108 protein-coding genes, 1 tRNA gene and 1 pseudogene (1 of these 110 cut by a window edge) are annotated in these 113,149 nt (G+C 69.4%); 63 read left to right on the forward strand and 47 right to left on the reverse strand.

Translation table 11 applies throughout. The features are described 5' to 3' along the window. Positions 1-66: 66 nt before the first annotated feature. Positions 67-1,005, reverse strand: coding sequence for a hypothetical protein (locus ABD882_RS12105; RefSeq protein ID WP_345187268.1), 939 nt, complete (start codon positions 1,003-1,005; stop codon positions 67-69). A gap of 3 nt (positions 1,006-1,008) precedes the next feature. Here ABD882_RS12105 and ABD882_RS12110 point away from each other — a divergent pair, with 3 nt between their 5' ends. From ABD882_RS12110 to ABD882_RS12220, 23 genes are all read left to right on the forward strand, one after another. Further along, positions 1,009-1,572 carry a hypothetical protein gene (locus tag ABD882_RS12110; protein WP_345187270.1) on the forward strand — a complete coding sequence of 188 codons (564 nt, stop codon included), beginning with the start codon at positions 1,009-1,011 and terminating at the stop codon, positions 1,570-1,572. Then, entirely contained in the window at positions 1,569-2,600 is a 1,032-nt protein-coding gene (locus ABD882_RS12115; RefSeq protein WP_345187271.1) for an HAD-IIA family hydrolase, read from the forward strand. The genes ABD882_RS12110 and ABD882_RS12115 overlap by 4 nt, the downstream gene beginning before the upstream one ends. A gap of 45 nt (positions 2,601-2,645) precedes the next feature. After that, positions 2,646-2,825, forward strand: coding sequence for a hypothetical protein (locus ABD882_RS12120; protein WP_345187272.1), 180 nt, complete (start codon positions 2,646-2,648; stop codon positions 2,823-2,825). Next, positions 2,822-3,637 (forward strand): TlyA family RNA methyltransferase, encoded by an 816-nt coding sequence (locus ABD882_RS12125; protein ID WP_345187274.1) that lies wholly within the window; start codon positions 2,822-2,824, stop codon positions 3,635-3,637. The genes ABD882_RS12120 and ABD882_RS12125 overlap by 4 nt, the downstream gene beginning before the upstream one ends. Next, positions 3,634-4,554, forward strand: coding sequence for an NAD kinase (locus ABD882_RS12130; protein WP_345187275.1), 921 nt, complete (start codon positions 3,634-3,636; stop codon positions 4,552-4,554). Before ABD882_RS12125 ends, ABD882_RS12130 begins: the two co-directional genes overlap by 4 nt. Continuing rightward, entirely contained in the window at positions 4,551-6,239 is a 1,689-nt protein-coding gene (recN, locus tag ABD882_RS12135; protein WP_345187461.1) for a DNA repair protein RecN, read from the forward strand. The genes ABD882_RS12130 and recN overlap by 4 nt, the downstream gene beginning before the upstream one ends. 9 nt (positions 6,240-6,248) lie before the next feature. Further along, positions 6,249-7,937: a CTP synthase gene (gene pyrG / locus ABD882_RS12140; protein ID WP_345187463.1), complete on the forward strand. Its 1,689-nt coding sequence runs from the start codon at positions 6,249-6,251 to the stop codon at positions 7,935-7,937. Between the two features lie 6 nt (positions 7,938-7,943). Further along, positions 7,944-8,510, forward strand: a complete 567-nt coding sequence (locus tag ABD882_RS12145) for an NUDIX domain-containing protein (protein ID WP_345187277.1) — start codon at positions 7,944-7,946, stop codon at positions 8,508-8,510. A 1-nt stretch (position 8,511) separates the two neighbouring features. Then, entirely contained in the window at positions 8,512-9,414 is a 903-nt protein-coding gene (gene xerD / locus ABD882_RS12150) for a site-specific tyrosine recombinase XerD (protein WP_345187465.1), read from the forward strand. A gap of 88 nt (positions 9,415-9,502) precedes the next feature. Further along, the gene (locus ABD882_RS12155) at positions 9,503-11,050 is read left to right on the forward strand and encodes an amino acid permease (protein ID WP_345187279.1); all 1,548 of its coding nucleotides are present in this window, start codon (positions 9,503-9,505) and stop codon (positions 11,048-11,050) included. Positions 11,051-11,057: 7 nt separating this feature from the next. Beyond that, positions 11,058-11,780 (forward strand): FadR/GntR family transcriptional regulator, encoded by a 723-nt coding sequence (locus ABD882_RS12160; RefSeq protein WP_345187281.1) that lies wholly within the window; start codon positions 11,058-11,060, stop codon positions 11,778-11,780. Further along, positions 11,777-13,168 (forward strand): glutamine synthetase family protein, encoded by a 1,392-nt coding sequence (locus ABD882_RS12165; protein ID WP_345187282.1) that lies wholly within the window; start codon positions 11,777-11,779, stop codon positions 13,166-13,168. Before ABD882_RS12160 ends, ABD882_RS12165 begins: the two co-directional genes overlap by 4 nt. Positions 13,169-13,170: 2 nt before the next feature. Further along, complete coding sequence (locus ABD882_RS12170) at positions 13,171-14,574, forward strand: aldehyde dehydrogenase family protein (protein WP_345187284.1); 1,404 nt, start codon at positions 13,171-13,173, stop codon at positions 14,572-14,574. Positions 14,575-14,606: 32 nt separating this feature from the next. Then, complete coding sequence (locus tag ABD882_RS12175; protein ID WP_345187285.1) at positions 14,607-15,386, forward strand: 3-oxoacyl-ACP reductase; 780 nt, start codon at positions 14,607-14,609, stop codon at positions 15,384-15,386. Next, the gene (locus tag ABD882_RS12180) at positions 15,379-16,107 is read left to right on the forward strand and encodes a gamma-glutamyl-gamma-aminobutyrate hydrolase family protein (RefSeq protein ID WP_345187287.1); all 729 of its coding nucleotides are present in this window, start codon (positions 15,379-15,381) and stop codon (positions 16,105-16,107) included. Before ABD882_RS12175 ends, ABD882_RS12180 begins: the two co-directional genes overlap by 8 nt. A gap of 30 nt (positions 16,108-16,137) precedes the next feature. Next, positions 16,138-17,004 (forward strand): ParA family protein, encoded by an 867-nt coding sequence (locus ABD882_RS12185; protein ID WP_425563367.1) that lies wholly within the window; start codon positions 16,138-16,140, stop codon positions 17,002-17,004. Next, positions 16,988-17,791 (forward strand): segregation and condensation protein A, encoded by an 804-nt coding sequence (locus tag ABD882_RS12190; RefSeq protein WP_345187291.1) that lies wholly within the window; start codon positions 16,988-16,990, stop codon positions 17,789-17,791. Before ABD882_RS12185 ends, ABD882_RS12190 begins: the two co-directional genes overlap by 17 nt. Next, on the forward strand, positions 17,781-18,365 hold the full coding sequence (gene scpB, locus ABD882_RS12195) for an SMC-Scp complex subunit ScpB (RefSeq protein ID WP_345187293.1): 585 nt from the start codon (positions 17,781-17,783) through the stop codon (positions 18,363-18,365). Before ABD882_RS12190 ends, scpB begins: the two co-directional genes overlap by 11 nt. Beyond that, the gene (locus ABD882_RS12200; RefSeq protein WP_425563364.1) at positions 18,362-19,114 is read left to right on the forward strand and encodes a pseudouridine synthase; all 753 of its coding nucleotides are present in this window, start codon (positions 18,362-18,364) and stop codon (positions 19,112-19,114) included. The genes scpB and ABD882_RS12200 overlap by 4 nt, the downstream gene beginning before the upstream one ends. Next, positions 19,111-20,208 (forward strand): prephenate dehydrogenase, encoded by a 1,098-nt coding sequence (locus ABD882_RS12205; RefSeq protein ID WP_345187294.1) that lies wholly within the window; start codon positions 19,111-19,113, stop codon positions 20,206-20,208. Before ABD882_RS12200 ends, ABD882_RS12205 begins: the two co-directional genes overlap by 4 nt. Continuing rightward, the gene (gene cmk, locus ABD882_RS12210) at positions 20,201-20,896 is read left to right on the forward strand and encodes a (d)CMP kinase (RefSeq protein ID WP_345187296.1); all 696 of its coding nucleotides are present in this window, start codon (positions 20,201-20,203) and stop codon (positions 20,894-20,896) included. The genes ABD882_RS12205 and cmk overlap by 8 nt, the downstream gene beginning before the upstream one ends. After that, a complete protein-coding gene (gene der / locus ABD882_RS12215; protein ID WP_345187298.1) occupies positions 20,889-22,409 on the forward strand; it encodes a ribosome biogenesis GTPase Der in 1,521 nt (506 codons plus the stop codon). Before cmk ends, der begins: the two co-directional genes overlap by 8 nt. Next, complete coding sequence (locus tag ABD882_RS12220; RefSeq protein ID WP_345187299.1) at positions 22,390-23,343, forward strand: NUDIX domain-containing protein; 954 nt, start codon at positions 22,390-22,392, stop codon at positions 23,341-23,343. Before der ends, ABD882_RS12220 begins: the two co-directional genes overlap by 20 nt. 11 nt (positions 23,344-23,354) lie before the next feature. On the opposite strand, the gene ABD882_RS12225 is transcribed toward ABD882_RS12220, so the two are convergent. The 4 genes from ABD882_RS12225 to ABD882_RS12240 are packed head-to-tail and all read right to left on the reverse strand — an operon-like array spanning position 23,355 to position 26,568. Beyond that, positions 23,355-24,821 carry an HNH endonuclease signature motif containing protein gene (locus ABD882_RS12225; protein ID WP_345187301.1) on the reverse strand — a complete coding sequence of 489 codons (1,467 nt, stop codon included), beginning with the start codon at positions 24,819-24,821 and terminating at the stop codon, positions 23,355-23,357. A 54-nt stretch (positions 24,822-24,875) separates the two neighbouring features. Beyond that, entirely contained in the window at positions 24,876-25,259 is a 384-nt protein-coding gene (locus ABD882_RS12230; RefSeq protein WP_345187303.1) for an RNA-binding S4 domain-containing protein, read from the reverse strand. Further along, a complete protein-coding gene (locus ABD882_RS12235; RefSeq protein WP_345187305.1) occupies positions 25,256-25,927 on the reverse strand; it encodes a lysoplasmalogenase family protein in 672 nt (223 codons plus the stop codon). Before ABD882_RS12235 ends, ABD882_RS12230 begins: the two co-directional genes overlap by 4 nt. A 56-nt stretch (positions 25,928-25,983) precedes the next feature. After that, positions 25,984-26,568 carry a GNAT family N-acetyltransferase gene (locus ABD882_RS12240; RefSeq protein WP_345187307.1) on the reverse strand — a complete coding sequence of 195 codons (585 nt, stop codon included), beginning with the start codon at positions 26,566-26,568 and terminating at the stop codon, positions 25,984-25,986. Positions 26,569-26,687: 119 nt separating this feature from the next. Here ABD882_RS12240 and ABD882_RS12245 point away from each other — a divergent pair. Continuing rightward, positions 26,688-26,761: transfer RNA gene (locus ABD882_RS12245), tRNA-Pro, on the forward strand. A 125-nt stretch (positions 26,762-26,886) separates the two neighbouring features. Here the strand turns inward: ABD882_RS12245 and ABD882_RS12250 are convergent. Together ABD882_RS12250 and ABD882_RS12255 are read right to left on the reverse strand one after the other, a co-directional pair. Beyond that, the gene (locus tag ABD882_RS12250) at positions 26,887-27,804 is read right to left on the reverse strand and encodes a tyrosine-type recombinase/integrase (RefSeq protein WP_345187309.1); all 918 of its coding nucleotides are present in this window, start codon (positions 27,802-27,804) and stop codon (positions 26,887-26,889) included. After that, positions 27,797-27,940: pseudogene (locus ABD882_RS12255) on the reverse strand (helix-turn-helix domain-containing protein); the annotation flags it as partial. The pseudogene ABD882_RS12255 and the gene ABD882_RS12250, both read right to left, overlap by 8 nt. 511 nt (positions 27,941-28,451) lie before the next feature. Here ABD882_RS12255 and ABD882_RS12260 point away from each other — a divergent pair. Then, the gene (locus ABD882_RS12260; protein ID WP_345187310.1) at positions 28,452-30,200 is read left to right on the forward strand and encodes an AAA family ATPase; all 1,749 of its coding nucleotides are present in this window, start codon (positions 28,452-28,454) and stop codon (positions 30,198-30,200) included. 677 nt (positions 30,201-30,877) lie between these two features. Here ABD882_RS12260 and ABD882_RS12265 read toward each other — a convergent pair. Then, positions 30,878-33,172, reverse strand: coding sequence for an nSTAND3 domain-containing NTPase (locus ABD882_RS12265; RefSeq protein ID WP_345187311.1), 2,295 nt, complete (start codon positions 33,170-33,172; stop codon positions 30,878-30,880). Positions 33,173-33,565: 393 nt separating this feature from the next. Here ABD882_RS12265 and ABD882_RS12270 point away from each other — a divergent pair, with 393 nt between their 5' ends. Together ABD882_RS12270 and ABD882_RS12275 are read left to right on the forward strand one after the other, a co-directional pair. Continuing rightward, on the forward strand, positions 33,566-33,706 hold the full coding sequence (locus tag ABD882_RS12270) for a hypothetical protein (protein WP_345187312.1): 141 nt from the start codon (positions 33,566-33,568) through the stop codon (positions 33,704-33,706). 21 nt (positions 33,707-33,727) lie between these two features. Continuing rightward, the gene (locus ABD882_RS12275; protein ID WP_345187314.1) at positions 33,728-34,840 is read left to right on the forward strand and encodes a hypothetical protein; all 1,113 of its coding nucleotides are present in this window, start codon (positions 33,728-33,730) and stop codon (positions 34,838-34,840) included. Positions 34,841-34,865: 25 nt separating this feature from the next. Here the strand turns inward: ABD882_RS12275 and ABD882_RS12280 are convergent, their stop codons facing one another. The 4 genes from ABD882_RS12280 to ABD882_RS12295 form a co-directional block, all read right to left on the reverse strand. Further along, the gene (locus ABD882_RS12280; protein ID WP_345187316.1) at positions 34,866-38,828 is read right to left on the reverse strand and encodes a helix-turn-helix domain-containing protein; all 3,963 of its coding nucleotides are present in this window, start codon (positions 38,826-38,828) and stop codon (positions 34,866-34,868) included. A 166-nt stretch (positions 38,829-38,994) separates the two neighbouring features. Continuing rightward, complete coding sequence (locus ABD882_RS12285) at positions 38,995-40,215, reverse strand: RNA polymerase sigma factor (protein ID WP_345187318.1); 1,221 nt, start codon at positions 40,213-40,215, stop codon at positions 38,995-38,997. Continuing rightward, positions 40,212-40,580: a YciI family protein gene (locus ABD882_RS12290; RefSeq protein ID WP_345187319.1), complete on the reverse strand. Its 369-nt coding sequence runs from the start codon at positions 40,578-40,580 to the stop codon at positions 40,212-40,214. The genes ABD882_RS12285 and ABD882_RS12290 overlap by 4 nt, the downstream gene beginning before the upstream one ends. A gap of 95 nt (positions 40,581-40,675) precedes the next feature. Further along, a complete protein-coding gene (locus ABD882_RS12295) occupies positions 40,676-41,041 on the reverse strand; it encodes a DoxX family protein (RefSeq protein WP_345187321.1) in 366 nt (121 codons plus the stop codon). Between the two features lie 148 nt (positions 41,042-41,189). Between ABD882_RS12295 and ABD882_RS12300 the strand changes: the two genes are divergently transcribed. Next, complete coding sequence (locus ABD882_RS12300; protein ID WP_345187322.1) at positions 41,190-41,621, forward strand: SRPBCC domain-containing protein; 432 nt, start codon at positions 41,190-41,192, stop codon at positions 41,619-41,621. Between the two features lie 15 nt (positions 41,622-41,636). On the opposite strand, the gene ABD882_RS12305 is transcribed toward ABD882_RS12300, so the two are convergent. The 12 genes from ABD882_RS12305 to ABD882_RS12360 form a co-directional block, all read right to left on the reverse strand. After that, positions 41,637-41,984 (reverse strand): hypothetical protein, encoded by a 348-nt coding sequence (locus tag ABD882_RS12305; protein WP_345187324.1) that lies wholly within the window; start codon positions 41,982-41,984, stop codon positions 41,637-41,639. After that, positions 41,981-42,601 (reverse strand): Asp23/Gls24 family envelope stress response protein, encoded by a 621-nt coding sequence (locus ABD882_RS12310; protein WP_345187325.1) that lies wholly within the window; start codon positions 42,599-42,601, stop codon positions 41,981-41,983. The genes ABD882_RS12305 and ABD882_RS12310 overlap by 4 nt, the downstream gene beginning before the upstream one ends. Then, entirely contained in the window at positions 42,598-43,164 is a 567-nt protein-coding gene (locus ABD882_RS12315) for an RNA polymerase sigma factor (protein ID WP_345187327.1), read from the reverse strand. Before ABD882_RS12315 ends, ABD882_RS12310 begins: the two co-directional genes overlap by 4 nt. A gap of 117 nt (positions 43,165-43,281) precedes the next feature. Continuing rightward, positions 43,282-43,548 carry a GlsB/YeaQ/YmgE family stress response membrane protein gene (locus tag ABD882_RS12320; RefSeq protein WP_345187329.1) on the reverse strand — a complete coding sequence of 89 codons (267 nt, stop codon included), beginning with the start codon at positions 43,546-43,548 and terminating at the stop codon, positions 43,282-43,284. A 73-nt stretch (positions 43,549-43,621) separates the two neighbouring features. Continuing rightward, the gene (locus ABD882_RS12325; protein WP_345187331.1) at positions 43,622-43,795 is read right to left on the reverse strand and encodes a CsbD family protein; all 174 of its coding nucleotides are present in this window, start codon (positions 43,793-43,795) and stop codon (positions 43,622-43,624) included. Positions 43,796-43,845: 50 nt separating this feature from the next. Beyond that, positions 43,846-44,463, reverse strand: coding sequence for a hypothetical protein (locus tag ABD882_RS12330; RefSeq protein ID WP_345187333.1), 618 nt, complete (start codon positions 44,461-44,463; stop codon positions 43,846-43,848). Then, on the reverse strand, positions 44,460-45,044 hold the full coding sequence (locus ABD882_RS12335; RefSeq protein ID WP_345187335.1) for a DNA/RNA endonuclease G: 585 nt from the start codon (positions 45,042-45,044) through the stop codon (positions 44,460-44,462). The genes ABD882_RS12330 and ABD882_RS12335 overlap by 4 nt, the downstream gene beginning before the upstream one ends. Further along, a complete protein-coding gene (locus ABD882_RS12340; RefSeq protein WP_345187336.1) occupies positions 45,045-45,428 on the reverse strand; it encodes an NTP pyrophosphohydrolase in 384 nt (127 codons plus the stop codon). Further along, positions 45,425-45,616: a DUF2273 domain-containing protein gene (locus tag ABD882_RS12345; RefSeq protein WP_345187338.1), complete on the reverse strand. Its 192-nt coding sequence runs from the start codon at positions 45,614-45,616 to the stop codon at positions 45,425-45,427. Before ABD882_RS12345 ends, ABD882_RS12340 begins: the two co-directional genes overlap by 4 nt. Beyond that, positions 45,613-46,125, reverse strand: coding sequence for an Asp23/Gls24 family envelope stress response protein (locus tag ABD882_RS12350; protein WP_345187340.1), 513 nt, complete (start codon positions 46,123-46,125; stop codon positions 45,613-45,615). The genes ABD882_RS12345 and ABD882_RS12350 overlap by 4 nt, the downstream gene beginning before the upstream one ends. 169 nt (positions 46,126-46,294) lie before the next feature. Beyond that, positions 46,295-47,149 (reverse strand): alpha/beta hydrolase, encoded by an 855-nt coding sequence (locus ABD882_RS12355; protein WP_345187341.1) that lies wholly within the window; start codon positions 47,147-47,149, stop codon positions 46,295-46,297. 43 nt (positions 47,150-47,192) lie between these two features. Continuing rightward, positions 47,193-47,978, reverse strand: coding sequence for an SDR family NAD(P)-dependent oxidoreductase (locus ABD882_RS12360; RefSeq protein ID WP_345187343.1), 786 nt, complete (start codon positions 47,976-47,978; stop codon positions 47,193-47,195). Positions 47,979-48,148: 170 nt separating this feature from the next. Here ABD882_RS12360 and ABD882_RS12365 point away from each other — a divergent pair, with 170 nt between their 5' ends. The 4 genes from ABD882_RS12365 to ABD882_RS12380 all read left to right on the forward strand — a co-directional run bounded on the left by ABD882_RS12365 (position 48,149) and on the right by ABD882_RS12380 (position 54,432). After that, positions 48,149-49,120 (forward strand): LysR family transcriptional regulator, encoded by a 972-nt coding sequence (locus ABD882_RS12365; protein ID WP_345187345.1) that lies wholly within the window; start codon positions 48,149-48,151, stop codon positions 49,118-49,120. 151 nt (positions 49,121-49,271) lie between these two features. After that, positions 49,272-50,678, forward strand: coding sequence for an MFS transporter (locus ABD882_RS12370; RefSeq protein ID WP_345187346.1), 1,407 nt, complete (start codon positions 49,272-49,274; stop codon positions 50,676-50,678). A 14-nt stretch (positions 50,679-50,692) separates the two neighbouring features. Then, positions 50,693-52,867: a molybdopterin oxidoreductase family protein gene (locus tag ABD882_RS12375; protein ID WP_345187348.1), complete on the forward strand. Its 2,175-nt coding sequence runs from the start codon at positions 50,693-50,695 to the stop codon at positions 52,865-52,867. After that, positions 52,864-54,432, forward strand: coding sequence for an FAD-dependent oxidoreductase (locus ABD882_RS12380; RefSeq protein ID WP_345187350.1), 1,569 nt, complete (start codon positions 52,864-52,866; stop codon positions 54,430-54,432). The genes ABD882_RS12375 and ABD882_RS12380 overlap by 4 nt, the downstream gene beginning before the upstream one ends. A gap of 25 nt (positions 54,433-54,457) precedes the next feature. On the opposite strand, the gene ABD882_RS12385 is transcribed toward ABD882_RS12380, so the two are convergent. From ABD882_RS12385 to nirB, 3 genes are read right to left on the reverse strand one after another with little or no spacing between them, the layout of a single operon-like run. Next, complete coding sequence (locus ABD882_RS12385) at positions 54,458-55,591, reverse strand: uroporphyrinogen-III synthase (RefSeq protein ID WP_345187351.1); 1,134 nt, start codon at positions 55,589-55,591, stop codon at positions 54,458-54,460. Further along, positions 55,588-56,385 carry a uroporphyrinogen-III C-methyltransferase gene (gene cobA, locus ABD882_RS12390; RefSeq protein WP_345187353.1) on the reverse strand — a complete coding sequence of 266 codons (798 nt, stop codon included), beginning with the start codon at positions 56,383-56,385 and terminating at the stop codon, positions 55,588-55,590. The genes ABD882_RS12385 and cobA overlap by 4 nt, the downstream gene beginning before the upstream one ends. After that, positions 56,382-58,964, reverse strand: coding sequence for a nitrite reductase large subunit NirB (gene nirB, locus ABD882_RS12395; RefSeq protein WP_345187355.1), 2,583 nt, complete (start codon positions 58,962-58,964; stop codon positions 56,382-56,384). The genes cobA and nirB overlap by 4 nt, the downstream gene beginning before the upstream one ends. 160 nt (positions 58,965-59,124) lie before the next feature. On the opposite strand from nirB, the gene nirD reads away from it, so the two are divergent. After that, positions 59,125-59,502, forward strand: a complete 378-nt coding sequence (gene nirD / locus ABD882_RS12400; protein ID WP_345187356.1) for a nitrite reductase small subunit NirD — start codon at positions 59,125-59,127, stop codon at positions 59,500-59,502. 10 nt (positions 59,503-59,512) lie between these two features. Here the strand turns inward: nirD and ABD882_RS12405 are convergent, their stop codons facing one another. Further along, a complete protein-coding gene (locus ABD882_RS12405; protein WP_345187357.1) occupies positions 59,513-59,767 on the reverse strand; it encodes a DUF4242 domain-containing protein in 255 nt (84 codons plus the stop codon). 52 nt (positions 59,768-59,819) lie between these two features. Between ABD882_RS12405 and ABD882_RS12410 the strand changes: the two genes are divergently transcribed. Beyond that, entirely contained in the window at positions 59,820-60,026 is a 207-nt protein-coding gene (locus tag ABD882_RS12410; RefSeq protein ID WP_345187359.1) for a hypothetical protein, read from the forward strand. After that, positions 60,008-60,823 (forward strand): AraC family transcriptional regulator, encoded by an 816-nt coding sequence (locus ABD882_RS12415; RefSeq protein WP_345187360.1) that lies wholly within the window; start codon positions 60,008-60,010, stop codon positions 60,821-60,823. Before ABD882_RS12410 ends, ABD882_RS12415 begins: the two co-directional genes overlap by 19 nt. Positions 60,824-60,830: 7 nt before the next feature. Here the strand turns inward: ABD882_RS12415 and ABD882_RS12420 are convergent, their stop codons facing one another. Both ABD882_RS12420 and ABD882_RS12425 read right to left on the reverse strand, forming a co-directional pair. Then, on the reverse strand, positions 60,831-62,111 hold the full coding sequence (locus ABD882_RS12420) for a M23 family metallopeptidase (RefSeq protein WP_345187362.1): 1,281 nt from the start codon (positions 62,109-62,111) through the stop codon (positions 60,831-60,833). A gap of 125 nt (positions 62,112-62,236) precedes the next feature. Next, entirely contained in the window at positions 62,237-63,229 is a 993-nt protein-coding gene (locus ABD882_RS12425) for an alpha/beta fold hydrolase (protein ID WP_345187364.1), read from the reverse strand. Between the two features lie 212 nt (positions 63,230-63,441). Between ABD882_RS12425 and msrB the strand changes: the two genes are divergently transcribed. Continuing rightward, entirely contained in the window at positions 63,442-63,924 is a 483-nt protein-coding gene (gene msrB / locus ABD882_RS12430) for a peptide-methionine (R)-S-oxide reductase MsrB (protein WP_345187366.1), read from the forward strand. Continuing rightward, on the forward strand, positions 63,921-64,478 hold the full coding sequence (msrA, locus tag ABD882_RS12435; protein ID WP_345187367.1) for a peptide-methionine (S)-S-oxide reductase MsrA: 558 nt from the start codon (positions 63,921-63,923) through the stop codon (positions 64,476-64,478). The genes msrB and msrA overlap by 4 nt, the downstream gene beginning before the upstream one ends. A 62-nt stretch (positions 64,479-64,540) precedes the next feature. On the opposite strand, the gene ABD882_RS12440 is transcribed toward msrA, so the two are convergent. From ABD882_RS12440 to ABD882_RS12465, 6 genes are all read right to left on the reverse strand, one after another. Beyond that, entirely contained in the window at positions 64,541-64,888 is a 348-nt protein-coding gene (locus ABD882_RS12440; RefSeq protein WP_345187369.1) for a UBP-type zinc finger domain-containing protein, read from the reverse strand. Between the two features lie 31 nt (positions 64,889-64,919). Then, a complete protein-coding gene (locus ABD882_RS12445) occupies positions 64,920-65,393 on the reverse strand; it encodes a carboxymuconolactone decarboxylase family protein (protein ID WP_345187371.1) in 474 nt (157 codons plus the stop codon). Positions 65,394-65,489: 96 nt separating this feature from the next. After that, positions 65,490-66,797 carry an ABC transporter permease gene (locus tag ABD882_RS12450; protein WP_345187372.1) on the reverse strand — a complete coding sequence of 436 codons (1,308 nt, stop codon included), beginning with the start codon at positions 66,795-66,797 and terminating at the stop codon, positions 65,490-65,492. After that, positions 66,794-67,510: an ABC transporter ATP-binding protein gene (locus ABD882_RS12455; RefSeq protein ID WP_345187373.1), complete on the reverse strand. Its 717-nt coding sequence runs from the start codon at positions 67,508-67,510 to the stop codon at positions 66,794-66,796. The genes ABD882_RS12450 and ABD882_RS12455 overlap by 4 nt, the downstream gene beginning before the upstream one ends. A gap of 125 nt (positions 67,511-67,635) precedes the next feature. Then, positions 67,636-69,051 carry a Re/Si-specific NAD(P)(+) transhydrogenase subunit beta gene (gene pntB / locus ABD882_RS12460; protein ID WP_425563365.1) on the reverse strand — a complete coding sequence of 472 codons (1,416 nt, stop codon included), beginning with the start codon at positions 69,049-69,051 and terminating at the stop codon, positions 67,636-67,638. A 2-nt stretch (positions 69,052-69,053) separates the two neighbouring features. Further along, on the reverse strand, positions 69,054-70,634 hold the full coding sequence (locus ABD882_RS12465; RefSeq protein ID WP_345187375.1) for a Re/Si-specific NAD(P)(+) transhydrogenase subunit alpha: 1,581 nt from the start codon (positions 70,632-70,634) through the stop codon (positions 69,054-69,056). A 359-nt stretch (positions 70,635-70,993) separates the two neighbouring features. Here ABD882_RS12465 and ABD882_RS12470 point away from each other — a divergent pair, with 359 nt between their 5' ends. Both ABD882_RS12470 and ABD882_RS12475 read left to right on the forward strand, forming a co-directional pair. Beyond that, positions 70,994-71,506 carry a flavin reductase family protein gene (locus tag ABD882_RS12470; RefSeq protein ID WP_345187377.1) on the forward strand — a complete coding sequence of 171 codons (513 nt, stop codon included), beginning with the start codon at positions 70,994-70,996 and terminating at the stop codon, positions 71,504-71,506. Between the two features lie 99 nt (positions 71,507-71,605). Continuing rightward, complete coding sequence (locus ABD882_RS12475) at positions 71,606-71,986, forward strand: hypothetical protein (protein WP_345187378.1); 381 nt, start codon at positions 71,606-71,608, stop codon at positions 71,984-71,986. Between the two features lie 12 nt (positions 71,987-71,998). On the opposite strand, the gene ABD882_RS12480 is transcribed toward ABD882_RS12475, so the two are convergent. Genes ABD882_RS12480 through ABD882_RS12490 form a run of 3 tightly spaced genes read right to left on the reverse strand, consistent with a single transcriptional unit; the run spans position 71,999 to position 77,882 of the window. After that, on the reverse strand, positions 71,999-75,511 hold the full coding sequence (locus tag ABD882_RS12480; protein ID WP_345187380.1) for an error-prone DNA polymerase: 3,513 nt from the start codon (positions 75,509-75,511) through the stop codon (positions 71,999-72,001). After that, positions 75,511-77,076, reverse strand: a complete 1,566-nt coding sequence (locus ABD882_RS12485) for a DNA polymerase Y family protein (protein ID WP_345187382.1) — start codon at positions 77,074-77,076, stop codon at positions 75,511-75,513. Before ABD882_RS12485 ends, ABD882_RS12480 begins: the two co-directional genes overlap by 1 nt. After that, positions 77,073-77,882 (reverse strand): hypothetical protein, encoded by an 810-nt coding sequence (locus ABD882_RS12490; protein ID WP_345187384.1) that lies wholly within the window; start codon positions 77,880-77,882, stop codon positions 77,073-77,075. The genes ABD882_RS12485 and ABD882_RS12490 overlap by 4 nt, the downstream gene beginning before the upstream one ends. Before the next feature lie 128 nt (positions 77,883-78,010). On the opposite strand from ABD882_RS12490, the gene ABD882_RS12495 reads away from it, so the two are divergent. The 4 genes from ABD882_RS12495 to ABD882_RS12510 all read left to right on the forward strand — a co-directional run bounded on the left by ABD882_RS12495 (position 78,011) and on the right by ABD882_RS12510 (position 80,221). Then, entirely contained in the window at positions 78,011-78,496 is a 486-nt protein-coding gene (locus ABD882_RS12495) for a prepilin peptidase (protein WP_345187386.1), read from the forward strand. A 43-nt stretch (positions 78,497-78,539) separates the two neighbouring features. Beyond that, positions 78,540-78,752, forward strand: a complete 213-nt coding sequence (locus tag ABD882_RS12500; RefSeq protein WP_345187387.1) for a response regulator — start codon at positions 78,540-78,542, stop codon at positions 78,750-78,752. Then, positions 78,745-79,359, forward strand: a complete 615-nt coding sequence (locus tag ABD882_RS12505) for a CYTH domain-containing protein (RefSeq protein WP_345187389.1) — start codon at positions 78,745-78,747, stop codon at positions 79,357-79,359. Before ABD882_RS12500 ends, ABD882_RS12505 begins: the two co-directional genes overlap by 8 nt. Positions 79,360-79,510: 151 nt before the next feature. After that, entirely contained in the window at positions 79,511-80,221 is a 711-nt protein-coding gene (locus ABD882_RS12510) for a DUF6994 family protein (protein WP_345187392.1), read from the forward strand. A 4-nt stretch (positions 80,222-80,225) separates the two neighbouring features. Here ABD882_RS12510 and ABD882_RS12515 read toward each other — a convergent pair whose 3' ends face one another. The 3 genes from ABD882_RS12515 to lpdA all read right to left on the reverse strand — a co-directional run bounded on the left by ABD882_RS12515 (position 80,226) and on the right by lpdA (position 83,336). Further along, complete coding sequence (locus ABD882_RS12515) at positions 80,226-81,509, reverse strand: HipA domain-containing protein (RefSeq protein WP_345187394.1); 1,284 nt, start codon at positions 81,507-81,509, stop codon at positions 80,226-80,228. Beyond that, on the reverse strand, positions 81,502-81,723 hold the full coding sequence (locus tag ABD882_RS12520; protein WP_345187397.1) for a helix-turn-helix domain-containing protein: 222 nt from the start codon (positions 81,721-81,723) through the stop codon (positions 81,502-81,504). Before ABD882_RS12520 ends, ABD882_RS12515 begins: the two co-directional genes overlap by 8 nt. Before the next feature lie 215 nt (positions 81,724-81,938). After that, the gene (gene lpdA, locus ABD882_RS12525; protein WP_345187399.1) at positions 81,939-83,336 is read right to left on the reverse strand and encodes a dihydrolipoyl dehydrogenase; all 1,398 of its coding nucleotides are present in this window, start codon (positions 83,334-83,336) and stop codon (positions 81,939-81,941) included. Positions 83,337-83,448: 112 nt separating this feature from the next. Between lpdA and ABD882_RS12530 the strand changes: the two genes are divergently transcribed. The 3 genes from ABD882_RS12530 to ABD882_RS12540 all read left to right on the forward strand — a co-directional run bounded on the left by ABD882_RS12530 (position 83,449) and on the right by ABD882_RS12540 (position 85,266). Then, the gene (locus tag ABD882_RS12530) at positions 83,449-83,925 is read left to right on the forward strand and encodes an FHA domain-containing protein (RefSeq protein WP_345187401.1); all 477 of its coding nucleotides are present in this window, start codon (positions 83,449-83,451) and stop codon (positions 83,923-83,925) included. Next, positions 83,925-84,602 (forward strand): transcriptional regulator FtsR, encoded by a 678-nt coding sequence (gene ftsR, locus ABD882_RS12535; protein ID WP_345187403.1) that lies wholly within the window; start codon positions 83,925-83,927, stop codon positions 84,600-84,602. Before ABD882_RS12530 ends, ftsR begins: the two co-directional genes overlap by 1 nt. Positions 84,603-84,720: 118 nt before the next feature. After that, a complete protein-coding gene (locus ABD882_RS12540; RefSeq protein ID WP_345187405.1) occupies positions 84,721-85,266 on the forward strand; it encodes a MerR family transcriptional regulator in 546 nt (181 codons plus the stop codon). Positions 85,267-85,337: 71 nt separating this feature from the next. Here ABD882_RS12540 and ABD882_RS12545 read toward each other — a convergent pair whose 3' ends face one another. Beyond that, complete coding sequence (locus ABD882_RS12545) at positions 85,338-86,147, reverse strand: ParA family protein (RefSeq protein WP_345187469.1); 810 nt, start codon at positions 86,145-86,147, stop codon at positions 85,338-85,340. An 84-nt stretch (positions 86,148-86,231) separates the two neighbouring features. On the opposite strand from ABD882_RS12545, the gene ABD882_RS12550 reads away from it, so the two are divergent. The 3 genes from ABD882_RS12550 to ABD882_RS12560 all read left to right on the forward strand — a co-directional run bounded on the left by ABD882_RS12550 (position 86,232) and on the right by ABD882_RS12560 (position 91,936). Beyond that, positions 86,232-89,639 (forward strand): pyruvate carboxylase, encoded by a 3,408-nt coding sequence (locus tag ABD882_RS12550; protein ID WP_345187407.1) that lies wholly within the window; start codon positions 86,232-86,234, stop codon positions 89,637-89,639. Positions 89,640-89,741: 102 nt separating this feature from the next. Beyond that, positions 89,742-91,445, forward strand: a complete 1,704-nt coding sequence (locus tag ABD882_RS12555; protein WP_345187408.1) for a MinD/ParA family ATP-binding protein — start codon at positions 89,742-89,744, stop codon at positions 91,443-91,445. Further along, the gene (locus ABD882_RS12560; RefSeq protein ID WP_345187410.1) at positions 91,445-91,936 is read left to right on the forward strand and encodes a peptide deformylase; all 492 of its coding nucleotides are present in this window, start codon (positions 91,445-91,447) and stop codon (positions 91,934-91,936) included. The genes ABD882_RS12555 and ABD882_RS12560 overlap by 1 nt, the downstream gene beginning before the upstream one ends. Positions 91,937-92,122: 186 nt before the next feature. On the opposite strand, the gene ABD882_RS12565 is transcribed toward ABD882_RS12560, so the two are convergent. Next, the gene (locus ABD882_RS12565; protein ID WP_345187412.1) at positions 92,123-93,949 is read right to left on the reverse strand and encodes an AMP-dependent synthetase/ligase; all 1,827 of its coding nucleotides are present in this window, start codon (positions 93,947-93,949) and stop codon (positions 92,123-92,125) included. A gap of 171 nt (positions 93,950-94,120) precedes the next feature. Here ABD882_RS12565 and ABD882_RS12570 point away from each other — a divergent pair, with 171 nt between their 5' ends. Then, positions 94,121-94,816: a lysophospholipid acyltransferase family protein gene (locus tag ABD882_RS12570; RefSeq protein ID WP_345187414.1), complete on the forward strand. Its 696-nt coding sequence runs from the start codon at positions 94,121-94,123 to the stop codon at positions 94,814-94,816. A gap of 38 nt (positions 94,817-94,854) precedes the next feature. Beyond that, positions 94,855-96,189, forward strand: coding sequence for a class II 3-deoxy-7-phosphoheptulonate synthase (locus ABD882_RS12575; RefSeq protein WP_345187416.1), 1,335 nt, complete (start codon positions 94,855-94,857; stop codon positions 96,187-96,189). A 170-nt stretch (positions 96,190-96,359) separates the two neighbouring features. Here ABD882_RS12575 and pknB read toward each other — a convergent pair whose 3' ends face one another. Continuing rightward, the gene (gene pknB / locus ABD882_RS12580; protein ID WP_345187417.1) at positions 96,360-98,291 is read right to left on the reverse strand and encodes a Stk1 family PASTA domain-containing Ser/Thr kinase; all 1,932 of its coding nucleotides are present in this window, start codon (positions 98,289-98,291) and stop codon (positions 96,360-96,362) included. Positions 98,292-98,385: 94 nt separating this feature from the next. Beyond that, positions 98,386-99,603, reverse strand: coding sequence for a muramidase family protein (locus tag ABD882_RS12585; RefSeq protein WP_345187419.1), 1,218 nt, complete (start codon positions 99,601-99,603; stop codon positions 98,386-98,388). 179 nt (positions 99,604-99,782) lie between these two features. On the opposite strand from ABD882_RS12585, the gene ABD882_RS12590 reads away from it, so the two are divergent. Continuing rightward, positions 99,783-100,133, forward strand: coding sequence for an Rv2175c family DNA-binding protein (locus ABD882_RS12590; protein ID WP_345187421.1), 351 nt, complete (start codon positions 99,783-99,785; stop codon positions 100,131-100,133). A 9-nt stretch (positions 100,134-100,142) separates the two neighbouring features. Here ABD882_RS12590 and ABD882_RS12595 read toward each other — a convergent pair whose 3' ends face one another. Continuing rightward, a complete protein-coding gene (locus ABD882_RS12595) occupies positions 100,143-101,228 on the reverse strand; it encodes a polyprenyl synthetase family protein (protein WP_345187423.1) in 1,086 nt (361 codons plus the stop codon). A 136-nt stretch (positions 101,229-101,364) separates the two neighbouring features. Here ABD882_RS12595 and ABD882_RS12600 point away from each other — a divergent pair, with 136 nt between their 5' ends. From ABD882_RS12600 to murC, 11 genes are all read left to right on the forward strand, one after another. Continuing rightward, on the forward strand, positions 101,365-101,736 hold the full coding sequence (locus tag ABD882_RS12600; RefSeq protein ID WP_345187425.1) for a DUF3040 domain-containing protein: 372 nt from the start codon (positions 101,365-101,367) through the stop codon (positions 101,734-101,736). 252 nt (positions 101,737-101,988) lie between these two features. Next, a complete protein-coding gene (mraZ, locus tag ABD882_RS12605) occupies positions 101,989-102,420 on the forward strand; it encodes a division/cell wall cluster transcriptional repressor MraZ (RefSeq protein ID WP_345187427.1) in 432 nt (143 codons plus the stop codon). A 100-nt stretch (positions 102,421-102,520) separates the two neighbouring features. Further along, complete coding sequence (rsmH, locus tag ABD882_RS12610; RefSeq protein ID WP_345187429.1) at positions 102,521-103,489, forward strand: 16S rRNA (cytosine(1402)-N(4))-methyltransferase RsmH; 969 nt, start codon at positions 102,521-102,523, stop codon at positions 103,487-103,489. Further along, positions 103,486-104,058 (forward strand): cell division protein FtsL, encoded by a 573-nt coding sequence (gene ftsL / locus ABD882_RS12615; protein WP_345187431.1) that lies wholly within the window; start codon positions 103,486-103,488, stop codon positions 104,056-104,058. Before rsmH ends, ftsL begins: the two co-directional genes overlap by 4 nt. A gap of 56 nt (positions 104,059-104,114) precedes the next feature. Next, the gene (locus ABD882_RS12620; RefSeq protein ID WP_345187433.1) at positions 104,115-105,896 is read left to right on the forward strand and encodes a peptidoglycan D,D-transpeptidase FtsI family protein; all 1,782 of its coding nucleotides are present in this window, start codon (positions 104,115-104,117) and stop codon (positions 105,894-105,896) included. Positions 105,897-105,945: 49 nt separating this feature from the next. Beyond that, positions 105,946-107,373, forward strand: a complete 1,428-nt coding sequence (locus ABD882_RS12625) for a UDP-N-acetylmuramoyl-tripeptide--D-alanyl-D-alanine ligase (protein WP_345187435.1) — start codon at positions 105,946-105,948, stop codon at positions 107,371-107,373. Then, on the forward strand, positions 107,370-108,485 hold the full coding sequence (mraY, locus tag ABD882_RS12630) for a phospho-N-acetylmuramoyl-pentapeptide-transferase (RefSeq protein WP_345187437.1): 1,116 nt from the start codon (positions 107,370-107,372) through the stop codon (positions 108,483-108,485). Before ABD882_RS12625 ends, mraY begins: the two co-directional genes overlap by 4 nt. Continuing rightward, entirely contained in the window at positions 108,482-110,020 is a 1,539-nt protein-coding gene (gene murD, locus ABD882_RS12635; protein WP_345187439.1) for a UDP-N-acetylmuramoyl-L-alanine--D-glutamate ligase, read from the forward strand. The genes mraY and murD overlap by 4 nt, the downstream gene beginning before the upstream one ends. Then, on the forward strand, positions 109,983-111,233 hold the full coding sequence (locus tag ABD882_RS12640) for an FtsW/RodA/SpoVE family cell cycle protein (RefSeq protein WP_345187440.1): 1,251 nt from the start codon (positions 109,983-109,985) through the stop codon (positions 111,231-111,233). Before murD ends, ABD882_RS12640 begins: the two co-directional genes overlap by 38 nt. After that, positions 111,230-112,303: a UDP-N-acetylglucosamine--N-acetylmuramyl-(pentapeptide) pyrophosphoryl-undecaprenol N-acetylglucosamine transferase gene (locus ABD882_RS12645; RefSeq protein ID WP_345187442.1), complete on the forward strand. Its 1,074-nt coding sequence runs from the start codon at positions 111,230-111,232 to the stop codon at positions 112,301-112,303. The genes ABD882_RS12640 and ABD882_RS12645 overlap by 4 nt, the downstream gene beginning before the upstream one ends. Positions 112,304-112,374: 71 nt before the next feature. After that, positions 112,375-113,149, forward strand: partial view of a UDP-N-acetylmuramate--L-alanine ligase gene (murC, locus tag ABD882_RS12650; protein WP_345187444.1) — the 5' portion only. 626 nt of this gene lie beyond the right edge of the window; only the first 775 of its 1,401 coding nucleotides appear in the window; the start codon lies at positions 112,375-112,377; its stop codon lies beyond the right edge, outside the window.

The following is a 113,149-nucleotide window of genomic DNA, read 5'->3' on the forward strand; positions in this document are numbered from 1 at the left end:
GAGAGTAGGACACCGCCGGACTTCTTTTACCAGAAAGGCCACCCAAAGCAGGGTGGCCTTTCTGCGTTAACATGCTTTTGCGGAAGGAGTCATGTCATGGCTGAGGATGAGCAGCGCCCTCGCGAGCGCAAGGACCACGGTTCTCAGGGGCCCCGTCGCTATGTCGACGGCGATCGTGCTTCTCGACCCTTCCGCGGTGATCGACTCGCGTCCGGCGACCGCCCCGCTCGCAGCAGCGACGATCGTCCGCGCCGTGAAGGTGACCGTCCGTACCGGCCGAGCAACAACACGGATCGCCCGAAGCGTGACGGCGATCGTCCGTTCCGGAGCAATAGCGGCACGGACCGCCCGAAGCGTGACGGCGATCGCCCCTACCGGAGCAACGATGACCGTCCGCGCCGTGAAGGCGACCGCCCCTACCGGCCCAGCAACAACACGGACCGCCCGAAGCGTGACGGTGACCGTCCCTACCGGAGCAACGACGATCGTCCGCGCCGTGAAGGTGACCGTCCGTACCGGCCGAGCAACAACACGGATCGCCCGAAGCGTGACGGCGATCGTCCGTTCCGGCCCAGCAACAACACGGACCGGCCCCGCCGTGAAGGCGACCGCCCCTACCGGCCCAGCAACAACACGGACCGTCCGAAGCGTGACGGTGACCGTCCGTACCGGCCCAGCAACAACACAGACCGTCCCCGCCGTGACGGCGACGGTCCCAAGCGTGATGGCGACCGCCCCTACCGGCCCAGCAACAACACAGACCGTCCGCGCCGCGAGGGCGACCGCCCCTACCGCAGCACCGACGACCGGCCGCGCCGGGCGATCCCTGCGGGCGATCGTCCGAGGGACCCGGAGATCCCGGACGAGGTCACGGCCCGCGATCTGCACTCTTCGGCGCGCAATGAGCTGAAGACGCTGAGCAAGGAGAACGCCGAGAACGTCGCCCGCCATCTCGCGATGGCCGCGCAGTTGATCGACGAGGATCCGGCGCTCGCGCATGAGCACGCCATGGCTGCCTCCCGCCGGGCCGGCCGTGTGGCCGTCGTACGGGAGTCGGTCGCCATCACGGCATACGCGATGGGCGACTTCGCTCTGGCACTGCGGGAGCTGCGCACGTATCGGCGCATCTCCGGGCGCGACGACCAGATCGCGCTGATCGTCGACAGCGAGCGCGGCATGGGACGGCCGGACCGCGCGCTCGAGGAGGCGCGTTCTGTGGACCGCGCCGCACTGCCGACGGCCACGCGGGTCGCTCTCGCCATCGCGATGTCGGGCGCCCGGCTGGACCGCGGCGAGATCGAGCTGGCTCTCGGCGAGCTCGAGATCCCCGAGCTCAACCCCGATCTCGCGTACGAGTGGAGCCCCGCTCTGTTCGCCGCGCGGGCTGCCGTCCTGGATGACCTCGGTCGCGCCGAGGAGGCCGCCTTCTGGCAGGAACGCGCCGACGCCGCGGCGGCGGCGCTGGGCCTCGACGAGGATGAGGTCGTCGTCGAGGACCTGTACGAGGATCTGCCCGAGGAGGACGAAAGCGCCCCCGTTGAGGAAGCCCCTGCCGAGGAGCCTTCCGAGTGAGTCTCTTCTCCCGTGATCGGCGCACGCCGCTCACCGATGTCGACGTCGTGCTCGCCGACCTCGACGGCGTCGTCTACGCCGGCGCCGGTGCCATCCCCTACGCCGTCGAGAGCCTGCAGGAGGTCGAGCGGACCCGACGGCTGGGCTACATCACGAACAACGCCGCGCGCACCGACGTCTCGGTGGCGGCGCACCTGTCCCAGCTGGGTCTCACCGTCGCCCCCGACGAGGTGGTGACCAGCCCGCAGGCCGCCATGCGTCTGCTCTCCGGCCTGATCCCGGCCGGATCCACGATTCTCGTCGTCGGCGGGGACGGTCTCGTCGACGAGGTGCAGAAGGCGGGATTCCGCGTCACGCGCAGCGCCGATGACGCGCCGGCCGCCGTGGTGCAGGGCTTCGCCCCCGAGGTCGGCTGGACGGATCTCGCGGAAGCGGCGTTCGCGTTGAAGGTCCCGGAGGAAGAGGGCGGCATCCCCTGGATCGCCACCAACACCGACTGGACCGTTCCGCAGGCGCGCGGTGTCGCGCCGGGCAACGGGACGCTCGTGTCTGCGGTGCACACCGCGATCGGCCGCCTCGCGACGGTCGCGGGCAAGCCGGAGACTCCGATCTTCGAGGAGGCCGTCGCCCGATTCGGCGCCCGCACCCCGCTGTTCATCGGCGACCGGCTCGACACGGACATCCAGGGCGCGTCCCGCGCCGGGATCGATTCGGTGCTCGTGCTGACCGGCATCGACCGGCCGAAGCACGTGCTTGCCGCCCCCGAGGGCTCGCGCCCCACGTTCATCCTCGGCGATCTCCGCGAGCTGCACGAGCCGTATCCGCAGACCCGTATCAAGGGGGACACGGTGACGGTGCGCGGCGCATCGGTCCGCATCGACGGACCCGACATCACCATCCTCAGCGAGGGCGACCGCCCGATCGACCTGGTTCGCGCCGGAGCCGCGGCGATCTGGCGCACCGGGCGGCAGATCTTCGGGTTCCGCGTGCCCGAGCGGCTGTACGCGGATCCGTTCCACCGCCCCTAGGAACGTCGGGGCCGGTTCGAGACGCAGCGGACCTAAGGTGGAGGGATGAGCGACAATTCGGCGGACCCCGCGGACGGCCTGTGGAGTCGGCTGCGCCTCATCGAAGGACAGCCCCTGGACTCCCGTGCGGCGGCGTACTCGAGCCTGCACGACGACCTCGCCCGACGTCTGGAGAGCGCGCCGCGCGACCCGGCGACGCCGCGATCCGGTTCCGACCGCGGATGACGGCCCGTCTCGACGCCGCCCTCGCGGCCCGGGGGCTCGCTCGTTCGCGCACGCACGCATCGACGCTCATCGACGGCGGCCTGGTGAGCGTCAACGGAAAGCCCGTCACGAAGGCCTCGACCAGGATCGACGACGGCGACACGATCGAGGTCGCCGTCTCCGATCACTACGTCAGCCGCGGAGCGCACAAGCTCATCGCCGCGCTCGACGGCTTCGGGATCGATCCGACGGGGCGACTCGCGCTGGACCTGGGCGCATCGACCGGTGGATTCACCCAGGTGCTGCGCGAGCGCGGTGCGCGGCGGGTGCTCGCGGTCGACGTCGGCCACGATCAGCTCGCCCCTGCCGTGCGCGCGGATCCGGGCGTCGTGGTGGTGGAGGGATTCAACGTCCGGCATATGGACCCGGACACGCTCGCCGCGGCCACGGGAGAGTCCGCGCGGCCCGACCTCGTCGTCGGAGATCTCTCGTTCATCTCGCTCACGCTGGTCCTGCCCTCGATCGCCGCGACCGCGGCCGATGACGTCGACGTGGTGCTGCTGGTCAAGCCGCAGTTCGAGGTCGGGCGCACCGCCGTGCGCGGAGGTCTCGTGACGAACCCGACGATCCGCGCCGACGCGGTCGCACGCACGCTCTGGAGCGCCTGGGACCACGGCTTCGGGGTGCGCGGGCTGATCCCGTCGCCGATCCTCGGCACGCACGGCAATGCGGAATACCTGGTGCACCTCCGATCGGGCCGGAGCGCCCGCGGGCAGGGGAGCAATCCGACAGAATGGTTGAGCACGATCGACCAGATGGCAGGAGGACGATGAACGAGCGCAGGATCCTCGTCGTCGCACACGCGGGCCGTGGCGACACCGTGCGTGCCGCGCACCGCGTCGTCGCCGCGCTCCGTGCCGCCGGCGCCACGCCCGTGCTCGCCGCCGAGGATCACGGCGAACTCGCGGCGGCGGATCCGCTCTTCGCCGACGTCGCGCTGCTCGCGCGGGGCGATCAGAGCGGCGTTCCGGTCGAAGACGTCGAGCTCGCGATCGTGCTCGGCGGCGACGGCACGATCCTGCGCGCCGCAGAACTCGTCCGCAACGGCACCGCGCCGATCCTCGGCATCAACATGGGCCACGTCGGCTTCCTCGCCGAGATCGAGCGCGACGACATGGACGCAGCCGTCACACGCATCATCGACCGGGACTATTCGGTCGAGGAGCGCATGGCACTGTCGATCCGGGTCAAGGATCGCGAGGGCCGGGTCGTCTACAGCACGTGGGCGCTGAACGAGGCGACCGTGGAGAAGGCCAGCCGCGAACGCATGATCGAGGTCATCGTCGAGATCGACGGGCGACCGCTCACCAGCTTCGGATGCGACGGCATGGTGGTCTCGACGCCGACCGGCGCGACCGCCTACAACTTCTCGGCCGGCGGTCCGGTGATCTGGCCCGGCGTCGAGGCGATCGCCGTTGTCCCGCTGTCCGCGCATGCGCTGTTCGCGCGGCCGCTGGTCGTGGCGCCCGGCGCGCCCGTCGCCATCGAACTGCTCGAGCGCAACGACGGCGCCGCGATCCTCTGGTGCGACGGCCGGCGCTCGCACGAGCTCCCGCCCGGCGCCCGGGTCGTGGTGCGCCGCTCGTCGCGGCCGGTGCGCCTGGCGCGCCTGCACCCGAGCGTGTTCACCGATCGTCTGGTGCGCAAGTTCCAGTTGCCGGTCTCGGGGTGGCGGGGGTCGGAGTCGTGATCGAGGAGCTGCGCCTGCGCGACCTCGGGGTCATCGCCGAGGCCGTGCTGCCGATCGGTCCGGGATTCACTGCCATCACCGGCGAGACCGGCGCCGGCAAGACCATGGTCGTGACCGGACTCGGGCTGCTGCTCGGCGCCAGGGCCGATTCCGGCGCCGTGCGGGCGGGCGCCGCGCAGGCGTCCGTGGCCGGCGTGTGGATCGTCCCGACTGCGGGATCGGTCGCCGACACCGTGGCCGACGCCGGCGGCGAGCTCGAGCCGTACGACGACGGACGCGGTGAGCTGTACGTCTCGCGCACCCTGACCGCCGAGGGTCGCAGCCGCGCGAGTGTGGGCGGACGCGCGGCCCCCGCCGGCGTGCTCGCCGACCTCGCCGACGATCTGGTGGTCGTGCACGGCCAGTCCGAGCAGCTCCGGCTGCGCTCGGCGGCCGCGCAGCGCGAGGCGCTGGACCGCTTCGGCGGGACATCGATCGTCGAGGCACGCGACGCGTACACCGCGGCGTGGGAGCGCTGGCGGGCGCTGTCCGGCGAACTCGACGAGATCACGGGCAATCAGGATCGCCGCCGCGCCGAGGCGGACGACCTGCGTGCCGCGCTCGTGCTGATCGAGGCGACGGATCCGCAGCCGGGGGAGGACGATGCGCTCGCGGAGCGGGCGGAGCGCCTCGCCAACGCCGAAGAGCTGCGCCAGGCGGCATCGCTCGCGCACGCGGCCTTCTCCGATGAGGACGGCGACACCGACATCTCGGCACTGCTGGCCACCGCGCGCCGAGCGCTCGAGCGAGTGCATGATTCCGAGCTGACGGCGATCGCGGAGAGCATCGCCGATCTCGGCTACCGCGCCGCCGACGTCGCCGGGCAGCTCTCCGGGTATCTCGCCGATCTGGACGAGTCGGGGCCGCACGAGCTCGCGGCGGTCGAGGAGCGCCGGGCCGCGCTCGCCACCCTGGTGCGCGCGCATGGCTCCCTCGACGCCGCGCTGGAGGTGTGGAACACGGGATCCGCGCGGCTGGCCGAACTCGACGACGACACCGACCGGGTCGAGCGCCTGGCGGCCGAGCGCGACGCGGCACGGGGCGACCTGGACGCCGCCGCCCAAACGCTGAGCGCGCTGCGCACCGAGGCGGCAGGCCGATTGGGCGCCGCGGTCACCGAGGAGCTGCACGCCCTCGCCATGCCGGACGCGCGCCTGGTCGTCGCGGTCATCGAGGGGGCCGAGAGCGCGTTCGGCCGTGACGATGTCGCGATCCTGCTCGCCCCGCATCCCGGGGCGGAGCCGCGCGCGGTCGCCAAGGGGGCCTCGGGCGGCGAGCTCTCCCGCGTGATGCTCGCGATCGAGGTCGTCATCGCCGGCACGGATCCTGTCCCCACGTTCGTGTTCGACGAGGTCGACGCCGGCATCGGCGGCGCGGCGGCGATCGAAGTGGGCCGGCGCCTCGCGCGCCTCGCGCTCACCTCGCAGGTGATCGCCGTGACGCACCTCGCGCAGGTGGCCGCGTTCGCCAACAACCACCTCAGCGTCGTGAAGGCGAACGACGGCCGGGTCACGGCGTCCAGCGTCCGGCGTCTGCACGGCACCGACCGCGAAGCCGAGATGGCGCGGCTGCTCTCGGGCCTCACCGACTCGGGCGCCGCCCTCGAGCACGCCAGAGAACTTCTCGCGTTGAGACTGATAGGATAAAAGCCCGTGATGCAGAACTCAGCCGCGCGGACAGACAACGACACCACCAAGCACATCTTCGTGACGGGCGGTGTCGTTTCCTCGTTGGGCAAGGGCCTGACGGCAGCCAGCCTCGGCAATCTGCTCACGGCCCGCGGACTGCGTGTCGTCATGCAGAAACTGGATCCGTACCTGAACGTGGATCCGGGCACGATGAACCCGTTTCAGCACGGCGAGGTGTTCGTCACCGATGACGGCGCGGAGACCGACCTCGACATCGGCCACTACGAGCGGTTCCTCGACATCGAGCTCAGTCAGGCCGCCAACGTGACCACCGGCCAGATCTACTCGCAGGTCATCGCCAAGGAGCGTCGCGGCGAGTACCTCGGCGACACCGTGCAGGTGATCCCGCACATCACGGACGAGATCAAGCGCCGCATGCGGCTGCAGGCCGACGAGACGCCGAAGCCCGACGTCATCATCACCGAGATCGGCGGCACCGTCGGCGACATCGAGTCGCAGCCGTTCATCGAGTCGGCCCGGCAGATCCGTCACGAGCTCGGACGCAAGAACGTGTTCTTCGTGCACGTCTCCCTGGTGCCGTTCATGGGCGCCTCGGGCGAGCAGAAGACCAAGCCGACCCAGCACTCCGTCGCGACGCTGCGCTCGATCGGGATCCAGCCGGACGCCCTCGTGCTGCGCAGCGACCGGCCCGTCACCGAGTCGAACAAGCGCAAGATCGCGCTCATGTGCGACGTCGACGAGGACGCGGTCGTGAACGCCGTCGACGTGCCGAGCATCTACGACATCCCGACCATGCTGCACGACCAGGGCCTGGACGACTACATCGTCGACGCGCTCGGCCTCGCGAAGGCGGCGGAGGTGGACTGGTCGCGCTGGCAGAAGGTGCTGCAGGCCGTGCACAACCCGAAGCACGAGGTCACGATCGGCCTCGTCGGCAAGTACATCGACCTGCCCGACGCGTACCTCTCCGTCACCGAGGCGCTCAAGGCCGGCGGCTTCGCGCACGAGGTCGCCGTGAAGATCCGCTGGATTCCGTCCGACTCGTGCGAGACGCCCGAGGGCGCGGCCAAGGCGCTCGCCGATCTCGACGGCATCTGCGTGCCCGGCGGCTTCGGGATCCGTGGCATCGAGGGCAAGCTGGGCGCGCTGCGCTTCGCCCGCGAGCAGGGGATGCCCACCCTCGGTCTGTGCCTGGGCCTGCAGTGCATGGTGATCGAGTACGCGCGCAACGTCGCCGGGATCGCCGGCGCCTCATCGACCGAGTTCGACCCCGACACCGCCGAGCCGGTCATCGCGACGATGGCGGAGCAGGTCGAGATCCTCGACGGCGGCGACCTGGGCGGCACCATGCGGCTGGGGCTGTACCAGGCGGCGCTCGGCGAAGGATCGCTCGCCGCCGAGCTGTACGGCGCCGCCGAGGCGTCCGAGCGGCACCGGCACCGGTACGAGGTGAACAACGCCTACCGTGGCCGTCTCGCCGACGCCGGACTGGCGTTCTCGGGGCTCAACCCCGAGCTGGACCTCGTCGAGTACGTCGAGCTGCCCCGCGAGGTGCACCCGTTCTACATCGCCACCCAGGCGCACCCCGAGCTGCGCTCGCGTCCGACCGACCCGCACCCGCTGTTCCGCGGGCTGGTCGGCGCGGCGATCGAGCGGCACCGCTCCAGCGAGCTGTTCGACGACGACGAGAACTGAGCCCGGATGGGCGAGCTGCGCGACGAGCCGTTCACGCACGAGGTGCTCTCCAGCGCCGAGGTGTACCGCGGCGCGGTCTGGGGCGTCCGGGAGGACCGCATCCGCTACGGCGACGGCGAGATCGTGCGTCAGTACCTGGATCACACGGGCGCGGTCGCGGTGGTCGCGATCGACGAGCAGGGGCGGGTGCTGCTGATCCAGCAGTACCGGCACCCGGTCCGCGCGCGCGACTGGGAGCTGCCGGCGGGACTGCTCGACGTGGCGGGGGAGGATCCGCTGGACGCAGCACGCCGTGAGCTCGCCGAGGAGGCGGATCTCGTCGCTGCGGCCTGGGAGCCGCTGGTCTCCACGTACACCACGCCGGGCAGCAATTCCGAGCTCATTCACGTGTTCCTGGCGACGCGGCTGAGCGCCACGGCGGAGACGTTCGCGCGGGAGGACGAGGAGGCGGACATCAGCCTCGCCTGGGTGCCGCTCGCCGAGGCCGCGGACGGCGTGCTCGCCGGACACCTGCGCAATGGGATCCTCGCGGTGGGGGTCCTGGCGGCCGAACGGCGCCTGCGCGGGGCGTGACGTGCAGCTCGACCGGGCCCTCGACGCCTATCTCCGGCATGTGACGATCGAGCGCGGTCTGGCCGCGCACACGCTCGCCGCCTACCGTCGCGACCTCGACGGGTATCTGTGCTGGCTGGTCGAGCGCGGGATCGCCGAGACCGGCGAGATCACGGCGGAGGTCGTGGCCGCGTTCGTCGCGGAGCGCGCCTCGGCGGAGCCCGCACCAGCGGCGTCGAGCCTCGCGCGGCTGCAGTCGTCCGTGCGCGGCTGGCATCGGTTCCTCGCGCGTGAGGGGATCGCCGAGGCGGATCCGAGCTCGCGGCTGCGGCCGCCGAAACTGCCGCAGCGACTGCCCAAGGCGCTCACGATCGATCAGGTCGAGCGACTGCTCGCGGCCCCCCCGGCGGAGGATCCGATCGGGATCAGGGACCGCGCCCTGCTCGAGCTGCTGTACGCGACGGGCGCCCGCGTCTCGGAGGCGATCTCGCTCGACGTCGACGACCTCGCGCACGGCGACGTGCTGCGCCTGCGCGGCAAGGGATCCAAGGAGCGCATCGTGCCGATCGGGTCGTACGCGCGCGCCGCGGCCGACGCATACCTCACGCGCGTGCGTCCCGCGCTCGCCGCCCGAGGGCGGGCATCTGCGAAGCTCTTCCTCGGCGCCCGTGGTGCTCCGCTGTCGCGGCAGAGCGCCTGGCTCATCATCCGGGCCGCCGCCGAGGGCGCGCACATCGCGGCGGAGGTGTCGCCGCACACCCTCCGGCACTCCTTCGCCACGCACCTGCTGCAGGGCGGGGCCGATGTGCGCGTCGTGCAGGAGCTGCTCGGTCACGCCTCCGTCGCGACCACGCAGATCTATACGCACGTCTCGGTGGACACGCTCCGCGATGTCTACGTGACCGCGCATCCGCGCGCTCGCTAATGGTTTGAGGTCAGACCATTGACAGATCCCGGGTGGAAACGTCAGAATCGCTGCACACGCTCCCTCCACTGAAAGCAGGCAGCACTTCATGAGCGACACGACAAAGGCGCCGGACTCGCACCCGATCGACGACGACGCCGCGGCCCTGGCCGCACTGGGCTACAAGCAGGAACTGCACAGAGGGATGTCGGGGTTCAGCAACTTCGCCGTCTCCTTCTCCATCATCTCCATCCTCGCCGGCTGCATCACCTCCTACGCCATCGCCCTGAACTCGGGCGGCCCCTCCGCGATCACGATCGGCTGGCCGGTGGTCGGCGTGTTCGTGCTCATGGTCGCCCTCGCGATGGCCGAGGTGTGCTCCAAGTACCCGACCGCCGGCGGCCTGTACTTCTGGGCCGGGCGACTCGCCAAGCGGAACAAGCGCCAGTGGGCGTGGTCCGTGGGCTGGTTCAACTTCCTCGGCGAGGTCGCCGTGACCGCGGCGATCGACTTCGGCGCCGCGACCACCATGATGGCCTTCGCCAACCTCGTGTGGGGCGTAGAGCCGACGAAGGCGAGCACCTTCGGCCTCTTCGTCGTGCTCATCGTCATCCACGGTCTGCTGAACACGTTCGGCGTGAACATCGTGAGCCTGCTCTCGAACGTCTCCGCCTGGTGGCACATCGTCGGCGTGCTCATCATCGTCGGCGCGCTGTGGATCATGCCGACCCAGCATCAGGATGTGGGCTGGACGTTCACGCACTGGTACAACGGCACGGGCTGGTCCTTCGGGCCGTACGTGTTCCTCATGGGCCTGCTCATGGCGCAGTACACGTACACGGGCTATGACGCTTCGGCGCACGTCGCCGAGGAGACCAAGAACGCCTCGATCGCCGCCCCCAAGGGCATCGTCATGAGCGTGGTGATCTCGATCATCGGCGGATGGATCCTGCTGTTCTCGATCACCGCGGCGATCCAGGACGGCAGCGACAAGGGGATCGCCGGTCTGCTCTCGTCCGGCACCGGCCTTCCGCCGGCGCAGATCTTCCTGGATGCGCTGAACAACCCGGTGATGGCGAAGTTCCTGCTGTTCATCGTGTGCGGCGCGCAGTTCTTCTGCGGCATGGCGTCGGTCACGGCGAACTCGCGGATGAGCTACGCGTTCTCCCGCGACAACGCGATTCCGGGCTCGCGGCTGTGGGCCAAGGTCAACGCGCGCACCGGCACGCCGACCAACTCGATCTGGCTGTGCGTGGTGCTCTCGATCATCCTGACCACCCCGGCGCTGTTCAACAACACCGCGTACCTCGCGGTCACCTCGGTGGCGGTCATCGGCCTGTACATCGCCTACGTCACCCCGGTGTTCCTGAGGCGACTCGACAAGGGCTTCGTCGCCGGGCCCTGGCATCTCGGCAAGTGGAGCGCGGTCGTCGGCTGGATCGCGGTGGTGTGGGTGATCTTCATCATCATCCTGTTCGTGCTGCCACCCGTGAACCCGATCACGATCGACACGTTCAACTACGCGCCGATCGCCGTGGCCGTGGTCGCCGTCCTCGCGATCGTGCTGTGGTACGCCTACGGCAAGCGGGACTTCATGGCCTCGACCGCCGAGGCCGAGCACCTCACGATGTCGCCGGACAAGCTGCTCGAGGAGTAGCAGGCGCATGACCGACGCGATGGAGTCCCCTCTGGTGGACGCGGCGCTGCACCCGGTCCGCGGGCACATGGCCTTCGAGTCCTGCGTGGAGCAGCTCGGCTCGGCCATCCAGCTCGGGATCTTCCGGGTGGGCACGAAGCTGCCCGGCGAGCGCGAGCTCGCCGAGAAGCTGAACGTCTCCCGCGCCACCCTCCGGGAAGCCATCAGCGCCCTCCGCACCGCCGGGCTCGTCTCCACGACCCGGGGGCGCGGAGGGGGCACCGTCGTCCGGCCGGCCGTCGAACAGTGGCCGGCCGATCAGACCCCGCCGCGCCGCGCCGAGATCGACGACGTGATCGTGTTCCGCTCAGTCATCGAACCCGGCGCCGCACATCGCGCGGCGCTCACCGATCTCGATGCGGCACAACGGGACCTGCTCACGAGCTGCCTCGTCGATCTCGCCGAGGCGGTGACCCCGGCCGACTACCGGCAGGCGGACGCTCGCCTGCATCTCTCGATCGCGACTGTGTGCGGATCCGACGAACTGGCCCGCGCCTGCAGCACCGTGCAGGTGCGGATCCACCAGCTCCTCGCCGAGATCCCATTCCTGAAGACCAACATCGACCACTCCGAGACCGAGCATCGCGCGATCGTCGCCGCCATCCTGGCCGGCGACGCCGACCGGGCCCGCGACACCATGACCGTGCACTGCGACGCCACCGCCGCACTCCTCAAGGGACTCCTGAAATGACACACAACCCCCTCGAAATCCACGCCCGCAACGACCGCATGCTGACCGTCGAGCAGCTGCGCGACCGGATCCTGGACGGGTCGCTCGACACCGTGATCCTCGCCTTCACAGACATGCAGGGGCGGCTGCAGGGCAAGCTGCTGCACGCGCGGTTCTTCCTCGACTCCGTGCTCGGCCACGGCACCGAGGGCTGCAACTACCTGCTCGCGGTCGACGTCGACATGAACACGGTCGACGGCTACGCACACGCCTCCTGGGCCGACGGCTACGGCGACATGGAGTTCGTGCTCGACCTCGCGACGATCCGGCTCCTGCCGCACCGCCCGGGGACGGCCATGATCCAGTGCGATCTGGCCGGGACCAACGGCGAGCCGGTGCGGGTCTCGCCGCGGGAGATCCTGCGTGCGCAGACGCAGCGGGCCGCCGCGCGGGGGTGGAAGGCCGTGGCGGGCACCGAGCTCGAGTTCGTCGTGTTCAACACCCCTTATGACCAGGCCTGGGACAACGGCTATCGCGACCTGGAGCCGGCCAACCGGTACAACGTCGACTACTCGATCCTCGGATCGACCGTGGTCGAACCGCTGTTGCGCGAGATCCGCAACATCATGTACGGCTCCGGCCTGACCGTGGAGTCGGCCAAGGGCGAGTGCAACTTCGGCCAGCACGAGATCGCGTTCCTGTACGACGAGGTCATCGCCACGGCGGACAACCACTCGTACTACAAGACCGTGTCGAAGGACATCGCCCGCCAGCACGGGCAGTCGATCACGTTCATGGCCAAGCCGAACCAGCGCGAAGGCAACTCCTGCCACGTGCACATGTCGCTGCGCGGACTCGACGACGACGCGCTGGTGTTCTGGGACGCGGAGCGCGGCGCACGGTCCGCCGTGTACGACCACTTCATCGCCGGCGTGCTCGCGACCATGCGCGACTTCACGCTGTTCTACGCGCCCAACATCAACTCGTACAAGCGGTTCGTGAAGGGCTCGTTCGCCCCCACCGCGGTCGCCTGGGGCGTGGACAACCGCACCAGCGCGGTGCGCCTCGTCGGCTCGGGCAAGGGCGCGCGCATGGAGAACCGCCTGCCCGGCGGCGACATGAACCCGTATCTGGGGCTGGCGGCGATGCTCGCCGGCGGACTGTACGGGATCGAGCACGAACTGGAGCTGGAGCCCGAGACGAAGGGCAACGCCTACGAGTCCGGCGCGCCGACGGTGCCGTCCACGATGCACGAGGCGCGCGCGGCGCTCGCGAACTCGGCGATCGCGAACGAGGTGTTCGGCGAGGACGTCGTGCGGCATTACGTGAACTATGCCGATGTCGAGATCGAGGCGTTCGACGCCGCGGTCACCGATTGGGAGCTGCGCCGCGGATTCGAGAGGCTGTGAGCATGAAGATCCCTTCGTCGCACTACGGCGCCGGTGGCGCCTTCACGGTGCTGAACCCCGCCACCGGGCAGCCGGTCGGCGACGTCGGGCTCGCGGATCTCGCCGAGACCGACGCCGCGATCGAGCGTGCGCACCGCGCGTACCCGGCCTGGCGCGCGATCGCCCCGGGTGAGCGCGCGCGGCTGCTGCGGTCGTTCGCGAGCGTCGTGGACGCGCACATCGACGAGCTGGCGGCGCTCGAAGTCGCCAACGCCGGGCATACGATCGGCAACGCCCGCTGGGAGGCGGGTAACGTCCGCGACGTGCTGAACTACTACAGCGCGAGCCCCGAGCGGCACTTCGGCCGGCAGATCCCGGTGCCCGGGGGTATCGACGTCACATTCCACGAGCCGCTCGGAGTGGTCGGGATCATCGTGCCGTGGAACTTCCCCATGCCGATCGCCGGATGGGGTTTCGCGCCGGCGCTCGCCGCGGGGAACACCGTGGTGCTCAAGCCCGCCGAGCTCACGCCGCTCACCGGGATGCGCCTGGGCGAGCTGGCTCTCGAGGCGGGCCTGCCCGAGGGCGTCTTCACCGTGATCACGGGCAAGGGCAGCATCGTCGGCGACCGGTTCGTGACGAACCCGTTCGTGCGCAAGGTGTGCTTCACCGGATCTACCGAGGTGGGCAAAGGGATCATGCGGGGGTGCGCCGACCAGGTCAAGCGCATCACGCTCGAGCTCGGCGGCAAGAACGCCAACATCGTGTTCGACGACGCGGATCTGGAGGCCGCGGCCGCGGCTGCTCCCGGCGGCGGGCTCGACAACGCGGGCCAGGACTGCTGCGCGCGCTCGCGGATCCTCGTGCAGGAGAACGTGTACGAGCGCTTCCTCGACCTGCTGCAGCCCGCGGTCGAGGCGTTCCGGGTGAAGGATCCGTCCGCGGAGGACGCCGAGATGGGGCCGATGGTGTCGGCGAAGCAGCGCGACGCGGTCGCGGCCCACCTCGACGGCGCCGACATCGCCTTCCGCGGTCGGAGCGTGGAGGGCGCGGACGTGGACGGCGGCTTCTGGCTCGCCCCGGCGGTCGTCCTGCCCCGCGACGCATCGGATCCGGTGTGGGCGCAGGAGCTGTTCGGCCCCGTGCTCGCGGTCATGCCGTTCCGGGACGAGGCCGACGCGATCGCGAAGGCCAACGACACCGAGTACGGTCTGTCCGGCTCGATCTTCAGCCGAGACGTGGGCCGGGCTCTGCGCGTCGCCAGGGGCGTCGAGAGCGGGAACCTCTCGATCAATTCGCACTCCTCGGTGCGCTACTGGACCCCGTTCGGCGGGTTCAAGCAGTCCGGACTCGGGCGCGAGCTCGGACCCGACGCGCCGGACTCGTTCTCCGAGGTGAAGAACGTCTTCATCTCGACCACGTACTGATCCCTCCCCACACAGCGAAAGGCACCACAGGCATGGGAAAGCTCGAAGGCAAGGTCGGCGTCATCACCGGCGGCTGCAGCGGCATCGGACTGGCGACGGCGAAGAAGTTCGTCGCCGAGGGCGCGAAGGTCGTCATCGGCGACCTGGACGAGGCGAACGGCCCCGGCATCGCCGAGGAGCTCGGCGGCGTGTTCGTGAAGGTCAACGTCACGGATCAGGCCGAAGTCGAGAACCTGTTCCGGGTCGCGCACGATACCTACGGCCGCATCGACATCGCGTTCAACAACGCCGGCATCTCGCCCGCGTCGGACGACTCGATCCTGAAGACGGGGATCGACGCCTGGAATCTCGTGCAGGACGTGAACCTGACCAGCGTGTACTACTGCTGCAAGGCGGTGCTGCCGTACATGCTCGAGCAGGGCAGCGGGTCGATCATCAACACGGCCTCGTTCGTCGCGATCATGGGCGCGGCGACCTCGCAGATCTCCTACACGGCGTCCAAGGGCGGCGTGCTCGCGATGACCCGGGAGCTCGGCGTGCAGTTCGCGCGCAAGGGCATCCGGGTCAACGCGCTCTGCCCTGGTCCGGTGAACACGCCGCTGCTGCAGGAGCTGTTCGCGAAGGACCCGGAGCGCGCGGCGCGCCGGCTGATCCACGTGCCGATGGGGCGGTTCGCCGAGCCCGAGGAGATCGCCAACGCGGTCGCCTTCCTCGGCAGCGACGAGTCCAGCTTCATCACCGCGATGGACTTCCTCGTCGACGGCGGCCTCTCCAACGCCTACGTGACGCCGCTGGAGTCCGACTTTGAGTGAAAGCCCCGTCATCGGGATCACGACCTACCGCCAGGAGGCCTCGTGGGGTTCCTGGCGGCAGGTCGAGGCCGATCTGCTCCCCAGCGACTACGCGCGCTCGATCGAGCGGGCCGGCGGCATCCCGGTGCTGCTGCCGCCGATCGCCGATCCGGACGCGGCCGCCGCGGTGCTGGCACGCCTGGACGGGGTGCTGGTCGCGGGGGGAGCGGACGTGAACCCGGCCCGGTACGGCCAGGATCCCGATCCGAGTGCGGGTCGCTGGTACGACGACCGCGACGCCTGGGAGCTCGCGCTGCTGGCGGAGGCGGAGCGGATCCGGCTGCCGCTGCTCGGGATCTGCCGCGGCATGCAGCTCATGGCGGTCGCCGCGGGCGGATCGCTCGTGCAGCATCTGCCCGACGTCGTCGGACACGACCGGCACGCGGGCAGTCCGACGTCCTACGGATCCGCCGAGGTACAGGTCGACGGCGAGGGTCGCATCGCGGATCTGGTCGCACCGGCGCTCACGGTGCCCGTGCACCACCACCAGTCCGTCGCCGACCATCCGGGCTATCGTGCGGTCGCGCATGACGCGGACGGCGTGCTGCAGGCCATGGAGCAGGACGGCGACCGATTCGCGGTGGGCGTGCAATGGCATCCCGAGACGGACGACGATCCCGCTCTGTTCGACGGTTTGGTCGCCGCGGCGCGTGAGCACCGGCAGAACCGGGGTCACGGCTAGACTCGAGCGAGCACGACGAAGCATGGAGAACTGGTGGCGAAGCAGACTAAGGATGACACTCCGATCGGACCGACCGGGCGTCCCTACCAGGGCTTTCCCATCCCCGCTGCGCTGAAGTCGCACGGGCCGGCGCGCATCATCGCCCTCTGCAACCAGAAGGGCGGCGTCGGCAAGACCACGACGTCGATCAACCTCGCCGCGGCGTTCGCGGAGTACGGGCGCAAGGTGCTCGCCGTCGACTTCGATCCGCAGGGCGCCCTGTCCGCGGGCCTGGGGATCCCGACGCACGAGATCCCCACGATCTACGACCTGCTGCTGGACACCAAGCGCGATCCGCGCGACGTGATCGTGCACACGCACGTCGAGGGCCTCGACCTGATCCCCGCGAACATCGATCTGTCCGCCGCCGAGGTGCACCTCGTCAACGAGGTCGCTCGTGAGACGATCCTGTCGCGCGTGCTGCGCCAGGTGGCGGGAGAGTACGACGTCATCCTGATCGACTGCCAGCCCTCGCTGGGGCTGCTCACCGTGAACGCGCTCACCGCCGCGCACGGCGTGCTGATCCCGCTGGAGTGCGAGTTCTTCGCGCTGCGTGGCGTCGCCCTGCTCGTCGAGACCATCGACAAGGTGCGCGACCGGCTGAACCCGTCGATCACGCTCGACGGCCTCCTCGCCACGATGTACGATGCCCGCACGCTGCACTCCCGCGAGGTGCTGGAGCGGGTCGTCGAGGCGTTCGGAGACGACGTCCTGGAGACCGTGATCGGGCGCACCGTGAAGTTCCCCGACGCCTCGGTCTCGGGGGTCCCGATCACCGAGTTCGCGCCGGAGCACCCCGCCGCACAGGCGTACCTGCGACTGGCCCGGGAGCTGGTCGCCCGTGGCGCCGTCGCCTGAGTCGTTCCGGGTCTCGCTCAGCAACTTCGACGGACCGTTCGACCTGCTGCTGAACCTCATCTCGAAGCACGAGATGGACATCACCGAGGTCTCGTTGAGCAAGGTGACGGACGAGTTCATCGCCTACCTGCGCGAGCTCGATTCCGCGGGCTCGGGGGCGGATCTGGACGAGACGAGCGAGTTCCTCGTGGTCGCCGCGACGCTGCTGGACATGAAGGTGGCGGGTCTCCTGCCCCAGGGCGAGCTGGTCGACGCCGAGTCGGTCGCCCTTCTGGAGGCCAGGGACCTGCTGTTCGCGCGGCTGCTGCAGTACCGCGCCTTCAAGGAGGTGTCGGCCTGGTTCGCCCGCAGCCTGCAGTACGAGGATCGGCGGCACGCCAGAGCCGTGCGCCTGGACGAGAAGCACCGCGCGCGCACGCCGGAACTGGTCTGGACGCTCAGCGCCGCCGACTTCGGCACGCTCGCGCTCCTGGCGTTCGCGCCGAAGGAGATCCCGACCGTCGGCCTGGACCACCTGCACGCCCCGCTCGTCAGCATCCGCGAGCAGGCCGCGATCCTGGTCACGCTGCTGCGCAGCACCGAGTCGGTCACCTTCCGCGAGGTCATCGCCGGGGCGACGGAGCCGGGGATCGTGGTGGCGCGCTTCCTCTCGGTGCTGGAGCTGTACCGGCACGCGGCGCTCTCCTTCGAACAGCTGGAGCCGCTCGGCGAGCTGACCCTGCGCTGGTCCGCCGAGCACTGGACCGACGAGATGCTGGCGACGTTGGGAGCCGACTATGACCGCTGACACTTCCACGGGCTCGGTGGCCGAGTCTCCGCTGACCGAACGGCTGGAGGCGATCCTGCTCATCATCGAGGAGCCGCACAGCCTGGTCTCCCTGGCCGCCGCGGTCGGGGCGCCCGTGCCCGCCGTGCGGCAGGGCATCGAGGCGCTCGTCGACGAGTACGACGGTCGGGGCAAGGGCCCGCGCCGCGGCTTCGAGCTGCGCGAGGTCGGCGGCGGCTGGCGGCTGTACGTGCGCGAGGACTATGACGATCTCGTCGCGGACTTCGTGGGCGGGCAGGCGCCCTCCCGGCTGTCGCAGGCCGCGCTCGAGACGCTTGCGGTGATCGCGTACAAGCAGCCGGTGACGCGCGGCCAGGTCGCCTCGATCCGTGCGGTGAACGTCGACTCGGTCGTGCGCACGCTGCTGGGTCGGGGGCTCATCACCGAGCTCTTCCAGGACTCGGAGACCGGCGCGATCAACTACGGCACCACCGACGCCCTGCTGCAGAACCTCGGCATCAACTCGCTCGACGAACTGCCGCCGATCTCTCCGCTGCTCGACGACGGTTCCGACGGATTCACGGAAAGGGCATGATGATGGAACTCGCCGAGGGCGTGCGCCTGCAGAAGGTGCTCGCGAACGCCGGGGTCGCCTCGCGCCGCGTGATCGAGCAGTACATCGTGGAGGGCCGGATCCGGGTGAACGGCGCGGTGGTCACCGAGCTCGGCCGCCGGATCGACCCCGAGAAGGATCTCGTCGACGTCGACGGCATCGCCGTACAGCTGGACGTCGGCAAGCGCTATGTGATGCTGAACAAGCCGACCGGCGTGGTCAGCTCGATGAAGGACGAGAGCGGCCGGCCCGATCTGCGCCGGTTCACGGCGGAGTACGAGGAGCGTCTCTACAACGTCGGCCGGCTGGACGCCGAGACCAGCGGGCTGCTCGTCCTCACCAACGACGGCGACCTCGCGCACGTGCTCGCACATCCCTCGTTCGGTGTCACCAAGGTCTACATCGCCAAGGTCGAGGGCTCCGTCACCGCACAGACGATCGCGAAGCTCATCAAGGGCGTCGAGCTCGAGGACGGGCCGATCGCCGCCGACAAGGCACGGCTGCTCGATTCCTCGCGCGGATCCAGCCTGGTCGAGCTGACCCTGCACTCCGGACGCAACCGGATCGTGCGCCGCATGCTCGCGGCGGTCGGCCATCCCGTCACCGAGCTCGTGCGCCGCCAGTTCGGCCCGCTGCACCTGGGAACCCTCCCGGCGGGGAAGACGCGGGAACTGACTAAAATCGAACTCGGCGCACTTCTGACCCTGTCGCGCCATCAGGAGATCGAGTGACCACGAAGACCAGGCTGTCCGGAACCGTCCGGATCGTCGGCGCGGGGCTTCTCGGCGCCAGCATCGGGCACGCCCTGACCGCGAAGGGCGTCGACGTCGCCCTCGCCGACACGTCGCCCGCGCAGCTGCGTCTGGCGATCGACTACGGCGCGGGTCGTGCCGCCCGCGAAGACGATGCGCCCGCGCTGGTGGTCGTCGCCGTGCCGCCGGACGTGACCGCCGATGTGATCGAGGCCGAGCTCGCCCGGTTCCCCGAGGCGGTCGTCACCGATGTCGCCAGCGTCAAGCTGGAGCCGCTGCGCACCCTGCGCGAGCGCGGCGTCGACCTCACCCGCTACATCGGATCCCATCCGCTCGCCGGACGGGAGCGCGGGGGCGCGATCTCCGCGCGCGCCGACATCTTCATCGGCCGGCCCTGGGTCGTCTGCCGCGACGAGGAGACCCGACCCGCCGACCTGGCGCTGGTCGAGGGCCTCGCGCTGGATCTCGAGGCCATGCCGCTCGAGATGACGCCGGAGGAGCACGACCGCGCGGTCGCGCTGACCTCGCACGTGCCGCAGGTCGTGTCGAGCCTGCTCGCCGCCCGCCTGGCCGATGCCGACGACGGATCCCTGCGCCTGGCCGGTCAGGGAGTGCGCGACACGACGCGCATCGCGGCTTCCGCCCCCGAGCTGTGGGTGCAGATCCTCGGTGCCAACTCCGCTCCCGTCGTCGCGGTGCTGGACGCGCTCGCCGGCGATCTCGCCGAAGTCGCCGACGCGCTGCGCGATCCCGAGCGCGCCGGATCCCGCCGTACGGTCGCCGAGACGATCCGGCACGGCAACGAGGGCGTGGAGCGGCTGCCCGGCAAGCACGGCCAGAACCGTCGTTTCGAGTCGTTCGTGGTCATGATCGACGACACCCCGGGCCAGCTCGGACGCCTGTTCGGCGAGCTCGGCGAGCTTGAGGTGAACGTCGAGGACCTGCGTCTGGAGCACTCGCCGGGCGCCCAGTTCGGCCTCGCCGAGATCAGCGTCACCCCGGCCGCCGTCCGCGGCGCCGTGGAGGGACTGGAGGCCAGGGGCTGGCGGATTGCGAGCATGCCCGATGACTGACCCGTTCATCGTCGCGATCGACGGCCCCGCCGGATCCGGCAAGTCCAGCGTCTCCAAGGCGGTGGCGCGACGCCTCGGCTACGGCTTCCTCGACACCGGCGCCGCCTACCGGGCTCTCGCGTGGCACGTGCTCGATCGTGGCGCCGAGACCGCCGATGAGGAGGCGGTGCTCGCCGCCGCCGCAGACTTCCCGTTCGGTCAGGGCCTGGACCCCGACGACCGGCGTGTGCACGTCGGCGACGTCGACGTGACCACGGCGATCCGCGAACCCCGCGTGTCGGGGGCCGTGAGCGGTGTCGCACGGGTGCCCGCCGTGCGCGCGCAGGTGAACGATGCGTTCCGCCGGATCGTGGCCGAAGCCGCGTATCCCGCCGTGGTCGTGGAGGGGCGCGACATCACGACCGTCGTCGCCCCGGACGCGCCGGTGCGGATCCTGCTCACCGCGGCGCCCGAGGTGCGTGCCGCGCGCCGGGCCGCGGAACTCGACGCGGAGGACGCGGGTGCCGTCGCTGCGGCCCTGCACCGCCGCGACGCCACAGACAGCGCGGTGGTGGACTTCCTCACCGCCGCGGAGGGAGTGGAGGTCGTGGATTCGACCGACCTCGACTTCGAAGCGACCATCGATGCCGTGATCACGGTGATCGAGCGACGTGCGCCAGAAGCGCAGCGAGGAGCCGGAAATGGCTGACGAAGAATACGTGGGCGGCGACGACCGTCTCGCCGAGAAGCTGGACGCGATGGACGAGGAACTCGTCGAATCGCGTGCGGCGACCCTGCGCGCAGGGCTCGACGACTACGACCTGGACGACGAGGACGCCGAGCTGCTCGCCGGTCTCGCCGAGGGCGAGGACGGGATCGAGTACCTGCCCGCGCTGCCGGTCATCGCGATCGTGGGCCGTCCGAACGTGGGCAAGTCCGCGCTGGTGAACCGGATCCTGGGCCGCCGTGAGGCGGTCGTGGAGGACACCCCTGGCGTCACCCGCGACCGGGTGACGTACAAGGGCGAGTGGATGGAGCGGCGCTTCTCGCTGGTCGACACCGGCGGCTGGGAGCCCGACGCGAAGGGCATCGACCGCTCGGTCGCCGCTCAGGCCGAGGTCGCCATCGACCTCTGCGACGTGGTGCTGTTCGTCGTCGATGCGAAGGTCGGGGCGACCTCGACCGACGAGCACGTCGTGCGTCTGCTGCGCAAGAGCGGCAAGCCGGTGTTCCTCGTCGCGAACAAGATCGACGACGCGCGCCAGGAGCCCGAAGCCGCTGCGCTGTGGAACCTGGGGCTCGGCGAGCCGTACCCCGTGTCCGCGATCCATGGTCGCGGGGTGGCCGACCTGCTCGACGCGATCATGGAGAAGCTGCCGGACGTGTCGGCGGTCGCGAAGGCCGAGATCGGCGGACCGCGCCGTGTCGCGATCCTGGGCCGGCCGAACGTGGGCAAGTCGTCGCTGCTGAACAAGGCGGCGGGGGAGGAGCGCGTGGTCGTCAACGAGCTCGCCGGCACCACCCGCGACCCTGTGGACGAGGTCGTCGAGCTGGGTGGCAAGCTGTGGCGCCTGGTCGACACGGCCGGCATCCGTCGCCGCGTGCACCTACAGCAGGGGGCCGACTTCTATGCCTCGCTGCGCACGTCCGCAGCGCTGGAGAAGGCCGAAGTGGCCGTCGTCGTGCTCGATGTGAGCCAGTCGATCAGCGTGCAGGACCTCAACATCATCGACATGGTGCTCGAGTCGGGCCGTGCGCTGGTGCTCGCGTTCAACAAGTGGGATCGCCTCTTCGACGACGACATGGAGAACCAGGATCGCCGGCGGTACCTGGAGCGCGAGATCGAGCAGGATCTGGCGCACGTCGCCTGGGCTCCGCGGGTGAACATCTCCGCGAAGACCGGTCGTCACCTGGACAAGCTCGTGCCCGCGCTGGAGAAGGCGCTGCGGAACTGGGATCGCCGTATCCCGACCGGCAAGTTCAACGCGTTCCTCTCCGAGCTCGTCGCCGAGCACCCGCACCCGCTGCGCGGGGGCAAGCAGCCCAGGATCCTGTTCGGCACCCAGGCGGCCACGCGTCCGCCGACGTTCGTGCTGTTCACGACCGGCTTCCTCGACCCCGGCTACCGCCGGTTCATCCAGCGTCGCCTGCGCGAGCTGTACGACTTCGAGGGCACCCCGATCGTGATCAACATGCGGGTGCGTGAGCGCCGCCAGCGCTGATCGCGAGCTCCCGGTGACGAACAGTGGTGATGCCTGGGTGGTGTCGCCGACGGGGGAGCAGTACTGGGGGCGATACGGCGCGGCCGGTCTGCTCGCCTATGACGTGGCGCGTGGCGTGCTGCTGCAGCATCGCGTCGCGTGGAGTCATCACGGCGGCACCTGGGCGCTGCCCGGTGGTGCGCTGCACGAGGGCGAGTCGGCCCGCGAGGGCGCGATCCGCGAGGCGCAGGAGGAAGCAGGAGTCCCGGACGGTTCGGTGCGTGCGCGCTTCGAGAGCGTCCTGGATCTCCGGATCTGGAGTTATACGACCGTCGTCGCCGATGTGGTGGTGCCGTTCGAGCCGGTGATCAGCGATCCGGAGAGCCTGGCGCTGGAGTGGGTGCCCGTGGACGAGGTCGATCGGCGCCCGCTGCACCCGGGGTTCGCCGCAGCCTGGCCGGAACTGCGGGCGCTGCTGGAGGTCAGGCCTGTCGCGGTGGTCGACGCCGCGAATGTCGTCGGATCCGTCCCGGACGGCTGGTGGAAGGATCGCGCAGGCGCGACCGCCCGGTTGCGCGACCGGCTGGACGCCTGGGGTCGTGCCGGTGTCGCCGCTGAGCGTGTCACGTTGGATTCGACGCGGTGGCATCCTCGGGTGCTGCTCGTCGCCGAGGGCGCCGCGCGCGATGTCGCGGACCCCGCGGACAGCGCTGATGTGTCGTGCGCGGTGCAGATCGTGCGGGCGCCGGGTGCGGGCGATGACACCATCGTGAGCGTTGCCCAGGAGCGGCTCTCGCGCGGGGATCGGGTGTTCGTCGTCACCAGCGACCGCGGATTGGCCGAGAGAATCGACGGGCTGCGCGGCGTCGGCACGAGCGGCGAGGACGCGAACGCGAGCGTCGTGGTGCGTCCGGTGCGCTGGCTGCTCGATCAGCTGGATGACGGGCGGCGGTAGGCCGAGCGGGTCTAGACGAACATCACGCGTCGGGGGACGCGGTCGTCGTAGGTGCGGCCGAGCGGGCTGGTCCACCGCACGGTGCCGTCGCGGAGCTGTCGCGCCGTCCAGCGATGGATGTCATCGACATCGGGATGCTTGAGCGTGTGGTGCGCCAGACAGAGATCCGCCAGATTCGTGATCTCGGTCTGCCCGCCCAGGGCGTGGTCGTGGTTGTGATCGATCTGGCACCGGCCGGCGGGCGTGTGGCATCCCGGGAACCGGCATCGCTGATCACGCGCGCGGAGGAAGCGCTTCATGGCTTCGGTCGGGGTGTACCGATCGACCTTCGTGACCATTCCGTCGCCATCGAGGAAGAGCCGGTTCCAGCCGGCCGCACGATGGGCGAGGGCCCGCGCGAGGTCAGGATGCAGCGGGCCGTGACCGTCCAGCTCGGCGAGACGGTCGTCCTCGCCGGCGAGCGTGGTCGCGGCGACAGTGACCTGGATGGTCGCAGTGATGTTGTCAAGGCCGGTGCCGAATGCTTCGGATGGGGACGATGCGAGCAGGAGGTCGATGAACAGGTCGGCTTCGATCTGGCGGCGAGTGCGTCCGTCGGCGGCGACGAGCTCGACCTCGGCGTCCGGTCCGGGCGCATGCGCGGGGTCTTCATCGAGTGCATGCTCGGGGTCGACGACGTACGTGGCACTCCCGGCCAGGACAGTGGCCTCGTAGTCATCGAGCCGCGGATCGGAAGGATCGAGGTCTTCGACGTACGGCCAGTCCTCGGCGTCCGCGAGGCTGGTGGGATCGCTGAACACGATGTCGGTCGACGTGTCCATCCCGGACCGGGCGACGGCGTTGGCCAGGCGGGTGAGCCGATCCTTGATCGCGACGGCGTAGATCTCAGGGACGACAGCGGTGATCAGGGCCATGCCGTCTTCGAGGGCCTTGATCGTGACGCTGCGTTCGGCCGTTGCCCGCGCGTTCCGCTCGCGAAGGGTCTCCTCGGCGAGGACGGCCGCGATCTGGCGGGCATGGTTACGGGACCGGGCGGGTGTCTCCTGCTCGGCGACGACCAGCACGGCGGCTTCGTACACGGCGTACGCCTCTTGCGTGAGGCGGCCGTTGGCGACGGCGTCGCGGATCGGCGCGGCTGCCGCGATCAGTACCCGCACGTGCTGCAGCGTGATCGTGCCGTCACGCAGCGCCGCGCGCAGCAGGGGGAAGAACTCGTCGAGGGCCTCCGCCTCGGCGAAAGCGTTCACGGCGGCGCTGGTCGAGATGTGCCCCGCGGCCGAGTACTCCGCGATCATCGAACGGCGGATCATGTCGCGGCTCTGCGGATCGGCCTTCACATCCGCGCGGAACTGGCCGGCGCGAACGGCCAGAAGATCTGCCGCCTCGCCCTCCAACCGAGCGATCTGCGCGCGCTTCGCCACCCACGCATCCAGCAGCTCACCACGGTCCGTGGTGGTGAGGAGCGGAGATTCTGACATGCCTTCAGTATAGAACAAAACTTCGAAGAATGGAAGGGCTTCTTCTGAGATTCTTCAGTCGTTGTCTCGCCCGCGCAGCCGGTCGATGTCACGGCGTTCGCGCTTGGTCGGACGCCCCGCCCCGCGGTCGCGCAGCCCGGCCGCGGCCACCGGATCCCGCACCGGTGTGCGATCCTCGGCGGCGATTGCGGCCAGGGGCGCTCCGACGCGCTTCACGAGGGTCTGCCGGACGATCAGGATCCGATCGAATCCGCTGACCCGGATCCGCAGTTCGTCCCCGATCTTCACGGTCTGCGCGGCCTTCACCCTGTCGCCGTTGAGGCGTACATGCCCCGCGCGGCATGCGGTGGTCGCGGCCGACCGCGTCTTGAACACGCGCACGGCCCAGAGCCAGCTGTCGATCCGGACCGGGCCGTTCGCCCAGGGCTCGACACTCATGCGGTCACCTCCGTGCGGCGGAGTGCGCGCAGGGCGCCGGCGACGATCAGGCCCTGGCCGATCGTGTACGTGATCATGACGGCGGGGCTCGTCCAGTCGGGCATCGATGCCGGCGTGAAGAGCCGGAAGGCGAGGATCGAGTCGCTCGCCAGGAAGAATGCGCCACCCCACGCGACCATCGGCCGGCAGCGTGCGGAGGTGGCCGCCGTGCCCGCAAGGACGAGGCCGTAGGCGCCGACCGCCACGAGCAGAGATCCGGTGTGCGGACCCAGCACCACCATCATGAGCAGCCACCACAGGACATACGCGACCGTCCACATCGGGAGCCGGCGCACGCGCAGGTGGCGTAGGAACAGCACGATGTAGGCGAGGTGCGCGACGGCGAAGAAGCCGAGCATCAGCGGCAGCTCGGGTGCGAACGGGAAGAACAGCCCCGCCTCGTCGCCGAGCCAGGAGAAGAGCAGCGCCACCAGGAGCAGGATCGCGGCCCCGCGTGGTGCGAGCCGCTTCCATCCGACGATCACGGGCAACGCCAGCAACGGCATCAGAAGCGCCTTGGTGGGGGTGGCGAGGGGGCTGTGCACCGCGAGCGAGGTCACATGGATCACGGCGACGACGATGTACGGCGCGAACGGCCACAGCGCTCGGAGTCGGGTGCGGCTCTGCATCACTCCATCGTAGGATCCGCGTTGCTGTCGCTCTGTCTGCACCGGCATGGCGGCGCTCAGGCGTCGAGGGTCGTGGCGACGAGCGGGCGCCCCGAGCGCAGCTCTCCGACGACGGAGAAGCCCGCGGCGACGAACGTCGAGAGCGCGCCGTGGAACAGCTCGCTCGACGACACGGTGACGGCCGCGGTGTCGACCGGATACCCCTCGACGATCCGGGCGCCCGATGCGCGGGCGTAGTCGACCGCCGCTGCCAGCAGGGCGGCGTTCAACCCCTGGCCGCGATGTTCGCGTCGCACCGAGAAGCAGGTCACCGCCCAGACGCTGCTGTCATCTAGGGGTTCCTGCGTGGCGGCGACGATGGCGCGGGTGTAGGCGAGCCGCGACTGCTCCGGGCGGGGCCCGATCCGGATCCAGCCCGCGGCCTCGCCGTCGACGTACGCGACGATGCCCGGGGGAGGGCCGGTCGTGATCTCGTCGCGCAGGATCCCGGCCCGCTGCTCCTTGTTCGTCGCGTTCCAGTCCTTGTTGCGCAGAACGGGCCAGACGCACTGGCAGGAGGCCCCGTCTCCGCCTCCGGTGAGGGTGCGCTGCACGTCTTCCCACTCGGCGGGCGTCGCTGCCTTCGTCGTGATCGTGGTCATGTTCTGACCCTACGCGGCGCCTCCGACATCCGCGCCGCGCCCGGACCGCGTCGGTTTCGCGGACCGTTCTGGAGTCGGCTACGATAGGGGAGTTGCCCGCGCTCCGGCGTGGTCGTCCACGGGCTGTGGCGCAGCTTGGTAGCGCACTTGACTGGGGGTCAAGGGGTCGCAGGTTCAAATCCTGTCAGCCCGACTGAAGAGAAAATACCCGATCAGAAGGTATTTTCAAGAGGTCGTGAGATCGGCGTTCGTGCCGGTCTTGTACCCTCTGAAACCCTTGACTCGACATGGTCAAGGGGTTCAGGCGTTTCTAGTTGCTCATCGCGGCCCCCGAAGGTGCTCGTTCATCCGTGCTGCGGTGTTCTGCAGCGAGGTGTCATCAGTGTGTAGGTACGCACGCGTCGTCTCGACCGATGCATGCCCGAGGATGTCACTCACAACATGGATGGGAATGCCGGCGTTGGCGAACCAAGTGGCGCCTGCATGTCGGAGGTCGTGACGGCGCAGCCCTGGCAACCCCAGCGATGCAGCCAGCTCGTCCCAGCCGGTTGCGTCGCGCAATGCTGCGGTCGTGATCGCACCACCGCGCGGCCCGCGCAACAGTGGCAGGTTGCGCGACCGTCGCGTTGTGAGCCTGCGCAGCACAGGCTCGAGCGGTTCGATGATCGGCACGCGGCGGGCGCGACGACCTTTCGGGGGTTTGATGCTCAGGCCGCCGGCGCCGGGGAAGCACTGCCGTTCGATCGTAACGACCTTGCTCGTCCAGTCGACGTCGCCGACGAGGAGCCCGCCTACTTCCGAACTGCGTGCGGCCAGAAATGCACTGAGCATGACGTGGTCGCCGTAACTTGGGTGGATCTCGGTGCACGCCTCAGCGATTCGTGCGACATCGCCGGGCACAGGAATTAGCTTCGTGTGCGGAAGCTCCTGGTTCGCGCGGTAGCGCCTGTCGGCGCGGTCACGCATTGAATTTCCGGTGATGAGCTCGTCGCGCACCGCTTCATCGAGCACCCGCGTCAGTGCGGCGATTGTGTTCTTGAGCGTGGCGCGGGAATGGACCGTCTCCCAGCTGTCGATGGCTCGGTCCACGAGCCCGGTTGTGATCTCACGGACGCGGATATGGCCCGGCATCGGCAGGACTCTGAGGTGGAGTCCGGCTCGGTATCCGGATGCAGTCGAAGTCGGGTCGACACCGCGAAGGAACCGGTTGCCGATCGAATGCGCGTAGTCGCTCATACCTCGGCGGCCGATCCGACGCCAATACTCTATCGACCGTCGACCTGCCGATACCCAGTTGCCTCGCGACCTGCCGCTGCGGAACTCCATCCGCGACGAGCCGCCGAATCAACGCCCAGTCCTCCACCGAGATCACCCACCCAATCTGTCTGGGTGGCCTCGTTTTCGCCCGTCGCTATGGCCCCGTTTCAACCGTCGCCGACACACGGATCCGGGAACCGCGGCGGAGGGTACCGAGGTGGAGCGGCGCTCCGTGCGGTGGCAAAGCGGAATGATGAACAGTCATCCGATTGAGGATCTCCCCACATCGCTGCCGAACACAATGCGCTCCGCGAGGACGCGGCAGGCTGAGCCTGTCGCGCGCCTGCTCGGATGCGTGGATGGCCGAGCATCTTCAGGTCAACGGTGGAGCGAATCCAAGATCTCCGCGATCCGTGCATCCTTCTCGGCCGTATTGATCATGCGCGTGAGGTTCGGACGATCAGTGCGTAGCGTACGAGCGGGCTCGACACACCTTTTCCACAACCAAGCCTGCGTAGTGCGAGCCGATATGTTCGGGTCCAGCGCGGCCAGCGGTGTGCGAACTAGAACAGGGGTAGGCGATGAGACTCACATCTGTATCGATCGAGGGGCTCCGATCGGTTCGCTTGCTCGAGCACCTGAGGATCGGATCACCCACAATCCTGTCGGGGCACAACGACGCCGGTAAGAGTGCGATCATCGATGCAATTCTCATGCTTCTGGGCGAGTACAAGCTCAGGATCGACGACATGACTTACGAACGTGTCGAGGGTGACGAACCCAAGCGCGTCGACGAAACCAGTGTGACGGGCGTCTTCGAACTCAACGACAAAGAACAGGGAGAATTCGGCGCAACCTCGCTGGAGTTGAGGCGTCGAAGCATCGGAGGCGACGCACCGGTCCTTCAGTTTCTTGTGGAAGCCCCCACCGACGCCAGGCTGCGAGACTACGCGGACTTGACGATACCGAACTTGAAGGACCGCCTAGACACACTAGAGATACCGCAAGGCGGTCTGCGCGTGAAGGCTGACTTCATTGCCGCTCTCGACGAGGCGGCCGCGGCGGCACCGAAGGAACTGGTGTGGTCAAAGGCCACGAGCGCGATGGAGAAGGCGTTGCCGACCGCAAAGAGGTTCGACGCCGCTGGCCCCTTCGATGCCGAAGACGCGATCAGAGCCACGTTGCAGACGGCTTACCGCGCACATCTCGAAGGTGATGAGCTCAGCGGGTCGGTGAGGGATATCGAGCGAAGCATCGAGGAGAAACTTGTCTTTGACGTCCAGAACATCCGCGACCACATTAAGGACAAGGTCGGAGACGTGGGCGAGATCGACATCCAACCCACAGTCAATCTGAGCAGCGCGAACGGTCTCAAATCCACGTCAATTTTCGTCACGAACTCCGTCGGTGAACCTGTTAATCTCCATCGATCCGGCGCAGGGCGCGCACGGCGCATCACTCTCGCGGTTTGGGAGTACAATTCACTTCTTCTGCGTGAGACCGGCCAAGACATCGTACTTCTCTACGACGAGCCCGACACCCATCTCGATTACGCGCATCAGCGTGAGTTGATGCAGTTGATTCACGAGCAAGCTGGGGAAGACAACATCACCGTCGTCGTTGCGTCCCACTCGATGAATATGATCGACGGTGTCGACATCAGCAACGTCGTCCACATTCGGCATGAAGATCATCGAACCGTCGTTGATCGGCTGTCGGATGACTCCGAGATTGGCTCACACCTCGGCGCGATCGCGGCAAGCGTTGGCCTTCGTAACACAGTTCTACTCCACGAGAGACTCTTCGTTGGCGTCGAAGGCGACTCGGAAGCACGCGCCTTGCCCGTCCTCTTCAAGCTGGCGACTGGGCGACACCTTGAGTCCTGCGGTATCGCCTTATGGCCCTGTCGCAACAATGAGGGCGCACTCCGCTTCGCCGAATTCCTGGTGGGGCATGGCCGTCAGGTGGCGTTCCTGGTCGACGCGGACTCCCGCACTGGAGCAAAGCACATCTTCAATGACGACAGGTTGATCGCATGTGGACTGGACCCGAATACCCATTGTCTTTACGTTGGTGAACCGAACGAAATTGAAGATGTGTTCTCGGATGAGCTGTGGGCAGAGGCGGCGAATCGAAGCTGGCCTCGAGACGGCGACGACCAACCGAGCGCGACATGGTTGCCCGAAGACTTTACTGCGCATCGCGACGGGAAGTTCAGCAAGCTCGTTGAAGAGATGCTCCGTCGCGGCTCCACCTCGGGGCCGAGCGGCAAGCCTGAGATGCTCGCGACTCTAGCTCTAGGCCTTCGAAGCCGAGATCAGGTGCCTGCTATCCTGACCGACCGTTTCGAGAAGCTGATTGAGCGCGCGAAGTAGCCTAGCGACGGCTCTCCATTCGCGCCTTGATCTGATTGTTCGTCGGCTTCGTCCAAAAGTGGCCACCAACAGCGCGGGAGTAGGAGTCTCCGTGCGAACGCTGCTCGATGCCGCACCACCGGCACGAGAACGGTGCCGGAGCTGTCTTGTGTCGAACTACTGCGTGTGTCGCCATCTCGGGCCTCCCATCTGCTATCACTAGGCATTGGATCATCGACCACCGACATTGAGCGTTCGGGAACCTGACCTTGTCGGGCACCTTGGTCACGATCCAGCTTCCCCAACATCATGCTGAGGAGTCGTGGCTCGTCGCCGGTGTTCGATCTCGAACTCTAGCGCGCTGCGCTGACGTCAGCGGCTATGGAAGCCCTCGATGTACTCGACGATCGCGCTGACCAGCTCGAGTGTGCGAACCCAGCGGTGTCAATCGTGAAGCGTCCCGGGTCTGTGGAGGGTCGCGCTACTTGTTCGCGGTCGGTTTGGACATCATGGAACACATTCTCGAACTCGACGTGTGGGCCCCACGTTGACGTGCGGTGATCATTATGTGGCCATAGTCCCGTCCAGGCCTGCCACCTTTCACGTTGTGCCTAGTCGCTGGACGTTCGACTCCCACATCATGCTGCGGCTTCGTGTTGGAACCGGTCGCAGACGGCGACGTGCCGCATCGGAGGGCGTTATGCGTTGAGTTTGCTGAATAGGGCTCGCAGGTCTTCGTCGCTCCCGGCGGAGGACATTGCGGTATCCGTTCGAGGAACATCGATGCGCGTCGACGGCTGTTCCCGAGGCAGCGCATCGATCTTTTCGCGGAGCTCATCTACCCAGAGTGACACCCCATGGCTCTCGGCGATCCCGCAGACTTGGTCCAGCCAGCTCGTCATCACTTCCGGGTCATCCTGTTGAGAGATGTACTCCAACTCGTTTGCTAAGGCCAGACGAAGGGCAGACGACCCGCGTTCTCGATAGACGCCATCACGAAACCAGTCCGGCAGCCTCGAATAGAGTTCTAGGTCATCCGCATTGGTGCAGTTCTCGAATGCGAAGTCGGCAAGATCCATCGCTGCCTCGATTGCCCACATCGGAGAAGATTCCGTGACGAGAGCGAGGCTCAGTCGAAAGATCTCTCCCGATTCGGGCGGGATCGGGGCGGACGGAAGCGCAGACAGCAGCGGTTGGAGTTCCTCATGCAGGCAGCCCTCGGACAGCGGCATGGGCGCGGAGAACTTTACGGACAGATGCGCCAAAGCGGCAAGTGCCTCGCAGCGATCAGCGAGCACGGAAGTCGTGTATACGAACCCGACCGCGGACTGCCTCTTCTTTTGTCCGGCACCCTCCACTCGTGCGATAGCGGCGAAGTTGCGCGACGCAATATCTGCCGTCAGTCGGTCGAGATCATGCGCGCGATCATTGAGGATGGCCTGGATAGCATCGCTGGTTGCGGACTCCTTGACGATCGTGACCCCGGGGACGAGACGCCCCACACGACAGAAATACAGCCACTGCGTGAGCGTTGACACTCGCTCTAGAACGCTCTCGAAGTATGCCGACTCGGCCAGCAGATCAAGGAGAAAGTCGCGACGGCTGGGGTCGTAGAGCCTTGCATCGAGCGCCTCGCCTCGTTCGGGGAGGAGCCTGACCCAGGTGCCTTCCAGGACCCTCAGTGCCGAGATCCAGTCGCGTGGATCTGCAGGGCGAACCGCCTCCCGGAGAACATCAAGCCGCATGGATCCCAAAGGGGAGAGGGCGAGCTGCATGAGAATCATCGTTGAGACGGTCGACAGTTGTCGGAAGCTACCTGCCCAAATGTCATCTGGATGGTCGAGTGCATGGAAGATCGCCTCGTAGAATTCATCAATATTCTGGTGCTTCTGTCGTATCACCACGGATTCGAGAATTCGCGGATTGAATCCAGGGTGATCGATGACAAGGCGATATCGAGCATCGGTCGCGAGATCGGATCTATCCTCCGAAGCCGTGAATCCGAAGTAGAGGTGGTTGAAGAGCATGCGCGCGCGATCGAAGCGATCGATCTCCCCGAGCTCGATCCTCACAGTTTCCCGCGCTTGCACCATCCTTCGGATTCGGTCATCGCCTCCGCTCCTCGCGACGTTGAGGATCTGCTCGCGGCTGGTCAGTACCAGGTAGTGACTGCTTCCAGCGCGGCTGATCTTGTCGATCAGGCTTGCGATCCCCGCCCCTTCGTTCTTCTGAAGCTCTGCCGTGCTGGTCTGCCCGAGGAAGTCGTCATAGAAGAAGACGATTCGCTCAATGGAACGCATATGACGCCACGCTTCGTCGACATCGGAGGCGATGTTGATGACCGTCCAACCCTGATGCCAGAGCGTCAGCAGCAGGATCTCCGCCAGCGTGCTCTTGCCGACGCCGGGCGGACCCGAGATCAACACGACATGCTCTTCCGTGAGCTTTTGAAGCGCTTCATGAAAGCTCGGAGTCCGCACATAGAGCTTGACGCGATCGGTCACGCGCTGCAGAAGCTCTTCGCTTCGCTGCCACTGCGCAGCCGAGACAATCTCATCGAGCGCAACGGCACTCGACAGCCAGAGCTTGAATGAGCGCTCCTCGACGCTCTTGTGGCGCGCGAGCGCGCCGTTGAGCGCCCCTCTATGCCAGATGCCTGACAGCCCAACAGGAAGCGGCCTCAGCGCTTCACGAAGCTCGTCCTCCGCATCAGGCGAAAGGCTGACCGATGTGACGAACAGGTACTCATTCATCGAGGCATGAGAGAGCTTGCGGGCTTCGCGCTGCGCGGAAGCAAGCAATGCGCGTTTTGACGCATCCGGGCGATGCTTGCACTGGGCGACGATCTGCCGCACGTTGTCTCTCAGATCTACGCCGCCGTCCGGACCGACCCCATAGTCGACCAAGTCCACACCCAGCTCTGCATTGAGAAGGTCGCGGGTGAAGGCTTCGAAGTCGATGGGCGACAGGGAACGAAAGTCATAGTCCGGCACACCATTACCGTCCCACACAAGCTGGCGGGTCGGTGTTACATTCCGGGCTCGCGTTGATCTCGTGCCGTCAGTTGTTGGCGACGGTGCTGTTGGCATCGATGTTGCCGCCGCGGACCCGGGGCAGCCTGACATCCCTAACGCCTCCACGATCAGCGAGGTTCAGAGCGTGTGAGCAGCGGTCAAGACCTGGATTCCCGGCGGATTCTCGCGGGACCGCGCCCGCCAATTCGGTCAGATCGTCGACGTCGTGCTGGGCACCTCCGCCCGAATCGGAGTTACAAGAGGTCGGACTTGTATCCGCCGGAGGGGCGACGCAGACCCGTCTCACGACGTTGTCGGGGGACGGGTGGATGCTTGAGCGAGAACCAGTCCACCCCAACGAGACGAGACCCAATGTCCAGCGAAGAGATCGAGCGCAAGTTCGAGGTACCAGTTCCGGCAGGCGCGGGTGGGGCCGAGAAGGAGCGTCTCGTTCAGGGCGCGACCGATCGTGAGGTCGACAAGTTGCTCGACGACCTCGATCCGTGCAAGTAATTCTGCCCTTCTGGCCGGCAGTTGGCTCAATCTGACTACTCGTGGCTGCCTCTCCACCAGCAGCATGTCGCCTACACGCTTGCCCACGCCGATAGCCTCATCGCCCAGGCGGCGGAGGTGCTCTTCGATTACCTCAAGCCCGGACCGCTTGAGCTTGCCAACGTTGCGGATGGTGATCTCGCGCACGTCACCGTGGCCGGCGTCGCGGTGCTTCCTTCTGCAGTGGAGCGGTTTGCCGCAGACGCTCTGACGCAGCTTCGAGCCGCGATCGAGCACACGATCTTCGTCGAGGTCGAGTACCAGCTCGGACGAGGACTCACCGAGGAGGAGGCTCGGCGAATCGAGATGCCGGCCTGTCTGACGGAGGACGATTTCAAGAAGTGGCTGGCGGGTCGTCGTCGTCTCGAACTGGAACCATTGCGTACCGGCTCTGTGCTGGCTGGCAGGATTCGGGATTTGCAGCCGTACCACCGCCGCGACGTCGACCAGCATCCGCTACGCGTTCTCGCTGAACACACCAACCCCACCAAACATCGCACGCCCGCAGTTGCGGCGACGCTGATCGGTGCCGTCATCCCCGACTGGCAGGACCCGACGCTTGTTCTGCCGACCGGCGAAGATCGGCCGCTGGTGGCAGGTGATGTCCTGGCGAGCGGCCCGCGTGATAAGTACGTGCCGCTCTCGATCTGGCCGAAGGTGTCAATCCAGCGACCGCATAGCGGCACCTGGCACGTTCTCATGACGGAGCTCGGGGAGATCGAAGAGTGGGTACGCACCGTCGCGATTCCGCACTTGATTCTCGGACATCGCGACGTCGACGCATTGCCGCCCCAACTCGACACCACCGTCGGGCACGTTGACCTCCCCGCCGCCCTCTTGACCGCCGGTCATGTCCCCGCGGCCACCCGCTCGTCGCAGCACATTCAAGCTGACTTCATACGTGACGAACTTGCCGAGACCCTCGCGATGCACCCCATCAAGTCCGACCCGAAGGTCATCCGAAAGTGGATCGAGACGCTCGACGACGTCGAAGTGCTTGAGCGACATGACCGATTGGCGGAGCCAGCCAGTCGGCGGGAGCTTTCCGGCGTGGATCGAGTCGTGCGGAAGTTGATCGCGGAAGCTTCCCAGTGATCCATCGTGGTTGAGGACGCGAGCCTTATCCGTCGTCGCCCATTCGTTCCGCTTCTGCGTCGTTACGGCGGGCTTCATGCTGATAGCTGTCTGCGATGCCCCGCAGGATGCGAGCCGTGCGTGGCCACCGCGTGGCGATCTTGCTGGCCATCTCTCGGTACTGCTGTTCGAGCACACGTTCTTGATCGCCGCCGTCGAAGACGCCACGCGAAGTCACGCCCCGTTGGTTGGTCTTGCCGATGTGCAAGCCTGTGTCGATCCGAGTATTGCCAACGTTTTCGATGATCTCTCGAACGGCTTCGGCCGGCCAGACCCCGTCTGACCCAGCTGGGCTCGAGGCAAGTACCTGCCCGATCTGCTCGTCGCCGATCGATGTTCGGCCACTATCCGCGAGGGCAAGCCGGGCGGCCCGTACCCATTCTGTGAGGTGGTCGGCGTCGATAGTGCCGTCGTCCGTGAGTCCGGGGAGCGTGTGCCAATGATGGAGCACTGAGAAGGAAAGGTGCGCGAAGGCCTGCTCTTGTGGTGTGGGTGTTCGCTTGGATTCCCCTTCGGCGCGGAAGATGGCGCTCACCATGTTGACGAAGTCAGTGGGATCCTTACTCAGCGCCCGGTAGAGGGCGCCCGAAGGCTCGTGGTCGTGGATAAATTCAAAGAACATGAACTCGTAGCCGGGGAGCTGGTCATCGTCGGGCACGCGGTGTTCCAAGTATTCCAGAAGCTTGCCGACGTAGTAGCCGCTCATCGTGGTGTCCTGCGGAGGCTCTGTTCCTCGACGTAGTGCGTTGAACACCTCCTTGAGGAGGCTGATCTCCGGTTCCTCCTGCTCGTGCAGCATGATGCTTAGAAGTGTCATCGCCTCCCAGGGACGACCATGTTCGACGAGCAGCCGAACGCCCTCCGCCCGATCGTCAGAGACCGCGGAGAAGGGCTGAGCTCGCTTCCAATAGGCCTCGTCAAGTCCTTCACCCAGTGCGGACACCTCCGTCCAGTACTGGCGGGAGAAGGGTACTGCAGCCATGAGAATCTCTTGAGGCTCAGGCTCCTGAAGCGCTGGACCTGCCAAGGCTTGCTTCAGCCACCCCATCCCGCCTTGGTGGATCTTCGAGTTCGCGTAGCTCAACGCTGCCTGACTCAAGTTGGGCTCCGACGAACTCAACCATCCGAGAATCTCTTGATCTGGTGCGTCGGCCGTGCCTGCGAGCAACCGTCCCACGACATGAGGTGTCTTGACGTCGATGGTGAGCGAGCGCAGTGCGTCTGACCCGAGCACAAGCACTTGGTCGAGCGCCTCGCGTTGAAGTCGCGCGAGCTCGACGTCGTAGCCTTCGTCGCCCAGCTTGAGATTGGGTACGTGAGCTCGCCAGTCGAAGAGACTGGAGAACCGTCGCCCGTCCTGGGCGGGCGCGAGGGCGTCAGCAAGTTCGCGGAACGTAACCACGTCCTCAGCAGGCATAGCCCACTCGGCGTCGGAGTACTCCTCGTGCCGATCCGCCTCGCTGCTCAGCGCTTCCCAAACCCCATATATGTCCTCGGCCGACCAGTCTTGAGCGCCGATGACCTCGCGGAGCTTGGCTAGGACTGCGACTCGTTCCTGGGGCGGCAGTTCATCGATCTGCGGAACAAGCTCTTTCCAGCGTGCTGCATCCGTCCCAGCAGCGGCGGTGACAAGAATCGCGAGCTCATGAACGAAATGCCCCCAGTCCGCATAGGTGACCGCTTGCCGGACAGGCGACCAGTCGCGATACGTCGGAGCGTGAGGCGAGAAAGCAACTGCGTGACTCTCAGGCCAGACACCGAGCGTAAGCTTCCACCCGATATCCGGTTCGCGCTGCACGAGGCGCGCGATGACGGCGAGTTTGTCGTCAACGCTCGCCCCGCTCTGCGGCAACCATCCCGCGGCGACGTTCTGCAGGCTCTCGATCGGACGATTGCTCAGCCGACCACCGGGATCCAGTGCGGACAGCCGTCCGAGAAGCGCTGCCGCGCGACCGAAATAGGTCGGCGACCAGCACAGCGTCTCGAGTGACCACAGCAAGTTGGGGTGTGGCGACGACGGTCCGAAAAGACTGTCCGCACCGCTGTCTTGGAACATCGTGCGAAGAATCGGGTCAGTGCGGTCCAAGTCGAGTTCAACCGCATCCTGAAACACCTCCGGGGCGGCCTCCGCCAAGCGGGGTAGGACACCCGCCAGTCGAGCCCAGGTCGTTCCTGTGTCATCCGCGTTCGCGGCTTGAAGCAGATCGTTAACGAGCCGACTCACCCGCCTCTGCATGGCTAGGTCAGCGGGAAGCTCGACGTCGCTCGCGGCGGCGAGCGCCAGTCCGTCCGCCACACCTTTCCTGAGTGTCTCAGAATGGGCGGGGTTGGTGCCTTGGGTGCTCGCGGTCAGACGCGCGACGGCGTCCATACCCTGGTAGGGGTCCGGTGTCAACAGGACATCTGCGACAACCTCGGCCCACCTCGCTAGTTCACCCTCAGTGAGCGTTGGCAGGAGGAGAAGAGCAGCCTCGGCTGGCGAGGTGAGACGCCAGGTGCCGCCCGACCGAACGAACGGTGCATCCGCACGGCCGGCGAGACTTTTCAAAAGACGATCGATATCGTCACGCGATCGTCCGGTCAGCCTTTCGATGACTGCGAGGTCGCCTTCAGCGTTCGTCCAGGAACCAACCAGTACGAGCGGTGCGAGGATAGCGGCTTGATCGGCATTGGTGACCCACTCTGGGGCTCGGAAGCGTGGCTCGCGCGCGATTGAACGAACGAGCGCAGGCACGCTGCGACGCGCGAGGGCTACCATCGCCTCGGCTTTGTTCGAGTCGGGCACGACGGCCTTCAGCGCCTCGCGAGCCGCTGCGCGGTCTACCTTGCGGAGCTCAATCTTCTTGGCGTTTCGAATGATGTCGCCGGGCTCGGCGATCAAGATCACCCGATGTCCGTTGTCAACGGCGGCCGCGAGGTCGGGCGCATCGGAAAACAGGGGGACGAGGATCAGGGGAGACCGCGATTCGGTCAGCCGCTGCCAGGCGGCGCTGTCGGTGACGACGATGGTCCGGTACAGGAGGTCGTTCTGTGCCGCCAAGGCGGTGAAGGTGAAGGCGAGGGCTTCGTCGCGCCACGGCGCTTGAATGGCAACGATCGCGTTGCCGGATCCCGCGGCAGTGAGGGCTGCGCGCAACTCGTCGGCTTCGGCGGTGCGTCCAGCCGCGAAGAAGTCAGCCGGGAGCGCCACCGTCGTGCGACCCTGAAAAGCCTGCCACCACCGTTCGATGGTCTGTGCGTCTCGCGGTCGGTAGCCTAATCGCTCCGAAATCCAACGATGTACGGACGGCGATTCTTGGAGCCAACTCTCCAGAGTGTGCGCATCGATGGCCTTCACGTCAGAGAACTTCTTCTCGGCGGCGCGATCGGAAGCCCACGCGCTACCGCCAGCCCAGTTCCTCGGCGTGGCGAAGACAAAGACTGAACTCGCGTCAGCGGGGAGCGCGAGCACCCGCTTGTCGTAGTCGCTCTGAGCCTTTCCTTTCGGGTTGGCGTCCGTGCCGAACTCGAAGCGCAGCTCGCCGACTGGAAGGTACGCACTACCTGCAGACGTGGCGGTGCCGTCCCAACCAGAGGCAGCCACACCCTCGTGGGCACGGACTTGCAGATTGCTGACCCCGGGAGTCACCGCGAGAAGACGACGCATCAGCTCGGGAAAGGCGGTCTTCGCATCATCGCGGGCAGCCCAGGCGTTCAGTTCGTTGGCGGTGATGAGCCCAGGCCCGTCCGTGCGAAGCGCGGGTGCGACCGACGAAGCGCTTGAGCCACGTTCCTTCTGAAGGCGCAGGACCTCTTCTCGAGCAAAACGATGCTGCGTCGAGCCAGGAACACGAGCTGACACGAGGGTGCCTGCTGTGACCCAGTTCCTGACGGTGTTTTCGTGCACCCCAAGGAGCTTCGCGGTCTCACGAACGTTCAGGAATGGCTTCAGTCCATCTTCACTCTCCATGCCATCAGTATAGCTGATTGTGGACTTTGTGTACCTAGATTGCAGTACCGGGCGGTTGACCCGTGTGTCGGCCACCACTGGGTCTCATCGCCACTTAGGCCCGTGGAAGCGCAAGGCGCACACTCGGCTTGGCGAGGCCGATGGCCGCGCGGCGGTCGCGGATGATTCAGCGGCGGAGCCGCGCGGCTCGCGCGCGCAGATAGTCCCGCTCGGGGATCGAGAGCGTCGCGCGTGCCGCGTCGAGGTATTCAGTGACAGCCTGGTCCTCACGCCCCGCCCGCTCGAGAAGGTGCGCGCGCACCGAGGCGATGCGGCGTCGATCGCCGAGCACACGCGGATCCGTGAGTCCGTCGATCACAGCGAGTCCCGACTCGGGCCCGTGCACCATCGCCTGGGCGACGGCGCGGTTCACGGTCGCGATCGGGTTTCCGGTCTCCCGTTCGAGCAGAAGGTACAGCGCGAGGATCTGCGGCCAGTCGGTCGTCTCGGCGCTCGGTGCGTCATCGTGCAGGGCGGCGATCGCGGCCTGGATCGCGTACGGACCGTGCGTGCCTGCGGCGAGCGCCGCGTCGAGGATGGCGGTGCCCTCGACGATCGCGGCCCGGTCCCAGCGCGTGCGATCCTGCTCGTCCAGCGGGATCAGCTCGCCGTGCGCGCCGGTCCGCGCCGCGCGGCGGGCATCGGTGAGCAGCAGGAGCGCCAGGAGGCCGGCGACCTCGACGTCGTCGGGGCGTTCCGCGTGCAGGATGCGGGCGAGCCGGATCGCCTCGTCGCTGAGCCGGACGTCGTTGACGTCGGCACCCTCGGTGGCCGTATGCCCCTCGGTGAACATCAGGTACAGCACGGCGAGGACCGGATCCAGACGATCGTCGGAATCTGTCGGCTCGGGGAACACGGCTCCGGCGGCGCGGATCCGTGCCTTCGCCCGGCTGATCCGCTGTGCGATGGTCGCCTCGGGGACCAGGTGGGCGCGGGCGATCTGAGCCGTCGACAGCCCTGCGACCGCGCGAAGGGTCAGCGCCACCTGAGCCGGCATGCTCAGCGCGGGATGGCAGCACAGCCGCAGCACCTGCACGCTGTCATCCGTGTGCACGGCGGCCGCGTCCGTGAGCGGCTGCCAGGCGTCGGCATAGGCGCGCTCGCGCTCGCGGCGCTGGTGGTCGCTGCGGATCAGATCGATCATGCGCCGCCGCGCGACGGTCACCAGCCATCCCTTCGCGTCTGCGGGCACACCGTCCGTCGGCCATTGCCGGTGTGCCGCAAGCAGCGCCTCCTGAACCGCGTCCTCGCACAGATCCAGTTGGGCCGCGCCGTAACGGCGCAGCAGCGCGGCAAGGACCTGCGGCGCATTGCCGCGCCACAGGTCCTCGTAACCGCGGTCGGTCACACGTCGGTCCCGGCGGAGAACATGACGGGACGGATCTCCAGGGCGAGCCCGTCGATCTCCGCATCCGGGATCTGCTTCGCGAGTTCGATTGCGCGCTGCTCGGACTCGACGTCCACGAGGTAGTAGCCGCCCATGAACTCCTTGGTCTCGGCGAACGGGCCGTCGATGACCTCGGTGGTCGAACCGGTGCTGCGCACCACCTTCGACTGGCTCGGGTCGCCGAGCGCGAGCGTGCCGAGCATCTCTCCCGAGGCGGTGATCGCATCGATGAAGGACTGGTGCCCGTCGCCGATCGCCTGCATCTGCTCGGCGGTGAGTGCATCCAGCACGTCCTGGCGGACCTGCATGAGAATCATGTACTTCATGGTCGTTCTCCATCTGTTCGTGGCATCGACCGGTTGTCGTGCTCGCCGTGTGGTCGGAGCCGATGGTCAGTTCTCGACATCATTCTGCGCGCCGACTACCCGACAAGTCGCGCAACGGCGACGAATACGGCCAGCGCGAGCAGCGCGACGTTCAGCACGATGTTCTTCCACTCACGGCGGCGGGCGTGCGTGATCACGGCCCCGATCATGAGTAGCGCGAGGCCGATCGCGGCGGCCGGCGCCGCCCACGCGAGCACGGGGACCAGGCCTCCGATGATGAGGCCTGCCACGCCGAGAATCTCGGCGACGCCGATCAGCTTGACGGCGACGGGTGCGAAGTCCTCCGTCCAGCCGAGGCCCCATGCGGCCAGCTGTTCGCTGGTCCGCACGAGTTTGATGGCGCCGGTGAGCACGAAGACCACGGACAGCAGACCGGTCGCGATCCAGACGATGACTCCCACGTCAGCACCTCCGAGTGTGAGCGTACGCTCCGAGAGGCGACGCCGAGCGGCGCCGCGGTCCTCCTGCAGCCGCCCCGGCACTCCCGGTCGGTCGGCCAGAGGGCTAGCCTGAGACCGGATCGGCGACCGGCATCGAAGAGGAGCACGGATGGCTGAGAACCACGTCGCCACGGCGACGATCACGATCGATGCAACACCGGAGCGGGTATGGGCGGTGATCACCGACCCGGAGGCCGCGAAGGAGTTCATGGTCGGCACCACGATGCGCAGCGACTGGCGGGTCGGCAGCCCGATCACGTGGCAGGGCACCTGGCAAGGACGCGACTACGAGGACGAGGGCACCATCCTCGAGGTCGAGCCCGGGCGCCGGCTCGTCTACACGCACTTCAGTCCGCTCACGGGCGATCCGGACGTGCCGGAGAACTACCACACGCTCACGTGGACGATCACGGGAGATCGGCCGGTGGTGCTGGAGCTCAGCCAGGACAACAACAAGACCGCGGAGGGTGCCGCCCACTCGCAGCGGATGTGGGATGGGCTCGTGGTCGCGGTCAAGGGGATCGCTGAACGCGGCGTTTAGCTCCGCACTCCGGGCCTACCCCGGCGTCGCGTCGTCGACATGGACGACCGTGATCCGGATCTGGACGCTTCCGATCCGCCGACCGGCGCAGAGAGCGTCGATCGCGGCGTGCACGCGAGTAGTCGTCGCCACCGCTCCCGCCGAGGACTGCACACCGACTGCGACCTCGACCCGCGCTCCTTCCGGGGTCTGTTCGAGCCGGACGAGCGAGGCGTCAGCGTCTCGGATCCCGAGAAGGCGGGCGCCGGCGTCCACGACCTTGGCGACGGTGGTGCCCGACCGGAAGATTCCCGTCACCCCGGGAATCGCACGCACGGCGGTTTCGATGTCCTCGACCAGCTCCTGGTCGCGCGGGTCGCTCATCGTGGCCTTTCGGTCGGGTCGGGAAGCTGACGGACGTCGTGCACGGTGATGTCGATCCCCGCCACGGTCAGCGTGGTGTGCGCAGCCAGCCGCGCACCGATCTCCCGGCGCAGCCTGTCCACGAGATCCGGAATCGGGTCTCCGTACGGAACACTTACATCGAGCAGGACTCGGACCGCTTCGCCCGGCACGGTGACGTCGCCCTCGAACCGGCAGGTGCCCACGAGCACTCCGGGCACAGCGGTCTCGGAAGCCCGGACCACGCCGCGCACGGCGCCTTCGGTGATCCCCAGATCTGCGTTGGGCGCGGGACTGGTGATCGGGATCCGTCTCCCGGCGCGCGCGTCGAGGGCGATGCCGGACAGGATGCTCTGCACCCAGCTCTCGTCGGGCTCGGGCTCCGACGCGGTGTCGGCCGCGAGCAGCAGAGGGGACAGCGCGCGGAGCCGTTCCAGCGCGTCCAGGGCGATCCGGCTTCCCGGCGACCGGTCGATCGAGGGATCCGCCGGCGCGCGCCCGCTCTCGAGGTAGTCGACGAGCTCCTCGATGGTGTGCCCGTCGAGATCTTCCGGCTCGACGCCGAAACGGCTGCGCCCGGGGGTGTCGTGTTCGTTCATCGCCACTGCTCCATCCGCACGATGATGTCCTTCCGGGCCCGCGCGAGCAGACCCCGGACGGTCGAGGGGGAGAGGTCGAGTTCCTCGGCGATCTCCTCGTAGGCGTATCCGCCGAGCTCGCGCAGCACCCAGCACTCCCGCTGCGCCGCGGGAAGCTGCTGCAGCGCGTCGCTCAGCGCCGCGATGCCGGCCCGCGCTTCCGCCTGGCGCGGTGGTGCGGCACGCTCCGGCGCCGGCAGCTCCACCGCGTCGACGTCTGCGTGAACGCGAAGCGCGCGGATGCGATCGATCGCCTTGCGGCCGGTGATCCGCATCAGCCAGCTCTTCACCTGACCGGGATCGTCCAGCTGGGGGAGCTGTTCCCAGGCCGTGATGAACGCGTCCTGCACGACATCGTCGACCTCGGCGGTGCCGGGGAGGATCCGTCGGGCGTACGCCCGCATCATCGGCGTGTATCTCCGAACCAGAACGGCGAAAGCCGCGGTGTCTCCGTCCGACGCGCGGCCCGCGACGATGCGGTCATCCGCTGCGTCCAGTGGACTGCCATGTCGATCACTGCTCATCCTCTTCGTCCCCCCCACCCGCGCCCCGATGAGGGCGAACGGGCGGTGATGATGCCGCCCGTCGCCCCCATCCTGACCCTGAACCGCTGCGACGCGCAGAGCGTTGTCGCGGTTCCGTCACTTCCTTGAGCGGCGTCCGACGATCAGGCCGTAGATCAGCAGGACCACGATCGATCCTCCGATCGCGAGCAGCCACGTGGAGAGGTTGAAGAACCCCTGCAGGCTGACGTTGAAGATCAGTCCGCCCAGCCAGCCGCCGAGAAAGGCACCCACCACGCCGAGCAGCAGGGTGACGAACCACCCGCCGCCCTGCTTGCCGGGGAGAATGAGCTTCGCGATCGCGCCCGCGATCAGGCCGAGAAGCAGAAAACTGAAAAAGCCCATGAGAGCAGTCCTTCCGTGAACATGTCGAGTCGAGGAACGGGCGGTCGGCGCTCAGGCCGACCGCCCATCTCGGTTACTTCTTGAACGCGTCCTTCACGTTCTCGGCGGCGTCCTTGAGATGCCCCTTCGCCTGATCGGCCTGGCCCTCGGCGACGAGCTTGTCGTTGTCGGTCGCCTTGCCGATGGTCTCCTTGACCTGACCGCCGACCTTGTCGGCGGCGGCCTTGATCTTGTCTCCAGCACTCATCGTGTTGCTTCCCTTCTTCTCGACCGCTCTCGTTGTTCGGGAGCGGTACGTCAATGCACTCGTGACTGATCTGCGGCCAGCCGCGAACGGATCCCTGTGCGGATCGACACGAGCGTCGGCGTCTCCCGGCCCGTGAGCGTCGCGAGGTTGTCGACGAGCGTGGTCACGGTGGCCGCGACATCCGCCGGTGAGGTGTTCTGGCGCGGTGTGACGCTCACCTGCAGCACCTCCGTGCCACGCACCCGCCTGGCACCCACGTGGGCGGAGAGGATCTCCTCCCGTCGCGCCAGCGAGCGGCTGATCGCATCGGATGCGAACGCCTGCCGGATCGTGATCGCACCATGCGGGCCGTCTCCGGGCTCCTCGCGGATCACCGCAGCGGACCGGCCGCCGCCGAGACGGGCGATGACCGTCACCGCGCCCAGCACGATGAGCAGCAGCACCACGAGCACCCCGACGGCGGACCAGCTGAGGGTGGTCGCCACCGAGATCCGGGTCTGCGCGCCGGCGTACGACATTCCGTCCACCGCGCTCGACAGCACGGTCTTCCACGTCCTGGCGGCGGCCGGCCAGCGCACCGCGGCGATCACGGCCGCGCCGGCGAGCAGAAGGACGATCCCGATGAGGAGGAGGACGACGCGATTCACCGCACGGTTCGTGGCGTTCATCGCATCGGCTCCGCATCAGCCGCACGCAGCACCCGTGCCCGCACCCTCAGGCGAGGCCGGGTCTCATAGCGTGCGAGCTCCGCCTCCGCGACAGCCCGCACCCGCTGCCGTTCGAGATCCTGCCCCGGCTCGGGCCGCGCGGTCACGTCCGCGCTCCGGTGGCTGACGCCGACCACGACCGCATCCTTCGCGAGGTCGAGCTCGCGCCGCACCCGCTCGGCGACCGCCGACGCGATCACGCCGTTGTCGACGACCACGGCGTGCGAGGAGACGCCGAGCTGGTGCCGCGGGCGGCGGCCGGGGCTCAGTGCGAGCCAGATGAGAAGAACGCCGAGGATCGCCGTCACCGCTCCGCCCGCGATCACGGCGGCGGCGGGCTGCGTCGACGGCAGCGCGATCAGCCGGCCGAGCGCCGTTCCCGGCGTCAGCAGCAGCGGCCCGGCGCCCACCAGCTGCAGCACGATCTCGACTCCCGCGTACACGGCGGCCGCCGCGGTGAGGACGAGCACGACCACGGCGGCTGCCGTCCGCGGAGAATGCATCTCCCGGCGCAGCACGCGCGTCAGCACGGTGCGTGTCATCTACCTCACCCTCTTTCGTTCGGGGACGACGGCCCCCGCGACGGTGAAAGACACCCGTCGGATCTCCCGCCCGGTCAGCCGCGCGAATTCCGCGGCGAGCGCGGCTTGCAGGTCGCGTGCGCGCACCAGGATCGGCGTCTCGGCGCGGATCGCCTCGGTGTCAGCCAGGTCGGGGATCGGCAGCCGTGCAGTCACCCGCACGGCAAGGTCGCCGCCCCATTCGGCGACCTCCACACTCACCTCGTCCCGAGGAACACCGATCATGCCCGCTGATGCTTCCCGCACGACCGTGTCGACGACCCGCGGGCGCACCCGGACATTGCCGGGCGCCGCGGAAGCGGCCGCGGACGCGCCGGCGAGGGTCTCGACCGCCGCCGCACTCATGCGGACGTGCGCCTGCCCGTGAACGCGCCGACGAGGGCGCGCAGATCCAGCTGCCCTGACGCCATCCGCCCGGCCAACGCCCCGATCGCCATCAGCAGCACGACCAGCACGAACCCCCAGAACCCGAAGATCAGCGCGGCGAACGCCAGCACTGCGCCGACCAGGGCTCCGGTCAGCGTCGCACTCATGAGACGCGGGACTCGGCGTCGTCGTCCCCGTCGTCGCTGGGCAGATGCACGTCGTTCACGTCGACGTTCACTTCGACCACCTGCAGGCCGACCAGCCGGGTGATCGCATCGGTCACCGCGGCGCGGACATTCTCGGCGACCTCACGGATCGGAGCCGGGTAGTCGACGACGATCGTGATGTCGACGGCGGCCTGGGTCTCTCCGACTTCCACCTTCACACCCTGCGTGAGGTCTGTCGCGTTCACCGCATCGCGGATCACGCCCAGTGCGCGGGCGCCGCCTCCGCCCAGAGCGTGCACGCCGGACACCTCGCGGGCAGCGATCCCCGCGACCTTCGCCACGACGCCCTCGGCGATGGTGGTGCGGCCGGCCGAGGAGCCGTCCTCAGGCGCCGGACGCGGTGCCGACGGAGCGCGATCCACTCGTGACGTCGGGGACGGCTTCACGTCGCGGCTCGCGGACATGCCGCCTTCGGCCGGAGCGGTCGTGTTCTTCTCATCGATGGCCATCAGCACTACCTCCACAATCACGCAGCGCGACCACACCGGCCGTGCTGCTCGAGCGAGCGAAGAACGACGCTCTATCTGTGGGACGGTGCCCGACCGCAGAACGTCACAAACTCGTGAATGTCGGTCGTGCGGATGGTCGCATCGCGGGGAATGCCGGGGCCGCGCAGTGTCAGGCGGTGGGCGCGTGCTGCTGCACGAAAGCCAGCGCTTCGTCGGCGACCTCGCGCCACCCGGAGTCGATGGTGAGGGTGTGTCCGCGGTTCGGGATCGTGACGAGCTCGGTGACGCCCGGATTCTTCGCCTGGATCTTGTAGCTGGCGTTCGTGATCGCGGGTGGGACGGTGTGGTCCTTCTCGCCGCCGATGATGAGCAGCGGGCCGCGCGCCGGGTTCTTCGAATCGACCTGGGTCTCGCCGCCGAACGGATTGAAGTTCGCGAACGCGGCCTGGAACAGCGGGACGCCGGCGGCCGGCACGTGCAGGGTGTCGTAGAGCCTTCGCCCCTCATCCTCGTCGAGGTTGTTGGCCCAGCCGTACCGGTACTGCTCCCAGGTCAGCGACACGCCTCGCCCGGCATTCGCGGGGTTCGACAGCACGGGCGCGGCGGACTTCAGAGCCGATGCGGGAAGGGGGAGCACACCCTTGAACGGCGCGTTGTCGATCGAGACGGTCGCGGCGGCGACTCCGGTGCCGGCGATCTTCTGGGCGATGAGCCCGCCGAAGGAGTGGCCGATCACGACGGGCGCCGTGTCGAGGGCGTCGATCGCCTCGAGGTAGTGGTCGGTGACCTGCTGCACCATCTTGCGGGCGAACGCCTCGGGATGCTCGCGCGCCTCCGCGACCGTGTCCGGGTCGTCGGGCCACCCCGGTGCGAGCGCGGCGTACCCGTTGTCCTCGAAGTATTCCCGCCATGGATCCCAGCTGCTGGCGAGCAGCCAGAGGCCGTGCACGAACACGACAGGCCGTCGGCCGGACTCGTTCGCGCGAGTGATCTCGAGCTGTTCCCGCTCGGTGAGAGTTCCCATGTCTGTCTCCGTCTTCACAGGTGTGGCCTTCAGGGTGTGGTCTTCACAGGGTGGTGATGAGGCCGCCGTCGATCGTGACGTCGGCCCCGGTGAGGTTGCTCGCCGCGTCGCTCGCGAGGAAGCAGATCAGTCGCGCCACCTCGTCGGGCCGGGTGAACCGACCGGTCACGGCCCCGCCCGCGGCACCCGCCGCAACGGCTGCCGGATCCGCACCCGTGGCGCGTGCCACCGTCTGGGCGACGCCGCCCTCGCCCAGCCAGAGGTCGGTCGCGACCGGCCCTGGGCTGACCGTGTTGACCCGGATCCCGCGCCCCCCGACCTCCTTGGACAGCGACTTGCTGAGGTTCGCCAGTGCCGCCTTCGCCGCGCTGTAGTCGATCACGAGCGGATCCGGCAGAAAGGCGTTGACCGAGCTCACCGTGACGATCGATCCGCGCCCGGCGTCGAGCATGAACGGCAGCACGGCCCGCAGCATCCGGACCGGCGTGAGCACATTGATCGTGAAGGCGGCCAGCCACTCCTCGTCGGTCACGCTCGCGAAGCCATCGGGTCGCGGGGTGACGCCGCCGACGTTGTTCACCAGGACATCGACGTGCTCGCGGCGACCCGCGGCCGTGACGAGAGCGTCCACGCCCTCCGGGCTGGAGAGATCCGTCGCGACGAACTCGACCGCGCCCGCCTCGACCAGCTCGTCGAGGCCTTCCGAGCTGCGCCGGGCCCCCGCGACCACCTGCGCGCCGTTCGCGACGAGCTCGCGCGTCACGGCGAGACCGATGCCCCGGCTCGCGCCGGTCACGATCGCCACCGCGTTCGACAGACCAAGGTCCATGAGTCCTCCGATCCCACATCGCAAATCGGGCCTGTACCGAGTGAACACCCGATGGGGGAGCGGTGTCCAAGATCCCGGCGCCCGCGATCGATAACCGCATGTGGATCGATCCGGCGGTAGAGGGCTACGGTGAATCATCAGCCGTGTCGCGGCGTCGCATCGGAGTGTGCATGGACCTCGACCTTCGTCTCGTCAGATACTTCGTCGCGGTCGCGGAAGAACTCCACTTCGGGCGCGCGGCTTCCCGCCTCTACATCAGCCAGCCCGCACTGTCGAGCCAGATCCGCAGACTCGAGGAACAGCTCGGCGAGCCGTTGTTCCTGCGCACCAGCCGCAGGGTCGCGCTGACGCCGCGCGGGAGGCGCTTCCTCGACGACGCGAGAACGCTGCTCGCGCTGGCCGACGGGATGCGCCGACCGGATCCCGAGGACACCGTCCGCATCGCGCACGTCTTCGAGCTCGCCACGAGCCGCATGGTGGCCGACGCGTTCGCGGCGACGCATCCGGAGACCCGCCTGCTCGAGCACGCGATGGACAGCGTCACCCAGCTCGAGGCCCTGCTGGCCCATCGGATCGACGTCGCCATGCTCCACCTCACTCCGCGGATGCTGCGCGATCACCCCAACGGGTGGTCGCATCGGCTGCTGCGCCTCGAGCCGTTCGCGCTCATCGGCACTGCGGATGACGAGCCGGCTCGGACGGCGTCGTTCCACGACCGTCCGCTGTACGTCTTCGGGGATCCGCCGGAGTCGGGCGGCTACAACGCGCACGGCGAATTCCTCACTGCGTTCGAACGCGACTTCGGCATCACCATGCGCTGGCTCGGCACGCCCGGTGCGTTCAGTCACTGCCTCGCATACATGCAGCGCGCACGCCCGCCCGCACGCTACTTCGAGTTCCACACCTACGCCAGGCGGTACGCCGCCGCGGGGATGCCGCTGTACCTGCCGCAGGAAGCGCAGCCGTACTATTCGTGGTCGCTCGCATGGCGCGACACCGATGACTCCCGCAGCACCCATCAGCTGATCGAGACCGCGCTCGAGCTCGCCCGGAAGCAGAACTGGCTCCGTATGGAATCGGCATCCGGCGTGCCGGCCTGGGTGCCCGCTGAGGAGCCGGCGTACGCAGAAGCATTCGGGTGACCCCTTGCGCGACTTCTGACTCATTCCGGGTTCGGCTCACACCCGCCGCGCACCCGCGAGAGGTCTTCGACACGAAGGCGTCACGTCGCGCACGAACGACGGAAACACGGACTTCCTAGCGTGGTGGCACACGCATCCCCAGGAGGCCTCGATGACCAGCACCGACACCATCCGCACCGCCCCCGCGATCCAGGATCCCATCGCGGAACGGCCACTCGCGTTCCTGCCCGGCCGCTGGATCGACGGCTGGGATCCCGAGGACACCGCGCAGTGGCAGGCCGGCGGGGCCGCGATCGCCCGGCGCAACCTGCGCTGGTCGATCTTCGCGGAGTTCCTCGGATTCGTGATCTGGCAGCTCTGGTCGGTGGTGGTCGTCGCGCTGCCCGGCGCGGGGTTCCATTTCACCGTGACGCAGACGTTCTGGCTGATCTCGATCCCGAGCCTGGTCGGGGCGACCCTGCGCTTCCCGTACACGTTCATGGTGCCGCGCTTCGGGGGCCGGAACTGGACGATCGTCTCGGCGGCCCTGCTGCTGATCCCCGCGATCGGGCTGGCGCTCTGCGTCGCGGATCCGCGCACCCCGTTCCCCGTGATGCTGGCCGTCGCCGGGCTGGCCGGCCTCGGCGGGGGGAACTTCGCCAGCTCGATGGCCAACATCACGTACTTCTACCCGCAGCGCGAGAAGGGCTGGGCGCTCGGGCTCAACGCCGCCGGCGGCAACCTCGGCGCCGCGGTCGCGCAGTTCGCCGTGCCGATCGTGATCACCCTGGGCGCGGGGGCGACCCTGCAGCTGCCGCTCGCCGGACTGGTCTGGGTCCCGCTGATCCTGATCGCCGCCGTCGGAGCCTGGCGCCGGATGGACAACCTCACCAGCGCCAGGGCGGATCTGCGGGCGTCGCTGGCCGCGCTGCGCGCCCCGGAGCTCTGGCTGATGGCCTTGCTCTACGTCGGAACGTTCGGATCGTTCATCGGGTTCTCCGGCGTCTTCCCGAAGCTCATCGCCGACCAGTTCCCGGCGTTCAGCGCCTTCCCGCTCGGCGGGGCGACCCTGTCGCTCGCGTTCGTGGGAGCGCTCGTCGGCTCGCTCGCGCGACCCTTCGGCGGACGGCTCGCCGACCGGTTCGGGGGGAGCACCATCACGATCGCGGCGTTCGTGGTCATGGCACTGGGCGCGCTGGCCGTGATCCTCACGCTCCCGCTCGGCAGCTTCTGGCTGTTCCTCGGCTTCTTCCTCGTGCTGTTCATCGCCAGCGGCGCGGGTAACGGCGCCACCTACCGGATGATCCCCACCCTGTTCGCGCTGCGCTCGGGCGCGACCGACGGCGTCGCCTCCGCGGGCGACGTCTCGGCGCAGCGCACCGCCGCCGCCGCGCTCGGGATCGTCTCCGGACTCGGCGCCTACGGGGGCTTCGTGATTCCGCAGGTGCTCGGCCTGTCCAAGTCGACGACGGGCGGGTACGCGGCCGGTCTCAGCTGGTTCGTCGGCGCCTACCTCGTCCTGCTCGTGATCACGGTCGCGATCGCGGTGCGCGGGCGGCGTCGCGGCCTGCGGATCTGACGGCGGCGGGCACCATGACCCTCTCGACAGCCCCCGCGGCCCCGCCGGGCCCGGCGGCCTCCGCGCCGACGCACTGCCCGTACTGCGCGCTGCAGTGCGCCATGACCCTCACCTCCACCCCGCACGGCGCGACTCCGGTGACGGTGGCGGGGAGGGCGTTCCCGACGAACCGCGGCGGACTGTGCAAGAAGGGATGGACGTCCGCGGAGCTGCTCGCCGCGCCCGGACGCCTGACGACGCCGCTGGTCCGCGAAGACGGAGAACTTCGTCCCGCGACCTGGGAGGAGGCGCTCGGCCGCATCGTCGTCACGCTCGTCGGCATCCGGCGCGAGGACGGCCCCGACGCGGTCGGCGTGTTCGGCGGCGGCGGCCTGACGAACGAGAAGGCCTACCTGCTCGGCAAGTTCGCCCGCCTCGCCCTCGGCACCTCGCGGATCGACTACAACGGCCGGTTCTGCATGTCCTCGGCCGCGGCCGCGGGCACGCGCGCGTTCGGAGTCGACCGGGGACTGCCGTTCCCGGTGTCGGATCTCGACGACGCGGACACGATCCTGCTCCTGGGCTCGAACGTGGCAGCGACCATGCCGCCGCTGCTGTCGCATCTGGCGGGCGCCCGGGCTGTCGGGGGACTGGTCGTGGTGGATCCGCGGCGCTCGCAGACGGCCGAGCTCACGGCGGACGGCGCCGGACTGCACCTGCAGCCCGCGCCCGGCACCGATCTGGTGCTGCTGCTCGGCCTGACGCACCTCGTGCTCGCGGAGGGCCTGGCCGACCTGCCCTATCTCGAGGCCCGTACGAGCGGCTTCGACGCGGTACGCCGCAGCGTCGCGGCCTGGTGGCCGGAACGGGTCCAGGCGCACACGGGAGTGCCCGTCGCCCTGCTGCGCGAGGTGGCCCGCCGCCTCGCCCGCGGCCGCGGCACCTACATCCTCACCGGACGCGGCGTCGAGCAGCACGTCGACGGCACCGACACGGCCACGGCGGCGATCAACCTCGCCCTCGTCCTCGGTCTGCCCGGACGCCCGAGCTCCGGTTACGGGACCCTGACCGGGCAGGGCAACGGCCAGGGCGGCCGCGAGCACGGCCAGAAATGCGACCAGCTGCCCGGGTACCGCAAGATCGCGGATCCCGCGCATCGGGCCGCCGTCGCCGCGGTCTGGGGCGTCGACCCCAAAATCCTGCCCGGGCCGGGCGTACCCGCCGTCGAGCTGCTCGGGATGATGGGCGCCGCAGGGGGGATCAGGGCCCTCCTGGTGCACGGCGCCAACGTGGTGGTCTCCGGCCCGGACGCCGGCGCGATCCGTGCGGGGCTCGCAGCGCTCGATCTGCTGGTGGTGTGCGACTTCGTGCTGTCCGAGACCGCCGCGCTCGCCGACGTCGTCCTGCCCGTCACCCAGTGGGCGGAGGAGGAGGGCACGATGACCAATCTCGAAGGACGGATCATCCGCCGCCGGCGGGCGATCGATCCGCCGGCGGGCGTGCGCAGCGAACTCGACGTGCTCGCCGATCTCGCCCGGCGGCTGGACGCGCCGTCGACCTGGCCGACGGATCCCGCCGCCGTCTTCGACGAGCTCGCCCGGGCGTCCGCCGGCGGGATCGCGGACTACTCCGGGCTCAGCCACGCGGTCCTGGATGCGCAGGCGGGGGACGGCGTCGCCGCGCACTGGCCGTATCCGGCCGGATCGACGGGGACCCCGCGGCTGTTCGGGGAGCGCTTCGGGCACGACGACGGGCTGGCCCGGCTGGTCGCGGTCGCCGCCCGGACGGCACCGCACGGCATCGACGCGGGGGAACCCTTCGCGCCGCACGCCCCCGGACGCCTGACGCTGACCACCGGGCGCCTGCTGGAGCACTACCAGTCCGGCGCGCAGACCCGCCGCGTGCCCGAGCTGAACGCCGCGCAACCTCGCGCCCGGGCGGAACTGCACCCGGCCACCGCTGCACGTCTCGGGATCGTCGACGGCGACCGGATCCGGATCCGCAGCTCCCGCGGCGCGGTCGAGGTGGATGCCCGGCTCACGGACGGGATCCGCATGGACACGGTCTTCCTGCCGTTCCACTTCGCCGACGAGCAGTGCGCGAACCTGCTCACCGACGCGGCCGTGGATCCGATCTCGGCCATGCCCGAGTTCAAGCGCACCGCGGTCATCGTCACTGCGATCACAGACGGGGCGGAGGTGGCGGCATGAGCAGGCCGATGCGCATCGTGCTGATCGGATACGGACCCGTGGGTGCGCGCTTCGTCGAGGAGGTGCTGCCCGCCGTCGCGGCGGGGAACGCCGAGCTCGTCGTCGTGGGCGCGGAATCCGATGACGCGTACAACCGGGTGCTGCTGGCCGAGTACGCGGTCGGTGCGGCGTCGCGCGAGCGACTGGAGATCGCGGATACCGCGGCGGCCCGCGCGGCCGGCGCCGACATCCGACTCGCCGAGACGGCCGTCGCGATCGACCGGCACCGGCAGCGCGTGCGCACGTCGCGCGGAGCGGCGCTGCCCTACGACCGCCTCGTGCTCGCCACCGGCGCCCGCGCGAACATCCCGACCCTCGACGGCCTGCAGCGCACCCGCCATGAACGCGGCGCCGCGCCCTCCGCCGAGCTCGACCGGGGCGCGCACGCACTTCCCGCGGGCGTCGTCGCGCTCCGCGATCTGACCGACGCGGACGCCGTGGCGCCGGTCGTGGCCGGCGGCGGCAGGATCGTCGTGCTGGGCGCCGGCGTGCTGGGGATGGAGTTCGCGCTGCTCGCGGCCGAGCACGGCGCCGACGTGCTCGTGGCGCATCACGGCGGCACCCCGATGTCGCGCAACCTGGACGAATCCGGCGGTCGTATGCTCACCCGGGCGGCCCGTGCCGTCGGGATCGGGATGGCCGCGCACGCCCGCGCCGAGGGCCTCGACTTCCGCGACACCCTGTCCGGCCCTGTGTTCGACGGGATCGCATGCGCGGACGGCACATATCTCCGCGGTGATCTGCTGGTGCTCTCCTGCGGCGTGACCCCGCGCGTCGAGCTCGCGCTCGCGGCCGGCCTCGCCTGCGCGACGGGGATGCTCGTCGACGAGGAGCTGCGCAGCTGGAGCGACCCGGACGTGTTCGCGATCGGCGACTGCGCCCAGGTCTCCGATCCCGACGCGGCGGAGGGATCCGGCCGGGTGCCGGGGGCGCCCAGCGGGCTGATCGGACCGGGGTGGCGACAGGCCGCGGCCCTCGCCTCCCGGCTGCGGGCCGAAGCAGCGGGCGGCGTCGCGTCGCGCGACGCCGCGGTCGCGCTGCACGAACGTCCGACCGCGGTGATGCTCAAGGCCACCGGGATCGACGTGGTGTCGGGCGGCGAGCACGACGCCGAGCCCTGGGACGCCGAGCGCGAGGTGAGCGTCTGGATCGACGGCGCGCGCGGCGGGTATCTGAAGACCGTGGTCCGCGACGGCGCCCTGACCGGCTTCGTGGCTGTGGGGCTGCCCCGGGCCGGCGCCGAGCTGACGCTGCTGTACGAGCGCGGCGCGGCCCTGCCTGCCGAACCCTCCGCGCTCCTGCGTCTCGACGCCGCGGACGTCGACGCGGCCCCCGATGAGACTCCGCTCGGCCGTGGGGAGACCGTGTGCTGGTGCAACGGCGTCACCGCCGGCGGCATCGCCGACGCGGTTGCGACGGGATGCGACACGGTCGAACTGGTCGGCAGCCGCACACGCGCCGGCACCGGGTGCGGAGGATGCCGGGGCCGGATCGCCGCGCTCCTGGCGGCGGCACCGGTCGTCTGAGGTCTGGTGCCCGGAGGCGACCGGATCAGACGTCGAGCCGGTACCCGCGCTTCACGACGGTCGCGACCAGCCCCGGCATCGCCAGGCTCTGACGCAGCCGGCTGAGCGACACCTCCATGGTGTGGTCGTCCCCGCCGACGACTCCGGAGAGCTCCCGCCGTGACACGACCGCCCCCCGGGCGGCGACGAGCGCCCGGAACAGCGCGAGGGAGCTCGGTGTCAGCCGCACCGGGGCGCCCGCGACGAGGGCCAAGCTGCCGCGCAGTTCGATCTCGCCGTGCCGGGTGCGCACGCGGCGGGTGGACTGCGCCTCCAGATGCTCGCAGACGAGGCGGATGAGCGCCCCCATCCGGAAACGGTCGGGCTGCAGCGGGCGGATCCCCTCACTCAGCAGGGGCGCCGAGGTCACCGGGCCGACGCTCGCCGCGACGACGTCGCCGCGGAACGCCTCCACGACTTCGGTGCGGCATCCGCGGGCGTGGGCCGCGAGCAGGAGCCCGTCGACCGCCGGAGCGCTCGTGAACGTGACGCAGTCGAGCTGGCGTGCGACGACGGCGTCGATCAGGCGCGCGGCGCGCCCGTCCTCGTCCTCGTCGGTCGACCACGAGTACGGCGCCACCGTCAGAACGCGGTCACCGCTCGCGCGCAGCCGGCGCAGCTGCTCCTCGTCGGGCTGGCCGTGCAGCTGCACCGCGACCGTGATCCCGGCCGGGTGCTCGGCGATCACCTTTTCGACGAGCGACGCCGTGGTCTCCTCGTCGCTCATCCCGGCGTCGTCGAGTCCGGCGGCGCGCACGGCGCCCCGCGCCTTGGGCCCGCGCACCAGGATCGTCGCCGCCGCGAGCGTGCGCTGCAGCGCGGCGCCGAGGCCGGCCGCGTCGGCGACCTCGAACCAGCGCCTCATCCCGTAGCTCGTGGTCACGAGCAGCACGTCGGGGGCTGCGGCGATGATGCGCTCGGTGTCGGCGATGACGGGCGCGTCGTCGTCGGCGTGCCGCATGTGCACTGTCGGCGCGTGGATCACGCTCGCCCCGCGCCGCTCGAACGCGTCGATCAGATCCGCCGAGCGGCGGTCGCTGGTCACGCCGATCCGGAAGCCGGAGAGCTGATCCGGGAGGAACGCGACCGCGCGTCCCGCGGCGTCCTGCACGCCCGTCATCCCGCACTCCCGGTGGCGCTCGCGGCGCTCGCCGCGGCCTCGGCGAGGATCGCCGCCGCGTCGTCATCGCCGCCACGGGCGAGCCGGACGACCTCGCCGATCACGACGACCGCCGGCGAGACGACGCCCGCGAGCGCCGCCTGTGCACCGATCCCGGCGAGGTCGGCGAAGGTCGTGCGCTGCCGCGGGGTCCAGCCCTGCTCGACGATCGCGGCCGGCGTCTGCGGATCCATCCCGGCGCCGACGAGCCCGGTCGCGATCGAGGGGAGGTTCAGGATTCCCATCAGGATCACGATCGTGCCGCCGAGGCCGGCGAGATGCGCGAGCTCGGAGGAGGACAGCGGCGCGTGGCCGGAGACGACCGTGAACATCCGCGAGATGCTGCGGTGAGTGACCGGGATCCCGGCGGCGGCGGGCACGGCGATCGCACTGCTCACGCCGGGCACGATCCGCACCGGCACGCCGGCCTGCCGGCACGCCTCTACCTCCTCGCCGCCGCGCCCGAACACGAACGGGTCTCCGCCCTTGAGCCGCACCACCCGGGATCCCGCCAGCGCGTGCGAGACCAGCAGCTGCTCGATCTCGTGCTGCGGGATCGGATGATGCCCCGGGGTCTTGCCCACGTCGATGAGCCGGGCGTTCGGCGCCATCGCAGCGAGCGCCGCCGCCGGTGCGAGGCGATCGAACAGGACGACGTCGGCCGCGGCGAGCGCGCGCACGGCCGCCACCGTGAGCAGGTCCGGGTCACCGGGGCCGCCGCCGACGAGGGTGACGGATCCGGTCCGCGCCGTCATGCGGGCTCCGGCAGGGTGTGCTCCGCGGAGCGCACCGGGATCCGCGCCCCGGCCACGAACACGACGCCGTCCGCGCGCTCCGCGGCGGTCGCCGGGCGGCGCTGGCCGCGCTCCTCGACCCGGGCGATCGTCGGATCCGCCTCGGCGGGCGCGTTGACGAACGAGCGGAACCGGCGCAGCCGCTCGGGATCCCGCAGCGTCGCGGCCCATTCGTCCTCGTACGTGTCGACGTGCCGGGCCATGGCGGCCTCGAGTTCGGCGCCGAGACCGAGGGAGTCCTCGACCACGACCTCGCGGACGTGGTCCACTCCGCCGTCGAGCTCCTCCATCCAGCGTGCGGTGCGCTGGAGCCGGTCGGCGGTGCGGATGTAGTACATCAGGTAGCGATCGATGAACCGCACCAGCGTCTCGTCGTCCAGGTCGGAGGCGAGCAGCTGCGCGTGCGCGGGCTGGAAGCCGCCGTTGCCTCCGACATACAGGTTCCACCCCTTGTCCGTCGCGATCACGCCCACGTCCTTGCCGCGCGCCTCTGCGCATTCCCGGGCGCAGCCGGAGACGCCGAACTTGAACTTGTGCGGCCCGCGCAGCCCGCGGTAGCGCAGCTCCAGCCCGACAGCCATGCCGACCGAGTCCTGCACGCCGTATCGGCACCAGGTGGATCCGACGCAGCTCTTCACGTTGCGCAGCGCCTTGCCGTACGCCTGCCCGGATTCGAAGCCCGCGTCCACCAGCCGGCGCCAGATGTCGGGGAGCTGGTCCAGCCGCGCTCCGAACAGGTCGATGCGCTGGCCGCCGGTGATCTTCGTGTAGAGGTCGAAGTCGGTCGCGACCTGCGCGATGACGGCGAGCTTCTGCGGGGTGATCTCCCCACCGGGGATGCGCGGGACGACGGAGTAGGTGCCGTCCTTCTGCATGTTGGCGAGGGCCCGGTCGTTGGTGTCCTGCAGCGGGCCGAGGCCGCCGTCCAGCGGATACTGGCCGTGCTGGCTGGCCAGGATCGACCCCACGGCGGGCTTGCAGATGTCGCAGCCGCGCCCTCTGCCGAGCAGGCCGATCGTGTCCTCCCAGCTGGTGAGACCGCGTACTCTGACGGACTCGAACAGCTCTTGGCGAGACAGGTCGAAGTGCTCGCAGAGTGCGCGGGAGACGGTGGCGCCGGCGGCGGCGAGTTCGGTCTCGAGCAGCTTCTTCACGAGCGGCACGCACGAACCGCACTGGGTGCCGGCGCGGGTGCAGGTCTTCAGCGCGCCGAGTTCGTGGCAGCCGTCCCGGACGGCTGAGCGCACGGCGCCGGCGGTGACGTTGTTGCACGAGCACACGTACGCGTCGTCGGGCAGGGAGCCGCCACCGGGCGGCTCGGCACCGGCCGCCGACAGATAGGCCGCGGGCTCCGCGTCGAGCACGCGTCCGAGCAGCGGCCGGAGACCGGCGTAGGGCGCGGCATCGCCGACGAACACGCCGCCCAGGAGCGTCTTCGCGTCGTCGCTGACGACCAGCTTCTGGTAGAGGCCCCGGGCGGGGTCGGCGTATACGATCTCGAGCGCGCCGGGCTCGCGCGCGAAGGCGTCGCCGAAGCTCGCGACATCCACGCCCGACAGCTTCAGCTTGGTCGCGTCGTCCACGGTCGTGAAGGTGGCGTCACCGCCCAGCAGTCGGTCGGCGACCGTCTCCGCCATCGCGTTCGCCGGCGCGACCAGGCCGATCGTGCGACCGTCGACCGCCGCGACCTCGCCGATTGCCCAGATGGCGGGATCCGAGGTGCGGCAGGCCTCGTCGATGATCACGCCGCCGCGGTCGGCGGTCTCGATGCCCGCGGCCTTCGCCAGCTCGTCCCTGGCGCGGATCCCGATCGCGAACACGACGATGTCGGCCGGCACGCGACGCCCGTCGGTGCAGAACACGGCGACGGGGAGGCCGTCGTCGGCGCACTCGATCCGCTGCGGTCGCGTGCCCAGGCGCAGGTCGACGCCGCGTGCGGAGATGAGCCGCCCCAGCGCCTGTCCGGCGCCCTCGTCGAGCTGGGCGGACATCAGCCACCCGCCGGAGTGGATGACGACGGCCTCGGCGCCGAGGGCCGCCATCCCGCCCGCCGCCTCCAGGCCGAGCAGGCCGCCGCCGGCGACGGCGACGCGCGGCGCGCGTCCGAGCCGTCGCCTGAGCTCGGCGACCTCGGCGACCAGCGCATCCACGTCGTCGATCGTGCGATAGACCCGCGCGGAGGCCGCGCCGGGGATGTCGGGAACGGGGGCGGAGGATCCGGTCGCGAGGATGAGATCGTCGTAGCCGAGCACCGCGCCCTCCGAGGTGGTGACCGTGCGCATCGAGCGATCGATCGCGGTGACCGCCTCGCCGACCCGCAGCGAGACGGCGGCGTCCTCCCACGGGGACGCGGGCTCGAGGGTGAGGTCGACTGTGCTGTCGGCGAGGCGCTTGCTCAGCTGCACCCGGTCGTAGGGGAGGTACGCCTCCTCCGCCACGACGACGACGGAGCGCCCTGCCATGCCGCGGGACACGAGCGCGTCCACGAGCCGGTGGGCGGCGGGGCCGCCTCCCACGATGAGCGTTCGTCGAGTCGTCATGCGATCTGAGCGTAGGAGTGCGGGATTTCTCGGCGGTTTCGTCGATGTAACCGCCGGTTAACACAGCCGCACACTGCGGCGCATTCCGTGTGAGACGCCTTTCACGTGGCCGTTACATGAGCCGACCATCGCGGAAACACGCGACTCCTAGCCTCGGAGCATGACGATCCTGCAGAGCTCCCCGCGTCCGGTCCTTCCGCGCACCGCCTGGGTGCGCGCCTGTCGTGTCGACGACCTCGAACCGTCCTGGGGCGAGGCGGTGCTGCTGCGCATGCGCCAGATCGCGCTGTTCCTCGTCGGGCCCAAGGAGGTGTACGCGGTGGACCATGCGGATCCTGCCGGCGGTGCCGCAGTGATGGCGCGCGGCATCGTGGGCTCGCGCGGCGACAGGGTCACCCTCGCCGCCCCGCTGCACAAGGAGGTCTACGACCTCGGCACCGGGGAGTGCCTCTCGGATCCGTCTCTGCTGCTGCGCACCTTCCGCACCCGCATCATCGGCGGGTTCATCGAGATCGAGCTGGAGGACGACGCGTTCTGATCGCCGTGGCTCAGCCCCCGGCGACGACCGGGTGGATGTGGTCGGCGACCAGGCCGTGAGCTTCCTGGTGCACTTGCGCCGCGGCTTCCGGGGTCGGCGCGTCGACGAGGCAGAAAACCTTGCCGCCCACCTCATCGACCCAGTAGGCCTTGTACTCGACGCCGTAGCGGTCCTGGATCTTGAGGTCCTCCGCATGCGCACCGGCGACGTCGGCCGCGGTGGTGCCGTCCGGCAGGTGATCGTGGACGTCCATGAAAAGTGGCATGATTTTCTCCCTCGTCGGTCGGTTGCCTGGGAGAATCAGTCTTGTGCCGAGCATGCACGAAGGCCATGATCCGATCCCCGGAGCTGCTGATCCAGGCCCCGGGAACACGCTGCTCGACGCCCTGAGCGGGTTGCGCCTGCAGGGTGCGTTCTTCCTGCAGGGCCGTTACACGGAAGGGTGGGCGTACCGCTCCGTCCCGTCCGCCGACGCGGTCGCGATCCTCGCCCCGGCGCACCGCGCGTGCTGCTGTTCCATGTGATCGCGGCCGGTCGCTGCTGGATCGAGATCGACGGCGATTCCGAGCGTCGATGGGCCGAGGCCGGCGACGTCGTCGTGCTGCCGTACGGCGACGGACATCGGATGGGCGGGACGGACGATGCCGAGCTGGTGGACATGGCGAGCCTCATGCCGCCGCCGCCGTGGGACGAGATGCCGGTCATCGAGTACGGCACGGGCGGAGATCCGACGCAGATCCTGTGCGGCTACCTCGCCAGCAGCGATCAGCTTTTCGACCCGGCCGTGCGCGCCCTGCCACCCGTGTTCGTCTCCCGTCCGACCGGAGCTGCCGCTGCCTGGGTGCGGGCGAGCATCGACTTCGTCCTCGGTCAGTCGACCAAGGTCGACGGGATCCACTATGCGGCCCCGACCCCGATCATCGAGCTGGTCCTGGCCGAGGTGCTCAAGCTCCACCTCGCCAGCGCTCCCGCCGCCGAGGTCGGCTTCGTGCGCGCGCTCCGCGACCCGATCGTCGGACCGGCGATGGCACTCATCCACGCCGATCCGTCGCGCAAGTGGAGCGTCATCGCGTTGGCCTCGGAGCTGCATGTGTCCATCTCCGTGCTGGATGAGCGATTCCGGCGCGAGCTGGGAATGCCGCCGATCCGGTACCTGACCGGATGGCGCATGCACGTGGCGCAGAATCTCCTCGCGGGCACGCAGCTCGCCGTGGCGACGATCGCGCGTCGCGCGGGCTACGAGTCCGAGGAGGCCTTCAGCCGGGCATTCAAACGCGCCTGCGGTGTGGCACCGTCCGTCTGGCGCCGGACGCCGGGATGATCGCCGATCACTTCGCCGGGATCGAGAACACGCTGCCGAACACCGGGATCTCCTTCGTGCGGGTGCCGGGCTTCGGGGGAGCGACGATGTGGGTCTGGTCGGCGGAGAGGGCGCCGATCGACTCGAAGGTGTCGAACACCCAGGGCACGTTGTCCGCCGAGATGAGCGATCCGCGCTGCAGCTGGAAATGCAGGTGCGCCTCGCTCGTGTTGCCGGAGTTGCCGAGCCGGCCGATCTCCTGACCCTTCGTGACGGTGTCGCCGACCTTCACGGTGGCGGACCCCTGCTTCATGTGCGCGTACGTCGCGAACACCCCGCCGCCGAGGTCGAGGACCACCTGGTTGCCGGTCGCGTCTTCGAGGACGCTGAGATCGGGCAGGACCTGCGGAGCGACATCGGGATGGTCCGTATCCGCGCGCACCACCTTTCCGTCCGCCACCGCGAGCAGCGGCTCGTCGAAGGCGAGGTAGCTGGCGTTCTGCGTGGGATCGCCGCGATCCGAGGACATCGTCGCAGGATCGATCCGCATGAAGTCGATCCCGTAGGTCTCGGCTGACACGATGCGTCCGCCGAGGGGGATCACCACGTCGCTGTGCGCATTGAGCCTGGTCGGGTCCAGCCCGTTGTTCGCGAACCAGTTCGTCCCCGACACCGGCGATCCGATCACGAGAGGCGCGTCGGTGCTCGTCGTCAGGGCGCCGCCGATCTGCGCGACCTGGTCGGGGTAGTTCGCGGCGAGCCGCGGCGCGCCCTCCTTCGGCGCCGCGAACGTCGCATGGATGCGGTGGGTGAACGTCTTCGGGACGTCGGCCCTCGCCGGATAGGTGTCGCGGAACACGACGATGGCTGTGCGTCCGGCCGGGATCGTGGCGGTGTTGCGCTCCGCACCGCCGATCAGCATCGTGTTCGACGCGATGCGTGCCTGATCCACGGTCGCGAGCACGGCGCCGCCCTCATCGCCGGCCAGGGTCTCGATCGCCGTGATCGTCGCATCGCGCGGCGCGGAGTTGAGCACACGGAGCTCGTAGGCCACGTAGATCAGCCCGTCCGAGCCCTCCACGGGCACGACCTGGGAGGACAGCGCGTCGATGATGAGGGGCGAGAACTCGAGCGCGGTCTGGTCCTGGTATCCGGGCCGGATCCCCGATCCCGGTGTCGCGGCCGGCGACGCGCTCGTCGACGGGGTGCCTGTCCCTCCCGGGCTCGCGGTGCACGCGCTGAGCGCGAGAAGGCAGACTCCGCCGAGCGCGATGAGCATCGCTGCCCGCGACGCCGTGATCTTTCGCATCCCCATGCGATCCTCGGTTCTTCCGCTCGCCCCAGTCGATGCAGAATCCCGCTCGATGAGCGAAAGTCCCTCGATGAGCGAACGCTAGCAGAGGCGCTCCCGCCGGCGACAGGGGTGCCGACGGATCAGCGCGCCCGCGACAGCACATCGCGGATCGCGGTGATCACGATCGCAGGATTGTCCAGCGGGATGTCGTGCCCGCTGTGCGTCTGCGTGATGTGCACGGCGCCGGGGACGAGGCCTGCCTGGAAGTCCTGCGACGCCTTCTGCGCCCGATCCACCGCAGCCCCGAGGTCGGCGGGGGTGCCCGCCGGAAGCTGGCCCGAGTCGATCATCGATTGCCATTGCGGTGCGACGAGCTGGTCGGCGGAGAGCACGGTCAACGGCATCGCGTGGATCGGTGGTGCGGCGCGCAGCTCGGCGTTCACGGCATCCATGTCCAGCCGCTCGATCGCCGGATAGGCTGCGAGGTCCTCCGCCGGCACCTGCTGCGACACCTGCAGCTGGGCGTACTGCGCGGCCGGCATCGCGGCCGCGAAGGCCTCGGAGAGGGCGTCGACGAGCACCATGCCGACGACCTGCGCGGGGTACGTCGATGCGTACAGCCGGGCGATGCATCCGCCGTAGGAGTGCCCGACGAGAACGTAGGGGCCCGCTACGCCCGCGACCGTGAGGAGCGCATGCAGATCGGCGACCGCGGAGAGTTCGCTGGACGGCTGCGCGATCGGATCCGAGCGGCTGAAGGCGTTTCCCTCGCGCACTGTGCCTGGACGGTCGTAGGCGCACACGCGAGCCGCCCCGCTGACGCCCCGCATCACGGTGATCGGCTTCGTGTCTGTGCGGTTCCAGTAGTCGGTGGCGGCGCGCAGACCGCCGATCAGCACGACCGTGGTGGTGCCGGTTCCGTGGCATTCCAGGTAGATCCGCCGTCCTGCGCCGACATCGAAGAGGCCCGCGACGGCCGCAGTCGCCGTGGCGGTCGCTGTCGCAGGGGCAGTCGGGGCCGGGCGATCCGTCGCAGCGGAGCACCCCGTGAGCAGCAGTGCGAGCACGGCCAGCGCGCCCGTCCCGTGCCGGCGGAGCCGTCCGTGCGAACGCCTCGGCCTGAGGTCGTTCATGTGTGCGTCCCGTCGTCCATCCCCCGTGTGCGGCAGTCTGGCACTCGCTCGCGCGGCTGTCGATGCGGCAACCTCGGTGGGGTGGCGCGGTGACGAAGCCTCAGGCCTCAAAACTCACAGCCCGGCCACAGCTTCGCGGGACCAAAAGCGGGCCCTCGCTCGTTCTTCCTGATGTCGCCGCAGCCAGCGGCGGCGAACAGAGGAGCAGAACGATGAACCCCACCGACTACCGCAAGACCGCCGAGGCGCTGGACGCGCTCACGGCGCACCAGTACCGGGTGACGCAGGAGGGCGGTACCGAGCCCGCGTTCCGCAACGAGTACTGGAACAACCATGACCGCGGCATCTACGTCGACGTGGTGTCGGGTCAGCCGCTGTTCTCGTCGACGGACAAGTTCGACAGCGGCACCGGATGGCCGAGCTTCACCCGGCCGATCGACCCCGACGCCGTCACGACGAACACCGATCGCACGTTCGGCATGGTCCGCACCGAGGCGATCTCGACCGGCGCCGGCAGCCACCTCGGGCACGTCTTCGACGACGGGCCGCGCGAGGCCGGCGGCCTGAGATACTGCATGAACTCGGCCTCGCTGCGCTTCATCCCGGCCGCGGAGCTCGAGGCGCAGGGCTACGGCGCGTACCGTGGTCTGTTCGACACACCCACCCCGCAGAGCACAGAGGAGCACGCATCATGACCAGCGGAACCGCCGACACCGGATCCATCACCCGCGTCCCGGGCGCCGAGACCGCCGTTCTCGCCGGCGGCTGCTTCTGGGGCGTGGAGGACCTCATCCGCCGCCAGCCGGGCGTCCTCGGCACCCGCGTGGGCTACACCGGCGGCAGCAACGACCACGCCACCTACCGGAACCACCCCGGGCACGCCGAGGCGGTGGAGATCGTGTTCGATCCGTCGAAGACGACCTACCGGGACATCCTCGCGTTCTTCTTCCAGATCCACGATCCGTCGACGCTGAACCGTCAGGGCAACGACATCGGCACGAGCTACCGCTCGACGATCTTCCCGTTGAGCCCCGAGCAGGAGCAGGTCGCCCGCGACACCATCGCGGATGTGGACGCCTCTGGTCTCTGGCCGGGCGCCGCCGTGACGACGATCGAGCCGTCCGGGCCGTTCTGGGAGGCCGAGCCCGAGCACCAGGACTACCTGGTGCGCTACCCCGACGGGTACACCTGCCATTTCCCGCGGGCCGGCTGGGTGCTGCCGCGCCGGGACGAGGCCGTCGCGCAGTAACGCATCGGCCGTTGGTGGGCGCCGTCGGACCGGCCGGCCCGGCGGCGTCTGCCCCGAGCGGATCAGCGGTTCTGCAGGATCGTGAGCCAGTCGGCGGGGACCCGTTCCGCCGGCCCCGGTACGGACTGATCCGCGGGGTGGCTGGTCGGCGGGGCGAGTTCGGGGCCGTCGACCTCCTGTCGCGTCTCGTAGTCCCAGAACCAGTCCTCGCCGGGCTCGTAGCTCTGGATGAACCGATGGCCGGTCTCGGCGGCGTGCGCGGTCGCGTGCCGCGCGAGGGAGTCGTCGCAGCATCCGACATGACCGCATTCCACGCACCGGCGCAGGTGGACCCACCAGCCTCCGTCGCGCTCGCACTCCACGCAGCCGGGTCCGGACGGCGGCCGCCTCGTGTCGATTCCCGTGATCATCTGTCGCTCCTTCGTGCGTGGCCCGTCAGGTTCAGCGGACGACGTTCCCGGCCGTGTCCCGTACGCGGACCGGGTGCTCGCTGAGGATCGAGAGCCGGTTGAACATGTTGATGGTCAACGCGACCCATTCCGCGGCGGCGAAGGTCTCGTCGCCGAGCACGCCTCGCGCGGCGGCGAGGTCGCCCTCCGACTCCTCCGTGAGAGGCAGCAGGGTCGCGGCCTCCGCGATCGCCAGCACGGCCTTCTCCCGTTCGCTGTACAGGGTGGATTCGCGCCAGGCGGGCAGCAGGTCGAGCTTCTGCTGTGTGACTCCGGCATCGCGCGTCTCTCGGCAGTGCAGGTCGAGGCAGAACGCGCACGCGTTGAGCTGCGAGGCGCGGACCTTGATGAATTCCGCCTCCACGGTGGTCAGTCCGGCCGCCGCGGCAACGCCGGCCACCGTCTCCGAGTAGGCGGAGGCTGCCTTCCACGCCTCGGGGGACGCCTTGTCCAGATACGGGCGCATGGTTTCCTCTCGGACGTGTTCGATGCTCGACGAGATCACCGTACCGCGAGGGCGGGTGGTTCCCGCGGCCCGGGGGCCTCGTCGCGGCCTCCGCGACTATTCGTAGCGGAGCGACTCGACCGGATCCTGACGGGCGGCCCGGGCCGCCGGGAGCGTTCCGGCGAGGAACGCGATCACCATCACCAGCACGATCACCGAAACGATGGACCCCGCGTCGAAGGCGACGAGCTGCAGCCCGGACAGATCCGACAGCAGGGTGCGGCCGAGGATCCGGCTCACCACGCTGCCGACCAGCATGCCGCCGAGGACGCCGAGCGCGCTGCCGAGGAAGCCGATGAACGTCGCCTCCAGGCTGAACAGCCCGAACACGCGTCCCGAGCTCATGCCCATCGCCTTCATCAGGCCGATCTCGCGCGTGCGCTCCTGCACCGACATGTAGAGCGTGTTGATGATGCCGAAGCTCGCGGCGAGCAGCGCGATGATCGCGAACGCGTTCAGCACCAGCACGATTCCGTCGATCACGGTCTTGAAGGTGCCGAGCTGCTGCTGCACCGTGGTCGAGGTGAAGCCGGCCGTGGTGAGGCGATCCTGCAGTGACTTCACCTGCGCGGGAGAGGAGGCGGCGTCGAACCAGGCGTGCGCCTGCGTGTACCTGTTCTGCTGGCCGGCCTGCACGCCGGTCTGCTGGGCGGTGTAGAGCGCGCTGGTGAGCGCGTCGTTCGGCAGCATGCTCGCCGCGCCGCCGGTCAGGTTGAACGTCGATTCGGACACGCCGGAGACCGTCGCCTGGATCGTGTGCTGCGTGCGGGTCGCGTCCGTCACCGCGAGCGTGACGGTCTTGCCGACCGCGTCCGCGGCGCTCGAGAATCCGAGCGGGGTGACGAAGTCGGTGGGCAGTGCGAGCTGCAGCGCGCTGCTCGCGTCGCTCGGTGCGGCGCCGGCGGCGAGCGTCACGGTCTGACCGGCGACGAGACCGCCCGCGCTGATCGCGTACTTCTTGCCGTCGCCGAACTGCACGTAGTCGACCGAGACCGCGCGGACCGGCTTCACGCTGGTCACACCGCTCACCTTCGCCAGCGCGTCCAGGTCGCTCTGGGTGAGCACGGCCACGGTGCCGATCCCGCCTCTCCCGCCGCCGGACGACGTGGTGTTCGGGTCGTACTCCTTCGGGGCGGTGCTGCCGGGGGCGGTGCCCGTGTCGGCCTTCTTCGTCACGGTCAGCACGTCACTGGCCCCGAACCCGGAGACCGTGTCGTCGATGTACCGATTGATGCCGGTGCCGAGGCCGTTGGTGATGGTCAGCGTGAAGGCGCCGACGAAGATCGCGAGGATCGTGAGCGTCGTGCGCGTCTTCGAGCGGAACGTGCTCGAGACGGCGGCGCCGATGAGGTCGAGCGCCTTCATGCGGCCACCGCCTCGATCAGCCCGTCCTTGATGTGCACGCGGCGGTCGCATTTCGCGGCGAGCTCCTCGTCGTGGGTGACGATCACCAGCGTGATCCCGTGGTCGCGATTCAGCGCGAACAGGATGTCCTCGACGACCCCGCCCGTGGCCGAGTCGAGGTTGCCGGTGGGCTCGTCGGCGAAGATGATCCGCGGATCGTTGACCAGAGCGCGCGCGATGACGGTGCGCTGCTTCTGGCCGCCGGAGAGGTTCACCGCCTTGTTGCGCGCCTTGTCGGCGAGGTCGAGCTGTTCCAGAGCAGCCATGCCGCGGCGCTTGCGTTCGCCCGCGCCGACGCCGGCGATCTTCAGTGGAAGCACCACGTTCTCGAGCACGCTCTGGTTCGGCGTGAGGAAGAACTGCTGGAACACGAACCCGAACGTCTTGTTGCGGATCCGGTTCAGGGCCGATCCCTTCAACGTGGCCGTGTCGGATCCGCTCAGCGCGATGGCCCCGGCGGACGGCTCGTCCAGCAGCGCCATCAGGTGCATCAGCGTGGACTTGCCGGATCCGCTCTTGCCGATGATGGCGATGCTCTCGCCGTCCGCGATGTCCAGGCTGACCCCCTTCAGCGCGTCGAACCGGCCGCTTCCGCGGCCATAGGACTTGTGCACATCACGCACCGAGATCACGGGTGGCGCGGTGGTGGCGATCGAGGGTGCAGGGGTCGTCATTCGGGCTCCCGGAGTCGATGGGCGGATCCGCCGCGTTCAGCATCCTCGATCGTCGGCGCATCCGCATCGTCTCATGGGATGAGATGCGGGTACTCCGAACGCGGTACGCATCCGCCCGGACCTGCTCAGAGCGCGCGCAGGATGTCCTCCACGCGCTGCTTCGCGTCGCCGAACAGCATCTGCGCGTTGTCGCGGAAGAACAGCGGATTCTGCACGCCCGCGTAGCCGGCGGCCATGGACCGCTTGAACACGATCACGTTCTCGGCCTCCCAGACCCGCAGCACCGGCATGCCGGCGATCGGGCTGCCCGGATCCTCCGAGGCCGCGGGGTTGACGGTGTCGTTCGCGCCGATCACCAGCACGACGTCGGTCGCCGCCAGGTCGTCGTTGATCTCGTCCATCTCCTCGACGATGTCGTAGGGGACCTTCGCCTCGGCGAGCAGCACGTTCATGTGCCCGGGCAGGCGTCCGGCGACCGGGTGGATCCCGAACCGCACCCGCACGCCGCGCTCGCGCAGCTTCGCGGTGAGTTCGGCGACGGGGTACTGCGCCTGGGCGACGGCCATGCCGTAGCCCGGGGTGATCACGACGCTGGACGCGTTCAGCAGCAGCGCGGCCGCGGATTCCGGATCCACCTCGTGGATCTCGCCCTCCTCGGCGTCACCGCTCGAACTCGGCGCGGCGATCCCGAACCCGCCGGCGATCACCGACAGGAACGAGCGGTTCATCGCCTTGCACATGATGTACGACAGGTACGCACCGCTGGATCCGACCAGCGCACCGGTCACGATCAGCAGGTCGTTGTTCAGCAGGAAGCCCGCGGCGGCCGCCGCCCAGCCCGAATAGCTGTTCAGCATCGAGATGACGACCGGCATGTCTCCGCCGCCGATCGAGGCGACCAGATGCCAGCCGAGCAGCAGCGCGAGCAGCGTCACCAGGATGAGCAGCCAGAGCACCGGGTTCATCACGTACCAGACCGTCAGCACGACGAACAGGACGAGGGCGCCGAGGTTGAGCACGTTCTTGCCCGGGAGCATGAGCGGCGCGGACTTCATCCGCGCGGACAGCTTCAGGAACGCCACGATCGAGCCTGTGAAGGTCACCGCGCCGATGAACACGCCGATGAACACCTCGGCGTGGTGGATGTCACGCAGCGCGCCCGTGAGTGAGTTCGGCTCGAGCGCGCCGTTCCAGCCGACCAGTACCGCGGCCAGACCGACGAAGCTGTGCAGCAGGGCGATGAGCTCGGGCATCCCGGTCATCGCGACGACGCGGGCGCGCCAGAGCCCGATCGAACCGCCGACGAGTACGGCGACGACGAGCAGGATCGCGCCGATGGTGAGCGACGCGGATCCCCAGGCGTCGACGACGACGGCCCACACGGTCGCCACGAGGGCGATGGTCATGCCCGCGATGCCGTATCCGACACCGGCCTTGGCGCTCTCATGACGGCTCAGCCCCGCGAGGCTCAGGATGAACAGCAGCGCCGCGACGAGGTAGGCGGCTCCGGCGATCGACGCCGGGGTCAGCAGGGTCTGCACGATCAGGCTCCCGTCTTCTGGGTGGAGGCGGAGCCCTGCGATGCCGCGGGGGCTGAGCCCTTCGCGAACATGGCGAGCATGCGGCGGGTGACGGCGAAGCCGCCGAAGATGTTGATGCTCGCGAGCAGCACGGCGATCGCGGCGAGGATCTGCACGACCAGGCTCTGCCCGGTGAGCTGCAGCATGGCGCCGACCACGATGATGCCGGAGATCGCGTTCGTGACGCTCATCAGCGGCGTGTGCAGTGCGTGCGCGACCTTGCCGATGACGTAGAAGCCGACGACGATCGCGAGCATCAGCACCGTGAAGTGCTGCGGCAGCGGCGCGGGCGCGAACGCGTTCACGAGGAACAGCGCCGCGATCCCCAGTGCGACGAGGCCGAGCTTGCCGCGAGCGGAGAGGGCCTTCTTCTCGGGGGCGACGGGTGCGGGAGCCGCCGCCGGCGCAGGCGGGGCGGCGGAGACCTGCACGGCGGGCGGTGGCCACGTCACCGCCCCGTCGCGCGCGACGGTGACGGCGCGCTGCACCACGTCGTCGAAGTCCAGGATCAGCGCCCCGTCCTTCTCGGGGGTGAGCAGCTTCAGCAGGTTCACGATGTTGGTCCCGTACAGCTGGGACGCCTGGGTGGGCAGGCGCGATGCGAGATCCGTGTAGCCCAGGATCGTGACGCCGTTCGGCGTCAGGATCCGCCGGCCGGCGACGGATCCGTCGACGTTGCCGCCCTGGCCGGCGGCCATGTCGACGATGACGCTGCCCGAGCGCATGCTCGCGACGTCGGCGGCCGTGATCAGCTTCGGCGCGGCACGCCCCGGTATCAGTGCGGTGGTGATGATGATGTCGACGTCGGCGGCCTGCTCGGAGTAGAGCTCCGCGGCACGGCGGTCGTAGGCCTCACTCGTGGCCTTCGCGTAGCCGTCGGTGGACTGCTCCACGGCGACCTCGACCTTCAGGTACTCGCCGCCGATGGAGCGGACCTGGTCGGCCACCTCAGGGCGCGGATCCGTGGCGCGCACGATCGCACCCAGGCTCGATGCCGCACCGATCGCCGCGAGCCCGGCGACGCCGGCGCCCGCCACGAGCACCTTCGCCGGCGGGACCTTGCCCGCCGCGGTGACCTGGCCGGTGAAGAACCGGCCGAACTCGTGCGCGGCCTCGACCACCGAGCGGTAGCCGGCGATGTTCGCCATCGAGCTCAGCACGTCCATCGACTGCGCGCGCGAGATCCGCGGCACCGCGTCCATCGCCAGCGCGGTGACCCCGCGGGCGGCGAGCGCGGCCAGCAGCTCGGGCTGGAACGCCGGGGCGAGCAGGCCGATCAGCACGGCGCCGGAGCGCAGGGTCTGCACCTCGGCGTCGGTGGGCGCATTCACCTTCAGCACGACATCGCCCGCGAGCGCCGCGCCGGCATCGACGATCTCGGCCCCGGCCGCGGCGTAGGCGGAGTCGGGGAAGGCGGACGCGGTGCCCGCTCCCGCCTGCACGGCCACCTCATAGCCGAGCCCCACGAGCTGCTTCACCGTCGCGGGGGTGGCCGCGACCCTCGTCTCGGGGGGTTGTTCCATCACTACTGAGATGAGCGTCATCGTCTCTCCTTCTGCGCGCCGTCTTCTGCACGTCTGGGTGGATGCTTCCGCGTGCTCGCGGGGCGGCGGCGTCGAGAACAGGATGCCTCGTGCCGCGGCTCGTGCGAGCGTATCGGAGGGAATCGGCAGGATCGGCCATCCTCCCGTCTGTGTGACCACGAAAGATCTGCAGAGTTTATCGATACGGCAAGGATGCTCCTCCGGCTCGGTCGTGAGGCTCTCGAAGCGTGCGCGCCCCATGCGCGCCCCCCTGCGCGTCCGGCGCGCCCCGATCCGCATCCCGCACCGTCCGAACGGGCATACCGTTGAAGGCGGGCCGGGAGCTCGTACCGGCAGCAGACAACGGAAGAGGGATCAGCATGACCGACACGGGACTGGATCAGGACGTCACCGAGAAGTTCAAGGGGGCGTTCCGGCATCACCCCGCGGGCGTGGCCCTGGTTTCGGCGACGACCGCGGATGGCCCCGTCGGCCTCACGCTCTCCAGCGTCGCGTCGGTGAGCGCGGATCCGGCCGTGCTCGTGTTCTCCGTCACTCGCGCCACCGGCAGCGCCGGCGGGATCCTGTCCGCGCCGAGCATGCTGGTGCACTTCCTCGTGGCCGGTCAGGAGCAGCTCGCCGACGCGTTCGCCCGCACCGGCGAACCGCGCTTCACCCCCGAACAGGGCTGGGAGATCCTGGAGACGGGGGAGCCGTTCCTGCCGTCGGCCCGCGTCGCCGTGCGCGGCACGATCCGGGAGATGCATCGGGTCGGCCCGTCCGCGCTGATCCTGCTCGACGTGCTGGACGTGATCGACGGCACTCCCGGCGCGCCGCTGCTGTACCACGACCGGCACTACGACAGCCTGGTGTCCTCGACCGCCCGGGACTGAACACGGCGCGTATCGAGAGCCTCGGCGACCGCGCCGGCGCAGGTCCTTTGACGGCACAGGTCCTTTGACGGCACAGGTCTTTTGGAGGAAGGTGGAGCCATGTCGGTGACCTTGATGCTCCCGCTCTCCGCGCCGCTCGGCGTGGGACGCATCGTCGCCGTGGACGAGGACTCCCGGACGATGCGGATCCGCGATCTGACCACCGGCGTCGCCTACCGGGTTCCGGGTTCTGTGCTCCCCGAGTTCGGTGCGCTGCCCTGGCGCGGCCGGGTGGAGGCGTGCACGGTGATCGCGACGGAAGAGGGCGTCGTCACGGAACTCGTGCTCGACGCGGTCCCGGTGCCCGGTTCCGCCGCGCCCAGCGGATCCGCGGTCGCACTCGAGGGCGCCTCCCTGGCTGCGGCGGCCGCGAAGGCGCAGGCGGCGGTGTGGGGCGGTACGGATCGGCCGCCGCAGGAGGAGCCCGAGCGCTTCTGGTGACCTGCCGGACGCTCATCGAAAATCTCGCGAGTTGTGCGGGACGCCCACCGAGAGCTGTTCGAAGGCGTCCGCCAGCAGGTTGACGACGCCTTCGGGAGAGCGCTCCAGGATCCCGCGCACGATCAACGCGGGCGACTCTCGGGCGATCCGGCGGTACCGCAGCCACACCCCCTGCGTGCAGATCACGTTCACGAGGCCGTGCTCGTCCTCGAGATTGAGGAAGGTCACCCCGCCCGCCGTGGACGGGCGCTGCCGATGCGTCACCAGCCCCGCCGCCTCGACGCGCCGCCCGCTCTCGTGCGAGCGCAGCGCCGCGGAGGTGAGCACCCCGCGCGCGTCGAGACCTGGGCGGAAATGCGCGACCGGATGGTCGTCGGTGGACACCCCGGTCGCCCAGAGGTCGGCGGAGAGGATCTCGTAACTGGTCTGGTCGCCGAACAGCGGCGGCTGCACGGCGACGACCGTGTCGGGCAGATACCGGGCGCGGTCCTCCGCGGCGGAGCCGGCCAGCCAGATCGCCTCCCGGCGCTGCAGCCCGAACCCGTCGAAGGCTCCCGCCGTGGCGAGGGCCTCCACCTGGGACGCGGTGAGATCGGTGCGTCGCACGAGGTCGTTCAGATCGCGATACAGACCGTGGGCCTCTCGCTCGGCCACGATCCGCTCGGCCGTCTTCTTCCCGATCCCGGTGACGCCGCCGAGCCCCAGGCGCACGGCGTAGCGGCCGTCGCGGCGGTGTGCGGCGGACTCGTCCTCCGCGTCGCGGTCGAAGGGCGCCGGATCCGTGCCGGGAGGGCGCTTCGGGAGCTGCCGGGCGCAGGCGTCCCGGCCGGTGCGGGCGGACGCTCCCGGTTCGATCCCCGCATCCGGATCCACCGGCTCCAGGTTCTCCATCGCCCCGGACAGCCGGATGTCGGGCCGGCGCACCTCGACCCCGTGCCGGCGGGCGTCGCCGGTGAGGGTCGCTGCGGAGTAGAACCCCATCGGCTGGGAGCGCAGCAGGCCCGCGAGGAAGGCCGCGGGATAGTGCAGCTTCAGCCAGGAGCTGGCGTAGACGAGCAGGGCGAAGGACAGCGAGTGCGACTCCGCGAAGCCGAAGTCGGAGAACGCCTGGATCTGCGCGTAGATGCGATCGGCGGCCGCATCCTCGAGGCCGTGCTCGCGCATGCCCTCGTACAGGCTGTCCCGGATGCTGTCGATCCTCTCCAGGCCGCGCTTGGATCCCATCGCTCGGCGCAGCGTGTCGGCCTCGTCCGCGGTGCAGTTGCCGAGCGCGGTGGCCATCTGGATGAGCTGCTCCTGGAACACGGGGATGCCCAGGGTGCGCTGCAGCACGGGCTCCAGCTTCGGGTGCGCGTACGTCACCTTCTCCTGGCCGAGCTTGCGGCGCACGAACGGATGCACCGCCCCGCCCTGGATCGGACCGGGGCGGATCAGGGCGATCTGGATCGCCAGTTCGTAGAATTCCCGCGGCTGCAGACGGGGGAGCAGACCCATCTGCGCGCGGGACTCGACCTGGAACACCCCGATCGTGTCGGCGCGGCAGAGCATGTCGTAGACCGCCGGCTCTTCTTTCGGGAGGGTCTGCAGCGTCCAGTCCTCGCCGGTGGCGTCCCGGACGAGATCGAAGCAGTGCCGCAGGGCCGCGAGCATCCCCAGCCCGAGCAGGTCGAACTTCACCAGCCCCATCCACGCGCTCGCATCCTTGTCCCACTGGATGACCGTGCGATTCTCCATCCGCGCGTGCTCGACCGGCACCACCTCGCCGACCGGACGCCGGGTGAGCACCATGCCTCCGGAGTGGATGCCGAGGTGCCGGGGAGCGCGCAGCAGCTCGTCCGCGTAGGCGACCACCTGCTCCGGGATGTCGTGGTCGGCGACGGGCGACAGATCCAGCCCCCACCGCTCCACCTGGCGCGACCAGGCGTCCTGCTGCCCGGGGGAATGCCCGAGCGCGCGGGCCATGTCGCGCACCGCGTTCTTCGGCCGGTACTGGATCACGTTCGCGACCTGCGCCGCGTTCTCCCGCCCGTACTCCCGGTAGACCCACTGGATGATCTCCTCGCGCCGCCCCGAGTCGAAGTCGACGTCGATGTCGGGCTCCTCGGTGCGGGTCGTGGCGAGGAAGCGCTCGAAGGGCAGGTCGTACAGGATCGGATCCACGGCCGTGATGCCGAGCAGATAGCAGACCGCGCTCGCCGCGGCGGATCCCCGGCCCTGGCACAGGATCCCGCGGCGTCTCGCCTCGGCGACGATGCCGTGCACGATGAGGAAGTAGCCGGGGAAGTCCTTCTCCTCGATCACGTTCAGCTCGCGCTCGATCCGGATCCGGCCCTCGGCGGTGAGCGCCGGATAGGTCGCCGGCACCGCCGCCCAGACCAGCGCCCGCAGATGGCTCATCGGGGTCTCGCCCTCGCCGACCCGCATGGTGGGCAGAGCCGGCTTGGCGCGGCGCAGCGGGAACGCGCAGGCCTCGGCGATCTCCAGGCCGTGCGCGATCGCCCCCGGGTACCGGGCGAATCGGGCGGCCATCTCCGCCCCGCTCCTCAGATGCGCGGAGCCGTGCGCGGGCAGCCAGCCCTCGAGCTCGCGCATGCTCCGGGTGGCGCGCACCGCCGCGATCGCCTCGGCGAGCTCGGCCCGCTCCGGCACCGCGTAGTGCACGTTGTTGGTCGCGACGACGGGCAGGCCGTGGGCGGCGGCGAGCGTGGCGAGGACATCATTGCGCCGGCTGTCCAGCGGGTCGCCGTGGTCGATGAGCTCGACCGCGACCCGCTCGGCGCCGAACAGGTCGACAAGGGTGCGCAGCGCCCGCTCCGCTCCCTTCGGCCCCTCTCGTTCGAGGGCGGAGCGGACGGATCCCTTGCGGCAGCCGGTGAGGATCGTCCAGTGCCCCTCCGCGCGGTTCGCGAGCGACTCGATCTCGTAGAACGGGCGGCCCTTCTCGCCGCCGCGCAGCTGCGCCTCGGTGATGGCGGCGGACAGCCGGTGATAGCCCTCCTGTCCGCGGGCGAGCACGAGCAGATGCTCCCCGAACGGATCCGGGGTGCCGCGGCGTTCCGGAGGCGGGCGGCGGCCGGCGTTCCCGCGCGCATCAGGGCCGGGAAGCGACAGCTCCGCGCCGAACACGGTCTGCAGCGGCGGCGCGGGTTCCACGGCGTCGCCCGCGGCGCTCTCCGCGGCATCGCCCTCGGTGTTCACGAGGGAGTCCGCGGCCTCGGCGAAGCTCGCCGCGCCGTAGAAGCCGTCATGATCCGTGATCGCCAGGGCGGTCAGCCCCAGCCGCTGCGCCTCGGCGATGAGCGCCTCGGGGGAGGACGCGCCGTCGAGGAACGAGTACGAGGAGTGCGCATGCAGCTCGGCGTAGGGGACGGCGTCCTTCGGGCGCTCGATCCGGCCGAGTCGGATCGGCGGGCGCTTGTGCATGCGGGAGGGGGCGTCCACCGCGATCTCCTGATGCAGCGGCTTCTGCCCGCTGAGGGTGCGCTCCAGTGCCGCCCACGACATGTCCGGGTTGTGGAAGCCCATCAGTGATATCTCCCCTCGGCCAGCCAGCGCTCGCCGCCGCCCTCGGCGACGTGCAGCACCAGCCAGGCCCGCTCCTGCACGTCCACGATCTGCAGGCGCGCGCCGCGAAGGGCGCCCGCGGGATCTCCGCGCCGATCGCGCACCGGCCACGGCCCCGCCCAGGAGCGCACGGCACAGGAATCCACGGCCGCGGGATCCGCCGTGAGCACCCCGCGGGCGTCGATCCCGACCGTGCCGCCGTCCGCAGCGGTCACCGCGATCGGCCGGGGCGGCACGAACACCTCGGCCGGCAGCGGATCCGGCAGCTGTCCCGGCCAGGGCTGGTCCGCCGGACGGGACGGCACCACCCGCTCGCCCCAGGGGGTGAACTGCTGCCGATCGGCGATCAGCCGCCCGCCCGCGATGACGCCGGTGAGCACGCCCTCGTGACCGAGCAGGGTCTGCACCCGGGACACCGCGTGGTGCAGCCGTTCGTCGGTGCCGGATCCGAACAGTCCCGGCTGGTGATGCGCGGCGTCGTCGACCGCGATCGGGGCGATCTGCACCCGGGTGATGCCGCGGAACCGGTGCGCCTCGTCCGCGTCCGCGCCGGCCGCGGCGGTCTCAGCGGCCAGCGACTCCAGCTGCCAGCGCACCCGGTCGACGAGGTCGGCGGCCTCGAAGCAGGTCGGATGCAGCCAGGTGCGCGAGGTCACCCCGTCGTCGTCGTCGGTGAGGTCGATCCGCACCTCCGTGCACACGAGCGACGCCTTCCCGAGGGCGAGGATCACGGCGTCCGCGCTCTGCCGGACGGCGAAGGCGATCTGATCGGACTGACCGAGCGGGGACTCGAACTCGATCTCGGCCACCAGCTCCGGATCCGGGGGCCGGGGCACGACCGGGCGGGAGTCCGCGCCCGCGGCCAGGGCGTGCAGGCGTGCGCCGTGCTCGCCGAAGCGATCCCGCAGCCGCTGGGCCCCGAGTGCGGCCAGCTCGCCGAGCGTGCGCACGCCGAGGCGGAGCAGCAGCGCCGTGACCTCCTCATCGCGCAGCGCATGCACGGGCAGCGGGGCGAGGAACGCGGCGGAATCACCGGGATCGACGACGAGGATCGGATCCGCCCCGCGGGCGGCCAGCTCAGCGGTGAACGGCCCGTCCGCGATCCCGATCCGCACCCCGGGGTGCCCCTCCTCGACGAGGCGCGTCTGCAGCGCGCGGGCCGCCTCCGCCTCCCCGCCATGGAAGCGGGCGACACCGCGGGCGCGGAGCAGGGCGAGCCCCGGGCGCAGCAGCTGCGCTCCCGGCGCGTGCGCCTCGATCAGACGCAGCACGGGCAGGAACGCCCGCTCGTCCCTGGCGGGGTCCGCGGGCAGGATCCGCAGGCTCGGCAGCAGCCCCTGCGCCTCTCGACGGCGCTGGCCGATCCGGATGCCGTGGGCGCGGGCCGCGGTGGAGCACACGAGCACCCGGTTCGCGTGCAGGATCGCGGCGGGCTCGTCCGCCTCGGCGCCCAGGGCTGCCCGCAGCGGCCAGTCCGGGAACCACAGCACGATCACCCGGACGGGAGACGGGGCCGCGGCGCTCATCCCGCCACCGCCAGCAGGGTGGGCGTGCCGGCAGAGGGCCGCGGATCATCGTGCGGGAGCGGGAGCGGGAGCGGGAGCGGGAGCGGGAGCGGGACGAGACGGGGCACGGCGGGTGCGACGGCCTCGACCGTGCCGTGCGCACCGGGAAGCCGCACCCGCACGCTCTGCGGCACGGGGGAGCGCCGGGTGCGTGCGGTGACCGTCGCCTCGCACTCCTCCAGCGCACCCCAGCCTGCACCGAGCCCTCGCCACTGCGGATCGTGCACGTCGATGCTGCCCTCGCTCTGCGGCCAGGCGCCGGCGGAGCCCGCGCGCCCCCCGGAGACGACCAGCAGGGTGCAGCCGCGATCGCGCAGGCGGGCGCTCAGCCGGGACACCTCGGCATCCCGGACCGGCGAGGAGGGGCGGATCGCGATGAGCGGGATCACCTCGGAGAGCGCCGAGACGACCGAGAGCCAGCGCGGCCCGGGCTCCGGCACGAGGAGGAGTCGGCTCAGCTCCACGCCGTGCCCGGCGAGCGCCTCGACGCCCAGCGTGGGCATGCCGACGACGGCGCACCACGCGCCGGTGGCCGAGGCGCCGGCGAGCAGCGCGCCGATGAGGCCGGGGGAGGGGGAGAGCGAGTAGGTCGTGCCCACCTGCAGCCCGCCCTCGGGGAGGATCGACTTCAGGGCGGAGGCGACGGGGATCAGCGGCAGATCGCTGCGCCGGCGCTGCATGCGGGTGATCTCCTGGCGCAGGCGCAGCACGTCATCGGCGCGAACGTCGGTGGCGGGGTCCATCATCGAACCGAGTGCCATCCCCATGGATCCATCCTCGAACATATCTACTATTTCTGCAACTGTCAGAAAGACGATAACTCGTACATCCGACACTCGCGGAAGTTGTCCACAGGGTGCGCACGCGTCGGTCGCAGATCTGCGAACCTTCCTGCATGGATCCGTTCGCCGTCGACCTGCACGCGATGCTCGTCGCGCTGACGCATCTCGCCCTGCTCGGGATCGGCGTCTGGCTCATCGTCATCGACATCGGCTCGCACCGGCTCCCCGACCGGATCGTCCTGCCGACGCTGGCGGGCGCCATCGCCCTGGTGCTCGTCGAAGCAGCGGTGACGGGCGACGGCGGCCCGAGCGCGGGGGCGCTGTGGGGGATGCTGCTGCTGGGCGGGTTCTACGCGATCCTGCGGCTGCTCAGCAGGGGCGGCCTGGGCGGCGGCGACGTGAAGCTGGCCGCCGTCATCGGCTTGATCCTGGGCTGGCACGGCGGGCAGGCGCTCATCGTCGGGGCCGCCGCCGCGTTCGTGCTGGGCGCCGTCCACGCCCTGGCGCTGATCGTGCTGCGACGGGCGGACCGTCGCAGCCACATCGCGTTCGGCCCGTGGATGATCCTCGGCGGGGTGCTCGGGATCGCCGCGGCGTGATCGGATCCGCGCCGTCCGCCGGTGCCGGCGCTAGGGTGAGCACATGGCACTCGCACGGCTTCACGGCGGCCCGCTGGACGGGCAGATCATCCCTCTCGGCGCGGCGGACGACAAGCTGATCGTCCCCTACAGCGAGACCCAGGTCGTGTACAACCGGCGCGGGGAGCCCGCGCACACCGGTGCGCACGACGGCCCCACCGAGGTCGACTACTGGTACGACGAGTCCCTCGAGGACATCAATCCCGCGGATGTCTGAACCGTCCCGCACCGTCGAGGTCGAGCGCAAGTACGACGTCGACGGTGACACGCCGTTGCCGGCGTGGGATGCGATCCCCGGTGTCGACGCGGTGACCCAGGGTGAGGCGCGTGCCCTGGACGCCCGGTACTTCGACTCCGCCGCCGGCGACCTTGCCCGCAACGGGGTGGCGCTGCGCCGTCGCACCGGCGGCCCGGACGAGGGCTGGCACGTGAAGGGACCGCGCAACAGGGATGGCCGGCTCGAGCTGGGCTGGCCGCTCGGCGAGGGCGACGAGATGCCGGCGGCGGTCGCCGAGCTGGTCGCGGGATGGACGACGGATCCGATCCTCCCGCTCGCCCGCATCGAGAACGCCCGCACCGCCTATCTGCTCACCGGCCCCGACGGCGTGGTCGCCGAGTTCGTGGACGATCACGTGCGCGGCACGGATCTGCGTCGCGGCGGCCAGCGCGAATGGCGCGAGTGGGAGATGGAACTCGGCCCCGCAGCACCCGCCGACGACGCAGGCCGCGAGGCCTTCTTCGCCGCGGTCGAGCGGGCGGTGCTCGCGGTCGGCGGGCAGGCCTCCCCGTCCGGATCCAAGCTCGCCCGCGCGCTCGGGTTCTGATCCGCCCGCTCTGCGCGATCGCAGTGTGACAGGGCGATCACCGGGGGCAGGGGGCGCGTCCAGGCGCGATCCGTCTCGCGGCGGACCATACGATTGATTGGCTTCTTATCGCGCGAGCCAGGGAAGTCAGGGTGGTCGATACCCTTTCGACATGAAACTCGAGGATGACATGGACGTCACGACCGATTTCCAAGACGATTCCGGACATCGAGACCCTGACTCCTATAGTCCGCTCCTCCAGAGCTATCACCAGCGCTTGTGGAGTAAACGCCTCCCAGGGGGCGCTCTTTTCATGTTGCATCCGGAGCAGATCGGATCCGCTCGAGTCCTTCGTCATGACTCGGAGCTCGGTTCCTTCGTGCTCTCAAGCGATACGCTCGCGAATTCCAATCGAGGCCCGATGCGCGACTATTACGAGGCGATGGGAACGGAGTCGAACGCAGATTGGCATCACAATGGTGGAACCATCGGGGGGAGACTCGTCTTCCCCCGCAATCGGATCGATGGCAGACAGACGCTCAATCAGCGGCGCGGCACGCATGCACGGATTCGCGACAGGTTCGACCTCACGCTCGAGGCGATCCGGAGGCATTATTCTGACGACGAGAGTCCTCTTTCAGAAACCCTGAGCGCATACAAGAGCTTCTTCGCTCTGTTTGAGAACTTCGAAGGATACGTACGTTTCTTCTTGTTGGAGGACCTGATCGACGATGCCGGGAACGTCAGATTTTACATCCCCTTCGACGGCTATGCGAGGTCTCCTCTCCCGTCCTCCCTCGAGCAATATCGAGAGTTCCGCAGGCGACAGCTTGACTTCGTCGCTGCCAGGAACGTACGGATTCTTCACGCAATCGGGCATTGAACCCTTAGTCGGAGCGTGACAGGGCGATCGCCGGGGGCAGGGGGCGAGTCCAGGCGCGATCACCGCGCAGCAGGTTCTCGGCCTGCTCGAGGAGAAATACCGGCAGGGAGGTCGGTGCGCCGTGTCGCTCGCCGAGGCTCTCGACCGCCGTGCGCACGTTCTGCAGAGTCGAGGACACGACGTCCGCCGCTCGGTCCTGCGGGATCCCCCAGGACCGGCCTTCCGCGATGAGGTCTTCGGCGGTGATCGCTCCGGAGTCCTGGTGCCCGTTCACTCGGAGAGCGAGTGGATCCCGTTCCGACGAGAACAGCACCTGCGGCACGATGTCGTACGCCTCGGCGAGCCGGGCTGGTCCGGACGGGCGGAATGTCGCGCCGAGGTCAGGGAGCAGCAGCGAGAAGTTCTTCGCGTGCGCATCGGTGTTCCCCGCGACGATGTTGAGCGCGGCCATCGCGAGCAGCCGATCCCGATCGCTGGTGCGGGCGAAGGCGGATCCGCCGAGGAGCCGCGCGATATCGGCGAGACGGGCTCGGGGATCGACGCTTTCGTATTTCGCGTTGCCGCCCCACGGCAAGCCGAGCGCCTGGGCGGCGTCCTCCTGGTGGATCCGTTCGATTCCGGATGCCGTACGTCGACGGTCGTAGCGTTCGACGACGAGCACCGTCTGCTCGCCGGCGGTCTCGATGCGGGTCTCGTGAGCGGACAGGCCGATCGCAGTGGCCACGTCGTTCAGATACGCCTCCGCACGGATCCTCTCGGCGTGCTCGCGGGGCACGGGCTTGAGCAGGTGGGTCGACGGTGTGCTGCCCCGTCCGATCAGCCATCGGGCGGAGCCCGGATCCCAGGTGAGCGCGATCTTCGGCTGTACTCCGGTCGCCGCCGATCCGCCGCCCCCGACGCTGCTTCCGCGGATGTATCCCGCGGCGCGGGCGAGGATCCGGTCGTACTGCTGCTCCTGGATCACGATCGGCTCGCGGGCCGGCCGTGGTTCCCCGATCGTGACGCTGCCGCCGACGTCGGCGCCCACTTCGGCGAGCAGTCCGTACAGGTCGTTCGAGGCGACCCTCGACTCCCGGGCGAGCCGTTCCAGCCCGATCCCTTCCGGAAGCAGGCCGCCGAAGAAGGGCGACGGATCCATGCCCGCGACGCCGAAAGGGAGCGAGTGCGACAGCACCTTCGCGTTCAGCGGGGCGATCCGATCAGCATTCTCGCGCCACAGCAGTCTCGCGTCGGGCGTCAGCTCGCCGATCTCGACCCCGGAAAGGCGGATGACGAGGGGGTCAGTCATCCGTCACCGTCGCGGTCAGGCGGATGCCGAGGGCGGCAAGCACCGCGAAATAGCGGTCGTTGATCTGCTTGCCCTTGCCGGATTCGAGCTCGGACAGCCAGCGCTGGCTCACATCCAGGCGAGCCGCCAGTTCGCGCTGGGTGATGCCGTGGGAGTCGCGGGTGTACCGGACCAGGCGTCCGAGATCCGCCGGAGAGGCGATGACAGCCTGCACGAGTGCCTCCGATCACGAAAACGTCATCAGGTTCTGATGAATACGATATCGTAATCGTACACTTCTGATGACCAAAACGTAATCCGGTGCAAGAGAGCGGGCACGGTGCCCCCGCTGTCGCCCCCTCACAACGCCGCCGCACCCTCGCAGCCGCGTGCGGCCGAGGGGGCGCGGACGGCTGGAGGGGGCGACGATGAAGAGTGCCGTGGCTCCGATCAGAAGTTGATCATGTGGCCGGCGAGGCCGTGGAAGCCCTCCTGCAGCGCCTCCGACAGCGTCGGGTGCGTGTGCACGTTGCGCGCCAGCTCGAGCGCGGTCAGGTCCCACTTCTGTGCGAGCGTGAGTTCGGGCAGCAGCTCCGACACGTCCGGGCCGATCATGTGCGCGCCGAGGAGCTCGAGGTGCTCGGCGTCGGCGATGAGCTTGACGAAGCCGATCGGCTCGCCGAGGCCGTGCGCCTTGCCGTTGGCCATGAACGGGAACGTCGCGACCTTGATCTCGTGGCCCTCGTCCTTGGCCTGCTGCTCGGTGAGGCCGAACGAGGCGACCTGCGGCTGGCAGAACGTCGCGCGGGGCATCATCCGGTAGTCGCCCAGCGTCTGGGTCTCGGCGCCGCCGATGGTCTCGGCGGCGACGACGCCCTGCGCCTCGGCCACGTGGGCGAGCTGCAGCTTGGCGGTCACGTCGCCGATGGCGTAGATGCCCTCGACGTTGGTGCGCATGTGGTCGTCGATGTCGATGGCGCCGCGCTCGGTGAGCTTCACGCCGGTGTTCTCCAGGCCGTAGCCGGTCACGTTCGGAGCGAAGCCGACCGACATGAGCACCTTGCCGGCCTCGATCGACGACGGCACGCCGTCCTTGCCGGTGTAGGTGACGGTGACGGAGGAGCCGTTGTCGACGACGGATTCGACCTTGGTCGAGGTGAGGATGTCGACGCCGTAGCTCTTGTACTGCTTGGCGATCTCCTTCGACACGTCGGCGTCCTCGTTGGGCAGGGCCCGGTCGAGGAACTCGATGATCGTGACCTTCACGCCGTAGTTCGTCAGCACGTAGCCGAACTCCATGCCGATGGCCCCGGCGCCGACGATGACGATCGACTCGGGCAGCTCGCGGGAGAGGATCTGCTCCTCGAAGGTGACGACGTTGTCGCTGAGCTGCACGCCCGGCAGGAGTCGGACCGTGGATCCGGTCGCGATGATGACGTTGTCGTAGGTGACCTCTTCGGTCGTGCCGTCGGACTTCGCCACCGAGATCGACTTCGGGCCGGTGAAGGTGCCGCGGCCGTCGTACTCCGTGACCTTGTTCTTCTTCATCAGGAAGTGGATGCCCTTGACGCGGCCGTCCGCGACGACGCGCGAGCGATCCCATGCCTTGCCGAAGTCGATCGTGAACTCACCCGAGATGCCGAAGAAGTCGGCCTTGTGGTTCAGGGTGTGCGCGAGCTCCGCGTTCTTCAGGAGCGCCTTGGAGGGGATGCACCCCACATTGAGGCAGATACCGCCCCAGTACTTCTCCTCGATGATGGCGGTGGACAGGCCGAGCTGGGCGCTGCGCACGGCGGCGACGTAACCGCCGGGGCCAGCGCCGAGGATGACGACGTCGTAGTGTGGCATGGCTTCAGCTTATCGTTCGCGGATGACTCGCCGGGCAGGTCGCCGGACCCGCACGCGGCTGTTTCGCACCGCCTGTATCCGATAGTCTGGAACGCCAGAGGAGGGGTGCACTGTGACTGAGAACGACGTTCCCGAAGGCGCCGTCCGCCGTGGCGGCGAGCCCGCCCGTGATACGACGCAGACGTTCGGGCACGACTCCGACCTGTCGTTCGTCCCGTTCGGCGCCGATCTGACCGAGGTGGAGCAGGCGGCGATCGGCGCGCTCCCGTCCGGTTCCGCGCTGCTGCTGGTGCGTTCCGGCGCCCTCGCCGGAACCCGCTATCTGCTCGACACCGCGGTGACCACGGTCGGGCGCCATCCCGAGGCCGACATCTTCTTCGACGACGTGACCGTGTCGCGTCGTCACGCCGAGGTGATCCGCACCGGCGCCGCGTTCGAGATCGTCGACCAGCGCTCGCTGAACGGCACCTATGTGAACGGCGAGCGCGTCGATCGCAGCGAGCTGCGCAACGGCTTCGAGATCAGGGTCGGCAAGTTCCGGCTGAACTTCTTCGCCTCACCTGCGGACCTCGCCCAGGCGAACCTCTGATGGCAGCCGCTGCCGCCGAGCGCTCCGCCCCGTCCGGGTTGCTGAGCATCGGCCAGGTGCTCGCGCGTCTGACGCCGGAGTTCCCGGACGTGCGCGCCTCGAAGCTCCGCTTTCTGGAGGAGAAGGGCATCGTCGCCCCGATGCGCACCGCCAGCGGGTACCGCAAGTTCTCCGGCGCCGATCTGGAACGGATCCGGATCGCGCTGACCCTGCAGCGGGATCAGTACCTGCCGCTCAAGGTCATCCGCGCGCACCTCGCCGCACTGGACGCGTCCGGCGCCGCGCCCGAGCTGCCCGCCTCGATCGTGCCGGGCCCGCGCCGGTACCGCCGCGAAGAGCTTCTCCGCGCCGCGGGCGCGACCCCGGCCCTGCTGGGCGACGCGGTGTCGAGCGGCATGCTGCCCGCGACCGAGGCCTACCCGGAGTCCGCGGTCTCGCTGCTGCGCGCGCTGGTCGCGTTGGACGGGCACGGGATCGGACCGCGGCACCTGCGTCCGCTGCGGCAGAGCGCCGAGCGCGACATCGCCCTGGTGCAGTCCGCGCTGTCGGCTCTGCTGCGCCGCACCGACACGCCGTCGCGGGCGCGTGCCAGCGAGATGGCGCCGGAGTTGGCGTCGCGTCTGGACGAGGTGCGCGCGCTGCTGGTCAAGGACGGCATCGGCCGGCTGCTGTCGTAACGAACTGGTTGCGACACACCCCGGACGCGGGACGGATGTCGTTGTCGTCAGCGCCGTGCGGGCCTACCGTGGAAGCAACGACTTTCACGTTGTGGTTTAAGGATCTGAAGGAGATGGCATGAGCGTCGAGGAACGGGGCGACGGAGCGTCGTTCGGGGACGATCTCCTCTTCACCGATGGTCTTCCCGCGATGGATGACGAGGTCGGCTACCGCGGTGCGATCGCCGCGCGCGCCGCCGGGATCACCTACCGCCAGCTGGACTACTGGGCGCGGACGGAACTGGTCGTCCCGACCGTCCGCGGCGCCCGCGGATCCGGCTCGCAGCGCCTCTACGGCTTCCGCGACATCCTCGTGCTCAAGCTCGTCAAGGAGCTGCTGAACACGGGCATCTCGCTGCAGCAGATCCGCACCGCCGTCGACCAGCTCCGCGCCGCGGGCATCCGCGACCTTGCCGGCACCACGCTGATGAGCGACGGCGCCTCGGTCTATCTGTGCACCTCGAACGACGAGGTGATCGACCTGCTCAGCCGCGGGCAGGGCGTCTTCGGCATCGCCGTCGGCAAGGTGTTCCACGAGGTCGAGGCCACACTCGTCGAGTTCGACGCGCTCACGCCTGAGCCGATGGACGATCTCGCGGCACGCCGCTCCCGTCGCACCGCCTGACGCGCGGGCTCAGACGAGAAGAGCCGGTCCCCCTCGGGGGACCGGCTCGTCGTCTCAGCAGCGCGTGCCGCTCAGGCGCGCGTGTCGTCGGCCAGGGCGATGCGCCCGGTGCGGATGACGCGGTCGAGCAGGGTGTCGAAGTCGGCGGCGAGCTCCTGCGCGGAGTCGCCGGGCCAGATGTGCAGCGGCTTCGCGGCGCCCTGCGCCTGCTGCAGCGAGGTGCGCTCGGGCAGCTGCGGGCTCAGCACGAGCGGGCCGAACATGTCGCGCAGCTCCTTGATGCGGAACTGGTGCTCGATCGACTGCGGGCGCACCCGGTTCACGACGATGCCGAGCGGCTGCAGGCGGGGGGAGAGGCCGCGGCGGATCTCCTCGATCGCGCGCAGGGCGCGGTCCGCCGCCGCGACGGAGAACAGGCCCGGCTCTGTGACGACCATGACACGGTCACTCGCCGCCCACGCCGTGCGGGTGAGGGCGTTCAGCGAGGGGGCGCAGTCGATCAGGACGAGGTCGTAGTCGGCCTCGACGGCGGCGAGCGCCTCCTCGAGCTTCCACACGTCGCGGACGCTCGGGTGCGGGCCGTCGAAGTTGATCGCCGACGGGCTGCCGATGAGCACGTCGATGGTCCCGGGGTGCACCTTCGCCCAGCCCGAGGACGTGATCGCCTGACGGACCACCTTCTCCTTCGGATTGGCGAGGACATCGGCCACATTGAGACGGCCGGCGACCTGGATGTCCATCCCGGTCGAGACATCGGACTGCGGGTCGAGGTCGACCACGAGGGTCCGGACGCCGCGGGCGAACGCCGCCGAGGCGAGGCCGAGGGTCACGGTGGTCTTGCCGACACCGCCCTTGAGGGAACTGACGCTGAGTACGTGCACGAACACCACGTTACCGTCCTCTAGGCTGAGGAAACACTCAGCCCCCCGATGCGCGTAGCAGCGCACCCAGCGTTCGAGGTGCCCATGTTCCAGAAGATCCTTGTGGCCAATCGCGGAGAGATCGCGATCCGGGCCTTCCGTGCGGCGTTCGAGGTGGGGGCGCGCACCGTCGCGGTCTTCCCCTGGGAGGATCGCGGATCCCTGCACCGTCTCAAGGCGGATGAGGCGTATGAGATCGGCGAGCGCGGCCATCCGGTCCGCGCCTACCTGAGCGTGGACGAGATCATCCGCGTCGCGCAGCAGAGCGGCGCCGACGCGATCTACCCCGGCTACGGCTTCCTCTCCGAGAACCCCGAACTGGCCGAGAAGGCGGCGCAGGCCGGGATCGCCTTCATCGGCCCGCCCGCGGCCGTGCTCGAGATGGCGGGCAACAAGGTCGAGGCCAAGCGCCACGCGATCGAGGCCGGCGTCCCGGTGCTGCGCTCCACGGAGGAGTCCGACGACGTGGACGCGCTGGTCGCGCAGGCCGACGAGATCGGGTTCCCGCTGTTCGCGAAGGCGGTCGCCGGCGGAGGCGGCCGTGGCATGCGCCGGGTGGAGACGAAGGCCGAACTCGCCCCGGCGCTGGCCGAGGCCATGCGGGAGGCCGCGAGCGCGTTCGGCGACCCGCGGATGTTCCTGGAACAGGCGGTGCTGCGGCCGCGTCACATCGAGGTGCAGATCGTCGCGGACGCCGCGGGGGAGACCGTGCACCTCTTCGAGCGGGACTGCTCGGTGCAGCGCCGCCACCAGAAGGTGGTCGAGATCGCTCCCGCGCCGAACCTGGACGACGGGATCCGCCGCGCGCTGCACGGCTACGCGGTCGCGTTCGCCCGCTCGATCGGCTACCAGAATGCCGGCACGGTCGAGTTCCTGCTGGAGACGGCGGGCCCCCGCACCGGCGAGGTCGTGTTCATCGAGATGAACCCGCGGATCCAGGTGGAGCACACGGTCACCGAGGAGATCACCGACGTCGATCTCGTGCAGACGCAGATCCGGATCGCCGCGGGCGAGACGCTGGGCGAGCTGGGACTGCTGCAGGAGGACATCCACCAGCGCGGCGCCGCGCTGCAATGCCGGATCACCACGGAGGATCCGACCCAGGGGTTCCGCCCCGACACCGGCAAGATCACGACCTACCGCTCACCGGGCGGCGCCGGCATCCGCCTGGACGGCGGCACGGTGCATCAGGGTGCGCAGATCAGCCCGCACTTCGACTCGATGCTGTCCAAGCTCACCTGCCGCGGGCGGGACTTCGCCGCGGCGGTCTCCCGGGCCCGCCGGGCACTGGCCGAGTTCCGGATCCGCGGCGTCTCGACGAACATCCCGTTCCTGCAGGCGCTGCTGGAGGATCCGTCGTTCCTGGCCGGCGACATCAGCACCTCGTTCATCGACGAGCGTCCCGAGCTGCTCGTGGGGCGGGTTTCGAAGGACCGCGGCTCGAAGGTCCTGAACTGGCTCGTCGACGTCACCGTGAACAAGCCGAACGGCACGAGGGTGGGGCACGTCGAGCCGCGCACCAAGCTGCCCGTGATCGATCTCGACGCCGCTCCCGCGCCGGGATCGCGGCAGCGGCTTCTCGAGCTGGGACCTGCGGGCTTCGCCGCCGAGCTGCGCGCGCAGACCCGGCTCGCCGTCACCGACACCACCTTCCGCGACGCGCATCAGTCGCTGCTCGCGACGCGGGTGCGCACCCGCGATCTCGTCGCGGCCGCCCCCTACCTCGCGCGGCTCACCCCGGAGCTGCTGAGCGTGGAGGCTTGGGGCGGGGCGACCTACGACGTCGCCCTGCGGTTCCTCGGCGAGGACCCGTGGCAGCGATTGGACAAGCTGCGCGAGGCGCTGCCGAACGTGGCGATCCAGATGCTGTTGCGCGGGCGCAACACGGTCGGCTACACGCCGTACCCGACGGCCGTGACCGAGGCGTTCGTGCAGGAGGCCGCGACGAGCGGCGTCGACATCTTCCGCATCTTCGACGCCCTCAACGACGTGTCCCAGATGCGCCCCGCGATCGACGCCGTGCGCGCCACCGGGATCGCGATCGCCGAGGTCGCGCTGTGCTACACGGGCGACCTGCTGGATCCCGCCGAGAACCTGTACACGCTGGACTACTACCTGCGTCTCGCGGAGCAGATCGTCGCCTCCGGCGCGCACGTCCTCGCGATCAAGGACATGGCCGGCCTGCTCCGCCCGGCCGCCGCCGCCCGCCTCGTGTCGGCCCTGCGCGAGCGTTTCGACCTGCCGGTGCATCTGCACACCCATGACACGCCGGGCGGCCAGCTCGCGACCCTGCTCGCGGCCAGCGCTGCCGGCGTGGACGCGGTCGACGCCGCCTCCGCTCCGCTGTCCGGGACGACGAGCCAGCCCTCCCTCTCGTCGCTCGTGGCCGCGCTCGCGCACACTGAGCGCGACACCGGGCTGTCGCTGGCCGCCGTCTCCGACCTCGAGCCGTACTGGGAGGCCGTGCGCAACGTGTACGCGCCGTTCGAGTCCGGCCTTCCCGGACCCACCGGGCGCGTCTACCATCACGAGATCCCGGGCGGGCAGCTGTCGAACCTCCGCCAGCAGGCCAAGGCACTGGGACTGGCCGAGGACTTCGAGCTCATCGAGGACATGTACGCGGCCGCGGACCGGATCCTGGGCCGGGTGCCGAAGGTCACGCCCTCGTCGAAGGTGGTCGGCGACCTCGCTCTGCACCTCGCCGCGGTGCGCGCGGACCCGGCCGACTTCGAGGCGAACCCGGAGAAGTACGACATCCCGGACTCGGTGATCGGCTTCATGGCCGGCGAGCTCGGCGATCTGCCCGGCGGGTGGCCCGAGCCGTTCCGTTCCAAGGTGCTCGCAGGCCGCACCGTGCGGGTCGGGGTGACCGACATCTCCGCTGAGGACGAGCAGGCCCTCGGCGCCGACAGCAACACCCGTCGCGCGACCCTGAACCGACTGCTGTTCCCGGCGCCGACCCGCGAGTTCCTCGCCGTGCGCGAGCAGTACGGCGACCTGTCGGTGCTGGACACCGCCGACTACCTGTACGGCCTCGCGCCGGGGCAGGAGCATCTCATCGAGATCGATCGCGGCGTGCAGCTGTACGTGGGGCTGGAGTCGATCGGCGAGGCGGATGAGAAGGGGATCCGCTCGGTGATGACGACCCTGAACGGCCAGCTCCGCCCCGTTGCCGTCCGCGACCGCTCGGTCGTGGTGGACGCGCACGAGGTCGAGAAGGCCGACACGTCCAAGCCCGGCCAGGTCGCCGCCCCGTTCTCGGGCGTGGTCACCCTGAAGAGCGAGGTGGGCGACTCCGTGCGAGCCGGTGAGCCGGTCGCCTCGATCGAGGCGATGAAAATGGAGGCGGCCATCACCGCTCCCGTGGACGGCGTCATCGAGCGTCTGGCGATCGGATCCCCGCAGCAGGTCGACGCCGGGGATCTCCTCGTCGTGATCCGTCCTTCCCGCTGACCGGGGCTTCGGCGCTCGGCACGATCCGGACATCGCCTCTGGCGTGCATTAGCCTTGTGCGGGCGACGCGCTCGAGGGGAGGGCGTCCCGGGGAGACACAACATGACCACAGAACGCAGGAATCCGCCACCCGAGGACGCCGACGACAGTCTCGGCGTCCTTGACAGCGCCGTCGACATCGGCACGGCAGGCATCGGCCTGCTCGGCGACGCGACCGCCCAGGTTCCGGTGACGCTGCCGGGCGTCGAGGACGACGATCTCGTGGATGACGACGTCGTCGACGGCGAGGCGTATGGCGACCGCGTGCTCGACGCGGATCCGGCGGCTTTCGTCCGCGAGGACGACGGCATCGGACGGATCCACCAGGGTTTCGACGTCTCGGACATCGTGATCGAGATCCCGGCCGGTTCCGCGACGGACGTGGTCGTGGCAGAGCTCGTGGACGATGGTGCGGATGCCGAGCACGCCGATGAGGCGACCGAGGCTCACGCAACGGACACGACACCCCCGTCCGAGCGCGAGCCGGACGTCGCGCGTGCGACGGAGCAGGTCGTCGAGCACCGCGAGGCGGCCGGCCTGGAAACGGGCCTGGCCGAGGTCGACGACGTCGAGGCGTCCGAGTCCGTCGAACCCACCCCCGGACCCGTGCAGGCGGAGCTCGCGCACGAAGAGCCCTCGCCCGTGGAGCCCGCGCACGCGGAGCACGACGGAGTCGGCGCGCCGGACGAGATCGCCCCGATGCCGGTGCTCGCCGTGCACACCTCCGTTCCTGCCGCCGAGGAGGAGATCGTGACCCCTGAATCCGCTCACGTCCCGGAGTCCGAGCTCGTCTCGCGTCGCCTGGACCAGTTCGCCGATCGCGAGCGGGAGAGCGCGGATCTGCTCACCGCCGACCGGCTGCTCGATCCGAGCCAGCTGCACAGGCCCGAGCCGGAGGGGCTCTGGAGCCACCTGGTGTACGCGGTGTCCGGGCGTCGGATCAACCTCGGCGACGGCAGGCGCGCCAAGGAGCGCAAGGCACTGAGTGCGCGCATCGCGGCTCCGCTGCCCGGCACGGCGCGGTTCGTGCCGGTGCTCAGCCGCAAGGGCGGCGTCGGCAAGACCACGGTGACGGCGCTGCTCGGCATGGCGCTGGCCGATGCGCGAGAGGACCGGGTCATCGCCGTCGATGCGAACCCCGACCGCGGGACCCTGGCCGATCGCATCGCGCGGACCAACAGCAAGACCGTGCGCGACCTCGTCCGCATCCACGATCAGGTCACCGGGTATCACGACATCTCCGCCGTGGTGTCGCGCGACGGCACCCGGCTCGACGTGCTCGCCTCCGACGCCGACCCCCGCGTCTCCGAGGCGTTCAGCGACATCGACTACGAGCAGGTGGCCTCGGTCGCGGCGCACTACTACTCGCTCGTGCTCACCGACACGGGCACCGGGATCGTGCACTCCGTGATGGGGGCGACGCTGGAACACGCGGACACGATCGTGATCGTCGCCGGGCTCAGCGTGGATGAGGCGCGTCTCGCCTCCGAGACGCTCACCTGGCTGGAGACGAACGGCTACGCGGACAAGGTGCGCGCAGCGGTCGTGGTGCTCAACCAGTCGACCCCGGGAACGCCCATGGTGCGCCTGGACGAACTGGAGGCGCATTTCCGGACCAGGGTCGCGCACGTGCTGCGGATCCCGTACGACTCGCAGATCGCCGCGGGCAGCGCCATCACCTACTCCGCACTGCAGCCGGAGACCCGGCGTGCCGCGCGCGAGCTGGCCGCCGTCGTGGTCGAGGGCCTCCGGGCGCAGGCAGCCTGATGACGGTCAGAGAGATCCGCCTCTTCGGCGACCCGGTGCTGCGCACGGTGTGCGCCGAGATCGGGACGATCGACGACGGCGTCCGCGCGCTCATCGCCGACCTCGTCGACAGCGTCGAGCTGCCGGGCCGGGCAGGAGTGGCCGCGCCCCAGATCGGCGTCGCGCTGCGGGCGTTCAGCTACAACATCGACGGTGACATCGGCTACGTCATCAACCCGGTGCTGACCGAGGTGCGCGGCGAAGCGGTGCCGACCGGCGAGGGCTGCCTGTCGGTGCCGGGGCTGTGGCACGACGCCCTGCGGCACCCGTGGGCCCGCGTGGAGGGCATCGACCTCGACGGTGAGCCGGTCATCCTGGAGGGGGAGGGGCTGCTGGCCCAGGCCCTGCAGCACGAGACCGACCACCTGGACGGCAAGGTCTACCTCTCCCGGCTGGATCCGGAGACCCGCAAGAGAGCGATGCGCGAGGTGCGCGAGAGCTCCTGGTTCTGAGGGGCTGATCGGATCGCGGCGGCTCCGGGGCCGTGATCTGGCCCGCTCCGGGGTCGTGATCTCGTCCGCGCGGTCCCGAGCGGGACTCCGTCGCAAGCTCCGGAGTCCCGCTCCCGCCAGACCCGGTGCCTGCGCGGACGAGATCACGCCCCCTGCGCTCCCTCTTCGGGGTCGTCGAGCGTGCGGTCAGCCCAGGGGGACGGTGGTGGTCGCCGTGGTCTGGTTGTAGAGCTCGGCGATCTGCGGGGCGAAGTCGCTCAGGATCACGTTGCGCTTGATCGACAGCTTCGGGGTGAGGTGTCCGCTGGCCTCGGTCCACTCGGTCGGCAGGATCGTGAACTTGCGGATCGACTCCGCCCGCGACACGCGCGTGTTCGCCGTGTCGATGGCGCGCTGCACCTCGGCCCGCACCGCGTCGTTGGTCGCGGCGTCCGCGAGCGTCATGTCAGAGGGGAGACCATTGTTCGACAGCCAGGAGGGCAGCATCTCGGGGTCGAGCGTGACCAGGGCCGAGATGAACGGCTTCGCGTCTCCCACCACGACGACCTGACTCACGATCGGGTTCGCGCGGATCGGATCCTCGAGGGCGGCGGGGGAGACGTTCTTGCCGCCCGCGGTGACGATGATCTCCTTCTTGCGCCCGGTGATCGTGAGGAAGCCCTCGTCGTCGAACGAGCCCAGGTCGCCGGTGCGGAACCAGTCGCCGTCGAAGGCGGCGGCGGTCGCCTCGGGGTTGTTCCAGTACTCCTTGAAGACGTTGACGCCGCGCACCTCGATCTCGCCGTCGTCGCCGAGACGCAGGCCGACACCGGGAAGGGCGGGGCCGACCGTGCCGATCTTCGCCTTGTCGGCGAGGTTGACGGTCGCGGGGGCCGTGGTCTCGGTGAGGCCGTAGCCCTCCAGGATCACCACGCCGAGGCTGTGGAAGAAGTGCCCCAGGCGGGCGCCGAGCGGCGCGGATCCGGAGATCGCGTACTGCACGTTGCCGCCCATCGCGGCGCGGAGCTTCGCGTACACGAGCTTGTCGAACAGTGCGAATTTCACGCGCATCCCGAACGGGATCTTCGCGCCCTCCTCGCGCAGCCGCGAGTGCTCGATCGCGGTCGCCGCAGCGGCCCGGAAGATCTTGCCCTTCCCGCCCGCCTCGGCCTTCTGCTCGGCCGAGTTGTAGACCTTCTCGAACACGCGCGGGACCGCGAGCAGGAAGGTCGGCTTGAAGGATCCGAGCGCCGGCAGCAGCTGCCGGGTGTCCGGCTGGTGGCCGGTGCGCACGCCGGCGTGGATGTCGAGGATCGAGATGAACCGGGCGAACACGTGCGCGGTGGTGATGAACAGCACCGTCGACGCGCCCTGGATGGACACGACGTCGTCGAGCGACTTCGCGGCGTTGCGGCACAGCTCCACGAAGTTGCTGTGTGTGAGCACGCAGCCCTTGGGGCGCCCGGTGGATCCGGACGTGTAGATCAGGGTGGCGATGTCGGCGGCGTTCGCGATGGTGCGGCGGCGTTCGATCTCCTCATCCGGCACGTCGACGCCCTGCGCGGTGAGCTGCGCGATCGCATCCAGGTGCATCTGCCACACCGTGCGGACGAGCGGAAGGTCGCTGCGCACCTCGTCGAAACGCGCGAAGTGGTCGGGGTTCTCGACCATCAGCGAGATCGCACCGGAGTCCTCGAGGATCCACTGGATCTGCGACGGCGAGCTGGTCTCGTAGATCGGGACCATGACCGCGCCGGCGTAGAACAGCGCGAAGTCGACGAGCGTCCACTCATAGGTGGTGCGCGCGAGGAAGCCGACCTTCTCGCCCGGCTGGATCCCTGCGGCGACGAAGCCCTTGGCCAGGGCGATGACCGACGTGCGGAAGTCGGCGGCGGTGATGTCGCGCCAGCCGGCGCCGTCGGGCACCGAGAACAGCGCGAGGCTCGGGGTCTTCTGCACGCGCTGCTCGAGGAGGTCGGTGATGTTGTCCTGGGGGGCGGCGGGGACGATCGCGGGAACTTCGAACTGGATCACGGCAACTCCTTCGGTACCGAAACGGGTACATGCTTGTCTGGAGTCTATGCCATGCGGCGCCTGGGGAGGAGGCCGCGCGCGTGACATTCAGTCGCACCGTTCTTGAAACTGCGTCGCATCGCAGGCGTCGTGCCCTCGTGCCCGGTGACAGGGCGGGATAGACTGCGGGCGATGATCTACTGGTTCATGAAGAACATTGCGATCGGGCCGCTGGTGAAGGCGATCTTCCGACCGTGGATCGTGGGGCGCTCGCACGTCCCGACCTCGGGCGCGGCCATCATGGCGAGCAACCACCTGTCCTTCTCCGACTCGATCTTCCTGCCGCTCATGCTGGACCGGAAGATGTCCTTCCTCGCGAAGAGCGACTACTTCACGGGGCGCGGCCTCAAGGGCTGGGCCACCAGGATGTTCATGAAGGGCACCGGGCAGCTGCCCATCGACCGCTCGGGGGGCAAGGCCTCCGAGGCCTCGCTCAACACCGGCCTCCGCGTCCTCGGCCGCGGCGACCTGCTCGGGATCTATCCAGAGGGCACGCGCAGCCCCGACGGCAAGCTGTACCGCGGCCGCACCGGCATCGCACGGATGGCACTCGAGGCGAAGGTGCCGGTGGTCCCCGTCGTCATGGTCGACACCGACGTCGCGATGCCGACCGGGCAGCGGATCCCGAAGATCATGCGTGTCGGCATCGTGATCGGGGAGCCGCTGGACTTCTCCCGCTACGCCGGGATGGAGAACGACCGCTACATCCTGCGCTCCGTGACGGACGAGATCATGGTGGCCTTGCAGCGGCTGGGGGAGCAGACCTACGAGGACGTCTACGCGTCCACTGTCAAGGAGCGTCTGGCCGCTGTCACACAGGCCCGCTGAGGCGATCCGGGTGCTCGCGCGCGCCCTAGGATAGGGGGATGCCCCAGCCTCTGGACCTCGACTCGTGGCGCACTCTTCCCATCAAGCAGCAGCCGCAATGGCCTGACGCCGAGCGCGTCGCGGAGGTCTCCGCGCAGATCTCCGTGCTGCCGCCGCTGGTGTTCGCCGGCGAGGTGGACAACCTCCGCGATCGCCTCGCACGCGCGGCCTCGGGGCGCGCGTTCCTGCTGCAGGGCGGCGACTGCGCCGAGACGTTCGCCGGCGCCACCGCCGACCAGATCCGCAACCGCATCAAGACGGTCCTGCAGATGGCCGTCGTGCTCACCTACGGCGCCTCGATGCCCGTGGTCAAGATGGGGCGCATGGCGGGCCAGTTCGCCAAGCCGCGCTCGAGCGACACCGAGACCCGCGGCGACGTCACCCTGCCCGCGTACCGCGGCGACATCGTCAACGGCTACGACTTCACCGAGGGATCGCGCGTCGCGAACCCCGGCCGGCTGCTGCAGGGCTACAACACCGCGGCATCGACGCTGAACCTGATCCGCGCGTTCACCCAGGGCGGGTTCGCGGACCTCCGCGAGGTGCATTCGTGGAACAAGGGCTTCGCGCAGAACCCGGCGAACCAGCGCTACGAGCGGATGGCCGCCGAGATCGACCGCGCCATCAAGTTCATGGAGGCCGCGGGCGCCGACTTCGACGAGCTCAAGCGCGTCGAGTTCTTCACCGGCCACGAGGGCCTGCTGATGGACTTCGAGCGCCCGATGACCCGCATCGACTCGCGCACGCTGACGCCGTACAACACCTCGGCGCACTTCCTCTGGATCGGCGAGCGCACCCGCGAACTGGACGGCGCGCACGTCGACTACTTCTCGAAGATCCGCAACCCCATCGGCGTGAAGCTCGGCCCCACGACCTCGCCGGAGACCGCGCTCGCGCTGATCGACAAACTCGACCCCGAGCGCGAGCCGGGACGTCTCACCTTCATCACGCGCATGGGGGCGGGCAAGATCCGCGATGCCCTGCCGCCGCTGCTGCAGGCCGTGAAGGATTCCGGCGCGCAGCCGCTGTGGGTGACCGACCCGATGCACGGCAACGGCATCACGACGCCGACCGGTTACAAGACCCGTCGCTTCGACGACGTGGTCGACGAGGTGCGCGGCTTCTTCGAGGCGCACCGTGCCGTGGGGACCTTCCCCGGCGGGATCCACGTGGAGCTCACCGGCGACGACGTCACGGAGTGCCTGGGCGGATCCGAGCACATCGACGAGGCCGCGCTCGCGACCCGCTACGAGTCGCTCTGCGACCCGCGCCTGAACCACATGCAGTCGCTCGAGCTGGCCTTCCTCGTCGCCGAGGAGCTCGAGAAGCGCTGACGCCTCGGGACTGACCGCGCGGGGACCCGCTCCGCGACCGTGAGGTCGAGCGCGCGGTCCCCCGCAGGCGCTCCCTCGCAAGCTCGGGAGCGCCTGCTCCCGCCAATCCCGATGCCTGCCGCTCGACCTCACGGTCGCTGCGCTCCGGATGTTCCTCTGGGGGCGTCGACTTAGAACGAGCCTGTGATCGTAATCGTCACGGTCGCGTTTTTGGGCGCTTTGTCGGATGGATCTTGCGAGCTCACCTTTGTGACGCCATCTACGACTGCATCCCACAATGGGCTATAGCTGACCTTGAATCCTGCGTCGCTGAGCGTAGCTTTTGCCTTGTCTCGAGTCATACCGACGACGTTCGGGACGTCGAACAGCTGCGGGCCCTTCGACACGTCGAGCGTGATCGTGTCGCCGGGGCGCCAGTTGCCGCCGCCGTCGCGGTCGGCGTAGCCCAGCACGCGGTCCTTCGGCACGGTGTCGCTGTACTCGGAGTTCACATCGGGATTGACCTTCAGGCCCACGCCGACGAGCCGGTTCGTGGCGTCGCCGACGGTCATCCCCGACACGTCCGGCACGGAGCCCAGGGAGACGAGGAGCCGGATCGCGTCGCCCTGGTGGGCGCTGCAGCCCTCGCCGCACTCGACCGTGGCACCGCCGCGCGGAGTCACCTCGGCGTTGATCACGATCCCGTTGTCGGCACGGGAGAACAGCATGACCGTGTCCTGCAGCTGGAGATGCAGCGGTTTCAAGGCCTGCTTGGCCTGATCCTGCGTCAGCTCGTTCAGCTTCGGGATGGCGACCACGGCCGGGCCGGTCGAGATCACGACCGTGACCTTCGCGTTCTTGTCCACGCGCGTTCCCGCACCCGGGGTGCTGCGGATCGCGAGCCCGGTCTTCACGTCGAGCGAGTTCTCCTGCGCCTGGACCGGCTTCATGCCGTCCTTGACGAGCTGAGCTGAGGCGACCTCCCAGGTCTTGCCCGCGACATCAGGGACCGACAGCTGGGATCCGGGTCCGGATCCGAACCACCAGCCCGCCGCACCGGCGGCGGCCGCGAGCAGCAGCACCAGCACGAGCAGGAAGGCCCCGCGGGAACGACGCTGGGCGGCGCGGCGGCGCAGCAGCGTCGCGTTGTCGACGGCGACGTCGGCGACCGCGGTCGGCGCTGTCGGGGCGGTGATGCCGGGCAGGATCAGGGTCTGATCGCCGGTGTCGCGCATCGGGATGACGCTCGTCTTCGCCGTCGTGGGACTCGGCGCCACCCCCAGTTCGTGCTCGATGGCGCGCAGCCGGTCGAGCATCTCCTGAGCGTCGTTCGGACGTTCGTCCGGAGACTTCTCGGTCGCCCACAGCACGAGCTCGTCGAGCGGCTCAGGGACTCCGGGATTGCGCACGCTCGGCCGCGGCACCGAATCGGTCGCGTGCTGGAAGGCGATCTGCATGGGCTGCTCGCCCTTGTACGGTTGCTCGCCGACGAGCATCTCGTAGAGCATGATGCCCAGCGCGTAGATGTCGCTGCGGGCGTCGGCCGTGCCGCGGGTGACCAGTTCGGGGGCGAGGTACGCGATCGTGCCCATCAGCTGCGCGCCGGACGCGGTGTTCGCCGTCGTCGCCCTGGCCAGGCCGAAGTCGCCGATCTTGATCCGGCCGTCCTCGGCCAGCAGCACGTTCTCCGGCTTGACGTCGCGATGCACGATGCCGGCGCGGTGCGCGGCGGCGAGGCCGGACAGCACCGCGTCCATGATCGTGATGGTCTGCGGCACGGTGAGCCGGCGCTGCTCTCGCATCAGCTCGCGCAGCGTGATCCCCGGCAGATACTCCATGACGAGGTAGGCGAGCTCGCCGTCCTGACCCTGGTCGAAGACGTTGACGACATGCGGATCCGCCAGCCGGGCCGCGGCGCGCGCCTCCTGGATGAAGCGGCTCTGGAACACCGAGTCGTCGCTCAGATGACCGTGCATGACCTTGAGGGCGATGCGCCGCTCGAGCCGCAGGTCGGTCGCGACATAGACGGTGGCCATGCCGCCGCGCGCGATCCGGGCGCGCACCCGGTAGCGACCGTCGACGAGCCGCCCGATGAGGGGGTCGGCTTGTTGGCTGGTCGTCACGGCAAGAGTCTATGAAGAACTGCCTGTGAGAGGCGGCAACGGCTCGCGTGCGGGCCCTATTCCGCCCGCATCACGATGCGGTATCGGTGCGGATTCAGCCCAGCGCGGCGAGCCAGGCGTCCGCCTGCGGCTCCCACAGTCCGTAGCGGGCCGGGAAGGCCGAGATCTGCACATCCTGCGCCGCGTCGCTGACCGGGAGATCCTGCCAGCCGGGGATGTCGAGCAGGCCGTTCGTCGACGGCGTGCCCCGGAAGAACGCGGTGATCGCGTAGCCTGCGTCGCTGATCTGCTCCGCCGTGCCCCACCCGGTGCTCGGGCGCTGCTGGAACAGGCCGATGGAGTCGCGATCCCCGCCCGGGTGGTTGGTGAGCGCCGATTCGACCATCGCCGTCGAGAGAGCGATGACGATCCCGCGGTCGGGGACGCCGAGCTGACGGCCGATCTGGATGATGTGCTGCGCGTTCGCGGTCTGCTCCGCAGAGAGCGTCACCTGCGGTGCGGTGTAGGTGTCCACGACGGGAGCGGGCGGGGCGGCTGCCGGGGCGGGGACAGGGACGGGTGCGAGCTGCAGCGTCTGCCCGGGGTAGATGATCGAGCCCGGGCCGAGGCCGTTCGCGGCGTACAGCGCGGCGACGGTCGTGCCGTGCTCGTGCGCGATCGACCACAGCGTGTCCTGGGCCGCCACGGTGTAGCCGCCGCCAGCCGGGGCCGGAGCGGGTGCTTCCGCCGCCGCCGGCGCAGTCGGAGCGGACGCGGGAGCCGCGGCGGCGCCGTCGAGTCGGAGTGCCTGACCCGGGTAGATGACCGAATCTGGTCCGAGAGCGTTGGCCGCGTAGAGCGCCGCGACGGTGGTGCCGTGCTCGTGCGCGATCGACCACAGCGTGTCGCCGGTGACCACGACGTAGGACGCACCCGAGTTCGTGGGTGCGGGCGCCGCAGGTGCCGCGGCGGGTGCGGGAGCCGCCGCGGGGGAGAGCAGCAGCACCTGCCCCGGCTGCAGGATGCTGTCGCGGCTGAGCCCGTTCGCGGCGATCAGTGCGCCCACCGTGGTCTCGAACCGGACGGCGATGTCCCACAGCGTGTCGCCGGACTGCACCGTGTAGCTGCCGCCGGCGGGGGCGGTTTCGAGCCGCGGCGAGACCGACGCCGGGTGCGGCGTGAGGGGCAGCGCGACGAGATGCGGCTCTGGGCGCTGCGCGGAGAAGGTCTCGGCATGGGCCGGAAGCGCGGCGAGCGCCGTCGCGACCGTGGTGAGCACGGCGGTCGGCAGAGCGAGGCTCAACGCGCGGCGCGGAAGCGGTGTGGTCGTCATGGATCCCCCGATTCGGACGTCTTATACCGCACGCGCCTCGATGCGCGTCGATAGAAAGACCGTGTCACGGAAGTTCACCAGAGTCAATTGCCGTGATGGAAGTGATCCATGCGCAGGAAGTGGCGAATGTGATTTCGTGATCGGCTCGGACGACGGCGCCGAGGTGAGATCATGGCTGGGTGTCTGAAACGGAAACGGCGGCTGCGCCGGTCGAATGGCTGACCCTTCCCGATCTGGTCGAGATGCTCGGCGAGCCGCTGGGACGGGTGCATCGCCTGTTCGACGAGCAGCATCTCGTCGGCTCGCGCCGGAACGGCCCGCTCGCGGTCCCCGCCCTCTTCCTGGTGGAGGAGCGGCCGCTCCCGTCGCTGCGCGGCACGATCATCGTGCTGAAGGACGCAGGCTTCACCGACGACGAGACGATCGACTGGCTGCTCGCCGAGGAGGAGTCGATCGGGCGCTCGCCGATTGCGGCGCTCCGCGACGGCCACAAGAGCGAGGTGCGCCGGGTGGCGCGCTCGCTGGCCTGATCGCACCCGTCAGGCGGTGCGCTGGGTCGCGTCCCTGGCCAGCCCGCTCAGCAACTCGAGCGCGCCCGCGTCCAGAGGGGCGCCGCTGAGGGCCGCCTCGCCATCGGCCGCGTAGTCGGCGATCAGCCGTTCCACGCGCCCGAGTGCGCCGGACTCCGCGATCGTCGCCTGCAGGCTCGCGATCTGATCCGGAGTCAGCTGAGGATCCCCGAGCAGCTCATCGACCAGGCGCCGTCCCGGTGCGGCGAGAGCCTCTCTGGTCCATGCGATCAGGAGCGTGCGCTTGCCTTCGCGGAGGTCGTCTCCGGCGGGCTTGCCGGTGACGCGTTCGTCTCCGAAGACGCCGAGCACGTCGTCGCGGAGCTGGAACGCCATCCCGAGCGGATGGCCGAACGCACGCAGAGCCGTGCGCTGCGTCTGATCCGCGCCGGCGAGAGCCGCGCCGATCAGCAGCGGCTGCTCGACGCTGTAGCGGGCGGACTTGAGCGACACGACACGCAGAGCCCGCTCGGCGTGCTCCGCGTCGTCGTTCACGCTCCACGCGGACTCTTCGGCGATGTCCAGGAACTGCCCGATCGTCACGTCGCGGCGCATCCTGGCGTACTCGGCGCGCACGGCGCCCGCATGCGGATCCCCGGCGATGCCGGACTCCAGCAGATCATCGCTCCACGCCACGAGCAGGTCGCCGAGCAGCACGGCGGAGGCGCGCCCGAACTCGGCCGGATTGCCGCTCCAGCCGCGGTCCAGATGGCCGGACTCGAGAGCGCGATGTGCGGCGGGCCGCCCTCGGCGGGTGTCCGAGTTGTCGATCAGGTCGTCGTGCACGAGCGCCGCGGACTGGAACACCTCGAGCGCCGCACAGGCGTCCCAGAGGCCCATCGGTTCTCCCGCGTTTCCGCGGAGCCCTGCCACCGCGGCCCAGCCGGCGTGGCAGAAGCGGGCGCGCAGGCGCTTGCCGCCGTGAAGGGCGCTCTCGGCGGCGGAGACCAGCGTCGCGGCGTCCGGTCCGTAGGCCTCCGTCTCCGCGCGCATCCGCTCCACGAAGCCGGTCAGGCGGGCGGAGACCTGGTCGATGAGATCGGAGCGGGCGGCCACCGCTCCAGCTTAGTGAGCGCGGCGGCGACCGACGCGGGCCTCGGGCGGGATCCTTCCCCCAACTCCAAGGTGATTTCCTAGCCTGCCGGTTCTCCGCGCGCGTAGACTGTGCTCAAGACCACCCGAGGGGGATGAAATGCCACTCTCCGAACAGGAGCAGCGCCTGCTCGATGAGATGGAACGCCATCTCATGCAGAACGACGCCGATGTCGTCTCCGCGCACACCGGCGACCGCGCGCTCAGCTATCGCAACCTGATCTACGGCACCGTGCTGCTGCTGGCCGGCATCGGCGGACTGATCGCCGGGGTCGCCGTCGGCGGCGTCGGCGGGATCATCATCGGAGTGATCGCCTTCGCCGCCATGCTCGGCGGCCTGATGCTGGCCTTCACGCCCGTGCGCCGCACCAGCGGGCGCGGTGAGGGATCCGGGACGAAGACGAAAGAGCCTTCGCCGTCCTTCATGGATCGCATGAACGATCGCTGGGATCGTCGCCACGAGGATCACTGACCTCCTCGACACACGTTTCTGAGGGTCCGGACGCCGCGGCGTCCGGACCCTCTGTGTTGCGCTGATCCTCCCTCTTCCTCCACCCGTCCTCCCTTTCCCTCCACCGGCCCCTGACCCGCGGAAATCCGCGGATCGGGGGCCTTCGTCGTATCTCCGAAAAGCCGCTCGGGATGACGAATGGGTATCAAAATGGAGCAAAGTGGAGTAAAGTGGAGGAAACGTCGTGGAGCGGGGCGGAAGGGGGCGGGGCGCATGTTGCTCGGTACGCATTCCCCCAAGCTCGACGACAAGGGGCGCGTCATCCTCCCCGCCAAGTTCCGCGAGGATCTGGCGGGCGGTGTCGTGGTCACGCGTGGCCAGGATCGCTGTCTCTACGTGTTCAGCACGACGGAGTTCGAGAGCGTGCACGAGCGGATCCGTCAGGCTCCGCTGAGCAACAAGGAAGCGCGGGCGTTCCTGCGGATGTTCCTCTCCGGCGCCAGCGCCGAGATGCCGGACAGCCAGAACCGGATCACGCTCCCCGCTCACCTGCGCACCTATGCGGGGCTGGGTAAGGAGCTCATCGTCACCGGTGTCGGCGCGCACGCCGAGATCTGGGACGCGACGGCGTGGAACGCCTACGCCGAAGGACACGAAGACGCATTCGCCGAGTTGGAGGAGGAGGTGATCCCCGGCCTGTTCTGACCCTGGCTGTGACTCCCAGCCGCTCCCGCCCCGGCGCACCTTCCCCGGTGCCGGGTCGAGCGGATGGGGATCAGAGTCCGGGTCGGACCACGAGGAGCTCATGGACATCCGACGGATCCACACCCCTGTGATGCTCGACCGCTGCGTCGAGCTGCTGACCCCCGCCCTGCAGCACGACGGCGCGATCCTCGTCGACGCCACGCTCGGGATGGGCGGACACGCCGAGGCGTTCCTCGAGCGGCTGCCGAACATCCGCCTGATCGGACTGGATCGCGACACCGACGCCCTGCGGATCGCGGGGGAGCGGCTCGCCCGCTTCGGCGACCGCGTCACGCTCGTGCACACGGTGTACGACGGGATCGGCGAGCACGCCCTCGGCCCCGACGGTGAGCGCGCGTCCGGGATCCTGTTCGACCTCGGCGTCTCCTCGCTGCAGCTGGACGAGGCCGAGCGCGGCTTCGCCTACGCGAAGGACGCCCCGCTGGACATGCGGATGGATCAGACCTCCGGCACGACCGCCGCCGAGGTGCTCGCGACGTTCAGCGAGGGGCAGCTGCGCCGGATCTTCGAGCGCTACGGCGAGGAGAAGCTCGCGGGCCGCTATGCGAGGGCCATCGTGCACGCCCGACAGAGCGCACCGCTGGAGCGCTCTGGACAGCTGGTGGACATTCTGCAGGCGGCGACCCCCGCGGCCGTGCAGCGGGCAGGACATCCCGCCAAGCGGGTGTTCCAGGCGCTGCGGATCGAGGTGAACCGGGAGCTGAACGTGCTCGCGGATGCGATCCCGGCAGCGATGGGCGCCCTGGCCGTGGGCGGGCGCATCGTCGTGATGTCGTACCAGTCGCTGGAGGACCGGCTCGTCAAGCAGGCGTTCGCCGCAGCCTCGGCGTCGACGGCGCCCGCCGGGCTCCCGGTCGAGCTGCCGGAGCACGCGCCCCGGTTCCGGATGCTGACCAAGGGCGCAGAGCAGGCCGACGAGGCCGAGCGCGCGGTCAACCCGCGGGCGATCCCGGTGCGCCTGCGCGCCGCAGAACGTGTGAGAGACGATCAGAGGAGCGCCGCGCGATGAGCCTGGCAGAACGGACACTGCAGCAGCCGGAGCTCGATGAGCCGATCCGGTCCCGCCACCTCCGGGCGGTCGAGCGCCCCTCACGGCGCCGTCGTCCCCGGCTCGCGTACGCGATCGTCGCGCTGGCCGGAGCGGCGCTCATCGGCGCAGCGCAGATCGGGCTGTCGATCGCGACCACCCAGGACTCGTTCGTCGTCGCCCAGCTGAGCCGGCACAGCAAGGAGCTGAACTGGCAGGCGCAGGCCGCGGCCCAGGATCTGGACGGGATCAGCTCGCCGCAGGCCCTCGCGACCCAGGCCGCGAAGATGGGTCTGGTCGTCGGCGGCAGCACGAACTACCTCCGCCTCAGCGACGGCAGCGTCATCGGCGCCGCCGGTCCCGCGGCGTGGTCATCGACCGTGGACCCCACCAAGGACGGCGTCGCGAACGCGCTGGTCCGCGACACGCCGAGCAACGCCTCCGCCGCGAAGCCCGGCACAGGCGTACAACCGAAGACGGGGACAGCGCCGGCGACGCAGGCACCGGCCCCGCCGACGGCAGAAGGCCTGCCGACTCCCACGATCCACTGACCCGGGCGCCACCCCGGATCCTGACCGACAGACAGCGCGCACCGGACGGAGATCCCATGACCACCCGAGCGACCCGGACGCCGCGGCGCCGGACCGTCATCGCCCTCGCCGTGATCCTGGCCGTCATCGTCGGCTTCCTGGTGCGCCTGGTGGACATCCAGGTGGTGAACGCGGCCGCCAACGTGAAGGACTCGGTCGATAACAGTCTCGGTGTCACGCGCACCCTGGACGGCGCCCGCGGCTCGATCGTGGATCAGAACGGCACCGTCCTCGCGGAGAGCCAGCTCGTCTACGACCTGCAGATGGATCCGAAGGCGATGCGCGGCCTGGAGACCTCGAAGAACAAGCCGAAGCTGCCCTGGGCGAAGGCCGCAGACAAGATCGCGGCGATCACAGGCCAGACCGGCGACGAGGTGCGCAAGATCGCCTCCGACGCGCTGGCGGAGAACGCGGACTCGCAGTACGCGATGATCAAGAAGGGACTGAGCACCGACCAGTTCCTGAAGATCCGCGCGCTGGGGCTCGACTACCTCACGCCGGTCTCCCGCAGCGTGCGGGTGTACCCCAACGGCGCCGTCGGCGGCAACCTGATCGGCTTCATCGCGGGCGACGGCGCCAAGGAGGGGCTCGAGGAGGCGCAGAACTCGTGCCTGAGCGCGACCAAGGGCACCGAGACCTACCTCACCGGTCAGGACGGGGTGATCATCCCCGGCAGCGCGACCGAGAAGCCTGCGGTCGACGGCGGCACCGTGAAGCTCACGATCAACACCGAACTGCAGTGGTACCTGCAGCAGATGATCTCCGAGGAAGTCAAGACCCAGGCCGCCAAGAGCGGCACGGTGACCGTGGTGGAGGTCGGCACCGGCAAGATCCGTGCGGCGGCCGAGTTCCCCAGCGTGGATCCCAACGACCCCGCCGCCTCCAACGCCGCGGACCGCGGATCGCGCATCTTCAGCACCAGCTTCGAACCGGGCTCGACGTTCAAGGCGATCACCGCGGCCACGGTCATGCAGGACGCCGGGGCCACTCCCGCCACCTCGGTCACGGCGTCCAGCCACGAGAAGTTCCCGAACGGCGCCGTCATCAACGACGCGTTCGAGCACCCCGCTTACCAGTACACGCTGGCCGGCGCCCTCATCGACTCCTCGAACGTCGCGCTCTCGCACTACGGCGACATGGTGACCGACCAGCAGCGCTACGACGAGCTGGTGAAGTTCGGCGTGGGCAGCAAGACCGCGATCGACTTCCCGGGTGAGGCATCCGGGATCATCCACCCTGTCAAGGACTGGGACTACCAGTCGCACTACACGACCACGTTCGGCCAGTACTACACCGTCACCGCACCCCAGGTCGCCAGCGTCTACCAGACCATCGCGAACGGCGGCCTGAAGGTGCCGCTATCGCTGGTCGAGTCGTGCACGGGCGCCGACGGCAAGGTCACCCAGGCCCCGGCGGCGAAGCCGCAGCGCATCCTGGACGCCGGACTCGACGCCGAACTCAGCCGGATGATCGAGAACGTCGCCGTGCAGGGCAGCGTGTCCGACATGATCAAGGTCCCCGGCTACCGGGTCGCGGCGAAGACCGGAACCGCGCAGAAGCCCGATCCTCTGACCGGCGCGTACAAGGACGGCATCTACTTCACCAGCATGGTCGGCTACGCGCCGGCGGACCACCCGGAGTACGTCGTCGTGGTCACCCTCGACGAGCCCACTAGGGTAACCTCGTCAGCGGCCACCGCGCCCGCCTTCCAGAAGGCGATGACGCAGGTGCTGAAGACCTATCGCGTGCAGCCGTCGACCGTCCCGATGGAACCGCTGCTCCCCAAGTACGTGCAATGATCGCGGTCGCCGCACCGCGCGTCATCGCCTCGGAGGATCCCTTCTCATCATGATCGCTCTGTCCCTCGGGGAGATCGCCGAGATCATCGGCGGCACCCTGCACCCTGCGTCCGATCACGATCCCGCATCGATCGTGTCCGGCGTCGTCGACACCGACTCGCGTCAGATGGTCGCGGGCGGCATCTTCATCGCCAAGCCCGGCGAACACACCGACGGACACCGCTTCATCGGCGCGGCGATCCAGGGCGGAGCGGTCCTCGCGATCGTGGAGCACCTCGTGGAGGACGAGATCTCGCAGATCGTCGTCGCCGACGTCATCGACGCCCTCGCGGCACTCGCGCGTGCCGTGGTGGCCCGCGTGCGTGCGGGCGGCGACCTGCGCGTGGTCGGGGTGACCGGATCCAACGGCAAGACGACGACGAAGAACTTCCTCGCCCGGATCCTGGAGGATGAGGGGGAGACGATCGCGCCCGTCGCCTCGTACAACAACGAGGTCGGCGCCCCGCTGACCATGCTCCGGATCACGGACACGACGCGCTTCCTCGTCTGCGAGTTCGGTGCCAGCGCGCCCGGCGAGATCGCCCGCCTCGCGGGTCTCGTGCATCCCGACGTCGTGGTCGAGCTCATGGTCGGGCTCGCGCACGCCGGCGGCTTCGGCGGCATCGAGGAGACCGCGCGCGCCAAGGCCGAGCTCATCGACGCGGCCTCCGCTTCGGGCACCGCGGTGCTCAACATGGACGATCCCCGGGTCGCCGCCATGCGCGCAGGCGCCGAGGCGCGCGGGCTGCGCGTGCTCGGCTTCGGGCAGGGATCCGCCGACGTGCGCGCCGCCGACATCGACGTGACCGCGTCGGGGACCTCGTGCACCGTGTTCGTCGCCGTCCCCGGACACGTCGACGCACAGGCACTGCCCCTGCGGCTGCAGGTGCTGGGCGCGCACCACGTGAACAACGCGCTGGCGGCGATCGCCGCGGCGATCGCCCTCGGCGTGGCGCCTGCCGACGCCATCGCGCGCCTGGAGACCGTGCGGATCGCCGAGCGCTGGCGCATGCAGCCGATGGGCGGCGACGCCGTGCGCATCATCAACGACGCGTACAACGCCAGCCCCGACTCGATGGCCGCGGCCCTGCGCACCCTCGCCCAGATCACCGGTCCCGGTGAGCGCACGGTCGCCGTGCTCGGCGCCATGAGCGAGCTCGGCGAGGCCGCGGGGGAGGAGCACGACCGCATCGGGCTGCTCGCCGTGCGCCTGAACATCCAGCGCATCGTGGTGGTCGGCGCGGAAGCCCGCCGACTGTTCCTGGCCGTCGTGGGCGAGGGATCCTGGGACGGCGAAGCCGTGCACCTGCCCGACGCCGACGCCGCCTTCGATTACCTGAAGGACGAGCTGCGCCCCGGCGACAGGGTGCTCGTCAAGTCGTCCAATTCCGCCGGGCTCCGGTTCCTCGGCGATCGTCTGGGAGAATCGTTCTCGTGAGATCACTGCTGACCGCCGCCGCGATCTCCCTCGCGTTCACTCTCCTGCTCACGCCGGTCTTCCTCCGGCTGTTCCGGAGGTGGGGGTGGGGGCAGGTCATCCGCACTCCCGAAGCGATCGAGAACCCGAGCCACTACGCCAAGCGCGGCACGCCGACCATGGGCGGCGTGATCTTCATCCTCGGCACCATCGTCGGCTACGGCGTGGGAACGTTCACCGGCGGGAGCTACCCGACCGTCTCCGGTCTGCTCGTGATCTGGCTCATGGTCGGGTTCGGAGCCGTCGGCTTCATCGACGACTACATGAAGCTGCGCCAGCAGCGCAGCCTCGGACTGTCCGGATGGCGCAAGATTGTCGGGCAGGTGCTGGTCATGGTGCCGTTCGGGATCGTCGCGCTCACGGTGCGCAGCGGATCCAGCAACACCCCGGCCAGCGGCTTCATCTCGCTGTTCCGCGACATCCCCGTGCTGTCGCTGTTCGCGCTCGGGCCCATCCTCGGCTGGCTGCTCTACCTCGCCTGGCTCTCGATCATCGGCACCGCGGCCTCCAACAGCGTGAACCTGACCGACGGGCTGGACGGCCTGGCCGCAGGCGCCGCCGTGTTCGTGATCGGCTCCTACAGCCTCATCTCGTTCTGGCAGTTCAAGCAGTCCTGCGCGGACGAGAACCTGTCACCGGCCTCGCTCGCAGGTTGCTACGACGTGGCGCACCCGTTCGATCTCGCCGTGATCTCCGCGTCCTTCGTCGGTGCGCTGATCGGCTTCCTGTGGTGGAACGCACCCCAGGCGAAGGTCTTCATGGGTGATGTCGGATCCATGGCGATCGGCGGAGTGATCGCGGCGCTGGCGATCCTCACCCGCACCGAGCTGCTGCTGATCCTGCTCGCCGGCGTGTTCATCATCGCCCCGGCCTCGGTGATCGTGCAGCTGACCTACTTCAAGCTCACCCGCGGCAAGCGGCTGTTCCTGCAGAGCCCGTTCCACCATCATCTCGAGATGCGCGGCTGGCCCGAGGCGACGATCGTGGTGCGGATGTGGATCATCGCGGGCCTGCTCGCGGTCTCGGCGTTCGGGCTGTTCTACGTCGAGTGGCTGAGGCTGACCAGCTCATGACCCGCGACCTCGACACCCTGATCAGCTGGCATTCCGACTGGCAGGGTCTGAAAGTCGCGGTGCTCGGCCTGTCCGTGACGGGCTTCTCGGTCGCGGACACCCTCGCCGAGCTCGGCGCCGAAGTGCTCGTGCTCAGCGAGAGCGCCACCGAGGAGTACCAGCGGCTGATGCCGGTGCTGGGCGCACAGTTGTGGATCGGGGACCTCGACGTCGTCCCCGCCGAGCTCGCCGCGTTCGCACCCGAGGTCCTCATCGCCTCGCCCGGGTTCTCGCCGTCGCACCCGATCATCGCCTGGACCCGGACTCAGGGCATCGCGCTGTGGGGCGACATCGAGCTGGCCTGGCGGGTGCGCGACAAGGTACTCCGCGCCGACGGCACGCCGGCCGAGTGGGTGCTGATCACCGGCACGAACGGCAAGACGACCACGACGCAGCTCACCGCGTCAATGCTCCTCGCCGGAGGGCTGCGCGCCGCCCCCTGCGGCAACATCGGCGTCCCCGCGCTCGACGCGGTGCGCGACCCCGCCGGCTTCGACGTGCTCGTCGTCGAGCTCTCCAGCCATCAGCTCTGGTACCTCGGCCTCACGGACCCGGTGGCGCAGCCTGTGCCCTATGCCGCGACCTGCCTGAACCTCGCCGACGACCACCTGGTCTGGCACGGCAGCGCGGAGGCGTATCGCGAGGCCAAGGCCCTCGTCTACCGCAACACCCGCGTGGCGTGCGTGTACAACAAGGCCGATGCGGCGACCCTGCGGATGGTCGAGGAGGCCGAGGTCGTCGAGGGTGCGAGGGCGATCGGCTTCGGGCTCGGTATCCCCGGTCCCAGCGATTTCGGCGTCGTGGAGGGGATCCTCGCGGACCGCGCCTTCCTCGACGACCGCCGCAACAGCGCTCTCGAGCTGACCACGGTGCGCGACCTCGCCGCGCACGGCCTGAGCGCCCCGCACATCGTGCAGAACATCCTCGCCGCCGCCGCGCTGGCCCGATCGCTCGGTGTCGAGCCGGGCGCGATCGGCGCGGCCCTGGACGGCTTCCGCCTCGACGCGCACCGGATCGAGGTCGTGGCGCGCGCGGGAGGCATCACCTGGATCGACGACTCCAAGGCCACGAACCCGCATGCTGCGCAGTCGTCGCTGCGCGCGTTCCCCGGGGCGATCTGGATCGTCGGCGGCGACTGGAAGGGCGTCGACGTGTCCGCCCTCATCGCGGGCGCCGGAGCCACGGCCCGCGCGGCCCTCGTGATCGGCGTCGACCGCGGCGAGGTGCTCGAGGCGTTCGCGCGACACGCGCCCGCAGTGCACGTCATCGAGGTGGTCCCCGGTGACACTGAAGAGGTCATGACCCGCGTCGTCGAACTGGCGGCGGGCATCGCACAGGATGGGGACACCGTGCTCCTCGCTCCCGCGGCGGCGTCCTTCGATCAGTTCCGCAGCTACGCGGATCGGGGACACCGCTTCGCCGAGGCGGTACGGCAGTGGATCGATCAGGGGAGCGCCGGTGACGCAGGTGGCAGCACGCCCCTCCGCGAGGCCTGAGCCCGAGCCGCGCGTCCACGGGCTCGCCGCGCGGGTGCGCCTCGGTCGCATCTTCCGGCCGGTGTCCGGCGAATTCGTGATGATCGCGTCGACGGCACTGCTGCTCACGGTGTTCGGGCTCGTGATGATCCTCTCCGCCTCCAGCGCGAACGCCCTCAGCCAGGGCAAGGGACCGTACTCGATCGCGCTGATCCAGGCGCTGATCGCGGCCGTCGGCGTGCCGCTGATGTTCCTGATGAGCCGCTTCCGGGTGACGTTCTGGAAGCGCATGGCGTGGCCGATGCTGATCGTCGCGGTCGGGGCGCAGATGCTGGTGTTCACGCCTCTCGGCGTCGAGAACGACGGCAACACGAACTGGTTGAACGTCGGCGGGCAGCTGTTGCAGCCCTCCGAGTTCATCAAGCTCTCGCTCGCGATCTGGGCCGGGTTCATCCTGTGGCGCAAGCAGGATCTGCTCGGTCGCTGGCAGCACGTGTTCATCCCGCTGCTGCCCGTCGCGTTCCTCGCCATCGGCTCCGTCTACGGCGGCGGCGACCTCGGCACCTCTATGGTGCTGTTCCTGCTGCTGCTGGGCACGATGTTCTTCTCCGGCGTCCGTCTGCGCATCTTCATCCTGCCGATGTTGCTGATCGCGGCGGCGGTGCTGGTGTTCGCATTCACGAACGAGCGGCGCCGCTCGCTGATCCTGAGCATGTTCAGCGCGCAGAGCGACGCCAGCTGCTACCTGAGCGGCTGTTATCAGCAGGTGCATGCGATCTGGGGCATGGCCAACGGCGGCATCTTCGGGCTCGGTCTGGGCAACTCCCAGCAGAAGTACGGATGGCTCCCCGCTGCGTCGAACGACTACATCTTCGCGATCGTGGGTGAGGAGCTCGGGCTGATCGGCTGCGCGCTGGTGCTGGGGCTGTTCGTGCTGTTCGCGGTCGCGGTGTTCCGGATGATCCGCAGGAGCGACGACCTGTTCGTGCGCATCACCTCCGGCGGCATCGTGGTGTGGATCCTGTCCCAGGCCCTGATCAACGTGGGCGTGGTGCTGCGCATCTTCCCGGTGCTGGGCGTGCCGCTGCCCTTCATGTCGCAGGGCGGCACCTCTCTGCTGTCGGTTCTGCTGGCCTGCGGAGTGCTGCTGTCCTTCGCGCGCTCCCTGCCCGTGGAGGCCAAGACTCCGGCGGGCAGCCGGGCCGCAGGCCGGTCCGGTAAAGTCGCCCGGTGACCACGTATCTCCTGGCCGGCGGCGGAACCGCCGGCCATGTCAATCCGCTGCTCGCCGTCGCCGACGGCCTGCGCGCGCGCGATCCCGAGTCGGGCGTGCTCGTGCTCGGCACGCGTGAGGGGCTGGAGGCGCGGCTGGTGCCGGAGCGCGGCTACGACCTCCTCACGATCGACAAGGTGCCGTTCCCGCGGCGCCCCAACGGCGCAGCCCTCGCCTTCCCCGTCCGGTTCGCCCGGGCCGTGAAGCAGGTCCGCGCGTACATCCGCGAACGCGGCGTCGACGCGGTCATCGGCTTCGGCGGCTACGCGTCCGCCCCCGCCTACGTCGCCGCCCGCCGCGAGCGGATCCCGTTCGTGGTGCATGAGGCCAACGCCCGCCCCGGGATGGCGAATGTGCTCGGCGCGCGTCGTGCGGCCGCGGTCGGCGTCGCCTTCCCCGGTACGCCGCTGCGCGGCGGCACCGTGGTCGGCATGCCGCTGCGCCGCGAGATCGTCGAGCTGGACAGGGCGGCCCTGCGCGCAGAGGCGGCCGCGGAGTTCGGCCTCGACCCGGACCGGCCGGTGCTGCTGGTGTTCGGCGGCTCGCTGGGCGCGCAGCGGCTGAACGAGGCGATCGCCGGATCCTGGCGGAGCATCCTCGACGCGGGCTGGCAGATCCTGCACGCGACGGGCGACCGCTCCGACATGGCCGACCCCGGCGCGCCCGGCTACGCGCTGCGCCGGTACCTGGACCGGATGGATCTCGCGTTCGCGCTGTCCGATGTGATCCTGTCCCGCGCGGGATCGGCGACCGTCAGCGAGATCAGCGCGTTGGGCATCCCCGCGATCTACGTGCCCTATGCGGTCGGCAACGGCGAGCAGCGGCTGAACGCCGCCGCCGCCATCGACAGCGGCGCCGCCGTGCTGATCGAGGACGCGGCCCTCGACCCGGATCGGATCCGGAGCGAGGTGATCCCGCTGCTGCAGGATCAGGGCCGGCTCGATGCGATGGCGCAGGCCGCCGCGCGCATCGGATCCCGCACCGGCACCGAGGACCTGATCGCCCTGACCGATCGCGCGCTCGGCCGCTGAGCGCCTACCGCGCGCCCGACCCGGCGAGCCAGGCCCTTCGCCAGTGCGCCCCGACTTAGGATGATTCAGTCATGATCAGACCCGACCTCACCCTGCCGATCCCGGACCACATCACCGCTGCACACTTTATCGGCATCGGCGGATCCGGGATGTCGGGCCTCGCCCGGATGTTCCTCGACGCCGGGATCCGCGTCTCCGGGAGCGACCGTGCGGACAGCGACAACCTGCGCGCCCTCGCCGCGCTCGGCGCCGACGTGCACGTCGGTCATGACGCCGCGAACCTCGGCGACGCCGACACCGTGGTGCACACCGGCGCGATCTGGCCGGAGAACCCCGAGTTCCTGCTCGCCAAGGAGCGCGGCCTGCACGTCATCCACCGCTCCCAGGCGCTGCACTGGCTGATCGGCGGACGACGCCTGGTCTCGGTCGCCGGCGCGCACGGCAAGACGACGTCGACCGGCATGATCGTCACGGCGCTGCTCGAACTCGGCGCCGAGCCCAACTTCGTCAACGGCGGCGTCATCGAGCAGCTCGGCGTCTCGAGCTCCTCGGGCCAGGACGAGCTGTTCGTCATCGAGGCGGACGAATCCGACGGCACCTTCCTGCTGTACGACACCTCGGTCGCGCTGATCACGAACGTCGACCCCGATCACCTCGACCACTACGGATCCGACGAGGCGTTCCACGACGCCTTCGTGACGTTCGCGAACGAGGCGAGCGAGGCCGTCGTGATCTCCAGCGACGACGCCGGTGCCCTGCGCGTGCGCGCGGGCATCACGCATTCGAACGTCATCTCGTTCGGGCTCGCCGAGGACGCCGATCTGCGCATCACGGAGATCCGCACCG

This window comes from Microbacterium panaciterrae (assembly GCF_039541635.1).
Taxonomy (GTDB): domain Bacteria; phylum Actinomycetota; class Actinomycetes; order Actinomycetales; family Microbacteriaceae; genus Microbacterium; species Microbacterium panaciterrae.

Coding starts and splice junctions, on each gene's coding strand:
- ABD882_RS12620 (WP_345187433.1), top strand. CDS start 104,115: ATGACCACCCGAGCGACCCGGACGCCGCGGCGCCGGACCGTCATCGCC.
- ABD882_RS12455 (WP_345187373.1), bottom strand. CDS start 67,510: ATGACGACCCCTGCACCCTCGATCGCCACCACCGCGCCACCCGTGATC.
- ABD882_RS12495 (WP_345187386.1), top strand. CDS start 78,011: ATGGATCCGTTCGCCGTCGACCTGCACGCGATGCTCGTCGCGCTGACG.
- ABD882_RS12360 (WP_345187343.1), bottom strand. CDS start 47,978: ATGGACCTTGGTCTGTCGAACGCGGTGGCGATCGTGACCGGCGCGAGC.
- ABD882_RS12550 (WP_345187407.1), top strand. CDS start 86,232: ATGTTCCAGAAGATCCTTGTGGCCAATCGCGGAGAGATCGCGATCCGG.
- ftsR (WP_345187403.1), top strand. CDS start 83,925: ATGGCAGCCGCTGCCGCCGAGCGCTCCGCCCCGTCCGGGTTGCTGAGC.
- ABD882_RS12230 (WP_345187303.1), bottom strand. CDS start 25,259: ATGAGTGTCGAGCCCTGGGCGAACGGCCCGGTCCGGATCGACAGCTGG.
- ABD882_RS12110 (WP_345187270.1), top strand. CDS start 1,009: ATGGCTGCCTCCCGCCGGGCCGGCCGTGTGGCCGTCGTACGGGAGTCG.
- scpB (WP_345187293.1), top strand. CDS start 17,781: ATGACCGCTGACACTTCCACGGGCTCGGTGGCCGAGTCTCCGCTGACC.
- murD (WP_345187439.1), top strand. CDS start 108,482: ATGACCCGCGACCTCGACACCCTGATCAGCTGGCATTCCGACTGGCAG.
- ABD882_RS12410 (WP_345187359.1), top strand. CDS start 59,820: ATGCACGAAGGCCATGATCCGATCCCCGGAGCTGCTGATCCAGGCCCC.
- cobA (WP_345187353.1), bottom strand. CDS start 56,385: ATGACGGCGCGGACCGGATCCGTCACCCTCGTCGGCGGCGGCCCCGGT.
- ABD882_RS12465 (WP_345187375.1), bottom strand. CDS start 70,634: ATGACGCTCATCTCAGTAGTGATGGAACAACCCCCCGAGACGAGGGTC.
- nirD (WP_345187356.1), top strand. CDS start 59,125: ATGACGATCCTGCAGAGCTCCCCGCGTCCGGTCCTTCCGCGCACCGCC.
- ABD882_RS12575 (WP_345187416.1), top strand. CDS start 94,855: ATGCCCCAGCCTCTGGACCTCGACTCGTGGCGCACTCTTCCCATCAAG.
- ftsL (WP_345187431.1), top strand. CDS start 103,486: ATGAGCCTGGCAGAACGGACACTGCAGCAGCCGGAGCTCGATGAGCCG.
- ABD882_RS12175 (WP_345187285.1), top strand. CDS start 14,607: ATGGGAAAGCTCGAAGGCAAGGTCGGCGTCATCACCGGCGGCTGCAGC.
- ABD882_RS12625 (WP_345187435.1), top strand. CDS start 105,946: ATGATCGCTCTGTCCCTCGGGGAGATCGCCGAGATCATCGGCGGCACC.
- ABD882_RS12240 (WP_345187307.1), bottom strand. CDS start 26,568: ATGACCACGATCACGACGAAGGCAGCGACGCCCGCCGAGTGGGAAGAC.
- ABD882_RS12120 (WP_345187272.1), top strand. CDS start 2,646: ATGAGCGACAATTCGGCGGACCCCGCGGACGGCCTGTGGAGTCGGCTG.
- cmk (WP_345187296.1), top strand. CDS start 20,201: ATGACTGACCCGTTCATCGTCGCGATCGACGGCCCCGCCGGATCCGGC.
- ABD882_RS12335 (WP_345187335.1), bottom strand. CDS start 45,044: ATGACACGCACCGTGCTGACGCGCGTGCTGCGCCGGGAGATGCATTCT.
- ABD882_RS12500 (WP_345187387.1), top strand. CDS start 78,540: ATGGCACTCGCACGGCTTCACGGCGGCCCGCTGGACGGGCAGATCATC.
- ABD882_RS12155 (WP_345187279.1), top strand. CDS start 9,503: ATGAGCGACACGACAAAGGCGCCGGACTCGCACCCGATCGACGACGAC.
- ABD882_RS12320 (WP_345187329.1), bottom strand. CDS start 43,548: ATGGGCTTTTTCAGTTTTCTGCTTCTCGGCCTGATCGCGGGCGCGATC.
- ABD882_RS12250 (WP_345187309.1), bottom strand. CDS start 27,804: ATGAGCGACTACGCGCATTCGATCGGCAACCGGTTCCTTCGCGGTGTC.
- ABD882_RS12200 (WP_425563364.1), top strand. CDS start 18,362: ATGATGATGGAACTCGCCGAGGGCGTGCGCCTGCAGAAGGTGCTCGCG.
- ABD882_RS12570 (WP_345187414.1), top strand. CDS start 94,121: ATGATCTACTGGTTCATGAAGAACATTGCGATCGGGCCGCTGGTGAAG.
- ABD882_RS12470 (WP_345187377.1), top strand. CDS start 70,994: ATGACCGACACGGGACTGGATCAGGACGTCACCGAGAAGTTCAAGGGG.
- ABD882_RS12475 (WP_345187378.1), top strand. CDS start 71,606: ATGTCGGTGACCTTGATGCTCCCGCTCTCCGCGCCGCTCGGCGTGGGA.
- ABD882_RS12485 (WP_345187382.1), bottom strand. CDS start 77,076: ATGAGCGCCGCGGCCCCGTCTCCCGTCCGGGTGATCGTGCTGTGGTTC.
- ABD882_RS12585 (WP_345187419.1), bottom strand. CDS start 99,603: ATGACGACCACACCGCTTCCGCGCCGCGCGTTGAGCCTCGCTCTGCCG.
- ABD882_RS12420 (WP_345187362.1), bottom strand. CDS start 62,111: ATGCGAAAGATCACGGCGTCGCGGGCAGCGATGCTCATCGCGCTCGGC.
- ABD882_RS12515 (WP_345187394.1), bottom strand. CDS start 81,509: ATGACTGACCCCCTCGTCATCCGCCTTTCCGGGGTCGAGATCGGCGAG.
- der (WP_345187298.1), top strand. CDS start 20,889: ATGGCTGACGAAGAATACGTGGGCGGCGACGACCGTCTCGCCGAGAAG.
- ABD882_RS12305 (WP_345187324.1), bottom strand. CDS start 41,984: ATGAGCGACCCGCGCGACCAGGAGCTGGTCGAGGACATCGAAACCGCC.
- ABD882_RS12405 (WP_345187357.1), bottom strand. CDS start 59,767: ATGCCACTTTTCATGGACGTCCACGATCACCTGCCGGACGGCACCACC.
- ABD882_RS12290 (WP_345187319.1), bottom strand. CDS start 40,580: ATGAAGTACATGATTCTCATGCAGGTCCGCCAGGACGTGCTGGATGCA.
- ABD882_RS12350 (WP_345187340.1), bottom strand. CDS start 46,125: ATGGCCATCGATGAGAAGAACACGACCGCTCCGGCCGAAGGCGGCATG.
- ABD882_RS12555 (WP_345187408.1), top strand. CDS start 89,742: ATGACCACAGAACGCAGGAATCCGCCACCCGAGGACGCCGACGACAGT.
- ABD882_RS12355 (WP_345187341.1), bottom strand. CDS start 47,149: ATGGGAACTCTCACCGAGCGGGAACAGCTCGAGATCACTCGCGCGAAC.
- ABD882_RS12490 (WP_345187384.1), bottom strand. CDS start 77,882: ATGGGGATGGCACTCGGTTCGATGATGGACCCCGCCACCGACGTTCGC.
- ABD882_RS12510 (WP_345187392.1), top strand. CDS start 79,511: ATGAAACTCGAGGATGACATGGACGTCACGACCGATTTCCAAGACGAT.
- pyrG (WP_345187463.1), top strand. CDS start 6,249: ATGCAGAACTCAGCCGCGCGGACAGACAACGACACCACCAAGCACATC.
- nirB (WP_345187355.1), bottom strand. CDS start 58,964: ATGACGACTCGACGAACGCTCATCGTGGGAGGCGGCCCCGCCGCCCAC.
- ABD882_RS12540 (WP_345187405.1), top strand. CDS start 84,721: ATGAGCGTCGAGGAACGGGGCGACGGAGCGTCGTTCGGGGACGATCTC.
- ABD882_RS12480 (WP_345187380.1), bottom strand. CDS start 75,511: ATGGGCTTCCACAACCCGGACATGTCGTGGGCGGCACTGGAGCGCACC.
- ABD882_RS12560 (WP_345187410.1), top strand. CDS start 91,445: ATGACGGTCAGAGAGATCCGCCTCTTCGGCGACCCGGTGCTGCGCACG.
- lpdA (WP_345187399.1), bottom strand. CDS start 83,336: ATGCCACACTACGACGTCGTCATCCTCGGCGCTGGCCCCGGCGGTTAC.
- msrA (WP_345187367.1), top strand. CDS start 63,921: ATGACCAGCGGAACCGCCGACACCGGATCCATCACCCGCGTCCCGGGC.
- ABD882_RS12280 (WP_345187316.1), bottom strand. CDS start 38,828: ATGGAGAGTGAAGATGGACTGAAGCCATTCCTGAACGTTCGTGAGACC.
- ABD882_RS12170 (WP_345187284.1), top strand. CDS start 13,171: ATGAAGATCCCTTCGTCGCACTACGGCGCCGGTGGCGCCTTCACGGTG.
- ABD882_RS12165 (WP_345187282.1), top strand. CDS start 11,777: ATGACACACAACCCCCTCGAAATCCACGCCCGCAACGACCGCATGCTG.
- ABD882_RS12235 (WP_345187305.1), bottom strand. CDS start 25,927: ATGCAGAGCCGCACCCGACTCCGAGCGCTGTGGCCGTTCGCGCCGTAC.
- ABD882_RS12445 (WP_345187371.1), bottom strand. CDS start 65,393: ATGCGCCCGTATCTGGACAAGGCGTCCCCCGAGGCGTGGAAGGCAGCC.
- ABD882_RS12225 (WP_345187301.1), bottom strand. CDS start 24,821: ATGTCAGAATCTCCGCTCCTCACCACCACGGACCGTGGTGAGCTGCTG.
- ABD882_RS12385 (WP_345187351.1), bottom strand. CDS start 55,591: ATGACGGGCGTGCAGGACGCCGCGGGACGCGCGGTCGCGTTCCTCCCG.
- rsmH (WP_345187429.1), top strand. CDS start 102,521: ATGGACATCCGACGGATCCACACCCCTGTGATGCTCGACCGCTGCGTC.
- msrB (WP_345187366.1), top strand. CDS start 63,442: ATGAACCCCACCGACTACCGCAAGACCGCCGAGGCGCTGGACGCGCTC.
- ABD882_RS12310 (WP_345187325.1), bottom strand. CDS start 42,601: ATGAACGAACACGACACCCCCGGGCGCAGCCGTTTCGGCGTCGAGCCG.
- ABD882_RS12315 (WP_345187327.1), bottom strand. CDS start 43,164: ATGAGCAGTGATCGACATGGCAGTCCACTGGACGCAGCGGATGACCGC.
- ABD882_RS12340 (WP_345187336.1), bottom strand. CDS start 45,428: ATGAGTGCGGCGGCGGTCGAGACCCTCGCCGGCGCGTCCGCGGCCGCT.
- ABD882_RS12425 (WP_345187364.1), bottom strand. CDS start 63,229: ATGAACGACCTCAGGCCGAGGCGTTCGCACGGACGGCTCCGCCGGCAC.
- ABD882_RS12505 (WP_345187389.1), top strand. CDS start 78,745: ATGTCTGAACCGTCCCGCACCGTCGAGGTCGAGCGCAAGTACGACGTC.
- ABD882_RS12130 (WP_345187275.1), top strand. CDS start 3,634: ATGAACGAGCGCAGGATCCTCGTCGTCGCACACGCGGGCCGTGGCGAC.
- mraZ (WP_345187427.1), top strand. CDS start 101,989: ATGTTGCTCGGTACGCATTCCCCCAAGCTCGACGACAAGGGGCGCGTC.
- ABD882_RS12330 (WP_345187333.1), bottom strand. CDS start 44,463: ATGAACGCCACGAACCGTGCGGTGAATCGCGTCGTCCTCCTCCTCATC.
- ABD882_RS12145 (WP_345187277.1), top strand. CDS start 7,944: ATGGGCGAGCTGCGCGACGAGCCGTTCACGCACGAGGTGCTCTCCAGC.
- ABD882_RS12380 (WP_345187350.1), top strand. CDS start 52,864: ATGAGCAGGCCGATGCGCATCGTGCTGATCGGATACGGACCCGTGGGT.
- ABD882_RS12440 (WP_345187369.1), bottom strand. CDS start 64,888: ATGATCACGGGAATCGACACGAGGCGGCCGCCGTCCGGACCCGGCTGC.
- ABD882_RS12300 (WP_345187322.1), top strand. CDS start 41,190: ATGGCTGAGAACCACGTCGCCACGGCGACGATCACGATCGATGCAACA.
- ABD882_RS12375 (WP_345187348.1), top strand. CDS start 50,693: ATGACCCTCTCGACAGCCCCCGCGGCCCCGCCGGGCCCGGCGGCCTCC.
- ABD882_RS12125 (WP_345187274.1), top strand. CDS start 2,822: ATGACGGCCCGTCTCGACGCCGCCCTCGCGGCCCGGGGGCTCGCTCGT.
- ABD882_RS12450 (WP_345187372.1), bottom strand. CDS start 66,797: ATGAAGGCGCTCGACCTCATCGGCGCCGCCGTCTCGAGCACGTTCCGC.
- ABD882_RS12600 (WP_345187425.1), top strand. CDS start 101,365: ATGCCACTCTCCGAACAGGAGCAGCGCCTGCTCGATGAGATGGAACGC.
- ABD882_RS12325 (WP_345187331.1), bottom strand. CDS start 43,795: ATGAGTGCTGGAGACAAGATCAAGGCCGCCGCCGACAAGGTCGGCGGT.
- ABD882_RS12370 (WP_345187346.1), top strand. CDS start 49,272: ATGACCAGCACCGACACCATCCGCACCGCCCCCGCGATCCAGGATCCC.
- ABD882_RS12365 (WP_345187345.1), top strand. CDS start 48,149: ATGGACCTCGACCTTCGTCTCGTCAGATACTTCGTCGCGGTCGCGGAA.
- ABD882_RS12345 (WP_345187338.1), bottom strand. CDS start 45,616: ATGAGTGCGACGCTGACCGGAGCCCTGGTCGGCGCAGTGCTGGCGTTC.
- ABD882_RS12270 (WP_345187312.1), top strand. CDS start 33,566: ATGTCCAGCGAAGAGATCGAGCGCAAGTTCGAGGTACCAGTTCCGGCA.
- ABD882_RS12160 (WP_345187281.1), top strand. CDS start 11,058: ATGACCGACGCGATGGAGTCCCCTCTGGTGGACGCGGCGCTGCACCCG.